This window comes from Flagellimonas pacifica, from assembly GCF_900215465.1.
Lineage (GTDB): Bacteria > Bacteroidota > Bacteroidia > Flavobacteriales > Flavobacteriaceae > Flagellimonas > Flagellimonas pacifica.
Window position 1 is genome coordinate 57672 of sequence record NZ_OBEH01000004.1, and the last position, 115343, is coordinate 173014.

Annotated in this window: 95 protein-coding genes, 1 tRNA gene and 1 riboswitch (2 of these 97 cut by a window edge); of the genes, 18 read left to right on the top strand and 78 right to left on the bottom strand. The window is 38.3% G+C overall.

The window, feature by feature from the left end; all coding sequences use genetic code 11:
- Together CRO15_RS12930 and CRO15_RS12935 are read right to left on the bottom strand one after the other, a co-directional pair.
- Nucleotides 1-381, bottom strand: the start of a protein-coding gene (locus tag CRO15_RS12930) for an aldehyde dehydrogenase (NADP(+)) (protein WP_097046272.1). The gene continues 1203 nt to the left of window position 1, outside the view; the window shows 381 of its 1584 coding nt (coding positions 1-381); it begins with the start codon at nt 379-381; the stop codon falls past the left edge of the window.
- Between the two features lie 83 nt (nt 382-464).
- On the bottom strand, nt 465-1619 hold the full coding sequence (locus tag CRO15_RS12935; protein ID WP_243396967.1) for a formylglycine-generating enzyme family protein: 1155 nt from the start codon (nt 1617-1619) through the stop codon (nt 465-467).
- 293 nt (nt 1620-1912) lie between these two features.
- On the opposite strand from CRO15_RS12935, the gene CRO15_RS12940 reads away from it, so the two are divergent.
- The 4 genes from CRO15_RS12940 (at nt 1913) to CRO15_RS12955 (ending at nt 10780) form a co-directional block, all read left to right on the top strand.
- A complete protein-coding gene (locus CRO15_RS12940) occupies nt 1913-2509 on the top strand; it encodes a Crp/Fnr family transcriptional regulator (protein ID WP_097046274.1) in 597 nt (198 codons plus the stop codon).
- Nucleotides 2510-3011: 502 nt separating this feature from the next.
- On the top strand, nt 3012-3560 hold the full coding sequence (locus CRO15_RS12945; protein WP_097046275.1) for a DUF4347 domain-containing protein: 549 nt from the start codon (nt 3012-3014) through the stop codon (nt 3558-3560).
- 92 nt (nt 3561-3652) lie between these two features.
- Complete coding sequence (locus CRO15_RS12950; protein ID WP_101749394.1) at nt 3653-9859, top strand: T9SS type B sorting domain-containing protein; 6207 nt, start codon at nt 3653-3655, stop codon at nt 9857-9859.
- Nucleotides 9860-9889: 30 nt separating this feature from the next.
- Nucleotides 9890-10780 carry a PorP/SprF family type IX secretion system membrane protein gene (locus tag CRO15_RS12955; protein ID WP_097046277.1) on the top strand — a complete coding sequence of 297 codons (891 nt, stop codon included), beginning with the start codon at nt 9890-9892 and terminating at the stop codon, nt 10778-10780.
- A gap of 167 nt (nt 10781-10947) precedes the next feature.
- On the opposite strand, the gene CRO15_RS12960 is transcribed toward CRO15_RS12955, so the two are convergent.
- The 10 genes from CRO15_RS12960 to CRO15_RS13005 form a co-directional block, all read right to left on the bottom strand.
- Complete coding sequence (locus CRO15_RS12960) at nt 10948-13389, bottom strand: hypothetical protein (protein WP_097046278.1); 2442 nt, start codon at nt 13387-13389, stop codon at nt 10948-10950.
- Between the two features lie 18 nt (nt 13390-13407).
- Nucleotides 13408-16743 (bottom strand): VCBS repeat-containing protein, encoded by a 3336-nt coding sequence (locus CRO15_RS12965; RefSeq protein WP_097046279.1) that lies wholly within the window; start codon nt 16741-16743, stop codon nt 13408-13410.
- A complete protein-coding gene (locus CRO15_RS12970; RefSeq protein WP_097046280.1) occupies nt 16743-20144 on the bottom strand; it encodes a VCBS repeat-containing protein in 3402 nt (1133 codons plus the stop codon). The genes CRO15_RS12965 and CRO15_RS12970 overlap by 1 nt, the downstream gene beginning before the upstream one ends.
- A gap of 132 nt (nt 20145-20276) precedes the next feature.
- Nucleotides 20277-22091 carry a RagB/SusD family nutrient uptake outer membrane protein gene (locus CRO15_RS12975; RefSeq protein WP_207763886.1) on the bottom strand — a complete coding sequence of 605 codons (1815 nt, stop codon included), beginning with the start codon at nt 22089-22091 and terminating at the stop codon, nt 20277-20279.
- 11 nt (nt 22092-22102) lie between these two features.
- The gene (locus tag CRO15_RS12980) at nt 22103-25303 is read right to left on the bottom strand and encodes a SusC/RagA family TonB-linked outer membrane protein (RefSeq protein WP_097046282.1); all 3201 of its coding nucleotides are present in this window, start codon (nt 25301-25303) and stop codon (nt 22103-22105) included.
- A gap of 568 nt (nt 25304-25871) precedes the next feature.
- The gene (locus tag CRO15_RS12985; RefSeq protein WP_097046283.1) at nt 25872-28748 is read right to left on the bottom strand and encodes a two-component regulator propeller domain-containing protein; all 2877 of its coding nucleotides are present in this window, start codon (nt 28746-28748) and stop codon (nt 25872-25874) included.
- A gap of 300 nt (nt 28749-29048) precedes the next feature.
- Nucleotides 29049-31244 (bottom strand): PepSY domain-containing protein, encoded by a 2196-nt coding sequence (locus tag CRO15_RS12990; RefSeq protein ID WP_097046284.1) that lies wholly within the window; start codon nt 31242-31244, stop codon nt 29049-29051.
- 30 nt (nt 31245-31274) lie between these two features.
- Nucleotides 31275-31712 carry a DUF2271 domain-containing protein gene (locus CRO15_RS12995; protein ID WP_243396984.1) on the bottom strand — a complete coding sequence of 146 codons (438 nt, stop codon included), beginning with the start codon at nt 31710-31712 and terminating at the stop codon, nt 31275-31277.
- A gap of 65 nt (nt 31713-31777) precedes the next feature.
- Nucleotides 31778-33277 carry an ankyrin repeat domain-containing protein gene (locus tag CRO15_RS13000; protein ID WP_097046285.1) on the bottom strand — a complete coding sequence of 500 codons (1500 nt, stop codon included), beginning with the start codon at nt 33275-33277 and terminating at the stop codon, nt 31778-31780.
- A gap of 11 nt (nt 33278-33288) precedes the next feature.
- The gene (locus CRO15_RS13005; RefSeq protein ID WP_097046286.1) at nt 33289-35712 is read right to left on the bottom strand and encodes a TonB-dependent receptor; all 2424 of its coding nucleotides are present in this window, start codon (nt 35710-35712) and stop codon (nt 33289-33291) included.
- A 112-nt stretch (nt 35713-35824) separates the two neighbouring features.
- Here CRO15_RS13005 and CRO15_RS13010 point away from each other — a divergent pair, with 112 nt between their 5' ends.
- Nucleotides 35825-36805 carry a helix-turn-helix domain-containing protein gene (locus CRO15_RS13010; RefSeq protein ID WP_097046287.1) on the top strand — a complete coding sequence of 327 codons (981 nt, stop codon included), beginning with the start codon at nt 35825-35827 and terminating at the stop codon, nt 36803-36805.
- Nucleotides 36806-36924: 119 nt separating this feature from the next.
- On the opposite strand, the gene CRO15_RS13015 is transcribed toward CRO15_RS13010, so the two are convergent.
- The 15 genes from CRO15_RS13015 to CRO15_RS13085 form a co-directional block, all read right to left on the bottom strand.
- Nucleotides 36925-36998: transfer RNA gene (locus CRO15_RS13015), tRNA-Arg, on the bottom strand.
- A 9-nt stretch (nt 36999-37007) separates the two neighbouring features.
- Nucleotides 37008-37460, bottom strand: a complete 453-nt coding sequence (locus CRO15_RS13020; RefSeq protein WP_097046288.1) for a GatB/YqeY domain-containing protein — start codon at nt 37458-37460, stop codon at nt 37008-37010.
- 101 nt (nt 37461-37561) lie between these two features.
- Nucleotides 37562-39511: a cell division protein FtsZ gene (gene ftsZ, locus CRO15_RS13025; RefSeq protein WP_097046289.1), complete on the bottom strand. Its 1950-nt coding sequence runs from the start codon at nt 39509-39511 to the stop codon at nt 37562-37564.
- 27 nt (nt 39512-39538) lie between these two features.
- On the bottom strand, nt 39539-40864 hold the full coding sequence (gene ftsA, locus CRO15_RS13030; RefSeq protein ID WP_097046290.1) for a cell division protein FtsA: 1326 nt from the start codon (nt 40862-40864) through the stop codon (nt 39539-39541).
- 3 nt (nt 40865-40867) lie between these two features.
- The gene (locus tag CRO15_RS13035; RefSeq protein WP_097046291.1) at nt 40868-41587 is read right to left on the bottom strand and encodes a cell division protein FtsQ/DivIB; all 720 of its coding nucleotides are present in this window, start codon (nt 41585-41587) and stop codon (nt 40868-40870) included.
- Nucleotides 41577-42929: a UDP-N-acetylmuramate--L-alanine ligase gene (gene murC / locus CRO15_RS13040; RefSeq protein WP_097046292.1), complete on the bottom strand. Its 1353-nt coding sequence runs from the start codon at nt 42927-42929 to the stop codon at nt 41577-41579. Before murC ends, CRO15_RS13035 begins: the two co-directional genes overlap by 11 nt.
- Nucleotides 42926-44014, bottom strand: a complete 1089-nt coding sequence (gene murG, locus CRO15_RS13045; RefSeq protein WP_097046293.1) for an undecaprenyldiphospho-muramoylpentapeptide beta-N-acetylglucosaminyltransferase — start codon at nt 44012-44014, stop codon at nt 42926-42928. Before murG ends, murC begins: the two co-directional genes overlap by 4 nt.
- Nucleotides 44001-45209, bottom strand: a complete 1209-nt coding sequence (locus CRO15_RS13050) for an FtsW/RodA/SpoVE family cell cycle protein (RefSeq protein WP_097046294.1) — start codon at nt 45207-45209, stop codon at nt 44001-44003. Before CRO15_RS13050 ends, murG begins: the two co-directional genes overlap by 14 nt.
- A 3-nt stretch (nt 45210-45212) precedes the next feature.
- Entirely contained in the window at nt 45213-46547 is a 1335-nt protein-coding gene (gene murD, locus CRO15_RS13055) for a UDP-N-acetylmuramoyl-L-alanine--D-glutamate ligase (protein WP_097046295.1), read from the bottom strand.
- Entirely contained in the window at nt 46548-47768 is a 1221-nt protein-coding gene (gene mraY / locus CRO15_RS13060) for a phospho-N-acetylmuramoyl-pentapeptide-transferase (RefSeq protein WP_097046296.1), read from the bottom strand.
- 8 nt (nt 47769-47776) lie between these two features.
- Nucleotides 47777-49240 carry a UDP-N-acetylmuramoyl-L-alanyl-D-glutamate--2,6-diaminopimelate ligase gene (locus tag CRO15_RS13065; RefSeq protein ID WP_097046297.1) on the bottom strand — a complete coding sequence of 488 codons (1464 nt, stop codon included), beginning with the start codon at nt 49238-49240 and terminating at the stop codon, nt 47777-47779.
- The gene (locus tag CRO15_RS13070; RefSeq protein WP_097046298.1) at nt 49237-51246 is read right to left on the bottom strand and encodes a penicillin-binding protein; all 2010 of its coding nucleotides are present in this window, start codon (nt 51244-51246) and stop codon (nt 49237-49239) included. Before CRO15_RS13070 ends, CRO15_RS13065 begins: the two co-directional genes overlap by 4 nt.
- Nucleotides 51246-51563, bottom strand: coding sequence for an FtsL-like putative cell division protein (locus CRO15_RS13075; RefSeq protein ID WP_097046625.1), 318 nt, complete (start codon nt 51561-51563; stop codon nt 51246-51248). Before CRO15_RS13075 ends, CRO15_RS13070 begins: the two co-directional genes overlap by 1 nt.
- Nucleotides 51564-51578: 15 nt before the next feature.
- Nucleotides 51579-52481, bottom strand: coding sequence for a 16S rRNA (cytosine(1402)-N(4))-methyltransferase RsmH (gene rsmH, locus CRO15_RS13080; protein WP_097046299.1), 903 nt, complete (start codon nt 52479-52481; stop codon nt 51579-51581).
- The gene (locus CRO15_RS13085) at nt 52474-52929 is read right to left on the bottom strand and encodes a division/cell wall cluster transcriptional repressor MraZ (RefSeq protein ID WP_097046300.1); all 456 of its coding nucleotides are present in this window, start codon (nt 52927-52929) and stop codon (nt 52474-52476) included. Before CRO15_RS13085 ends, rsmH begins: the two co-directional genes overlap by 8 nt.
- 263 nt (nt 52930-53192) lie before the next feature.
- On the opposite strand from CRO15_RS13085, the gene CRO15_RS13090 reads away from it, so the two are divergent.
- Together CRO15_RS13090 and yihA are read left to right on the top strand one after the other, a co-directional pair.
- Nucleotides 53193-53957: an alpha/beta fold hydrolase gene (locus tag CRO15_RS13090; RefSeq protein ID WP_097046301.1), complete on the top strand. Its 765-nt coding sequence runs from the start codon at nt 53193-53195 to the stop codon at nt 53955-53957.
- A gap of 3 nt (nt 53958-53960) precedes the next feature.
- Nucleotides 53961-54575: a ribosome biogenesis GTP-binding protein YihA/YsxC gene (gene yihA / locus CRO15_RS13095; protein ID WP_097046302.1), complete on the top strand. Its 615-nt coding sequence runs from the start codon at nt 53961-53963 to the stop codon at nt 54573-54575.
- 13 nt (nt 54576-54588) lie between these two features.
- Here the strand turns inward: yihA and CRO15_RS13100 are convergent, their stop codons facing one another.
- Nucleotides 54589-54966, bottom strand: coding sequence for a GTPase (locus CRO15_RS13100; protein ID WP_097046626.1), 378 nt, complete (start codon nt 54964-54966; stop codon nt 54589-54591).
- 177 nt (nt 54967-55143) lie between these two features.
- On the opposite strand from CRO15_RS13100, the gene CRO15_RS13105 reads away from it, so the two are divergent.
- Nucleotides 55144-55641 carry a hypothetical protein gene (locus CRO15_RS13105; protein ID WP_097046303.1) on the top strand — a complete coding sequence of 166 codons (498 nt, stop codon included), beginning with the start codon at nt 55144-55146 and terminating at the stop codon, nt 55639-55641.
- A 6-nt stretch (nt 55642-55647) separates the two neighbouring features.
- Here the strand turns inward: CRO15_RS13105 and gldC are convergent, their stop codons facing one another.
- Nucleotides 55648-55980 (bottom strand): gliding motility protein GldC, encoded by a 333-nt coding sequence (gene gldC / locus CRO15_RS13110; protein ID WP_097046304.1) that lies wholly within the window; start codon nt 55978-55980, stop codon nt 55648-55650.
- Nucleotides 55981-56970, bottom strand: coding sequence for a gliding motility lipoprotein GldB (gldB, locus tag CRO15_RS13115; RefSeq protein ID WP_165769955.1), 990 nt, complete (start codon nt 56968-56970; stop codon nt 55981-55983).
- Nucleotides 56971-57037: 67 nt separating this feature from the next.
- Between gldB and nadE the strand changes: the two genes are divergently transcribed.
- On the top strand, nt 57038-57853 hold the full coding sequence (gene nadE / locus CRO15_RS13120; RefSeq protein WP_097046627.1) for an NAD(+) synthase: 816 nt from the start codon (nt 57038-57040) through the stop codon (nt 57851-57853).
- A gap of 127 nt (nt 57854-57980) precedes the next feature.
- Nucleotides 57981-58610 (top strand): response regulator, encoded by a 630-nt coding sequence (locus CRO15_RS13125; RefSeq protein ID WP_097046306.1) that lies wholly within the window; start codon nt 57981-57983, stop codon nt 58608-58610.
- 58 nt (nt 58611-58668) lie between these two features.
- Here CRO15_RS13125 and dnaG read toward each other — a convergent pair whose 3' ends face one another.
- Nucleotides 58669-60642 carry a DNA primase gene (gene dnaG / locus CRO15_RS13130; RefSeq protein WP_097046307.1) on the bottom strand — a complete coding sequence of 658 codons (1974 nt, stop codon included), beginning with the start codon at nt 60640-60642 and terminating at the stop codon, nt 58669-58671.
- Nucleotides 60643-60811: 169 nt separating this feature from the next.
- On the opposite strand from dnaG, the gene CRO15_RS13135 reads away from it, so the two are divergent.
- Entirely contained in the window at nt 60812-61147 is a 336-nt protein-coding gene (locus CRO15_RS13135) for a 7(1) septoil knot domain-containing protein (protein ID WP_097046308.1), read from the top strand.
- Between the two features lie 59 nt (nt 61148-61206).
- Entirely contained in the window at nt 61207-61443 is a 237-nt protein-coding gene (locus CRO15_RS13140; protein WP_097046309.1) for a zinc-ribbon domain-containing protein, read from the top strand.
- Nucleotides 61444-61484: 41 nt separating this feature from the next.
- Here the strand turns inward: CRO15_RS13140 and CRO15_RS13145 are convergent, their stop codons facing one another.
- The 5 genes from CRO15_RS13145 to CRO15_RS13165 all read right to left on the bottom strand — a co-directional run bounded on the left by CRO15_RS13145 (nt 61485) and on the right by CRO15_RS13165 (nt 66796).
- Nucleotides 61485-62888: a peptidoglycan DD-metalloendopeptidase family protein gene (locus CRO15_RS13145; protein ID WP_165769956.1), complete on the bottom strand. Its 1404-nt coding sequence runs from the start codon at nt 62886-62888 to the stop codon at nt 61485-61487.
- A gap of 278 nt (nt 62889-63166) precedes the next feature.
- Nucleotides 63167-64237, bottom strand: a complete 1071-nt coding sequence (locus tag CRO15_RS13150; RefSeq protein ID WP_097046311.1) for a hypothetical protein — start codon at nt 64235-64237, stop codon at nt 63167-63169.
- 90 nt (nt 64238-64327) lie between these two features.
- Nucleotides 64328-65062, bottom strand: coding sequence for a hypothetical protein (locus tag CRO15_RS13155; RefSeq protein WP_207763888.1), 735 nt, complete (start codon nt 65060-65062; stop codon nt 64328-64330).
- Between the two features lie 8 nt (nt 65063-65070).
- Entirely contained in the window at nt 65071-65643 is a 573-nt protein-coding gene (locus tag CRO15_RS13160) for an RNA polymerase sigma factor (RefSeq protein ID WP_097046313.1), read from the bottom strand.
- A gap of 175 nt (nt 65644-65818) precedes the next feature.
- The gene (locus CRO15_RS13165) at nt 65819-66796 is read right to left on the bottom strand and encodes a polyprenyl synthetase family protein (protein WP_097046314.1); all 978 of its coding nucleotides are present in this window, start codon (nt 66794-66796) and stop codon (nt 65819-65821) included.
- A gap of 139 nt (nt 66797-66935) precedes the next feature.
- Between CRO15_RS13165 and CRO15_RS13170 the strand changes: the two genes are divergently transcribed.
- A complete protein-coding gene (locus tag CRO15_RS13170; protein ID WP_097046315.1) occupies nt 66936-67346 on the top strand; it encodes a hypothetical protein in 411 nt (136 codons plus the stop codon).
- 24 nt (nt 67347-67370) lie between these two features.
- On the opposite strand, the gene rlmN is transcribed toward CRO15_RS13170, so the two are convergent.
- The 8 genes from rlmN to rsgA form a co-directional block, all read right to left on the bottom strand.
- Complete coding sequence (rlmN, locus tag CRO15_RS13175; RefSeq protein WP_097046316.1) at nt 67371-68411, bottom strand: dual-specificity RNA methyltransferase RlmN; 1041 nt, start codon at nt 68409-68411, stop codon at nt 67371-67373.
- A gap of 91 nt (nt 68412-68502) precedes the next feature.
- Nucleotides 68503-69552, bottom strand: coding sequence for a tRNA preQ1(34) S-adenosylmethionine ribosyltransferase-isomerase QueA (gene queA, locus CRO15_RS13180; RefSeq protein ID WP_097046317.1), 1050 nt, complete (start codon nt 69550-69552; stop codon nt 68503-68505).
- An 86-nt stretch (nt 69553-69638) separates the two neighbouring features.
- Entirely contained in the window at nt 69639-70868 is a 1230-nt protein-coding gene (locus CRO15_RS13185) for a 3-phosphoshikimate 1-carboxyvinyltransferase (protein ID WP_097046318.1), read from the bottom strand.
- 69 nt (nt 70869-70937) lie between these two features.
- Entirely contained in the window at nt 70938-71264 is a 327-nt protein-coding gene (locus CRO15_RS13190; RefSeq protein ID WP_097046319.1) for a nucleotide pyrophosphohydrolase, read from the bottom strand.
- A 3-nt stretch (nt 71265-71267) separates the two neighbouring features.
- Complete coding sequence (locus tag CRO15_RS13195) at nt 71268-73298, bottom strand: DUF3857 domain-containing protein (RefSeq protein WP_097046320.1); 2031 nt, start codon at nt 73296-73298, stop codon at nt 71268-71270.
- A 3-nt stretch (nt 73299-73301) separates the two neighbouring features.
- A complete protein-coding gene (locus tag CRO15_RS13200) occupies nt 73302-75200 on the bottom strand; it encodes a DUF3857 domain-containing protein (protein WP_097046321.1) in 1899 nt (632 codons plus the stop codon).
- 78 nt (nt 75201-75278) lie between these two features.
- Nucleotides 75279-75731, bottom strand: a complete 453-nt coding sequence (gene dtd, locus CRO15_RS13205; RefSeq protein ID WP_097046322.1) for a D-aminoacyl-tRNA deacylase — start codon at nt 75729-75731, stop codon at nt 75279-75281.
- Between the two features lie 6 nt (nt 75732-75737).
- Nucleotides 75738-76682 (bottom strand): ribosome small subunit-dependent GTPase A, encoded by a 945-nt coding sequence (gene rsgA, locus CRO15_RS13210; protein WP_097046323.1) that lies wholly within the window; start codon nt 76680-76682, stop codon nt 75738-75740.
- Nucleotides 76683-76775: 93 nt separating this feature from the next.
- Here rsgA and CRO15_RS13215 point away from each other — a divergent pair, with 93 nt between their 5' ends.
- Complete coding sequence (locus CRO15_RS13215) at nt 76776-77216, top strand: hypothetical protein (protein WP_097046324.1); 441 nt, start codon at nt 76776-76778, stop codon at nt 77214-77216.
- Nucleotides 77217-77335: 119 nt separating this feature from the next.
- On the top strand, nt 77336-77776 hold the full coding sequence (locus tag CRO15_RS13220) for a hypothetical protein (RefSeq protein ID WP_097046325.1): 441 nt from the start codon (nt 77336-77338) through the stop codon (nt 77774-77776).
- Nucleotides 77777-77847: 71 nt separating this feature from the next.
- Here the strand turns inward: CRO15_RS13220 and CRO15_RS13225 are convergent, their stop codons facing one another.
- The 5 genes from CRO15_RS13225 to CRO15_RS13245 form a co-directional block, all read right to left on the bottom strand.
- Entirely contained in the window at nt 77848-78522 is a 675-nt protein-coding gene (locus tag CRO15_RS13225) for a head GIN domain-containing protein (RefSeq protein WP_097046326.1), read from the bottom strand.
- Between the two features lie 134 nt (nt 78523-78656).
- The gene (locus CRO15_RS13230; RefSeq protein WP_097046327.1) at nt 78657-79739 is read right to left on the bottom strand and encodes a bifunctional 3-deoxy-7-phosphoheptulonate synthase/chorismate mutase type II; all 1083 of its coding nucleotides are present in this window, start codon (nt 79737-79739) and stop codon (nt 78657-78659) included.
- 8 nt (nt 79740-79747) lie between these two features.
- The gene (locus CRO15_RS13235; protein WP_097046328.1) at nt 79748-80608 is read right to left on the bottom strand and encodes a prephenate dehydrogenase; all 861 of its coding nucleotides are present in this window, start codon (nt 80606-80608) and stop codon (nt 79748-79750) included.
- Nucleotides 80609-80610: 2 nt separating this feature from the next.
- Nucleotides 80611-81753 (bottom strand): pyridoxal phosphate-dependent aminotransferase, encoded by a 1143-nt coding sequence (locus tag CRO15_RS13240; RefSeq protein WP_097046329.1) that lies wholly within the window; start codon nt 81751-81753, stop codon nt 80611-80613.
- Nucleotides 81750-82580 (bottom strand): prephenate dehydratase, encoded by an 831-nt coding sequence (locus CRO15_RS13245; protein ID WP_097046330.1) that lies wholly within the window; start codon nt 82578-82580, stop codon nt 81750-81752. The genes CRO15_RS13240 and CRO15_RS13245 overlap by 4 nt, the downstream gene beginning before the upstream one ends.
- A gap of 381 nt (nt 82581-82961) precedes the next feature.
- Here CRO15_RS13245 and gldA point away from each other — a divergent pair, with 381 nt between their 5' ends.
- Nucleotides 82962-83855, top strand: coding sequence for a gliding motility-associated ABC transporter ATP-binding subunit GldA (gldA, locus tag CRO15_RS13250; RefSeq protein ID WP_097046331.1), 894 nt, complete (start codon nt 82962-82964; stop codon nt 83853-83855).
- Between the two features lie 2 nt (nt 83856-83857).
- On the opposite strand, the gene CRO15_RS13255 is transcribed toward gldA, so the two are convergent.
- Nucleotides 83858-86170 carry an outer membrane beta-barrel family protein gene (locus tag CRO15_RS13255; protein ID WP_207763890.1) on the bottom strand — a complete coding sequence of 771 codons (2313 nt, stop codon included), beginning with the start codon at nt 86168-86170 and terminating at the stop codon, nt 83858-83860.
- A gap of 86 nt (nt 86171-86256) precedes the next feature.
- Nucleotides 86257-87234 carry a response regulator transcription factor gene (locus tag CRO15_RS20020; protein WP_097046333.1) on the bottom strand — a complete coding sequence of 326 codons (978 nt, stop codon included), beginning with the start codon at nt 87232-87234 and terminating at the stop codon, nt 86257-86259.
- A 123-nt stretch (nt 87235-87357) separates the two neighbouring features.
- Here CRO15_RS20020 and CRO15_RS13265 point away from each other — a divergent pair, with 123 nt between their 5' ends.
- Entirely contained in the window at nt 87358-88788 is a 1431-nt protein-coding gene (locus CRO15_RS13265; protein WP_097046334.1) for a pyridoxal phosphate-dependent decarboxylase family protein, read from the top strand.
- A gap of 11 nt (nt 88789-88799) precedes the next feature.
- Here CRO15_RS13265 and CRO15_RS13270 read toward each other — a convergent pair whose 3' ends face one another.
- From CRO15_RS13270 to CRO15_RS13380, 23 genes are all read right to left on the bottom strand, one after another.
- Nucleotides 88800-89201 carry a group III truncated hemoglobin gene (locus tag CRO15_RS13270; RefSeq protein WP_097046335.1) on the bottom strand — a complete coding sequence of 134 codons (402 nt, stop codon included), beginning with the start codon at nt 89199-89201 and terminating at the stop codon, nt 88800-88802.
- Between the two features lies 1 nt (nt 89202).
- Nucleotides 89203-89484 (bottom strand): hypothetical protein, encoded by a 282-nt coding sequence (locus CRO15_RS13275; RefSeq protein WP_097046336.1) that lies wholly within the window; start codon nt 89482-89484, stop codon nt 89203-89205.
- Nucleotides 89485-89581: 97 nt separating this feature from the next.
- The gene (locus tag CRO15_RS13280; RefSeq protein ID WP_097046337.1) at nt 89582-90178 is read right to left on the bottom strand and encodes a Crp/Fnr family transcriptional regulator; all 597 of its coding nucleotides are present in this window, start codon (nt 90176-90178) and stop codon (nt 89582-89584) included.
- A complete protein-coding gene (locus tag CRO15_RS13285) occupies nt 90175-90783 on the bottom strand; it encodes a MarR family winged helix-turn-helix transcriptional regulator (RefSeq protein ID WP_097046338.1) in 609 nt (202 codons plus the stop codon). The genes CRO15_RS13280 and CRO15_RS13285 overlap by 4 nt, the downstream gene beginning before the upstream one ends.
- A gap of 55 nt (nt 90784-90838) precedes the next feature.
- A complete protein-coding gene (locus CRO15_RS13290; protein ID WP_097046339.1) occupies nt 90839-91102 on the bottom strand; it encodes a DUF2024 family protein in 264 nt (87 codons plus the stop codon).
- Nucleotides 91102-91824, bottom strand: a complete 723-nt coding sequence (locus tag CRO15_RS13295) for a hypothetical protein (RefSeq protein ID WP_243396968.1) — start codon at nt 91822-91824, stop codon at nt 91102-91104. Before CRO15_RS13295 ends, CRO15_RS13290 begins: the two co-directional genes overlap by 1 nt.
- Nucleotides 91825-91871: 47 nt before the next feature.
- Entirely contained in the window at nt 91872-92105 is a 234-nt protein-coding gene (locus CRO15_RS13300; protein WP_097046340.1) for a thioredoxin family protein, read from the bottom strand.
- Nucleotides 92106-92158: 53 nt separating this feature from the next.
- The gene (locus CRO15_RS13305; RefSeq protein ID WP_097046341.1) at nt 92159-93241 is read right to left on the bottom strand and encodes a serine hydrolase domain-containing protein; all 1083 of its coding nucleotides are present in this window, start codon (nt 93239-93241) and stop codon (nt 92159-92161) included.
- A 72-nt stretch (nt 93242-93313) separates the two neighbouring features.
- On the bottom strand, nt 93314-94066 hold the full coding sequence (locus CRO15_RS13310) for a head GIN domain-containing protein (protein ID WP_097046342.1): 753 nt from the start codon (nt 94064-94066) through the stop codon (nt 93314-93316).
- Complete coding sequence (locus tag CRO15_RS13315; RefSeq protein WP_097046343.1) at nt 94063-95163, bottom strand: acyloxyacyl hydrolase; 1101 nt, start codon at nt 95161-95163, stop codon at nt 94063-94065. Before CRO15_RS13315 ends, CRO15_RS13310 begins: the two co-directional genes overlap by 4 nt.
- Nucleotides 95164-95273: 110 nt before the next feature.
- Nucleotides 95274-96227, bottom strand: coding sequence for a methylenetetrahydrofolate reductase [NAD(P)H] (gene metF / locus CRO15_RS13320; protein WP_097046344.1), 954 nt, complete (start codon nt 96225-96227; stop codon nt 95274-95276).
- Nucleotide 96228: 1 nt separating this feature from the next.
- Nucleotides 96229-96471, bottom strand: coding sequence for a hypothetical protein (locus tag CRO15_RS13325; RefSeq protein ID WP_097046345.1), 243 nt, complete (start codon nt 96469-96471; stop codon nt 96229-96231).
- Nucleotides 96468-99224 (bottom strand): methionine synthase, encoded by a 2757-nt coding sequence (gene metH / locus CRO15_RS13330; protein WP_097046346.1) that lies wholly within the window; start codon nt 99222-99224, stop codon nt 96468-96470. The genes CRO15_RS13325 and metH overlap by 4 nt, the downstream gene beginning before the upstream one ends.
- An 18-nt stretch (nt 99225-99242) precedes the next feature.
- On the bottom strand, nt 99243-99701 hold the full coding sequence (locus CRO15_RS13335) for a hypothetical protein (protein ID WP_097046347.1): 459 nt from the start codon (nt 99699-99701) through the stop codon (nt 99243-99245).
- Nucleotides 99698-100702, bottom strand: coding sequence for a homocysteine S-methyltransferase family protein (locus tag CRO15_RS13340; protein WP_097046629.1), 1005 nt, complete (start codon nt 100700-100702; stop codon nt 99698-99700). Before CRO15_RS13340 ends, CRO15_RS13335 begins: the two co-directional genes overlap by 4 nt.
- A 73-nt stretch (nt 100703-100775) precedes the next feature.
- Nucleotides 100776-100890, bottom strand: a riboswitch (SAM riboswitch).
- A gap of 141 nt (nt 100891-101031) precedes the next feature.
- A complete protein-coding gene (locus CRO15_RS13345; protein WP_097046348.1) occupies nt 101032-102093 on the bottom strand; it encodes an NAD(P)/FAD-dependent oxidoreductase in 1062 nt (353 codons plus the stop codon).
- A gap of 34 nt (nt 102094-102127) precedes the next feature.
- Entirely contained in the window at nt 102128-102904 is a 777-nt protein-coding gene (gene cobA / locus CRO15_RS13350) for a uroporphyrinogen-III C-methyltransferase (RefSeq protein ID WP_097046349.1), read from the bottom strand.
- Nucleotides 102897-104987 (bottom strand): HEPN domain-containing protein, encoded by a 2091-nt coding sequence (locus tag CRO15_RS13355; protein WP_097046350.1) that lies wholly within the window; start codon nt 104985-104987, stop codon nt 102897-102899. The genes cobA and CRO15_RS13355 overlap by 8 nt, the downstream gene beginning before the upstream one ends.
- A gap of 76 nt (nt 104988-105063) precedes the next feature.
- The gene (locus tag CRO15_RS13360; protein ID WP_097046351.1) at nt 105064-106311 is read right to left on the bottom strand and encodes a sulfate adenylyltransferase subunit 1; all 1248 of its coding nucleotides are present in this window, start codon (nt 106309-106311) and stop codon (nt 105064-105066) included.
- Between the two features lie 6 nt (nt 106312-106317).
- Nucleotides 106318-107298, bottom strand: coding sequence for a sulfate adenylyltransferase subunit CysD (cysD, locus tag CRO15_RS13365; RefSeq protein WP_417935213.1), 981 nt, complete (start codon nt 107296-107298; stop codon nt 106318-106320).
- Nucleotides 107280-107903 (bottom strand): phosphoadenosine phosphosulfate reductase domain-containing protein, encoded by a 624-nt coding sequence (locus tag CRO15_RS13370; protein ID WP_097046352.1) that lies wholly within the window; start codon nt 107901-107903, stop codon nt 107280-107282. The genes cysD and CRO15_RS13370 overlap by 19 nt, the downstream gene beginning before the upstream one ends.
- An 11-nt stretch (nt 107904-107914) precedes the next feature.
- Complete coding sequence (locus CRO15_RS13375) at nt 107915-108178, bottom strand: DUF2061 domain-containing protein (protein ID WP_097046353.1); 264 nt, start codon at nt 108176-108178, stop codon at nt 107915-107917.
- Between the two features lie 183 nt (nt 108179-108361).
- Nucleotides 108362-108775, bottom strand: coding sequence for an RrF2 family transcriptional regulator (locus CRO15_RS13380; RefSeq protein WP_097046354.1), 414 nt, complete (start codon nt 108773-108775; stop codon nt 108362-108364).
- A gap of 85 nt (nt 108776-108860) precedes the next feature.
- On the opposite strand from CRO15_RS13380, the gene CRO15_RS13385 reads away from it, so the two are divergent.
- A complete protein-coding gene (locus CRO15_RS13385; RefSeq protein ID WP_097046355.1) occupies nt 108861-109439 on the top strand; it encodes a hypothetical protein in 579 nt (192 codons plus the stop codon).
- Between the two features lie 9 nt (nt 109440-109448).
- Here CRO15_RS13385 and CRO15_RS13390 read toward each other — a convergent pair whose 3' ends face one another.
- From CRO15_RS13390 to CRO15_RS13405, 4 genes are all read right to left on the bottom strand, one after another.
- The gene (locus CRO15_RS13390) at nt 109449-110618 is read right to left on the bottom strand and encodes a trans-sulfuration enzyme family protein (protein WP_097046631.1); all 1170 of its coding nucleotides are present in this window, start codon (nt 110616-110618) and stop codon (nt 109449-109451) included.
- 38 nt (nt 110619-110656) lie between these two features.
- Nucleotides 110657-110971 carry a GIY-YIG nuclease family protein gene (locus tag CRO15_RS13395; RefSeq protein WP_097046632.1) on the bottom strand — a complete coding sequence of 105 codons (315 nt, stop codon included), beginning with the start codon at nt 110969-110971 and terminating at the stop codon, nt 110657-110659.
- 78 nt (nt 110972-111049) lie between these two features.
- Nucleotides 111050-114439: a bifunctional aspartate kinase/homoserine dehydrogenase I gene (gene thrA, locus CRO15_RS13400; RefSeq protein WP_097046356.1), complete on the bottom strand. Its 3390-nt coding sequence runs from the start codon at nt 114437-114439 to the stop codon at nt 111050-111052.
- 96 nt (nt 114440-114535) lie between these two features.
- On the bottom strand, nt 114536-115343 hold the 3' portion of the coding sequence (locus tag CRO15_RS13405) for an O-acetylhomoserine aminocarboxypropyltransferase/cysteine synthase family protein (protein ID WP_097046357.1). Its footprint extends 470 nt past the window's final position; only the last 808 of its 1278 coding nucleotides appear in the window; the start codon falls outside the window, past its right edge — the gene reads right to left on this strand; its stop codon occupies nt 114536-114538.

The following is a 115343-nucleotide window of genomic DNA, read 5'->3' on the forward strand; positions in this document are numbered from 1 at the left end:
AATTCTTGCATCTACCCAAGACCCATCCCTCAACAAAGAAGCGAACAGTCGCAATTGACCTGTAGTCCGTCCCAATTCTCCCGATAGCCTTCCAGCGGGCAATCCAGTTTCTTGAGTGCCAATGGCTACAATTTCTTGCTCTATGGACGCCAATTCACCAGCAATGGTTTCCAAAAAAACTGCTTTTTCTTTTCCACTTTTATCCCTATACTCTGTAAAAGCGTTTTCGGCTAGGGTTATGGCTTCATCTATCTCTTGTTGTGTGGCTTGGTAATATGGAGTCTGCAATTGACTCCCTGTTGACGGATTGACTCCATAAAAAAGTACTTCTCCTTTAGCGGATTGAGTAAAACCCAATATATTCTTACCTGTTAATTCCATATTAATCAAATAATTTGGTTTTCAGTTGCGTAATTTTCAATATTTATTTGGCAAATGTATCTATTCAAACGATAAATCAAAGCTTATTTGGAAAGCATGTCCAAACTTAAAACTGTTCTAAAACCTAAATGCCCCATTGAAGAGTCCATGGTAGAAGCCATTCTTGCAGAAATCCTATAACTGGCACAGTAAGAGGCACTGCACAAATATGATCCACCCCGGATCACTTTTTCCTTGGCGTAAGGGTTGGTTGAATTGAAGGGTTGCTTCGCTCCCTTTGGATTTAGAACGATACCCCTTGCCAACAATTCTTTATAATAATTTGTATTGTACCAATCGTTAGTCCATTCCCATATATTCCCCGACATATCATACAGCCCAAAATCATTGGATGGAAATGTTCCTACAGGTGAACTTCCTTCAAAACCATCTACTTTGGTATTGTTCACCGGAAATTCTCCTTCCCAGGTATTGGCATATTTTGATAACTCGACCACCTCATTTCCCCAAAAATAAGTGTTATCAGATTTTCCAGCTCGAGCGGCATATTCCCATTCTGCTTCCGTGGGCAAACGTCTTCCGGCCCATTTACAGTAGGCCCATGCATCTTCAAAGGATATATGTACCACAGGGTGATCATCTTTTCCTTCTAAAGTGCTTCCTGGTCCTTCCGGATTTTTCCAGTTGGTACCAATGGACCAAGTCCACCATTGGGAAAAATCGTATAAATTGGGAACAGATGTTTTTGTTTTTTTGAAAACCAACGACCCTGGCTGTAAAATAGAATCATGGGGCTTTGGTGTTCCTTCTGGGAGTTGCTTTTTAAGCTCTTCCCAGTCTGGTTTACGTTCTGCTACAGTAAGATATCCCGTTTCATCCACAAACTTTGAGAATTTTGCATTAGTCACGTGGGTGGTATCCATGAAAAATCCATCAACCGCAACTTGGTGGGCCGGTTTTTCATGATGCATGGCTTCTTTATCCTTAGGTACGGCTCCTTGTTTAAAGGTTCCGCCAGGAATCCAAACCATACCATCAGGAACTGCTACCTCCCCTGGCTTGTCCTTAATTAGATTAAGAGTATCAACCGCAGCTACATCTTGTGCTTCTGGACTGTTTTTAACGGGCTCTCCTGTTCTTTTTTTATCCTTGCATGCCAATGAAAACAACATCAACATCACAGAAAATATGCTTAAACAGACTAGCTGAAAATTAGGTCTGGAATTTATGTTTCTCATTGGAATGTCATTCAATTTTTCGTAGAAAATCAAAAGTAATCCATATTTGTGAAAATATTCAAGACAAAAGAAATTCTTCACATTGCGAGCAACATTTGTTATCTCAATTTATACCTCTACTTTATTTTATTAATCAAATTTTCAGCGAATAACGCCAACAATTGAACCCTCTCATCACAACTTATTTCAGATAGTACAAATCATAACAACCTTCAAATTCAAAAAGTAACTAAAATCACCCCAATGTGTTATTTTTGGCAGATTGTTCAACACCTCTAAAAATCATTTTTTTAATGACACCAAGCCAGAACATAGAAAAAAACTTGTTCATAATTCTTTACCTTAACTCCATTTTCCCACTTAGTCCAAGTTTAAAATCTTTTTTAAGCAAAAATGTAAAGAGTTGTTCTTTTAGTAAAAATGAGATAATAAGTAAGGCGGGAGAGGTTTGTAATAGGCTTTATATAATTAAGAAGGGTTTGGTAAGAGGTTACTTTGTAAGTGATTCAGCAGAGATTACCACGTGGATGGATTCCGAGAATGAAGTTTTCACTTCCATAACAGGCTTTTTCAGAAATGAAAAGAGTAAGGAATATATACAAAGTCTGGAAGATACCCATTGTGATTATCTGGAATATGAAGATTACAAATATTGCCTTAACAACTTTCCTGAAATCCGTCAGATAAACAGAATACTTCTTGAAGAATATTACATTCTGGCAGAAAACAGGGTATATTTAGCTAGAATACCTAATGCCAAGAAGCGGTTGAATTATTTTATAGACAACAACAAACCACAGCTCGTGGACAGAATTCCGAGAAAACATTTGGCTTCTTTTTTAGCGATGAGGCCAGAAACCCTTTCTAGGATAATGAGGGAAAATGTATGATTTAAATCTCCCTTACTTTTATAAATAATACCAAGCATCTTTATTTTTTTACACCAATAGTTTCCCGGAATCACTTTATTGTTTAAAAGTTAAAAGGGGCCTAACTCATATCTATTGGTCAGTTTTAGCCACTTACCTGCTATTGTTTCTTAAAAAAATGACATAAAATTGATATTTGTCAATTTCCTTGACGATTTCATGAAATAACACCAAGGCTCTTCCGTTTTTCTGATAATAAGTAGGAAAAGGTTTACAATAAAAGAAATGTAAATGTAAGAAAAAATAGTTCCTATTAATCAAAAAACAAATCCAATTTTATGAAAGAATATTACTAGACCTTATCCACAAAATTTTTCATGCTCTTACTAATGTCCTATAACCTTTAAAAAGAACCTGGGACAGCACTGTGAAATGCCACACTTAGGTGGAGTGACCCTCCTATGCCTAAACTTAACATCATAAAAATCAAAATTTGAAATATAAACCTAAATCAACAAATCAAATGAAAAATCCATTTTACAGGAACACCTTGCCTGTCTTTTTTTTCCTTTTTGCTTTCTTAATTACCGGGGTTTTTGCGCAATCTAATGACATTGTAGTTATCGATTCCAAGTACTCCCAAAAGCCACAAGTTCTTAACAATTTACCTTCGGGTACTTCTGTTGTTGAGATTTACAGTACTGATAATCCTTGGAAAACGATTCGAGAAAATCTAGAACAAAACCCTTCAATAAAAGCCATTCACTTGTTCGTAAATACAAATTACAATGCATTTGAATTGGGAGGGATATTATATGACTCAACCAAAATAGACCAAGAATTTGAGTTCTCTATGATGGAAGGTCTTTACCAAGGAACCAACATTCAACTTTTAGTCTATGATTGCAATCTAGGGTCTAATCCCGAAGGATTGGAACTCATGAAGAAAGTAAGTGACCGCTCTTATTTCAATATTGGTGTTCCAACCAACTGTAGCTCCATATTTAGCATGGACTTGGAATTTGATCACACCACCATGAATCAACCTGTTAACAAACCAATACTTAAATAGAATAATCAACCATGAGACTAACCTTTACAAACGTATTTTCGTTTTTCGCATTATTGTTTCTATTTGGAACAGTACAGGCCCAAACTGTTGACATGACGGTAAAACAAGGACCCAATGTTGACGTAATGGTCACCGTTGGAACTGCCAATGTTGACTTATCCACTTTTGAAACCGATTTAGAGCAAGCCATGAACCTAAAAGGTATACCATTGGGGAAACTCAGGGTAGAAGCTTTTCAACGAAGTTCAATATCTTCAGATCAGGCGGATGCCAGTGATATTTTCAATAGTTGGAACAAGATGAATTTTGATGGCACCGAACCACCTCAACATAATAGTTATACGGGAGACTACTTCTCTTTTGATTCAAATACCAATAGGGTAATTGCAGATTTTGTGGGTAGATACACCTCAAAAGGTTGGGGTTTTGCCATGTATGACCCTACAGGAGATATTTCAGATGGATCTGTTTCTGCAACTTTTGGACTTTCGGATACTCCATATCTACATGCAGAAGTTGGTTTTATATTCCGAATGGAGGACAGCCAAAACTTCTACGCATACATTATAGATAATCACACAGGATGTGGTAATATTTCTGGTTATGCGCCAACCGATGGATATCCTGCAGAAGGAATAATAAAAGTAGAGAACGGATCAGTTTCTTTATTGGCACTGAACACAAATAGTGGAAGAACGGGTTCTGCAACTTATGGATGGGATGAAAACAGAGGCGACATGTTTGCTGCTTATTATAACGGACAGATTATCGATTTTAAAATTGAAATGAGTGGTGACAACATAAAAGTTTCCAGACGTGGTGGAGGTGGAGATGCCGGATCAAACTGGATTGAGGCCTTTAATTTTGATGATAGTAGCCACTCTCAGGGCAGTTACGGATTCTATGTCCATGAACAATCAGGAGCATACTTTGAAGACATTGCTATTGAAAAATTAGAGCTTAGAGCCTTTAAAGATGTACTTAGGGAACCCCAGTGGCGAAATAGTGCCTTGCGGTTCAATGTAAACCTTGATGATATTGAGGTTGCCGATTTTGATGTGGATACCGATCTTTCAGAAATTCTGATGAGAACCATCAATGAGGATATCCATTACATTGGATGGGGTACCAATGCCAACCAAGCCCAATTTGAGCGTTTCATCACACAAAATAATAACCAAGGAACCTTTATTAACAGGGATTCCGATAGTTGGTCAACCTGGATTGACAATATGGCCCAATACATTTACGAACAATATCAATTTGGTACGGTAACTGCGGGTGATTACTTTATTGCCGGAACATCAGTGGAGATTGATGTTGACCCTTCTCAATTAAAGACCAATACGGCTAATGCAAGTTACCCCAGTGGTAGATGGAAAATTACCCATGACCATACTCATTTTGACAATAACACGGGGCAAGTTTCCTGGAATAACTTGTTTTTGGAAGACGTACCCGAATATTATGAGAAACCTGGGGAATACACCTTCACTTTTGAAGAATTACCAACAGCTCCCACCACATTGTACTTTCATAGAAAACCAGTCGCTAGCTTCACCTATAGTTCAGATACTGGATTCATCAATAATACTTCATACGACCAAGACGGAGGAGCCAACAATGGTATCGCCCAATCAGAATGGAAATGGAAATCAGTTGATGCCGCTTCCACAAATGATTGGACTACGGGCGCATTTGACAAAAATGCTGTCGCCGATGGCCAATACCTAATTATGCTAACCGTTCAAGATCATCAGGGAACTTGGAGCACACCATCTTCCATTTATGTTGAAAAATCTTCAGGAACTGGAGGTAGTAGCGACCTTCCCATTGCCCAATTCAACATTCAACCCGATCAGTTGAATACCTATACGGGCAATATGACTATTTCCATTGAGGACAACTCTGTAGATCCTTATGGAAGAACATTAACGGTTGAAGAATGGATTGTGACACAACGAACCTATGATGTGGATGGAAACCCAACTGATACTGAGATTTATAACAGTACAACACCAATGACTGATTTTTCGGCTTATAATACGCTTTCCGCGGATTATATTATTAGTCAACGAGTACAAACAGACACAGGAGTATGGTCAGAACCATTTTATAGAACTTTGACCATAGTAGACGATGATACTTTGCCCACCATTTCCGCAACTCCTGCAAGTGGAACAATAGATACAGATACAGATATTACAATAACCTTTCAGGATGAAACTTCAGGTAGTGGGTTTGATGTGCAACGCTATGCTTTGGTTCAGAATGCAACTCCACCAGCTACAGACGATGCTAGCTGGACTTCATGGAGCAATAGTCAATCCAAAACCGTGAATTTTTCCTCAGGGGGAAATGGTTGGTACATCCATGCTGAAGCAAAAGACAATGCCGGAAATGTTGGACCTCAAACCTTTGGTCCTTATGACATCACTTTGGTAGTGAGCGCAAGCGATGATTTGGCGGTGTTGGATGAAGATACAGTATCAGACCCCATAGTGGTTCTTTTTAATGATGTGTACGACACCAACAATACACCAACAATTACAATAACAGTTCAAGGATCTAAGGGAACAGCAACCGTAAATGGGAGCAATGAGGTAATCTATACCCCTAATGCAAACGAAAATGGGAGTGATACTGTTACCTACGAGCTGGATGATGCAGGCACAAAAGTTACTGCAAACATTACCTTATCCATTATTGCTGAAGACGATTTGCCAATTTTCACAGCTCCAACAGCTGCCTATAATGTTTCTTCCGCAGTCTTTTCCGGTAATTCCACCAACGTATCCTCACAGCTCAGCTCTCCCTACGGAATTACCTTTAGTAATGATGGAACAAAGATGTTTGTGAGTGGTATTTTTTCAAGTGAAATAGCAGAATATACCTTGTCTACACCTTATGATGTTTCCACAGCAAGTTATGTGGATTCTTTGACAGGAATGTCCGGTAGAACCACTGGAATAAACTTTAACAATGATGGCACCAAAATCTATTATGCTAGTGCCAACTCGGGAAATAATATAACCGAATATGCACTTTCATCTCCATATGATATATCAACAGCAACATTTTCCCAAGCCTACAGCGCTACAGAGGGTACCTCTTATTATGATGTAACTTTTAATGATACTGGAAGTAAAATGTATCTGCTTGCCTACAACGACAAATATATATATGAATATAATTTAAGCACTCCGTTCAATCTATCAACAGCAGTCTACACCAATAATTCCTACGGGATTACGGAAGATGGCAGTCCCATGGAACTTGACTTTAATGGAGATGGTAGCAGGTTATTCGTAATTACCATTGGAGGAGAATTACTGGCCTATGATTTATCTACTCCTTATGATCTTTCAAGTATTAGTTATGCCGGCTTGGTCTTCGACACAGATGATCAAGAGGGCAATCCCTATGGTTTGGCCTTTAACTCAAACGGCTCTAAATTTTATACCGTGGGATTCACGAAAAGAGTACATGAATATCATATGTTGCCAGTAATAGAGTTCGCCGAGAATGGGACAGGCATAATTACTGATGCGGTTGCCAACGATGGAGACGGTGGTGCAGATGATGATGGAATCATATACGCTTTGGCTATTGGAGGAGATAATGACCTGTTCAGCATAGATGGTTCAACAGGTGAGCTTACTTTTCTGGCTCCACCAGACTTTGAAGATCCAGATGATGCAAATGCGGATAACGAATATGAAATTACCCTAAGGGCAACAGACAGTGGTGGAACCACAGATCAAACTATTACAGTAAAGGTAACAAATGTGGATGATACACCTCCTTCTGGATACACGGTATCCATTAATCAGAGTGATATTGATACCTCAAACGAAGGTGCTATAAGCTTCACTTTTGCAAGTGCTGAAATTGGAGCCACGTATAACTATACTTTTAGTAGTGATGGAGGTGGAACCAATGTTACAGGTACAGGTACAATTGTTTCTGCTACTGATCAAATTTCAAATATAGATTTGAGTGGTCTAGGAGATGGAACAATCACACTGTCAGTTACGCTTACAGACACCAACAACAATGAAGGAACTGCTGCAACGGATTCCGTAACAAAGGAAACTGATGTTGACGATGATGGAGTAAAAGACGACACTGACAATTGTCTCAATACAGCCAACGCAGACCAGTTAGACACCAATAATGATGGAGAAGGAAATGCATGTGACGATGATGATGATGGAGATGGAACATTGGATGTAGATGATGACTTCCCTTTGGACCCTAACGAAGATACTGACACGGATAATGACGGAACCGGTGACAATGCCGACACGGACGATGACAACGACGGTACCGATGACGGTGACGATGCCTTCCCGAAAGACCCTAACGAAGATACCGACACGGATAATGACGGAACCGGTGACAATGCCGACACGGACGATGACAACGATGGTACCGATGACGGTGACGATGCCTTCCCGAAAGACCCTAACGAAGATACCGACACGGATAATGACGGAACCGGCGACAATGCCGACACGGACGACGACAACGATGGTACCGATGACGGTGACGATGCCTTCCCGAAAGACCCTAACGAAGATACTGACACGGATAATGACGGAACCGGCGACAATGCCGACACGGACGATGACAACGATGGTACCGATGACGATGACGATGCCTTCCCGAAAGACCCTAACGAAGATACCGACACGGATAATGACGGAACCGGCGACAATGCCGACACGGACGATGACAACGATGGTACCGATGACGATGACGATGCCTTCCCGAAAGACCCTAACGAAGATACCGACACGGATAATGACGGAACCGGCGACAATGCCGACACGGACGATGACAACGATGGTACTGATGATGGTGACGATGCCTTCCCGAAAGACCCTAACGAAGATACCGACACGGATAATGACGGAACCGGCGACAATGCCGACACGGACGATGACAACGATGGTACTGATGATGGTGACGATGCCTTCCCGAAAGACCCTAACGAAGATACCGACACGGATAATGACGGAACCGGCGACAATGCCGATAACGATGATGACAACGATGGTACCGATGACGGTGACGATGCCTTCCCGAAAGACCCTAACGAAGATACCGATACCGATGGTGACGGAACCGGCGACAATGCCGATAACGATGATGACAACGATGGTACCGATGATGGCGATGATGCCTTCCCGAAAGATCCTAACGAAGATACCGACACGGATAATGACGGAACCGGCGACAATGCCGATAACGATGATGACAACGATGGTACCGATGATGGCGATGATGCCTTCCCGAAAGATCCTAACGAAGATACCGATACCGATGGTGACGGAACCGGCGACAATGCCGATAACGATGATGACAACGATGGTACCGATGATGGCGATGATGCCTTCCCGAAAGATCCTAACGAAGATACCGATACCGATGGTGACGGAACCGGCGACAATGCCGATAACGATGATGACAACGATGGTACCGATGATGGCGATGATGCCTTCCCGAAGGATGCCAATGAGGATACCGATACTGATAATGATGGTGTAGGAGATAATGCGGATGATGATGCGGACAACGATGGAACTCCTGATACTGAAGATGCATTTCCTACAGATCCCAACGAAGATTCAGATGCAGATGGTGATGGTATAGGCGATAACTCTGATAATGATGACGATAATGATGGTGTTACCGATTTAGACAATGATGGAGATGGACTAGGTGATAATGTGGATAATGATGATGATAACGATGGTATTCCAGATGATGAAGATGATTTCCCAAAAGATGCTTCTGAAACCATAGATACAGATGGAGATGGAACTGGCAACAATTCAGATACCGATGACGATGGTGATGGATATTCAGATGAAGTAGAAACATCTGAAGGAACTGACCCATTAGATGCCCAGGATACACCATTAGACACCGATGGAGATGGTCTTCCTGATAGTATGGATGATGATGATGACAACGATGGCGTTATTGATGGAGATGATGCCTTCCCTACTACTGATGAACCATTATTGATCCCAGCACAAGCGTTTACGCCAAATGGAGATGGTAACAATGAAGCATGGGTAATACCTGGCATTGATAACTATCCCAACAACAAAGTGTCCGTGTATAACAGATGGGGACATGTGGTGTTTTCCGCTAACTCCTATAGAAATAACTGGGAAGGTTTTTACAAAAGTAGAAATGAAAAGCTTCCAGCTGGTTCTTACTTGTATATCATAGACTTGGGAGACGGAAGCAAACCAATACAAGGCTGGATTTTTATCAACTATTAATCATTACAACAAAAAACACATTATAAAGACATGGATATATTCAAAAAATTAATAGTACCTGTAATGGCCCTGGTATTATCTACCACCGTGAGCGGCCAGCAGGATCCTAACTATACATTTTATCGCTATAGTATGAACATTTACAATCCTGCTTTTGCCGGAAGTTCTGAGGCAGCCGAACTAGCATTGGGCATCAGGAGTCAATGGGCAGGAATTGAAGGAGCTCCAGAAAGCCAAAGTGCCATTTTTGGTATGCCGGTGGGCAAAAATGTTGGATTGGGCGTATCTATCTTAAATGATCGTACGTTTATAGAACAACAGACCTGGCTTGCCATTGACGTTTCGTATTATATTCAGCTAGATGAGGAACATAAACTTTACTTTGGAATAAAAGGAAGTGCAAACTCTTATGATGCTAATACCGATGGACTTGTAACATATGGAGTTGGACAGGATGGTGCTCTCATGGATTATGAGAGCAGTTTTACACCTAATGTGGGCGCTGGTGCTTATCTAAAACATGACAGATATTTTGCATCGTTGTCTGTTCCTAAATTATTGACTCCTGACCGTCTGCAAGAAAAGGATGGAAATGCCTATTTGGGTGTTGACCGCATGCATGCCTATTTAAGTGGTGGTTATAGTTTTATTCTAGGTAAAACACTTGATCTAAAGACTATGGGAATGTTACGCTATGTGGATGCATCACCAATATCTTTAGAGTTGACAGGTATTTTGGATTTTGGGGAGCGTTTTGAGTTTGGGGCCTCGTATAGGTTCGATGAAAGCCTAAGCGGAATGTTCCTATTCAATATTAGTAACGGATTCAATTTAGGATATGCTTACGAAACGGCTATTCAAAACTCAATAGATGGTCTGGACAGAAATACCCATGAGCTATTCATGAGATTAAAGATGTAGTTATATTAACATTAAATAGAGTCTATAAAAAGAAAGTCTGCGAATCAATGATTCACAGACTTTCTCATATTCCAAAAGATTATACTTTATTAAATTCAAAACTTTAAGTTTGTCTACTAAAACTATAACCTCATAAATTGGTAAACACACTTAATTAAAACATGAGTTTACAGTTTTTTCACCCTCTCCGGAGTTCCAGCGGTTCTAATTTCTAATTTTAAACTTGTATCTTCCGTTGGCGAAAAATGGCAATCTACCTTGATTTTTTGTTCTCCCGTACCTATAATTAGTTTTTCCTGGTCAATTGGAATACTCTTTATTTTGTTCCAAGTCGCATTATATAGGATAGCTTCATTTCCCCCATTGTACTTTAAAAACTGATTGGGTCCAATGACTACATTTAAATGGACTTTTTTGAAGTTGTTAATTTCCATGGTAACACCAGAGGCACTTCCCCCATTCTTTGTACTGAGGATAAACTTTATAGTCTGTTCTTCATGTTCATTGTTAAAGGCAAAGTTCGTCCATACAGGTTCCCCAGGCTGGCGAGTTTTTGCCAAGTGCTCAAACCTCTCAACAGCATATGGAATTAGGTTCCATTCAGTTCCGGAGACAGTTTCCAGAGTAAACTCCTTTTCAATATTTTCCATTCGCTTTTTCTGGTCACTAGAAAAGGCCCCAGATATTCTAGCCTTCTCCCATTGTTTTATTTGCTCCAATGCTTCATCTCCAAAACCATTTGTGTCGATGATCTCAGCTGAAGTGACCAAGGCATATCCTGCATCAAAAGCGGCACTTCTTGCCAACATCCATTCAATATCCTCAATACTCGTATTTTCACGCATAGCAAACCAGCCCAACATACCTGGAATATAATTTCTGCGGAAGTAATCCTGGTTGAGTATGCGGTACAGGGTCTGACTTTCCCTAAAACCGTCGTACCATGGCTCTCCCCAATTCATGCGGGTAAACGAATGCCAAAAATAATGTCCCGATCTACTGGCATCCATAACATAATCATCTTTTATTTGAGACTCTAGATTATCATACCAAGCATGGGTAAACAACAATTGTCCGTATGTGCCCATTCCGGTAGAATGGTTCCCCTCCAAACCGTCAAACGAAATCTGTCGCAATCCTGTTTTATTGTATAGTTGAGCAAGTTTTTCTCCCATTTCAACAGAAAGCTCTGTATTGGTCAGAAACGTTCTATAAGCATGATCAGCCAATTTTGAGATACGCGCACCTTGTTCATGGGCCGCAGAGGTTGTTCCGAAAGCTCCCCTAGAGCAATTCTTTAAAATCCAAGGAGCAAATTCTGACACAGATTCGTAACGTATAATTTCTTTTCCAATAACCACTGCATGCAGATTATTGTTATTCATTTGATTAAAAAAGCTAGGGTCCTTTATTTCAATGTCCTTTTCTTTGTCATCAATAGAGTTCACCAAAAAATCGCTACCCACTTTGGCCAATCGCTCATCAGGTATTGAGGTTACATATGGATCATTTGGCGTGATAAAATTAGATAAGGTATGCACTCCAACCTGAATATCTTGAGCTGCTGCTTTTTCCACAATCGACTTCATGCTTTCCCAGTTTTCGGGAAAATCTTCTTTTTTAAGGTCAAAATGTCCCCAATTCTCAAACGGATCTGAATGATACAAATATTTCAACCCAGCTTTTTTGGTAAGGGCTATGGCTTTATCAATGTTAGAGACTGAAAAATTTTGAATCAAATAAGCCGAGGATGCCAGAGGGGATTTCTTTGCCCACACCCCATCAAGTTTTGGATGCGGTAAACCTTCCTCTATTTCAATTTTTTCCAAAGTATTCAGAACCTCTTTGGGCTGACAACCGAAAAGAGCAATCTTGGACCCCATAACTCCTTCATCTTCATAAGACGGTGCTGTATATTTATGATGATGCATGTTTTCAATAACCCTTTCTGCTTTTCTATTCCTTGTATAAGCTTGCAGATTGCTTCCATACCTTTTTGGCAAAGCAGTGTGCCCTCTGTACAAAATCTTTAAAGAATCCGAAACATCCAAAAGACTTGTAGTACTAAAAATATCAAACTCAGGGCTTATGTCATCATCTGTAGGATACCCTCCCAAGGTTCTCATATTTAAAGACTGCAAACCTATTGCGAAGGTATCATTACGAACAACTCCTACGGTTTCACCAATGGTTTTGCCTATAGTTGTCCTGTAAGGTCCCCAAGTCACCAACTCCACTTTGTCCGGATTGGAAATGGATACAAGCTCAAAAGTGATGTAATCTTCTTTATTTGCTATTTCAATCTCGGCCAAAATAGCATCTTCGGAATATTTTAGAAGAAATCTATTGGTGTTGGAATCAAATTCACAAGATGTGGGTTGCTCCAGCTTCCCATTTACTTGAATGGACATGATTGGTTGCCGCTCAACATCCACAAATGCATAATCGACATTATTCTTGCCATCGGTCAGTTTTATTAAAGCACCAGTACGATCAATTCCTATTTCAAACCCCCCGACATCCATAATGGTCTTGTCCTGTTTACCGCAACCAACAACAAGAGTCAGCAAAAAAAATAAGGCACTGGCCTTCAAAGAAAAGTATCTCATATTAGATATATAATTATGTCAATTAAAAAATGTCTTTATTCGTTCGTTGTTTGCTCCCACCAGAACAAAACTTTTTTGTTTGGATTTTTTTATTCTGATGAGGGATTTCACATTTTCAGGGGCAAAAAAACCACTGATCCTTGATGGAACCGGGACAAAATTCCTTTTTCCATTTCCTTTAAGGAGAAGACCATTACCAGCATCGGACCTACTGGTCTCCACCTCGGTTTCAAATCGGTTGCCAGCTAGCAGTATGTCCTCTTTTCCGTCTTGGTCAAAATCGCCACAAACTATTCCATTCACCACAGAATATTGTGCTTCATTGGGCAAGGGTTGTATACTGAACTTCCCCTTGCCGTTGTTCCAAATGATGATGGATTGGAACTCCTGCACTTCCAAGTGCAGTGCCTGTTGAATGGACTGGCCCAAAATATCGGTGAGATTGGCTTCTGCAAAACCTGTGAACGTGGGGAATTTCTCCTTTATGAACGGCATTTGCTCCGTGGAACACATCTTCCCCCTTACGGGAAACAGTTCGTTGTCCATATCTTTTGCCAGAACAATGTCCACCGTTCCCGTGTTGTCAAAATCATGCGCATAAATGTGGAACGGCTTCTCTTTACTGGCATGAAATTTATAGTTAAGGCCCAAATTTCCCAACACATAGTCGGTGCTACCATCATTATCCAAGTCATGTGCCTCAATCGTGTTCCACCAACCCGCAGTATGGGAAAAGCCCATGGAACCAGTCACATTTTTCAAATAGCCATTTTCATTTTTCAAAAAAGTGATGGGCATCCATTCACCAACCAAGATAAGGTCATCGTCACCATCTTGGTCAAAATCGGTAGAAATGGCGTCGGTAACCATACCTAGCTGTTGCACATCTTTGCCCCTAGTTGGTGTAACATCTTTGAAGGAACCATTTTCATTCTGCAATATGTAGCTTGGCGCAGCATACGGATACTTCCCCTTTTCCGTCCTTCCCCCAACAAAAAGATCCTGATCACCATCTTGATCAAAATCAAGTGATGCAATACAAGAACCATAGTTTTTTGATGGTGGCAAAGCATCTTCATCTTTAACAAACTGCCCAGTACCATTGTTGATATACAAACGGTCGTGCAGTACACTACTATCTGGTTCGGCCTCATAACTGCCGCTGGCTACATACAGATCAAGGTACCCGTCATTATTGGCATCGAAAAAATGTGCGGCGGTATCTTCGCTCTTCTTGTCCACTTCAAGATCTGGTTGGGCGGTTCGTTCAAATTTCCCGGACGGTTTCTGAACATAGATTGCTCCGGAAAACCATGTGGCCCCACCTACAAAAAAATCTTCCAACCCATCGTTGTTGACATCTCCCACTGCCATGCACGGGCCTGTGCTGGAGAGTTTATGCGGAAGCAATACCTGATCGTTGAAATCGTCATTGGAGATATCGGTATGTACAAAATCAGGTTCCAACAATCTAGGGACCTCTCTTAATAAGGTTGACTTTTCTACTTTTTTAGTTACGGAAGCCTTGGCATCTTTATATTCAAAAACCAGTTCTTGATCTGCCCTTACTTTTTGTAAGATTTGTTGTTTTCCATCGGGCCAAGTAATTTCAACTTTGTCGATCTTACCAACTTTTCCTAGTCCAAAATGCAATATGGGTTCAGAAGCCGAAAAGTACCCCCTTGTGGATAAGAGTTCCTTAACCTGAAGGGTGTTCCCAATGGTCAGTTTAACTTTGGAGCCATAACCAAAATGATTGTTGGGAGCTCCTTTTACAATGACCTTCAGGTAATGGTTGCCCAATTCGGAAGCTCTGTTTTCAAATAGAAAGGCCTTATCATTTACATTGTTACAGACTAGGTCCAAATCACCGTCATTGTCAAAATCGGCATAAGCCGATCCGTTGGAAAAAGAGGGTTTGCCCACGTTTTCCGATGAGCTGATATCTGTAAATGTGAGGTCCCCATTGTTCTTGAACAAATAGTTAGATAGTTTGACGGATGGGAAAAACGCCCTAGCCTTTTTAAGCTCTTCAACACCAACATTATTGGGATTTGATGCTTTTAGCTCTTGGGTATATTCCTTTTGTTTTATACGGGCATCCATGTTGGTCACATCGCGTAATATGCCATTAGTCACATGGATGTCGTTATGGCCGTCCAAATCAAAATCGGCAATAAGACAGGACCAGCTCCAATCAGTGTTTTCAATACCTGCAAAATATCCCAGTTCTTGGAATGAAGGTGCATTCTCATTGAAGACACCATTGTTCACTTGCAGCACATTGTGCATATACTGCCAGTGGTATCCAGATTGCACCATGTTGTACATCACATCCCTGGGCATCATGCTCATGGATGTTTTTGAGCGTTTATAATCCTCTGGAAGCATGTCCAGCACAAAAATATCTTGTAGCCCATCATTGTTGACATCACCAATATCGGCTCCCATGCTATAATTGGAGATGTGCGAAAACATCTGCTTCGCCCTTTCAGTGAACGTACCATTTTGGTTATTGATATACAGTAGGTCCGGACCGGAAAAATCGTTGGATACATAAATATCTTTCCAGCCATCTTCATTGAGGTCGGCTATTGAAACTGTCAATCCAAAAAAGATGTCTGGCAAAATACCTGCCTCATTGGATACATCGGTAAAGGTAAGATCACCATTATTTCGATATAGCTTGTCAGCACCTCCATACGTTTTAAAAGAGGGGTCATTGTATATCTTGTTCAAATCGAATACTTCATTGGCCATCTTAAAGTCCACCGGAGTGTTTACAATATATACATCCAGATCGCCATCATTGTCATAATCAAAGAAACTGGACTGTATGGAGTGACTCATAAACTCAGAGAGTCCATAACTTGAGGATGATTCGGTAAAAGTGAGGTCACCATTGTTGATGTATAGCAAGTTTCGTTGCAGGGCATCGGTTTCAGGACCTGAGCGACATATATAGATATCCAACCAGCCATCGTTGTTGATATCCACCGTAGTGACACCCGTATAAAACCCGCCATTGCCCTGCACTCCCGCACTTTTGGCAATGTCCAGAAACTGAAGGTTTCCTTTGTTCAAATACAACGTGTTATCCCCCTTGTTGGCTGTAAAATAGATGTCAGGAAGTTTATCCTTGTTAAAATCGCCAACGGCCACTCCTGCCCCCATATACATGTGCATAAAGGTGTAATAATTGAAGGTTGTGGTTTCTTCCACCACATTTTCAAAATGAATGTTGGAATGTTGGGCAGCTACCTGTTTGAAAACTTTGGGAATATCCTGACAGTATCCCTTGCTCAAAAAAAGGAAAAGGCCAAATACAAGTATTTTGCAAATCCCCCTGTCCATTACTTGGAATTTATTTTTATCAATCTGGCCCTGCCATTATTGATCGCTACGACCAAAGCTTTTCCCTTGCCGTAATCAATGAGCTTTATTTCCTTGACATCATCGGAAATGTTCAATCCGCTTTTGCCCATGGGCACAGGTTCAAATTCAAAATCACGTTTCCCTTTCAAAAATAGCCCAAGGCTGGCATCGTTACGAGTGGTCTCTATTTCGGAACCAAATAGGTTGCCTGCCACAATCACATCTTTGATGCCATCATTATCCACATCATGGATGACCGAACTGTTGATGCTGGATATCTGGGCGAGATCGGGTAACGGTTTTATATTGAATTTTCCGTTTCCGAGGTTTTCCATACTGATACTGGCAAAGGTCTTTGCCTCATAATGCAATGCCGTTGATAAAGATGACTGTCCATAGACATCTTGTAGGCTGGCAGATGCGAATTCGTTATAACTTTTGAACTTTTTCTTGATACTAGGAACCTGTTGCGACGAGCATGACCTGCCACGAAGTGGATATTGCTCACCGTAGTTGTAATAGCTCAGTACAATATCTTTCTTTCCATTGCCGTCAAAATCTCCCTGATGTACTGAAAAAGGTTCGTTCGGCCTGGCCTTGTATTTGTAGTTGAGGCCCAGATTGCCCAGAACATAGTCATCGTCGCCATCGTTGTCCATATCGCTACCCGTTATGCTGGACCACCATCCCGATGTTTCTTGTAAGCCGAATTTTTGGGTGCTATTGCTAAAAGTTCCACCGGTATTCTCCAGAACGGTAATGGGCATCCACATTCCGGCGACTATAAGGTCCAGATCACCATCCGTATCAAAATCGGTCCAAACGGCATCCGTGACCATTCCCAATTTTTCCATCAGCGGTTTGTTTTCTTCCAAGAAAAGCAAACGGCCTGTTTCATTGAGCAGGTTCTTTAACAGATAGCTTTTTGCCGGTTCTGGATAGGCACCGGGAACTTGCCTTCCACCAACAAAAAGATCCATATCACCATCATTGTCGTAATCGGCGACCTTTACCCGTGAACCACTGGCATTGATTGTTGGTAGCACATTATCGGCCAGTCCAAATTTTCCGTCCCCAGAGTTCAGGTAAAGCCGATCCTGATAGTTTTGGGAATCTTTTTCAAATTCGTTGCCCCCAGAAACCACATACAGATCCTGGTCACCATCGTTATCGGCATCAAAAAATACAGCTCCCATGTCTTCCCTGTTCAGATCCGGGATGAGCTTTATTGGATTTTCCACAAAACTGCCATTGGTTTGCTGGGTGAACAGCTTGCCCAAGCCTTGTTGTGGCCCTCCAATATAAAAATCCTTCAGACCATTGCCGTCCGCATCCGATACCGCCAGTCCCGGTCCCAAGGTGGACATACGGTGCGGCAACAGCACTTCACGGGCATAATCATCAAATCTGTTTTCCTTATGGATATAGTTCACCTGTGCCTCGGAAGTGATGTCCTCAAAAATATAGTTTGAAACTGCTTCGTTCGAATCGTGCATTTTCTGCTTTTGCATATCCAGAATCAAGGTCTGGTTCGGTTTTACCTTTTTCCGAACAAAAGAGGTGCGGCCATTAAACCAATCAATCTTTATGCTATCTATCCTGGTAATGCCCTTCAGACCAAAATGGATTATTTCCTCGCTGCTTGAATTGATTCCTCTTGCGTTGGTAAGTTGAGCGGTTTGGAATCCGTTTTTGTGATAAATTGTGACCTTTGTTCCAAAAAAGCTCTGGGCCTTACCTGCATTTTCAAATTTGATTCTCAAATAATTGTTCTTTTTGATGGTGTTGGCCCTATTTCGGTATACATGGGCCACCTCATCAATATTGTTCACCACCAGATCCAAATCCCCATCATTGTCCAGATCGCCATAGGCAGCCCCTGTGGAAAACGTTTCTTGGTCAAACCCCCATGCATCGGAAGTTTTTTGAAAGCGCAATCCATTGGTATTTTGGAACATATAGTTCTTTACCTTATCCGAAGGGAAAAAGGACAGTACCTCTTCCAAATTGATGTACTGCCAAATATCAATATCGGCATTGTTTTCCAGGTTATGCTTCTCCAGAATATCGGCTATGTAGCCATTTAATCTTTTTAGGGCGTCCGTATTTCCAATTTCGTGACGAACCCCATTGGTGACAAAAAGGTCCAATAGGCCATCGTTATCAAAATCGGCTAATAGAGGAGACCAGCTCCAATCGGTACTTGAAATGCCCGCCATTTGTCCGATCTCACTAAATAAAAGCCCACCATTTGCATCCACACCATTGTTCAGCTGCAACGTATTGAACATATATTGGTAATGCCCTCCCTGGCTCACATTGTCCCAGAATTCCACCGGATTCATGGAACTCATGTTGCTTTTCAGCTTGAAGTTGTCCTCGGCCACCATATCTAGCACCACAAAATCCATCCAACCGTCATTGTTGATATCACCGATATCTGCTCCCATGCTGAAATAGGAGGTGTGTTTTATGTTTTCATAAATTTTATTAGTAAAGGTACCGTCCTTATTGTTGATGTAGAAAAAGTCGGGCCCCTTGTAATCATTGGCCACGTAGATGTCCTGCCAACCATCATTGTCAAAATCGGCTATTGCGGAGCTCAATCCATAGCCATAGTTGCTTATACTACCATTAGTTGGGGTTTCCACAAATGTTCCTCCTTTATTTTCCAATAGACGATAGTTTTCATGCGGTTCTATTTTCTTTTCCGAACCTTTTGGTGCCAAAATGGAAGAATTCTTGGGTTGGTTTACTATATAGACATCAAAATCCCCGTCTCGGTCAAAGTCGAAGAAATTGGCCTCTGTAGTTCTTTTGTTGTCGTTGAGGTTGTACTGGGCTGCAGCTTCTGTGAAGGTAAGATTCCCATTGTTAATGTAAAGTTCGTTCTCCCGCAGCTTTTCTTGGTTGTCATACAAACTTTTGCAGACATAAATATCCTTGCACCCGTCATTATTGACATCAACAATACTAACATGAGTGGACCACCCTCCTCTATTGAGAATCCCAGCGGAGAAAGTGATATCCTCAAATTTGAAATTACCTTTGTTCAGATAGAGTTTATCGCCTACTTGGTTGCCTGTGAAATAAATATCCAGTAAATCATCATTATTAATGTCACCTATGGCAACTCCACCTCCTTTGTAGAATCCCTTGTAAACAAAAATATTGTCCGCTTTGGTCTGCTTCAAAATATTGTTGAAATGGACATTGGACTCTGAGGGAGGGAGTAACTCAAAGAGTTGTGCCTTAGGTGCACTGTTACGTTCTTGACCAGCCATATTGAAAATGGTGAGCACAAAAACACTTAAGGATAGCGGAAAAATGTTCTTTACCCTAATCCTGTTTATACCACGAAAAGACCTTTGATTACTCATGACAAATATTATAAACTTATAGGGTCATATTGCAATTACGGTTAAGATAAGAGTAAAAAGAGACTGCAATGAAGCAGCCTCTTTTCTTGCAAACTTTCAACTAAAAACTAACTCAAACTAACTATCTTCATTTTATTGTAAAGGATCAAAATTTCCTCCAGGCCATCCTACAGTCTGCTCAAGCGCAGGGTTTTTGCCCATATCATCTTGGGGAATTGCATAGAAATAATAGATATCCAAGAAGTTAATAGCCTTTCCATCATCCGTAACATTGCCCATTTCCTCAACACTTCTTTCCTCGGTCAAGAAATATGTATTATAAACTGTAGGGTCATCCAAATCGATACTGCCACTCAAAACACCAGCCTCCAGTGCTTTTCTGTCATCCAAAATTTCACCGCTGGGATCAAGCGCATCAAAAGCAGCTGTTCTTGTAACCCTATAACCCTTTCTGTGTGTTCCGTTCAGTAAGGCCCCATATAATCTTCGTCTTCTTAAATCACTAGACCTTTTACCTTCAAATACCAGTTCCAGTCTACGCTCCAACATTACAGCATCCCGCATTTGGTCTTTGTCCATACCTGCTGCTAGACCATATTGACCTCCTCCAACATCTATTCCAGCTCGTTGACGAATCTGGCTCAACATAGTATATGCTTCCGCAGTATTCCCAATTTCATTGGCTGCTTCGGCCAAATTCAACAACACCTCAGCGTATCGGATAGAAATCCAGTCAGTGGTGCCCGCCAAACTTGCTGCTCCACCTTCAACCGATGCATCAACAGCTTTTCTACAATAGAAACCTGTTTTTGTAACTCTATCATTGGCTTGACTCTCAATAGCATTTTCTTGAAAAGACCAATTCAAATCACTGGTGGTATTGGGTTCTGGATTGTTTAAAGGCCAGTTAACTCCATTCCATGCAATAGTAGCTGCAAAACGAGGATCTCTGTTCAACCATAAGGTAGTAGAATTATAAGTATAGGCCGAGGTAGCATCAGTAATTGCCTTACCATCTTTCATGGGGTAGGCATCTACCAAACTCTTTGTTGGCCTATCAAATGATTCTCCATTTGTTCCCACTATAAATGGACGACAGCCAGCTTCTCTTACATGGGTTTCATCTCCAGCGAACCTTTTTATCATTATAGCTTCAGGATTAGCATCGCTTTCATCAAACCAAAGTTGACTATAACTTGAATGAAGACCTTTTCCATTGGCGTCTGCCCAGTCTTTAGCTTCTTTATTTGCATCATAAGCTGCTTGCCAACGTCCTTTGTCTTGGGCTGGATCAAATTGTTCACTTGCATAATGTAACAGCACTTTACCTTTATACGCCAACGCCGCTCCTTTTGTAATTCTTCCATAATCGGACCCCGCGTTTTCATATGAATCTGGCAACAAGCTTATAGCTTCATCCAAATCCGCTATTATCTGAGTAATACACTCTGAGGTTTTATTTCTTGGAACTTGGAGAACCTCAATATCCGATTTATCTCCCACAGTTAATACCAATGGGACCCCTCCGTACAAGGAGACCAGTTCAAAATATAGACGAGCTCTAAAAAATAGTGCCTGACCTTTCATTAGGTTTTGTTCCCCAACTTCAATCTCACCGGTTCCAACGTTCTCCAGCAGAATGTTGATGTCCTTGATTATTGCATACGATGGACTGTAGTTATCTATAGATCCATCTGTTGAAACCTCCCCGTACATAACAGGATTTACCCCTTCAGCATCGTCTGATTGCTGTGATGCCACCACAGGCCACGAGGGTAGTGCTCGATCATAAATTTGGTTCAAAAATCCTTTTGCCAGATTTACATCGTTCCAAACAACTTCAGGGCTAATAGCTCCCAAAGGTCTTTTGTCCAATGGGTCATTACTGCACTGAACAAGAAATAGTGCGGTAATCATAACCAGTGTACTTATATATTTTGTCTTCATCATAACTATTTTTAAAATGTAACATTAATTCCCAGACTATAACTTCTGTTTACAGGAATACCTCTACCTGAAGTTTCTGGCTCAAAAGATTTGATATTACTGTAAATCATGAATAGGTTTGTGCCATTTGCAAAAACATTTATGCGATCGGCTCCTATTCTCTCCACAATTGAATCAGGAATGTCATATCCAAGATTCAAGTTTTTCATCCTTAAGAAATCTGCATCTGCATACCAAAAAGTGGAATTTGAATCCGCACGCGGTGACCCAAACCTTGGGAAAGAAGCATCCGTATTATCCGGTGTCCAAGAATCCAACCATTGCGTATGCGAAGAATTACCAATCCCGAACTGGAATCTATTGTTGGCAGGTTGATATTTTTGGTGGCCCGCAAAACCCTGCGCAAATGCCATTAGGTTAAATCTTTTATAGCGAAGGTTCAATCGTAGACCATAGTTAAATGGTGCATCATTCCTTCCAATAAAATCAATGTCATTTCCATCTATAACACCATCAGGCGTATTCCCTTGAGGGTCATCTGTAGGGTTTCCTCGCAGATCCCTAAAATATAACGCTCCCAATTGTGGATCTTGGCCAAAAACTTTGTACCCGTTTGCAATAAGATCATCCAACTGTCCTTGGGTTCTTATGATTCCTTCGCTAATCAGCCCTGTTCTTCTACTTACCTCACGGCCAGTGCGTATTTCATAAGGTCTTCGGGTTTCCGGCTCATCAAGTGTTACATACTTTGCCTTTGAATATCCAAAAACCAGCCCAACTTCATAGAAAAGGTCTTCTCCTATATTATCTTTATAAGTAGACAGTAATTCTACACCATTGATATCTATTGCCCCATAATTTTCTGGGCCCAAGCTCAATCCAGTTGAAGAAGGTACAAGTTCCTGCCTTGATCCATATAGGTCAGTTTTCTTATTCTTAAAGAAATCCAATGTGGTGGATAACCTATCGTCCAAAACATTAAAATCAAAACCTAGGTTATATGAAGTTTGTTTTTCCCATGTGATAAAAGGGTCAGGTTCTCCACTTATCCTAACAGCCCCTGTAACTGCATCACCAGTACCAAATACAGGACCTGTCAACCCACCCGTATATGTTTGTATGTATGGGAATACTGTTGCTCCTTGTCCGGTTACATCATCATTCCCGGTACTACCGATAGAATATCTTATTTTAAAGAAATCAAAGAATCCAAGATTATTCTTGAAAAAATCTTCTTCACTCAATACCCATGCCGCTGAAACAGATGGGAAGAAGCCCCAACGCTCATCCTTTGCAAATTGGGCAGATCCATCAAATCTATAGGTAGAGTTCAAGAAAAATTTGTCTTTGTAGTTATAACCAAGACTACCGATTACAGATTGCCTTCCTGTTTCACCAGCACTTCCACTTGCAAATTGATTCTCAACCGCCGGATCACTTGCAAACAATTGAGTGATCAATGGAGAAAGTAAGTTTCTGCGCAGACCAAAAAATGACTTGTTATCCCTTTCGTACTGTTCGTAATTCACAAATGCATTTATAGAATGGTTACCAAAAGTGTTTTCATAACCCAATCTAGCATTCAATTGATAAGACTCTATCTCTTCTGTTGATTCCAACAAACTGTTGGAATTTGCAAAATCATCACTACGTACTCGAGTTCCAATAATCTCATCCGTTAAACGAAAACGGTTGTTTGGATCAGCTGCAAACGTGAAATCTTCTACAACATTTCTTCTAAATGTCCTATCATTTCTGGTATTAAGTCTATTGTAGGTTAACCCAGCTTTCAAGCCTTTCAAAAAAGGAATCTTATAATTGATATCAATAATGGCTCCAATATTTCTGGCTTTACGGTCATTAGTTCCTGCTCCACCTTCAATCAGGTGTAGAGGGTTCCACCCATTAAAGTTTGCCACATATTGCCCATTAATTGTTGCAGGACCCCATCGTCCCGTTCTGTTGGCCGTTCTGTAGAAATCTCCAAAGTCCTCATCACTACCGTTCCATCTCCAATAGAATTCTTCCCTCAGATCATTGTTTGTATTAAGATTGAGCGAAATATTTAAATTATCGGTAACATCAACATCTACTTTGGCTCTCAAATTGGTCTTTCTATATTCCAAATTATCAAATGCTCCTGTTTCCTTCACAAAAGACCCAGACATAAAATAACGGACATTATCTGTACCACCTCCAACGGTCATGGCATGTCTAGTCAATATTGGACTTTTCTCCGCCTGATCAAGATAAGATCCAAAGTTTTGATCCCGTAAATAGTCAAGCTCAGCTTGATTAAATCTAGCCGGATCATCTGGAGCCAGATTGTTAAAATCTTGCTGTTGGCCAATTAGCAAGGCTTGTTGATAAGCCGTTGTCATTGGTGGTACTATAGTAGGCTCCGTTGTACCTATGGTAGAAGTAATATTTATAGTAGGCCTGCCGGTTTTTCCTGATTTGGTCTTCACCAAAACCACACCGTTGGCAGCTCTTGAACCATAGACCCCTGCGGAGGCGGCATCTTTTAAAATGGAAATATTCTCTACCTCACTAACATCCAAAGCATCAAACAATTCTTTTGTTGCAATGATATTATCAATAACATAAAGCGGTTGATTATTACCATTAAAACCTTCAGATGTTGCACCCCTAATTACAATATCCGAGGTTCTTCCCGGTTTTCCACCGGCCAAGCTTATATTCACACCTGCAAATCTTCCTGCCACAGCATTACTAAGTGAGGTAGCTGGTATTTCCTTTATCTCTTCTGTTGTAATGGCAGATACCGAACTTGTCAAATTTCGTTTTACCGTTGTACCGTATCCAACCACTACCACTTCGTCAAGTGTGGAAGAGCTTTCCACCATGACAACTGATAAAGTTGTTTGTCCGTTCAACGGAATTTCTTGTGTAGTGTATCCAATATAGGAAATCATCAAAACAGCATTTGAATCTGCCACAGTAATCTTAAAGTTTCCATCAAAATCTGTCTGCGTACCATTGACAGTTCCTTTTTCAACAATACTGGCACCGGGAAGCGGAGACCCATTTTCATCAGTCACTGTTCCTGAAATTTCTTGCTGAAAGTTTCTATCCCAATCATTGTTGCCGGCAAAGGCCGTTAATGGCAACAACAATACCAACAGAAGCCTCAAGGCCACAATGCGCCCCAACTTTCCTGGTTTTGTTTTTCGTAATCTTACTGGTTTCATTCTTTTAAGTTTGATTTTATGAGTAATTTAGTTTTGCTAAACATGGTTAAACTTTAGCATATGTTTTAGTGGCACTTCTCTAGTTTTATCCCTTCATATTCTTTGTTTTTTGATTATTGACCTTTGGTTATATATCTAGATGTTTACACATCTTTCCATTTCTATGCCTTGCAACTTTTCTATTGATAAAAATGAGCTACAATGGCCTATCCCGAAATGCGTATTAATTGTTATGTAATCTTTTGTGATAATAATTAATGAAGTTTCGAAATATTTGATACAAGCTTAATGATTGCATAACATGAATTCGACCTAAAGAGAAAGTTGGGACAAGATTTATATTCAAAAAAAGTCCCAATGAGCGTTGGGACTTGTTGTTTTGATTAAAAAAACACAATCAAAATATTGATTATTAGTTACTTAAAAATTTACAAAGCAATTAATGACACTTTTTTACAATTCAGGAAAGAGCCAAAATTTATAGGCAAGCAAAAACTCTCTTACATAGTAAAACTCAATAACATTAAGAAAATAGTGACAAAATAAGAGGTTGTTATAGTATGAAGAATTAGTTTCTGCTTACCTCATTTTTATATTGACTTGGGGTTTTGCCAGTAATATTTTTAAATATTCTATTAAATGCAGATTTTGAATTGAAACCACAATCCACCCCAATAGATAAAATGGTTTGGTTGTCATATGAAGAATTTGCCAGCCTTCTTTTCACTTCTTCTACCCTATAGTAATTTATGAAATCATAAAAGTTTTTCTCAACATAGTCATTCAAAAGCATTGACAAATGGTTGGCGCTTATATCTAATTTTTCTGCCAATTGACCCAAATTTAAATTTGGATCCAAGTACATATGGTTCTTTTGCATTTCTTCGTTAAGTCTTCCCACTAAATTTTTGTTCTCTTGATCCATTTCAGGGTCTACAGTTTTTACCACCTTCTTTCTTGGTTTGATACCGCTTTTAATCAATCTTTTGTTCTTCCTAGTCTTCAAGTAAACTAGAATAGCTAAAAATGCAGCAATAGCAAGAAGCACAAACACCCCTACCTTAACCAATTTGCTGTTATAAAAAGAAGCTTTAACAATAAAATCCAAATGAATTGGTTCTTTGCTCCAAACTCCATAATTGTTGGAAGTTTTTAAATAAAAACGATATGATCCCGGGGTCAACTTGGCATAGCTCACATGCGGGTTTTCACCTGTAACATATTTCCATTCTTCGTCATGACCTTCCAATTTATAAGCATACTGATTTCTTAAGGGAGAAGTATAGGATAATGCCGAAAATGCCAAATCAAATCTATTCTCATCCCCAGACAACCGGATTTCGGCTCCCTTTCTCAGTGGCTGGGATAGAACAACTGTATTATCCATTTCTTCACCAACCTCAATTTCATTACCATCAATGGAAAGTGATGTAAATACCGGGCTTGGAGCCATTAAACTATCCTCCAAATTATCAGGGTCGAAGTAATTGATTCCTGAAGTGCCTCCAAAGAAGAGCATTCCATCTTTTGTTTTCCAACATGCATTTTTCCTGAATTTTCCTTTAGATACACCATCATAAGTAACATAATTGGTGAAGGTTTCTTCTAATACGTTGAACTTGGACAATCCTTTATTAGTAGCTATCCAAAGATTTCCTGTTTTATCCTCAAGCAGCCCATTAACCTCATTATCAGAAAGTCCGTCGGCTTCAGTATATCTCTTAAAGAACAAGGGATCTTTTTCAAGTCCATTTGGCTCCATCAATAAGTTAAGGCCATTCTCCGAGGTGCCAAACCAAATCCTTTGTTTTGAATCTTCAAATATTACAAACACCGCATCATTGCTCAGTGACTTGGGATTTGACGAATCGTGCCTGAATCTTTTAAAACTATGTTCTCCATTCTTTTCTTGCAACAAGCCAACACCACCATTATTATGGCCCACCCAAATTCTTTTTTTGCTATCTTGAAAAATGGAAAAAACATCTCCTATGATTGTTGAGTCTTTTTCGGATTCTGGAAATTGGAAGTTCTCAAAGCTAACGGTGCTTTCATTCTTATGAATTAGAGATATCCCTTCTCCTGTACCCAGCCACAACCTTCCTTTAGCATCTTCCATAATTGACCGTACCGATATTGAGGGTATAGATAAACCATCATTTTCATTGGGAACAAAGCGCCTTAATAAATTTGTTTTCAAATCATATGAAAAAAGCCCTTCGTCAAGGGTGGCAAACCACATTTTTTCAGTTGTATCTTTGTGTATGTCGGTTACATATGCATTATTCAGTTCTTCAAAAATTGCACCTTCAAGTACAAAATGTTCAACTTTAGAATCTATATATCCTTTATAGAAAAGCACACGGTCAATCCCACTACGCGTACCTATCCAAAATACATTTTCCTCATCCTGATAAATGCTTTGCACAAAATTATTTCTTAGACTATTGGAATTACCCGGTAGATGTCTAAGACTCTTAAACCTATGTCTAGAAAAATCATAATAATCCAATCCCTCTTGGGTTCCGACCCATACATAATTATCATTATCTGCGAATACTTGATAAATATCATTACTACTGATAGAAAACTGGTCTGTAGGATCAGCTCTCAAAGTTGCAAACTCCCCAGTGCTTTTGTTGTATTCAACAAGACCATTACCATAACTTCCAAAAAGTATGGATTCCTTGAATTGGGATATTGTATTTAAAGAACCAGAGGTATACACGTTCAAAAATCTATCACGCTCAGGTTGATATCTAAAAATATTGTTATTCAAAGTAGCCCATGTGGCACCATCCGAATCCGAATAAATATCATCCAAAGAAAAAACACTAAATGATCCCATCTCATATTTATTAAGGACGGACCTTAGATTCAAATCATATTTCAACATTCCTTTGTCAGTTCCAATCCAGAGAATGGATTTAAGTCCCTTTCCGATGCATGCCAAATTATATTCTGGCAGAACTTCCTTTATCTCTAAACTCTCGTTGTCAATAATATAGTTTCCTTTTTCAGTGGACAACCAAGTATTATTATTGGAATCAACAAACAACATCCAAATGGCTGCCGAACCAATTTTTTGTGTAACCTTAGGTAATGGCTTTACTTTATACGTTTTGGTATCTATAGCACTGAGTCCAGATAGGGTACCGACCCACAAGTGGTTTGCAGAAGCTGCCAAAGAAATAATTTTATCTCCAGCTATGGTATTTTCATCTCCTGATGAATGCTTATAGGTTTTAAATTTATAACCATCATATCTACTCAGTCCATTTTGGGTTCCAAACCAAAAAAAACCTGTTGAATCTTTGGCAATTTTTCGTACTTCATTATGTGGAAGTCCCTCTACAGTGGTAAAGTGATGAAATTTGTAGTCCTGCCCCTGTAAAAAAAGAGGAAAGAAAGCAAATAAGAAAAAATTAAAAGCTTTTTTAATCATAGGTATTCAACTACTCCTAGGCATCTGCAACTTCTGCTAAAATAACAATTGTTGAGATTGAGCAAAGAGTTTGGAGGTATCATTATTGTCCAAAACCCTTGACTAGGTCATCATAAAGTTAAGAATTCACATCCTTAGTATAAAATGTACAGATTAAACTGAAGACGAAGGCCTGCTTAACAATTTTTCTTTAGCAAATGAATTTAGTAGCAGTATTTAAATGAAAGTTTATAAAGAAGAAATTGCCTTATCTATTGTATCCTGTCATTGATCAAATCATGACATTAAAGTCAAAAAAACTTAATAACAATCCGTTCTTATCTGCTTATTGTTTAAATAAGTTTCAATCGGTGTATTTAAAAACTTTTTGCAAATTCCCTCTAAGATATCCATAACCTCATTTTGCATGGCCAACGAACCACATATCATAATAACACCCTGCGTGTCTAAAGTTTTTGTTATCAAATCCTGATTTTTGGAAATTTTGTGTTGAACATATTCCTTGGCCCCCTCTTGGGAATAGCAGATGTTTATGTTGTTTAGTTTACCATGCTCAAGTAACTGTTCTAGATTTTCTCCATACAGTCCGTATGAATCTTTTGTCCTACCACCCCAAAACAAATGCGTTTCCAGTTTTCTTTTGTTTTCGTGCAACATACCTAAAAATGGTGCAATTCCTGTTCCGTTGGCAATCATCACAACTTTTGATGCTTTTTTAGGGAAGTGAAAGGTACTATTGGTAATAACTCTTGCCTTTATAGATTGATTCTCTTGCAGCTTGTTCAAATAACTTGAACCTAGCCCCAACTCGTGAAGCTTTACGCTCAAATGCGCTTGCCTATTCATTTTTCCTATGGAATACAATCTTTCCCGATAGTCATTCTCTGGATAGATAGCCAATAAATCACCCGAGACAAAGGATTGCTTTCCTTTAGGTTCCAATGCAATAAGAAACGTATTATCAGAATCATTGGGTTTGGTCTTTTGCTTCACCAAAAATGATTTTGCACCATTGGTGTTTGCCCACAATTTCTCTTTTGGTATATCTATAGAAACTTTGTTTCTATTGGACCACTCAAATACCCATTGGTCAAAACTTTCAACTGATCCATCATTGATGGTGGTAATGGGCAATAATTGGTTAAATCCGTCAGTATTTCCCAAGGCTTTATCTACTTCATACGCAAATTTGCAAAAGTCTGGATAGGCCAACGACCCAAAACCAACCACAGTGTATCTAAGCGTATTTAATTGTTTCTCTCCATTAAGTTTTGTCAGGAATCCTGATGCATTGCTGGGAGGATCTCCCAGACCGTAGGTAGCCGTAAACACTATTAATTGATGCGCCTTGGAGTAATTTTTATAGTTGTTTAATTGATCTATGTAGCTTTTGATGCCACTTTTTAATAGTTGCTCGTGAAAAACGGAAGCATAGCGTATGGTACTACCATTTTCAGAACCCACTAAAATGATTACCTCAGCGGTATGGGCGTTAAAGTGATTTCTAAGTTTTGACTTTCTTCTTTTGAGGGTAATCCTAAATCCTGACCAAATAAAAAACAAAATATTGAAGCAGGCAATTGCCAGTATCAATGCCCAGAAAATACTTCCTTGGCCTGTATGCCAACGTAGACTAAGATCGGCCAGAAAATCCTCAATTGGGTAATTTACTTTGCTGATTACTTTCCCTGTAAACTGGTTAATAACAAATTCATGCTTCTTTAAACGTATGGTATAAAAATCCTCAACATCGGTCGAAAAAGGAAATTCCACCGCTCGCACCTCTTTTAAGGGAATCTCCTTTAAGGATTTAAAGCTTGTAATCGCCATTTTGGGGCTTTCCTCTATACTTTCGTAATCAATGTTATGGGATGCATTGAACTGGGGCAAAAACCCAAAGGTGATCAGGGATAGATAAACCCCTGTCAGTGTTACCACAATAATGGGCAACAAAGACAATCTACCTAGCACAACATGCCAGTATTGTGCAAAATCCTCATTGATTATCTTTTTAAAAAAATGTTTGATCCCACGTTGTCGCCTAATCACCAACATCACTCCAGAAACAGCAATCAAAAAGAGTAAAAAAGAAGTGATTCCAATAAAGGCACGTCCAATTGATTTTAGAAAAAGAGAACGATGGAAATTTGTTATGAATTGAAAAAAACGGGATTTTTCTATTTTCGGCCCCAAATAATCTCCAGTATTGGGATCCACATAGCCATTTATACTTTCTCCGTCCTCAGAAATTGCATCGATAAGGACAAACTCGTTTGCATCGATTTTCAGTTCAATGATTTCATCATACCGGGCCTGTAGGTTGCCCAAAGTTTGAGCCAAGTTGAGCTGGTCAAAATCAGTTGCCCTATATGGCTTTACCTGATCAACAATGGGTTCAAAGGCCAATATAATTCCGGTGACCGATGCCAATACTACAAAAACAAAAGAAGATACAGCCAATGCTAAATGGCTGTACCTCCATATGGAAATCGTCATTGATAAACGAACTTAAACTATAAATAACTACTAATTGGGAATCATTCGCACATAACGGATAAATCCCTTTCCTTCTTGTTTGGATTTTACATTTTCAGCCGTCAACAAAAATTCAACATCATTCACATAATATTCCTGATCTTCAACCGCGGTTTCAAAACGGATACTGTACCCTGCATCAATTTTGGTGTCATCAATTTCTATAACATGTATTGCACGTTCTCCTCCGCCTACAGTAGCTCCTGTTATCGCATCAATGTTGGGGTGTTTTTTGCTAAAAAAATGCCACCATTCGGATATGTCGTGATACCATTCATCATCATCACCTTGCACATATAGGGTTTTTTCATATTCTCCCTGTGGATTGATCAGTGAAATGACCACATAAGCTCCTTCTCCCGTATAATTAATCATTTGAACCATGCATTTATACGTACTGCTTGTTGCATTACTGAAGGCCATCGCCATTAGAGCTATTAAAATAGCCGTGAATCCAAGAAAAGTCTTTTTGAAAATTTTATGTTGCATCTATATTATTTTAAAAAGTCAATATTTATATTATTGGACTTAAGCAATTCGTTTTCAGAGGCCAAATCATAGACCGTTTCTTCAAAACTAGTCTTTAGCTCTTTCTTGGCACCTTCTTGCAACAAATATTTAAGAATGGTATCATCTTTGGCCTTCATGGCCGCAACGTGGAGCACTGTTAGACCATCGTTATTGACTGCATTGACATCTATGTTATATTTTGATAAAAACCGTAGCAATTCCAAATCCTGTTTTTCTATTGCGATATGATAAAGGGTATTGTTTTTTGCCTGATTTGCAGAAAAGTTGACTGTTTTTTCATTCAAAACCTTTGCCTTGGCATAGAAGTCATTTTTTTGGTCTGCACTATAAGAATCCAACAGATAATAAGCCAAATTGTTACCTTTTTTATCCACGGTATTGGCATTAGCTCCTTTTTTCAATAAAAAGGATACTACATCCTTCTTGTTTCTGGTGATAGCCTTTGTCAAAGCCGTCTCGCCGTTGGCATTACTATGGTTGATATCCTTTATATGTGGGAAAATATATTTTATTACTTCCAAAGTATTGTATGCTGAAGCATTTAGGAATGGTGTATTCCCGTTTTCATCTGCTTGGTTTATGTCCGTTCCTTTGCTGACAAAAAAATCAAAAACTTTGGTGTCTTCGGTATCATAAGCAATATTATGCAACGGATTCACTCCATTTTTTGTGGTGATGTTGGGTTCTAGCCCCAAACTTTCCAGATAATTATAAACTTCAAGCCCATTGACAACCCCACGGGCTCCCTCGCTGGCAAAAATAAAGGCATTTCCCCCATTTTTATTAATCGTTTTATAGTCCACACCCTTTTCAGCCAGTTTTTTGAGCATGGCAATATTCCCGGTTCGGGCGGTATAATTGAATGCTCCATTTCCATAATTGTCCTTGTCGTGAATGTTCAATCCTCTGTCCACAAAATAGTCTACCATTTTAAAATCTGAAAGATGTGGAATCAACAACAATAATACATTTGCCCCATTTTTACTCTTTTCATTCTTTACATCGGCTCCATTTTTAATGATAAAATCGTAGAGTTCTGGATTCTTTTGCCCCACCACAGCAGTAAAAGTCAAAAGTGAATATCCCTTGTCGTCAATAATATCGGTACGGGAACCTTTATCGAGTAAATATCGCATGATTTCCAAATTGCCTTTGTAGGCAGCCCAGAAGATATAGTTTCTACCGTCGTGGGTAAGTTTGTTGACATCGTTACCCTTTTGGGATAACAAATATTTGACAATCTCAGTATTGGCTTCGGAAAATAAGGCACTGGTTACTGCGTCAAACCCAAAAGCAGTAAGTGCAGAGGGATCATATCCCTCTGCTACTTTTTCTTTAACGGTTTCCAAACTGGGTTTGGCCTTCCAAAACTCACGATTCCAAAAAATATTTTCTTCCTGGGCATATAATCCAGTCCCCATTAGTATGCAGAAGAAAAATATTATGCTACTTCGTATTTTCATGATTTTTCTATTTAGAATCTGTATCGTAATGTACTACCAAAACTTGCTGGTTGAATACGGTTCAAATATACTGTCCTGTAGGCGTTATATCCCAATTCATCAAAAATATTGTTGCCAAAAACATCTAGGCTCAAACTTTCATTGAACTTATACGAAACTTGAAGGTTGACAGTAGTGTAAGCTTCCAAATCAAAGGGTTTCACTCCTGGCTCAACTCCGGTATGGGTATAGTTTCTTGACCATACATTGTGAGGACGTTCACCTAGATAATATGCTCCAGCTCCAATGGAAAGACCATCCAATCCATTGGTAAAGGCATAGTTTACCCAAAGATTAGCAGTATGTTTTGGTGTGTTCAATGGACTAGAGTTAAAGTAATATGAATTATGGTCCTTATACTTGGCATCTAAATAGGAATACCCAGCAATAATTTCCAAATTGTTTAATACTCTACCAATTAATTCGACCTCGACTCCAGTTCGTGTATCTTCTCCTCCTTTTAGGTAATACCCTAAAAAGGTTCCATTTTGGTCAATAGCCTGTAAGTTCAAGTTTTTACTGAAGGTATTGAAAAAGGTAACATTGAATCGAAGTGCATCGTCCATCCAATTCGATTTTATTCCTGCTTCAATCTGATCCCAACGTTCTGTACCCAATTCGTTACCATTTATATCGGTATAGAAAGATGTCATTGGGTTTGAACTTGAGGCATAGGAGCCAAATACCACAATATTTTCTTTTGGTTTTACATTAAACCCGAACAAAGGATTAATGGCATTGTCCCTTTTGGCACCGGTAAGGCTTCTACCTATAAAATTACCCTTGGTTCTTTCTATTGAAGTATATCGAACACCTAAGAATACATCTGCCCAATGGGTCAAACTTATCTTGTCCTGAGCTGTAAACCCGTAAGATTTTGTTCTGGAACCTGAATCCCTACCCGTGTTTCTTGAAACACTTACCCCATCTGGAAGGTCATTGGGTATTGTTTCCAATACATCAATAACATCCACATAGGGATTATCAGTTGGGTACGCGGTACTGTAACCAAGGTTGTCAAATGCTGATTTACGATAATCGACTCCTAACTGAAATGTATGGCTCAGGGCACCCGTTTTAAGGTCTTTACCCACAAAATCAATTTGCAATACACTGTTTTTATCCTCTCTGGCAGAAGCGTAGTATTCTCTATATCGCTGAGATGCTTCCAACACTGGAAGTCCGTTCCTTGAACTTCCTTGAAACGCATAAGATGTTTCTGTATAGGTAGATAGGTCTGATGTGAAATAACCTGCTTTAATACTTAACTTATCCGTGATTTCCCTATCAAACCGAACGGAGTACGTACTATTTTCCGTACTGGCACGATCAGAGGAAAACCCTATAAAATTATCGTTTGGCAATTTATAAATGTTATTGGTATCATAACCTCCAAGGTTGATGGTTCCCTGATCCGGTGTCAGACTATCATCCATATAATCAAACTCTAGGTACACGGTTGTTTTTGAGTTTGGTTTCCAAGCTAAAGACGGGTTAATGTAGAATCTTTCTGAGTTCACTTTATTACGGTAGCTATCCGCTCTTTCGTAGGAACCCGCTACACGGTAAGCAATCGTATTGTTTTCATCTAAAGGACCATAAAAATCAAATGTAGGTCTAACATGGCCATAGCTTCCAGCTCTAAGGCTCACTTGACCTCCACTATAAAATTTTGGAGTTTTGGTAACAATATTGATTACACCTCCAGCGGAACCTAAATCCCCACCAAGACCTTGACTTATGGCAGAAACTCCTTTTAGTACCTGAATGTTATCCACTCCAGCCATATCTGTAACAATACCTACTCCCCTAAAATCAGAATTAATGCGAACACCATTCTTTAATAAAGGGATTCCCCTATATCCACGCAAAGACATACTTTCTCGGATATTACCGTACGTTGCAAAAGTGTACACCCCGGCAACATTTTTGGTCACATCTCTCAAGGTCAATGCATTTTGTTGATCAATCAATTTTTGAGATAGGATAGAGATACTTTGCAATTGCTCATTGGGCGCAAGGGGTAATCTTGTAAGTGTTTCAAGCTTATCGGCTCTTCGATTTCGTTCCCCAAAAAGTTCAACCTCTTCAAGTTGATTATCACTGTCTAGAGTAAAACTTAAGTTAGATACATTGGCGGAAGAGCTAAGTTCTCTTTCTGTTTTTTTATAGCCTACCGCGCTAACAACAAGAATGGTATTGTCAATGTTGACATCCATCAAAATAAAATGTCCTTTGTTATCAGCAGAAGTACCTTTCTGCCCCCCTTTTACGTAAATATTGGCATATGGGATTGGAGCACCTGTATCATCTGTGACCAATCCAGAAATTTTGGATTGGGCATATGCCGTAATAGAAATGAAACAAAGGGTTAATGCTATTAAAAGTTTTTTCATTTGGATATAATTGTTATTTAGACTTATTATAAATAATTATATTTGCAAAAGTAGATATCAACCAAAGCGGGCATTAACGCATTTGGAATTATTATCGCCGAAAAAGGAAGGAATGCAAACACGCTTGAAAAGTGCCATTTTTGGAAAGAAGACCTTGATTCGTGAATACAATGAAGATTTTCAAAATCAAGATTTGAAGGAGCGTGAAATTACCTATGACAACGAGTATATAAGAGGTAAGGTTGATGAAGTTATGTTAGATGGCGCTCATCTTTCAATGAGAGATATAGAGGTAAAGAAGCCTTATCAAGTCAATGTAACACATGATTCCCCTTTGTTTAAATTACATTTTGAGATTCAAGGAAGCAGTTTATACGTCCCAAATGACTCCGAAAACCCAAACGTTTCAATACCACATGGACATTACAACCTTCTATTTATCCCAGAGGTTGATGGTACATTATATTTTGACACTAAGCACAGAAAAACACTTGAAGTCAGATTTTCCGAATTTCTCCTTACCAAGCATATCGGATTAAAATTCAAAAACGTATTCAAGTCTTTTGGAGATGCAATTATAAAGCAGAAACCCTATCTATTATGGAAAGAGGGTAGGCCCATATCTCCCAAATTGTGTTTCCTTTTAAACGATATTATGGATTGTGGCTTTCAGAATATTTCCAAAAAAGCATATTTGGAAGCTAAAATCGTAGAACTATTAGTTACAGTTCTCAATGAGGTTTCCAGCAGTGAGTACTGCAAGGACCTTGTTCCAAAAGATGATTACTCATCAATTCTTAAGATTGATGCCTATATCAAGAATAATCTAAAAAAGACGCTTACCATAACAACGTTATCCAACATTGCAGGATTAAATACCTCTAAACTCAAAAAAGAGTTTAAATTGGTATTCGGTACTACTATCTTTAAATATATCACTGAACTTAGAATGGCAAAAGCCAAAGATTTGATTGCCAACCGAGGGTTTACAGTTTCAGAAGCATCCTATGAAGTAGGATATAAAAATCCGCAACACTTCACCGCGGCTTTCAAACGAATGTTTGGTTATTTGCCCAGAAACATAAAAAGATAATTCTCAACAACTGCAAGGTAATAGCTTCGAACTTCTGCACAGTTTTCTGCGATGACAATCATAGCCGATAAAAACAAAAAAGCAAGCTTTATGTTTTTGCTTGCTTTTTGTTTCACTTGTGACCACGGTAGGATTCAAACCTACGACCGCTGGAGCCGAAATCCAGTGCTCTATTCAGCTGAGCTACGTGGCCTTGTTTCTATTATGAACTTAGTTTTGCCTTCACTATGGAAGAAATGGTCTTTCCATCCGCTTTTCCAGCTAATTCTTTGGAGACAATTCCCATTACCTTTCCCATATCCTGCATTCCTGATGCCCCAATCGAATCTATGGTTTGAATCACCACTTTTTCTATCTCTTCCCCAGTAAGTTGCTCGGGCAAAAACTTTTCAATAATCGCTACTTGTGCCAACTCAGGAGCAGCCAGATCCTCCCTGCCTTGTTCTGTAAAGATAGCCGCGCTGTCCTTACGTTGTTTTACCAGTTTCTGAACCAACTTTACTTCATCCTCTTCCGAAAGTTCTCCACCGCCTCCTTTGTCAGTCTTGGCTAACAGAATTGCAGATTTTATGGCTCGCAAAGATTCCAATGCAACAGTGTCCTTGGCTTTCATTGCCGTTTTCATCTCTGTCATTATTTGTTCTTGCAAACTCATATTGTCTTTATTTTGGGCTGCGAAGATAAAAAATAAACCCGAAAGTCTCTTAACTTACGGGCTTAGGTTTTCCATTAAAAATGGAGTCAATTTAAACACTACTAATCAACATTATCGTGCAAGAAGGAGTTATTGGAACGTAATTGCAAATCATCATTACTGTCCTCACTCAATGTTGTTCTGGAGACCTTCTGCTCTTGTGGTGTATCATCCAAATCAACACCCTGTCTTTTATAGGCAGGTTGTTTCTCTATCTCATCAATACTATTTCTGCTGTTTTGAAATTTATAATTGAAATTTTTCAGTTTTTTTCTGCGTTCATCCGCACGGTCTTTAAGCAATTCATTGATAGAACTATTAAATGGGTCTATATTACCATCATTACCGCCCTCTGCCTTAGCTTCTACTTTGACCGTTTTCTTTTCAAAAACCAACTCGTCTTCCACTAATTTTGGTTCGTGGGTCTCGGCAACAGATTTAGCACCGGTCAATTGAGTTTCCAACTCCATGTACTCCTCTAAGTTATAACGAGTCTCGCCTTCTTTTTTATATTCCAAAACAGGCTTTACCTCCACATACTCATTTACATCAATATCCTTTACATTTTCATCTAGATCAAATGTAATGGTATGTTCTTTTTCTTCCACTTCTTGGGAATTATTCAATGGCATATCAAAAGTTAGGGCAAACTGATCTTCAGCAGCTTTTGGAGAAACCACCTCTGGGTCGACCACTTCTATATCATTTAATATACTCTTGGCTTCTATGATCACAAAGTCATCTTCAACGTTTTCCGCTACTACTTCTTCATAGAAAACATTGAAATTTCTGATATAGTTTGTGGTTGGAATAAGGTCAGACTCTTCTTGTTTTGGTTTGATTTCTTCCTCTTCTTCCATTTCCAATGTGTGCTTTACAATCACTGGCTCTGGTTCTATTTCAGCTTTTTCAACTTTTATTTCTTGAATGGATGTTGCTTCAGGGGCCAACTCTTGCTCGGCAGTTTGTTCATCTTCCAGAGTGTAAAAGACTTTTTTGCTTTCGGTATTTACAATATGGTCTTGTTGATCAATGTTGAATCCAGTTGCAATAACGGTTACAGCAATGGCATCTCCCAAATTTTCATCTTCACCCACGCCCATAATTATATTGGCTCCATGTCCAGCTTCGATTTGAATAAAATCATTAATCTCACCTATTTCATCAATAGTGATTTCTTGTGTTCCTGAAACGATAAGCAGCAACACATTTTTGGCACCGTTAATTTTGTTGTCATTCAAGAGTGGAGAATCCAATGCTTTCATAATAGCTTCACCTGCCCTTGCCGATCCCGAAGCGGTAGAAGAACCCATTATGGCAGTACCACTATTGGAAAGTACTGTTTTGGCATCTCTAAGGTCAATGTTCTGCGTGTAGTGATGTGTAATTACCTCTGCAATTCCCCTTGCTGCAGTTGCCAATACCTCATCTGCTTTTGAGAAACCTGCCTTAAATCCAAGGTTTCCATATACTTCACGTAGCTTGTTGTTGTTGATTACAATTAAAGAATCTACGTTAGAGCGTAATTTCTCAATTCCTGTTTGTGCTTGCTTATTTCGCATGGCACCTTCAAACTGAAATGGAATAGTAACGATTCCTACAGTTAGAACATCCATTTCTCGCGCTACTTTTGCTATGACAGGTGCCGCACCTGTTCCTGTTCCACCACCCATACCAGCAGTAATAAAGACCATTTTTGTGGTATGTCCCAACATATCCTTTAGGTCTTCCATGCTCTCCAATGCAGCTTGTTCTCCAACCTCTGGGTTAGCACCGGCTCCCAGTCCTTCGGTTAAAGATACCCCCAACTGAATTTTATTGGGAACAGCACTATTTTGTAAAGCTTGTGCATCTGTATTGCAGATTACAAAATCTACTCCGTTAATTCCAGCCTGGAACATGTGGTTAATGGCATTGCTACCTCCACCACCAACGCCAATTACTTTAATTACGTTACTTTGATTCTTAGGGAGATCAAAAGAAATGTTGTCAAATTCGGTGCTCTTACTCATGACTATTTTGTTACTATTATGGGATTATTATTCTGCATTGTCTAAAAAGTCTTTCAACTTCTCTGACCATTTATCAAAAATAGATTTCCTAGGTACTGTCTTTGTCCTTGCAGACTGACCTGCCACACTTTCTTGTCCTACCAAAACCTCTTCTTCTTCCTGCTCCATTTCATCCTCCAGCACATTATTGGTTCTGGTCTCCAAGGCGTTCATCAAAAGTCCAACAGCTGTGGCATACAATGGACTTGCTATTTCTTCTTCTGAATCTCCCGCCAAATGCTCGTTAGGGTAACCAATACGAGTATCCATACCAGTGATGTACTCTACCAATTGCTTTAAATGCTTCAATTGGCTACCACCTCCGGTAAGTACAATTCCGGCAATAAGTTTCTTCTTTTGGTCCTCATGTCCGTAGTTTTTAATCTCCACATATACCTGTTCCACAATCTCTACTACACGGGCGTGGATAATTTTGGATAGGTTCTTCAATGTTATTTCCTTGGGCTCACGACCTCTTAGACCGGGAATGGAAACAATCTCATTGTCCTTATTTTCCCCTGGCCAAGCGGACCCAAACTTAATTTTCAATAACTCAGCTTGCTTTTCAATAATGGAGCAGCCTTCTTTGATGTCTTCGGTAATAACATTTCCTCCAAATGGGATTACAGAAGTATGACGGATTATGCCATCTTTAAAAATGGCCAAATCAGTAGTTCCACCACCTATATCTATCAAAGCAACACCTGCTTCTTTTTCTTCCTGGCTCAATACAGCTTCAGCTGATGCCAGTGGCTCCAAGGTGATATTACCCAAGTCCAATCCGGCACTTTTAATGCATCTGCCTATATTTTTTATAGAGGATACCTGCCCAACTACCACATGGAAATTGGCTTCCAATCGCCCACCATACATTCCTTTGGGCTCTTTTATTTCACATTGACCATCAACTTTATATTCTTGAGGCAATACATGGATGATTTCTTCTCCAGGAAGCATTACCAGTTTGTAGACTTGGTTGCAAAGTTTCTCTAGATCATCATCATTTATAACTTCTTCTGAGTTAGGCCTGGTTATGTAATCACTATGTTGAAGACTCCTAATATGCTGTCCTGCAATACCTACCACTACAGAACCTATCTTGAGCCCTGAATTAACCTCGGCTTGCTCTACAGCTTGTTGAATAGATGAAATAGTTTGGGTGATATTATTGACCACGCCACGGTGAACACCTAAGCTTTTGGACTTACCTGTTCCTAAGATCTCTATTTTTCCATATTCATTTTCCTTACCAATAATCGCAACGATTTTGGTAGTTCCAATATCCAACCCAACTGAATACTTACCCTGTTCCATACTTTATATTTTGGTGCAAACCACTTGATTGTTGAACTCTAAACTCACTGTCGTATATTTTTCCAAAGACTTGTCCTTGGATGCTTTGGCATAAAATGCCATAAAATTTTTGAACTTCTCATTGAGGTTCTCCACTCCTCCCAAATTCACCACAAAGTTTTCCAACCTAAACTTGAGCTGATATTTTCCTTCTTCCTCGATATGTATGCCTATAACATTTTTCCTAAGAAAATCGTCTTCGTTAATGTAATTCAGAATGGTATAGGCATCCTCAAGGCTTTTTCCCGTGATTTTACCCGTAATTATGGGAACTCTTGCTGAATGATGCTTGGACAAAGGCATACGCCCACCCAAATCATCCAAATAAAATTTAGAGATTCCCTCTACTCTTCCAATTGGTTTACGCTGAACAATCTTAGATATAAGTTCTCCATTTATAGTAAGATAGACTTGGGCGTTTTTCACCATTTCGTTGGACAGAATTACCTCCTCTATGGTATTCAAAGCTAGTTGTTCTTTTGTCCTATTTTTTAAGGCTCCGTAATTTTGTATTAACAATTTATTAACTGAGGTTTCTGTAAGATATAAGTTGTTGTCTCCCAAAAATTTAATGGAAACATCACTTACTTTTTTGTTCTTGCTCCGATGGTCTGCAAAACCATAAAGTCCAATTACGGTTATGGACAACAACGTCAGTTTTATATAATCCCAATTAACTCGCATACGTCAATTCTTTTTTAAGTTTTGGTACTTCCAGCCCAATATCTCCTGCCCCCATTGTTACCAAAACCCCTGTTTTACAATTATTTATCTCACCTATTAAGTCTGATTTTGAAATCAATTTCTTTTTAGGACCATTAATCTTATCCAATAACCATGCTGATGTTACCCCTTCAATGGGTTCTTCCCTTGCTGGATAGATATCCAATAATAAAATGACATCGAATTTTGAAAGACTCGCCGCAAAATCATCCACAAAGTCTTTTGTTCTTGAAAACAAATGGGGTTGAAAAACAGCGGTCACCAACTCCTTGGGATGCATTTCTTTTATGGCTTGATGCACAGCGCTTATTTCTGTAGGATGATGTGCATAATCATCTATAAAAACAAAGTCTTTTTCCTTGATTTGATAGGAAAACCTGCGTTGAACGCCTTTAAATGTTCCTAAAGCTTCGGCTAGGCGGTGGGGTGGGGATCCTATTTGCACCGCCATTGCAAAAGCAGCTAATCCATTGAGCAAATTGTGCCTTCCGGGTTTGTTGAAACGAACTTGCTTCAAAACCTCTGAAGGCGTGATTAAATCAAATATGTAGGTACCATGTTCAATTGAAATGTTTTCTATGCTGTAGTCGGAGCCATCTTCTATTCCAAAAGTGATCCCGTCAAGCGGCAACCCTTTTCTAACAAAGAGAACTCCGCCTGGTTTTATCTTTTTCGTAAAATCCTTAAAGGATTGTTGCAATTCCGTATCGGTTCCATAAATATCCAAGTGATCTGCATCCATTGAAGTAATGCAGGCCACGTTGGGCGACAGCTGTAAAAAGGAACGATCAAACTCATCGGCCTCCACAACGGAGCAATCCGTTCCTTCCAAAACAAAATTGCTGTTGAAATCTTCCGAAATACCTCCTAAAAATGCCGTTAATGGTGTCCCGGTTTCCTTGAGGATATGTGCCAGAATACAAGATGTGGTAGTTTTACCATGAGTGCCGGCCACCGCAAAACAGAACGTATCTTTTGTGATAATCCCCAGTACTTCAGATCGCTTTTTTACTTCAAAACCATTGTTTTGGAAAAATTGTAGTTGGGAATGGGATGAAGGTACCGCCGGAGTATAGACTATCAGTGTGTTTTCAGAATTTTTAAATGATTCAGGAATCAAATCCAAGCTGTCTTTAAAATGGACTGCAATTCCATTTTCAACCAATTCATCTGTAATTGGGCTTTTGGTTTTGTCATAACCCATCACTTGTTTTCCAACAAAATTGAAATAGCGCGCCAGAGCAGACATACCTATCCCACCAATACCGATGAAAAAAACGTTATGTATGTCCTTTAGATTCATTTTAATAATTTTTCTATTTCGTCAACTATATGCTCTGTGGCTTTTGGCATAGCCATTTTTTTGATATTGTTTCCCAGGGATTCTTGCATTTTTTTAGAATTCATTACTTCTAAAAAAACTGCTTCAAACTTTTCGTCAAGTTCACTTTCTTTCAATAGTATAGCCGCATCTTTGGAAACCAATGCTTCGGCATTTTTGGTTTGATGGTCCTCCGCAACATTGGGTGATGGAATAAACAAAACCGATTTGCCCGCTAAACAGAGTTCAGAAACCGATCCTGCTCCCGCCCTGGATATAATAATGTCTGCTGCAACATAAGCACAATCCATTCTATTTAAGAATGCCAGTACTTTTACCGATTCTGAATCATGTTTTTTATACTCATCATAGTATAGTTTTCCACATTGCCAAATTAACTGCACTCCCTGTGCTTCAAAAAAACCAAGCTCTTTTTCAATCAGTTGATTAATCCTTCTTGCGCCCAAACTTCCGCCTATGATCAGAATGGTCTTCTTGCTTGTGTCCAAATCAAAAAACTGTACGGCTTTTTCTCTGCCCACTTTCAGATTCACTAAATCTGATCGTATTGGATTTCCCGTTTTTACAATTTTTTCTTTTGGAAAAAAACGTTCCATTCCATCATACGCCACACAAATAGCTTCCGCTTTGCCTGCAAGGAGCTTATTTGTAATGCCAGCATAGGAGTTCTGCTCTTGAAGCACACAGGGAACACCAACCTTTTCAGCCATTTTTAGTAATGGACCACTTGCAAAGCCTCCGGTACCGATGGCGACATCTGGCATAAACTGCTTTACTATTTTGCGTGCTCTTATCAAACTACTTATAACTTTAATCGGAAACATTAAATTTTTCAATGTCAGTTTCCGTTGTAATCCACTGATCCACAAGCCTTGTATTTTATATCCTGCCTGTGGCACTTTTTCCATTTCCATTTTATCCTTGGCACCCACGAACAAAAACTCCGCTTTTGGGTATCTCTGCTTTAGCTCATTGGCTATTGCTATTGCCGGATAAATATGTCCTCCCGTTCCTCCTCCAGAAAGTATAAATCTATAATTGCCCACTCAATACTTCTAAAGGATTGCTTTCATCTATATCTAGGGATTCCTCCTCTAAATTTTCTTTTTTATTGCTTGCGCTCAACACAATTCCAATAGCCATACAGGTCATCCAAATAGATGTTCCTCCCATACTGATCAATGGTAAAGGCTGTCCTGTAACTGGAAACAACTGTACCACTACCGCCATATTGATGAAAGCTTGAAAAACAATGGGCAAGCCTACACCAATTACCAATAATTTTGAAAAAACCGTCTTTGCCGAATTTGCCACAACCACTATCCGAAACAGCAATAGCAAATAGAAAAACAACAATGCCCCTCCTCCTAATAGCCCATATTCTTCAATGATGATAGCAAAAATAAAATCGGACGTACTTTGCGACAACATGTTCTTTATTACACTCTTTCCAGCTCCTTTTCCAACGACTCCGCCTTCGGCAATGGCAATCTTTGCTAAAGTCAATTGGTGTAAATCATCTTTTCCAGCTTTTTCAGGGCTCCAAAAAGTTTCAATTCTCGATTTCCACGTAGTGGCTCTTTGGCCGGGTATCACTTCTGGAGTTTTGAACAAGACAAAAAGAAACATGCCTGCAAGTACAATTCCTGTTCCCAGAATCGCGAATAAATATTTTAAGGGGTATCCACCTAAAAAACAGAGTACCAAAACCAAGAAACAGATGATTGCTGCGGTAGAAAAGTTTTCAGGTAAAATCAACAGTACCACTAATGCCGTTGGCAACCAAAGTGGCAATATGCTTTCTTTAAAGGTTATGGCTATATCCTTGATTTTTGTAAGATACCGGGCAATCCATATCATCAACACAACCGAAGCCAGGGTAGATGTTTGAAAATTCACCCCAACAAACGGAATCTTAATCCATCGGTTTGCTGTTACTCCTCCTATTTTGGTCTCTACCGTCAATGTATAAGCCAAGAGAATGAGTACAATAGGCAAGGCAATAATAGAAAGTCCTTTAAAGTAATGTGTAGGTATACGGTGAACCGCATATATGATTCCGAAGCCCAAAAACAAAAGCACAGCATGCTTAATCAAATGACCAATCGTGGTACCATCATCATTTACATAAACCAGATTGGTACTGGCACTGTACACCGGCAAAAATGAGAAAAGTGCCAAGAGAGCCACTACACCCCAGATGGCTTTATCACCTTTCAAATTTTTAAATACCGCTAACATTTTTTACAAATTTTTTATGGCTGCTTTGAATTGATTTCCCCTATCCTCATAGTTTTCAAAAAGATCGAAACTGGCACATGCGGGTGATAACAAAACTGAATCACCCCGTTCTGAAATCTTATAGGCCACTTTAACAGCTTCTTCCATAGAATAGGTTTCTACCATTGGCTCTATAACATTACCAAAGGCATCCTTTAACTTGGAATTATCCATTCCCAAACAAATAATAGCTTTGACTTTTTCTCGTACAATAGGCATCAACTCTGAATAATCGTTTCCTTTATCCACACCACCAACAATCCAAACAATGGGTTTCTTTATCCCATCCAAGGCGTAATAGGTTGCATTTACATTAGTTGCTTTGGAATCGTTGATATATTCCACATGATTAATCTTCAACACCTTTTCCAATCGGTGGGGAACTCCTTGGAAGTTTTGGATACTTTGACGAATAGTTTCTTTCCTTACATTCACCAAAAGTGCTGCAAGGCTTGCCGCCATAGTATTTTTTACGTTATGTTGCCCCTCTAGGGCCAAAATATCAGTACTCATTTCCAAGTTTTTATGTTCCATTTTTATTTTAATCGTATCGTTTTCCAGCCAAGCTCCATGCTGTTGCTTTTCCCTTAAGGAAAAAGGAACCAATTTGGATTGAACTGGGTGTTGTTGCAACCAATCTTGGATCACTTCATCATCAGCATCATAAATCAGGTAATCATTTTCATCCTGGTTCATTGCTATGCGAAACTTAGAAGTGATGTAGTTTTCAAACTTATAATCATACCGATCCAAATGATCGGGCGTAATATTCGTAAGGATTGCAACATGTGGTTTGAAATCCACGATACCATCCAATTGAAAACTGCTTATTTCCAGCACGTACTGGTCAAAATCCTGCTCAGCGACCATTTTAGCATAGCTATCACCAATGTTTCCCGCCATTCCAACGTTTAATCCACCATTTTTCAACACATGGTGTGTTAACATAGTGGTTGTGGTCTTGCCGTTACTTCCCGTAATTCCAATTAGCGTTGCATCAGTATATTTTGATGCAAACTCAATCTCTGAAATCACTGGAACTCCCTTTTCAACCAACTTTTTTACAAGTGGTACTTTATCCGGAATTCCTGGGCTTTTCATAACCACATCAGCATTTAGAATCTTAGATTCTGTATGCTTACCAGACTCCCATTCAATCTCAAAATGTTCAAGAACTTTGCTGTACTCTTTTTTTATTTCTCCTTTGTCCGAGACAAAGACTTCAAATCCTTTTTGCTGCCCTAATATGGCCGTTCCAACTCCACTTTCTCCACCGCCAAGAATCACCAAACGTGCCATCTACCTCACTTTTAGCGTCACTATACTTATAATGGCGAGCAAAATTCCAATAATCCAAAACCGGGTCACTATTTTGCTCTCGTGATATAGTTTTTTCTGATAATGATGATGCAATGGTGCCATCAAGAATATTCGTTTGCCCTCTCCATATTTCTTTTTGGTATGCTTGAAATATCCCACTTGCAGCATCACCGAAAGTGATTCGGCAAAGAAGATTCCACATAAAATGGGAATCAATAATTCTTTTCTTACGATAATGGCGATAACCGCTATTACCCCGCCAATGGTCAAGCTTCCCGTGTCTCCCATAAATACTTGTGCCGGAAAGGCATTGTACCATAAAAAACCAATCAATGCACCCACAAATGCAGCTATAAAAACCAACAATTCTCCAACTCTTGGGATATAAAAGATGTCCAGGTAATCTGAAAACTGGATATTTCCCGATACCAATGCAAAGATTCCAAGTGTCAATACAATTATTGCCGAAGAACCAGCTGCGAGACCATCAATTCCATCAGTAAGATTTGCGCCATTTGAAACAGCTGTAACAATCAATATAACCACAGGAATAAAGATCAACCATGCATATTCTTCCATTCCTTCCCCTGTCCATGAAATCCAATCAGCATAGTTCAGTTCATTACCTTTAAGAAAAGGAACATTGGTCATTACCTCTTTCATCTCTTGACCGAATACCTTTTCAACCTTAAAGTTTTCAGTGATTCGAGTGGTATCTTTTTCTTTAATGGTGACCTCAGGGTGAAAATAAAGCGTAGCTCCTACAATCAACCCCAATACCACTTGCCCCAATATTTTAAATCTTCCTTTTAAACCTTTTTTATCGTTTTTAAAGATTTTAATATAGTCATCGATAAAGCCAATAATACCCATCCAAATCGTGGTGACAATTAGAAGAATGATATAAATGTTCTTGATATCAGCAAACAGCACCACAGGCAAAAGCGTGGATATTATAATTATAAGTCCTCCCATTGTGGGCGTTCCAGCTTTTTGCTGTTGTCCTTCCAGCCCTAAATCACGAATACTTTCCCCAATCTGTTTTTTTTGCAGGAACAGAATAATCCGCTTACCGTAGACCATAGCAATCAACAAGGAAAACAAGACCGCCATTCCAGCTCTAAAAGTCTGGAACTGGAACAATGATGCTCCAGGCAATTGATATTGTTTCTCTAAAAATTCAAACAAGTAGTATAACATGGACTACATTATTTATTTAAGTTGGCCAAGGCCTCTTTTACTTCTTTAAAATCATCAAAATCCACCCTTTTCCCATTGGTTTCCTGATAGGTTTCATGCCCCTTTCCTGCCACCAGAATGATATCATTGGCCAAAGCCAATTTGCAAGCTGCTTTTATAGCCTGCTTTCTATTTTCTATGGACAACACCTTCTTCGTATTCTGGGGTTCCACCCCGGCTTCCATTTCTTCAATAATTACTGAAGGTGATTCCGTTCTTGGGTTATCTGAGGTAAATATGGCCTGATTGCTCATTTCTGAGGCGATATGACCCATAACCGGACGCTTAGACTTATCACGGTCACCACCACACCCCACTACGGTGATGACGTTTTCATTTCCAGTCCTCAATGCATTGATGGTAATCAACACATTTTTTAGCGCGTCCGGAGTATGGGCATAATCAACAATTGCCGTTATTTTTTCTTTTGATATATGATATTGAAACCTGCCATCAACATTTTCCAGTTCACTGATAAGTTTCAGGGTTTCCATTTTTTCCAGCCCCAGAATATCTGCTGTGGCGTAAATGGCTAGTAAATTATAGGCATTAAAATCTCCTATCAATTTGGACCAAATTTCGTTGTCATCAATTTTCAGCAATTGGCCATCAAACTGCCTTTCTAAGATTTGCGCCCTATAATCTGCATATGTTTTGAGCGCATAACTAACTTTTCTTGCTTTGGTATTTTGCAACATTACCAAACCATTTTTATCATCAATATTGCTTAAGGCAAATGCAGTTTTTGGAAGGTTATCAAAAAGCTTCTTTTTGGTATCCCGATACTCTGCAAAGCTTTTATGATAATCCAGATGATCATGGGATAAATTAGTAAATATGGCTCCTTCAAAATGTAATCCTTCAGATCTTTTTTGATGGATACCATGTGAACTCACTTCCATAAAACAATACTCCACCCCTTCCTCGTTCATTTCTGAAAGATGGCCGTTGATCGTCAACACGTCTGGCGTGGTATGACTGGTTTTATATTCCTTATCATCTACCAAAACCTTAATGGTAGAAATCAACCCCACCTTAAAACCAGCTTTTTTAAATAGATTATAAAGCAATGTACTTACCGTGGTCTTACCATTGGTGCCAGTGATTCCAACCAACTTTAAATTCTTGGAAGGGTTATTATAATAGTTGGCAGCAATAATCGCCAAAGCGCTATGGCTATCCACTACTTTTAAGTAGGTAACTCCATTGACCAATATTTCCGGAAATTCTTCGCAAACCACAGCTTTGGCCCCAAGTTCTATTGCCTTTTGAATATACTTATGTCCATCAGTAACCAAACCTCTTGTAGCCACAAAAACATCATCCATTTCAATTTTTCTAGAATCAAAATGAACGTGGTTTACCATTACATTGGTATCACCGTTTACCGCAGATAACCTAACCCCATACAATATGTCCTTCAACAACTTCATGAAAGCTCCAATACTATTTTTTTAACTTGATTGATTTCTGTTCCTTGAACGATGGATTGTTTTTTTACTTTTCCATTACCGTGTACCTCAACATTAAGTCCAAGATTCTCCAACAATGAAACCGCATCCATTCCGCTCATTCCCTTCACATTGGGAACTGTGGTGTATTTTTTTTGCGCTTGAGCAAAGTATTGTTCATATTTCTTTTCTAAAACCTCCCCATTCATAGCTTTTCCTTCAACCTCATCCACAGTTGGTGAAGTGGCATAAATTTTTTGCGCCATGGATTTAAAAACCGGACCAGCCACATCAGCTCCGTAGATACCCAAATCTCTATCCGGTTCATGAATAATCACAATACAGGAATATTTAGGGTTATCTGCTGGAAAATATCCTGCAAAAGATGAGATGTATTGCAACTTATCAGGGTCTTTGGCGACATAATTCTTTTGAGCCGTACCCGTTTTGCCAGCCATTGAAAAGTTTTTGGAGTAAAGTCCATGTCCTGTCCCATAGTCCTTTTCAACAACATCTTTCAAAAGTTGACGTACTTTAAGCATGGTTTCCTTAGAGCAGATGGAGGCGTTGGCAACTTCTTTATCAAACCTTTTAATGATTTTGTTTCCTTCCTTGACAGCCTTGATCAATCTTGGCTTGACAAACTCTCCATCATTGGCAATGGCATTATAAAATGCCAAAGTCTGTATTGGAGTTATTGACACCTCATATCCGTGGGACATCCAGCCTAATGAAATTCCCGACCATCCTTCATCCCCAGGGTATCTGATTACGGGACTTCCCTCTCCAATAATGGGCAATCCCAATTTTTTATGAAGCCCCATGTTCATTAAGCGATTCACAAATTTTCCCGGCTTTTCCTTATAATTTTCATGGATTATTTTGGCAAAAGCGGTATTTGAGGAAAGTGCAAAAGCTTTTGCTGCCGAAATTTTACCGTATCCACCCCATTTGGAATCCTTAACCACTCTATCATAAATGCGATATCTCCCTTTTTCCGTGTCAATGACCGTACTCGTGTCAATCACTTTATCCTCCAAAGCTGCCACCATGGACATTAATTTGAAAGTGGAACCTGGCTCATGGGATTCGCCAACAGCGTAGTTCAGCTTTTCATAATACTTTCCCTCAGAGGTTATCCCCAAATTGGAAATGGCCTTGATCTCACCTGTAGCAGTTTCCATGACCACAACACAGCCATGATCAGCTTTGTATTTCTCCAATTGCCTTAAAAGCTCATGATGGGCAATATCCTGAATACTGATATCGATAGTGGATACCACATCCAATCCGTCCTGTGGCTCCACAATATTGTCCAACCCAACTGGTTTCCACTGCCCTTTTGCAATTTTTTGCTTTAGGCGTTTTCCTTCTTTTCCACGTAGATATTGCTCTCCAAAGGCACCATCAAGTCCAACTCTGGTGTAATAGCCATTTTCATCTACTTTTTCATAACCAATGCTTCGTGCTGCCATTTTACCCAAAGGGTACTCACGAACAACCCGGTGTGTTTCTATAAAACCGCCTTTGTACGGTCCAAGCTCGAACAATGGAAACTGCTTTATGCGCACATAATCCAGGTAATCCACGTTTCTGGCCACCAATTTGTACCGGTTACCATTTGCCCGTGCTTTTCTGAAGAGTTTCCTGTAATACGAAGAGGGCCGGTCAAAAAGTCTGCCCAAAGAATCGGAAAGTGCAACTACGTTATTCTGAAAATTATCTTCAGAAACTGTTTTTGCATCAAATCTAATCTCATATTTTGGTACTGAAGCCGCCAATAAACTACCATCATCCGAATACAGATTTCCCCGATTTGGCTCTATGGTGAACATTTTTTCAGTTTTATTCAATGCCAACTCCTTGTAATCCTCACCTTTGATCATTTGAATATCCACCAACTTGACCACCACACAAATGGAAAAAACAACTAGACAACCCGCCACCAGGTACAGTCTATTCATGATATTTTTTTCCGCAATTGCCATTACTTGCTAGATTTCACTTTGATTTTATATGGTGGATTTTTTGACGGCAAAAGCCCTTCAACAGCCACTGATTCCCTTAAAGATGATTCCAATTTTAATTGTTGAACGGTTGACCTGTATTCAAAGAATTCACTTTTAAGCTTTCTTACTTCCTCACTAAGGGCAGCAATCTCATGCACTTTTTTATCCGCTCTGTGACTACTGGATATCATCATTGCCGCCAAGAAGGAGGCAAACAGCAAGAACATCCAGTTTTTGGGAGCATCACCACTCACCAAAAACTTTCCCTTTAATATGTCCAGCAATCCTTTTCTCATTTTCATCCTTATTTTCTAAATCCGTTCAGCAATACGGAGTTTTGCACTTCTTGCCCTATTGTTCCTTGCAATTTCTTCTGCTGATGGCACTATTAATCCCCCTACTTTTTTTAGTGGAACATTTATGTTCCCATAAAAGTCCTTTTCGGGCTCACCTTCAAACTTGCCGGCCCGGATAAATCGTTTTACCAATCGATCCTCCAAAGAATGATAACTAATCAGACTCAATCTCCCTTCCTTATCCAAAACCTCCGGCGTTTGCATCAAAAACTCCTTTAGAACTTCAATTTCTTGGTTGACCTCAATTCGGATAGCCTGATAAATCTGCGCCAAAATCTTGTTCTCTTTCATTTTGGGTAAAAACCGTTTTAAAATCGACTTAAGCTGATCAGTGGTTTTAATTGGAGCCTGTGACCTTACCTCAACAATAGTTTTGGCCATGGCATTTGCATTGCGCAATTCACCATATTGAAACAAAACCGATGACAAAGCTTCCTGGGAATATGAATTCACCACCTCAAAGGCCGACAACTCGCTGCTTTTATTCATCCGCATATCCAGATTCGCATTGAAACGAATAGAGAAACCACGTTCCGCCTTATCAAACTGATGGGAAGAAACTCCAAAATCTGCCAAGATTCCATCAACTTTCCGAATGCCATAGAACTTTAAAAACTGTTTGAGGAACTGAAAATTTTGATTGATCAACTGAAACCGGTCATCGTCAATGGTATTGGCCAGAGCATCCTCATCTTGATCAAATGCAAACAATTTCCCATCCTCACCCAACCTTTTCAATATCTCTTTGGAATGTCCCCCGCCACCAAAGGTGACATCTACATACACCCCATTTTTCTTTATATTCAATCCGTCCACTGATTCTTGCAGCAGCACCGGATTATGGTACTCCCTACTCATCGTCAGCAAAAATCTCTTCCGCTAGATCAGCATAATCCTTCTCCCCTTCTGCCAAGACCTTTTCGTACTTATCCTTGTTCCAAATCTCTATCTTATCAAAAACGGCGTTCAACACCACTTCTTTTCCAATTTCAGCATGTTCCACTAGATTTTTGGGTATCTGCAACCTTCCTGTATCCCCATCAATCGCAACTTCTTTCATTCCCGCAACAAAATTCCTTACAAAAGCATCATACTTTCTATTAATCTTGCTTTTCTTCATAACCTTCTGCATCAATACATCAAACTCGCTCTTGGGATAAAGCTCTAGACACTGTTGAAAAACAGAACGCTTTATCACAAAACCATCCTTTAAAACAGGCAACAGCTGATTCTTCAGGGAAATGGGTAAAATCACCCTCCCTTTTGTATCAGCTTTACAGTCATGTTGTCCTATGATATGGGTCACTAGAAATCAATTGGTTACAATTAATAACTCAAATATATAGATTTTATTTCCACATTTCTCCACTTAACATCACTTTTGTTAATAAATTCTCCACTTTTAAAAGAAAATCAAGTTTTCAATAAAAAATCAATCATATTTATATGAAAGCTTCTGAAATGATTTTGAGAAGCGTAAAAAAGACTTGGCTTCCCAATCCAAAAAACCTAAAATCCGTGTAACATGAATTGCCTATATTTGCCCTTCTTAGGACCAACTAACTTTAGATGGAAGAGCATATAATCGAGGAAGGTAAATACCGATATATTGAAATGGGAGAAGGCACTCCCATGATTATATTACACGGACTAATGGGAGGGCTTAGCAACTTTCAGGGAGTATCCGAGTATTTTCCATCCAAGGGATATCAAATTCTTATTCCAGAGCTTCCTATTTATGATATGCCCATGTTGAAAACAACGGTCAAGAATTTTGCCAAGTTTTTAGAAGGGTTTATCGAATTCAAAGGTCTTAAGGATGTCATTCTATTGGGCAACTCACTTGGCGGGCATATTGGATTGTTACATACCAAAATGTTTCCAGAAATGGTAAAAGCACTGGTTATTACAGGTAGTTCTGGGCTTTATGAAAGTGCCATGGGTGATGGCTATCCTAAACGCGGGGATTATGAGTTCATAAAGAAAAAGGCCCAAGATGTTTTCTATGACCCAGAAGTTGCAACCAAAGAAATTGTAGACGAGGTTTTTGCCACTGTAAATGATCGTATGAAATTAGTAAAGACATTGGCCATTGCAAAAAGCGCTATACGACACAATATGTCCAAGGATTTACCACATATGAATACCCCGACTTGTATTATTTGGGGTGAAAATGATACGGTGACCCCTCCAAATGTGGCTAAAGAGTTCCATGAATTGCTTCCAGATTCTGATTTGTTTTGGATAGAAAAATGCGGTCATGCGCCAATGATGGAACACCCAGAAGATTTTAACAGGGTTCTTGAAGCCTGGCTCAACAAGCGGAATTTCTAAATCATGAAAATTACTTCGGCTGAATTTATAATGAGCAATTCCAATGTTGCCAAATGTCCTAGCGAACCCTTACCTGAATACGCATTCATTGGGCGTTCAAATGTTGGAAAATCCTCATTGATCAATATGTTGATGGAGCGAAAAGGATTGGCCAAAACTTCTGGTCGACCAGGAAAAACTCAGCTTATTAATCATTTTAAGATCAACAAGAATTGGTTTTTGGTGGATTTACCAGGGTATGGTTATGCTCGGGTATCTAAAAAAGACAAAAAGGTTTTTCAAAAATATATTACTGAATATTTCCAAGAACGAAATCAATTGGTCTGCGGCTTTGTACTTGTTGATATTAGACATGATCCCCAACCGGTGGATTTGGAGTTTATGGAATGGTTGGGAACCAACCAAGTCCCATTTGCCATAATTTTTACCAAAGCGGATAAACTAAAACCTGCCGTAATTGAAAAGCAGGCCAATGCTTATTTGCGAAAATTGCTAAAAGGTGCTTGGGAAGAAACACCTCCACATTTTATCACCTCATCAACCAGTCGAATAGGAAGGGATGAATTGCTCAATTATATTCAGGACATCAATACTGAATTTTTTTCTTCTCAATCTTAATTCGATAAGGGCATTATTTAATTCTCTCTTTGACCAACCGTATCAGTTCTTGCGATGTCTTCAAATGATTCAATTCTTCGGTGGAAATAAAAACCTCCAATCCTCCAGCGCTTTCTAAAAATACAATTGGAAAGGTAGATTTGTTCATCGATTCTGACACATACTCCTTGGTAAATTCATCTTTGTGCAGAAATACCATCTCATATTGACTTTCCTTTCTGAATTTTTTCCAGGCCTTATTTTCCGAAACAACTCCAAAAGTAACATCACAAAGACTACATTCATATATAGAGGGGCTAAAGACCTTGTGCATGCTATCCAGAATAGCATTACGAATTCCAGAATTGGCGTTATAAACGAAAAGTAATTTTTGAAAATCTTTCCTAATCACAATTTTATCTTTCCCCAATATTTGTCATACAATGGGATCAAACTTTACACGTACAGGTTAAATATCAACTCAAACACCATATCTTTTATTCCATAACGTAGTTTAATCAATTGACACATTAATACTCTTTTTATTTTATATTCCTTTATATATTGAAAACCTATCAATGTAGCAACAATGGAAAACCAAACCAATCAGTTTACTCCAAATAAATTTATGAAAACCTTGTCCATTATCCATTTGGGCTTGATTTCTTGGCCAACGATTGTTGCAGTAATTGTTTACCTCAACACCCAAAGTGCAAGCTTCAATTTTGCGGATACAGATAATATGTTCTTGGTAGTGGTTCCTATTTTTGCATTGTCCAGTGTTTTCTTAGGCGATTTTATTTTCAAACAGTCCATTAAGAATATTCCCAGAACCAGCAGCTTAAAACAGAAGTTAACACGGTTTCAAACCGCATCCATTATTAAATACGGCTTAATAGAAGCAGCCGCATTTTTTGGGGTCATTGGATACTACATGACCAACAATCTTGCTTTTTTAATGATTTCGGTAATCCTGATACTTTATTTCTTTATGCTTAGGCCAACAAAAGAAAAAATAATGCGTGTATTAAACTTAAAAGGGAGTGACAGAGATCAATTTAACAGGCCCAATCAGCCTTTGGAGTAAAGGCTATTATTTAAGCTCGAGTTTTTCAGCAAAGTAATCGCAAAAATCTTTCATGGTGGCGGTCATTTTTTCATCTTGGGTCGCTTTCATAAATGTATCAGCCATGGTAACCAAAGTCTGATGAAAAAAGATTTTCATCTCATCTACGGGCATATCCTTGGTCCAAAGGTCTATTTTTAGTGATTCTCTACTTTTGCTATCCCAAACGGAAAGCATCATTGCTTTAGCCTCTTCATTTTCAATTCCGCCATCCTGGGCAGACCAATTTAGTTCTTCAGGAACCCTGTTCTCATCAAGACCCACTGTTAGTTTTATTTCAGAAGTATGTTTTACCGCCATCTATTTTTTTGGTTTGTAGTTTGATTTTTTAAAAATTTCATCCGCAGATATATTTAAAAGTTGCTCAAGGGCAATATCATTTTTCTCCATAAAGCTTCTTACAATCTGCCACCCCATGTATCTTCCTAACCGCCCTGGAGACTCACTATCCAATTCCAATTGAAATTTTGAAAAGGGAGCAGGGTCTAAAAATCTTCTGTCCAACTTTGAATCTGTACTGTATAGCAATTCACCTTCCACAAAATACCTCCATATTTGCTCTTCATTAGTCTGTGCCCACTCCATTTCTTCACTTGTATACCCTATCTTCTGGGCATCTAATGTATAAGGGAGAATTTTATCCTTTAAATAGAGTTCTTTACCATAATATATGATTCGTGACAAAAAGGAACGATTTTTTGGATATTTTATAACCTTCTTGGCGAAAGCACTGGCAACGTCTGAGGTCAAGTACTGTTTATCCAATCCCTTGGCTATATATCGCTGTATGCTACGGTAGAAGTGATGATCCTTGCCCAAATAATTGTCCAACCCTAATAACAAAAGTGAATCTGTAAGAATAACTCGATCATTATAGCGAACATCCGAAGTTATAGTTATTACCTCTGGTAATTTGAATTTTGGAAAATAATAAACAATGTGCTGGAAAAGAGATTCCAAATCTTCTGTCTCTTTTTTAAAGTCCCCGAAAGTTTTGTCCACTTCACCGGATAATTGCAATTGAATGGTATCCTCTAATTTCGCAATCCAAATACTGTCCGCAAACTGTTCTGGAAACAAAAAGGGGTACTTCTCTTTTAGGTTTGGAATATCGTTTGGTCCTGCCTGAGCAAACTCGCGATCAAAACGCAATACGGAAAAATCAACTTGAACCTTAGAAATATCCTCTACAGTCTTATCTTCTTCCTTACAGCCAAAGAACAATAACAGCACCAATAAAATAGCACTACAGAATACACATTGACCAAAGTATTTCAACAACCTTTTCATTTTTAAGGCAACAGCGTTTAAATTTACCGGGCACAAAGGTAATTTATTGAATCTAAAAATGTATGACATGCAAACCGAAAAGGTAATAGAACATATTGTAAAATGGTTAAAGGACTATGCAACCAATGCAAAATGCAAAGGATTTGTGATAGGTATTTCTGGAGGAATAGATTCCGCAGTCACCTCTACACTTTGTGCTAAAACTGGATTGGACCTTTTATGTTTGGAAATGCCCATACATCAAGGAACAAAACAAGTAACCCGGGCAGATAAACATATTGACTGGCTAACCAAGAATTTTACAAGTGTTAATAGACAGTTAGTGAATCTAACACCGGTCTTTGATAGCTTGGTAGCTGCTTTCCCAAAAGTTGAAAATGAAGAAGAACGCTTTATGTCCCTTGCCAACACAAGAGCTAGACTAAGAATGACAACCTTGTACTATTTTGCTGCATTAGAAGGATATCTGGTTGCCGGAACCGGGAACAAGGTTGAGGATTTTGGCGTGGGGTTTTACACTAAATATGGTGATGGCGGTGTGGACCTAAGTCCAATTGCTGACCTTTTAAAAACCGAAGTTTATGAAATAGGAAGAGTACTAGGAATTAATCAAGATATTATGGATGCCGCTCCCACTGATGGGCTTTGGGGCGACAGTAGAACAGACGAAGATCAAATAGGAGCCTCTTATCCAGAACTTGAATGGGCCATGGAAATGGATGCTCAAAACAAAATTATTGATGATTTTTCTTACAGAAAAAGAGAAGTATTCGGTATATACAAAAAGTTTAATACTTCTAACAGACATAAGATGATTCCTATACCCATTTGTGAAATTCCCACTCACCTAAAACGACCTTTTAACCCAAAAAACCCAGCTTAAAACGAAAAAAACCCCAGAAATTCTGTGGTTTTAAGAAAAAAATTACAGTTTTACGTCACTAAATCGTTAACTTGCTAGCCGCGCCACGTAAGTAATTAAGTACTAAACAGAATTAAACTCAAACCAAATGATAAAAGTATTAATAGCTGACAATCACCCCATCGTTAGACTGGGCATTAAGCAGGTGCTCGAGTCAAGTTCAGATATTGAAGTCATTGCCGATGTTTCAACGACATCTGAACTATTTGAAGCACTTGAAAAAGTTACCCCAGACGTAGTAATGCTTGAAATGGATATTCCTGAAATTAACGGGATAGCCACTTTAAGAAAATTGAAACAAGAGTTCCCCAACGTTAAATCTTTAATGTACAGTGGGCAATCTGAAGATGTTTATGCTTTGAGCACCATTCGTGCAGGAGCATTTGGATACCTATCCAAAACAGCAGATTTGGATTATGTAATTACCGCCGTTAGAAAAGTTAGCGAAGGTAACATGTTTATCACCAACGAATTGGCCCAGCGCCTTGCCTTTGATGAAGGAACTCAAAAGCCGAGAAGATTCTTTAGAAAATTATCCTCAAGAGAGGTAGAAGTTCTGAAGCTTTTAGCTAGTGGAAAAAGAAACAAAGAGGTTGCTGAAGGGTTAAACTTGAATGAGAAAACCGTAAGCACCTATAAGGCACGTTTAATGAAAAAATTGAATGTGGATAACTTGGTAGATTTATTGCAGCAAGCGAAAGCTTTGGAGCTCTATTAAAATAACCAGTACAAACTATTGAAAATCCCGGACATATTAATTGTTCGGGATTTTTATTTTAGGATAACACCCTATTCAATTTGGCATTCAACAATTTGTTCAACTGCAGATAATTCACAATTTCCTCCAATACTTCAGAATTATCACCATTGTTCCCCTCCGTTCCTTTCTGAAGTTTGTGAATTCGGTTTTTAATTAAATTACAACGTAGCGTTAGTATGGTCTCGCCCACCAATTGCGCTACCCCCTGTCCTTTTTCCTTAGGATAAATATCTTTTCGTTCCCAATCATGAAGTACATGGCGTTCTTCTTCCATCAAAATAGAAGACACCTCATTGACCATTTCCTGTTCCAAATTCGCTAAAAAAGTATTTACCGCAAAGTCCTCACTTTCATTCAAACCCTCAATAAGCTTATAATAAATGGTCTTAAAATGTTCATTGGTCAATTCAATCTCGTCTTCCTGAAGGTCCAGGTATACTTTTTCATACACTTTGACCTCAACAATCTCCGGTTCCAATACTAAATCTCCTTCTTCATTTTCTTTTAATACCAAATCTTCAAACTCTTGTTTTTGGTCTCCGTACAACAGCAGCATTTCAATGATTTTTCGTTCCAGTTCATACTGCACATCAACCTTTTCAACTGGCTGTTCATTTTTTACAACCTCAAAGGCTTTTTGTTCTTGCTTTTGTTTTTTGGCGGCATCGGCAAAACCTTTTTTATCAATTTGTGCCAGCGTATTATAGAGCACCTCTTCTGAAATCTGCATCATTTTGGCACATTCCTGAATGTAAATCTCTTTTTTAATACGATCTGGGATCTTGCTGATGCTATTTACAATATCTCTAACGGTATCTGCTCTCTTTATAGGATCATTGGCGGCTTCTTTGGCCAAAAGTGAAGTTTTGAACTGAATAAAATCCATGGAATTCTCTTCCAAATAGAGTACCAAGTCTTCATAGGTATTGTTTTTGGCAAAACTATCTGGATCCTCTCCCTCTGGAAAAGTGCACACCTTAACATTCATTCCCTGCTCCAGAATAAGATCTATTCCACGCAATGATGCTCGTAAACCAGCTGCATCTCCATCAAAAAGCACGGTGATGTTCTTTGTTAGTCTATTGATGAGTCTAATCTGTTCTGGAGTCAATGCTGTTCCACTGGAAGCCACTACATTTTGTACACCGCTTTGATAAAACTGGATAACATCAGTATAGCCTTCCACCAAATAACAATTATCTTCCTTGGCAATGGCTTGTTTGGCATAGTAGATTCCATAAAGCACCTTGCTCTTATGGTAAATATCACTTTCCGGTGAGTTTAAGTATTTGGCAGCTTTTTTATCATTTGTCAAGATTCTTCCACCAAAACCCAGCACTCTACCACTCATAGAATGGATTGGAAATAGTACTCGGCCCTTAAAACGATCAAATTTCCTGGACTCTCCTCCCGTTTGTTCTTTAACAATGGTCAAACCGGTTTTCTCTAAAAACTCAAGTTGGTAACCATTGTCCAATGCATTTTTGGTGAAAGCTTCCCATTCATCTAAGGCATAGCCCAAACCAAACTTTTTTATGGTTTCATCAGTAAAGCCGCGTTCTTTAAAATAAGTGAGACCTATTGCTTTGCCAGGTTCGGAATCCCAAAGTGTTTCAGTAAAGTATTTTTGAGCATGTTCAGATACCAAATACATGCTCTCCCTTTCATTTGCCTGCTCCTTTTGCTCATTGGTTTGCTCCGTCTCCTCAATCTCAATATTGTACTTCTTGGCCAAATATTTTATAGCTTCCGGGTAGGTAAAATGCTCATGTTCCATTAAAAAAGCCACCACATTACCCCCCTTTCCGCTACTAAAGTCCTTCCAAATCTGTTTTACCGGAGATACCATAAAACTGGGAGTACGCTCATCAGAAAATGGGCTCAGCCCCTTAAAATTGGAACCAGCTTTTTTTAACTGCACAAAATCACCAATCACCTCCTCCAATCGGGCAGTTTCGTATACTTGATCTATGGTTGTTTTTGAAATCAATGCAATGCTTTAAAATAGCCTTTAAAGGTAACTAAAAAACGAAATTTAAGGAAGTAACCGTTTAACACTCAAATGTAAAAAGAGAAGTTCATAATGTTAGGGCCGAACATAACTAAAATCTTTGGTACAAAGCTTGATATTAATACTACAGTCATACTTAACAAACAACATGAAAAGAGCGCTCTCATTAATAACAACATTATTTCTTGCATACACTATTAACGCACAAAAAATTTATTCTACTGATAGAGATTACAAAGCTGATATTAAAGTATATGTTGTTGATAGAGCGTACAAAGCCCATCTCTTGGTGTACAAAGTGGATGCCGAATACAAAGCCAAGGAAAATGAAGGCAAATGGTATTTTACGGATGTTGATTATAAGGCTCAAAAGAAAATTTATTTTGTTGATGCCGATTACAAAGCGGATTTAAAAATCCATTTTGTAGACTCAGATTACAAATCTGGCTGGAGAGATAAATCAAAACAATATTTGTTGTATTAGATTTAAATTGACACCATTCTACACGATATTTTCTGGAAGAACATTAATTTTGCGTTGTTATGATTCTCTTCTTCGGCACACGACCTGGTAAAAAAGAAACCAAAACATTACATAATGTTTCATGCCCACATTGTTCCCAAACAGGAACACTGACCGCTGTTTCACAGTCCAATTATGTACATCTTTTCTGGATTCCCATTTTCAAGTTGAATACAGCGCGATTTGCGGAGTGCTCCCACTGCAAAAAGGTGTATTATAGAGAAGAATTTACTGCAGAAATTGAAAAAGCTTTCTAGCACATTTCACTTTCAACAACAACATTTAGGCTATTGAAGTTTTACTTTTTCAGTATTTTATAACTTCTTATCTCCGGTGAATTTTCATCATGACTTATCAATTTTAAATAGTACACTCCAGATGAAAGATTCTCTATTGGTATGGGACCATTTAATTGTCCCTGTTTGACAAAAGCTCCCGAGCTATCAAATAATTGGAAGCTAAATACTTCGTTCTCTCCCAAAGCTGTTAAATAAATATTTTCATCTGCAGGATTGGGATACGGACGAAGAGTACTGTCATTTTGAGGTTCATTTGATAGGCTTGAAGGGTTATTCCATATGTCTTTAACCCGTATTTCATCAAAATTTGAATAGCTGTAGAGTGTGAATGTAACTTCATAGTCCTCATTCCCTTTGTCGGTATACAGGCCAGCATCAACACCAACATCCTCAAATACAGCAGCATCAATATTAGACGGGTCTATTCCTTGTCTGTCATTAAAATTGATTAATTTATTATCAGCTCCTGACACAACCTCTATCTCATTAAAATCAATTTCTAACCTATTGGACTTAACTTTAATTTTAAGTGGATTGTTTCCCACAACTTCATATTTCAACGAATTTGTATTGTATAAAAAATAGTCCAAAAACAAAAGTGGATTTACATGGGGGTCCACAACCTCTGAAAATGGATTTGAAGATGAACAACCCCCATTTTGCTGAGATTCTATTGAACATAACACTCCTACACGTATTTCAAAATGATTATGGTTAAATATTGTTTGGCCTGTTTGCCCCACCCCACCTATTAAATCACCCTTCTTTACAACTGCTCCCTGCTGAATCCCTGGAGAAATACTATTTAAATGGGAAGAAAGGGAATAATAGTTCTTTATAAATTTCCCTTTAAAGAAGAATGGCGTTTCCATTTGATGACTTATTACCACAGTCGTTGAACTAAAGGGGTTATCAGGATCATTTTCGGAATAGGCACTATGTACAACTCCATCTGCAATACTAACAATTGGATCATCCAAATTTCCCGGAATATCAATGCCTCTATGAAAATCGTAACGAGATTCTGATTTTTTCCATCTGGAACCAAAAGGTGATGATACGGTGGAAATATTACCATTTGGCCAAACGGTATCATCAAACCTCACCATAATCCCATTTTTTGTAATAAAAAAAGTATCTTCTTTACAAACTGGATCCAATCCATTGATTGATAAACATACCTTATAAACACCCTCCACCCTATATGTGTGTATTGGATCTTTCTCTTTTGATGTTTCACCATCCCCAAAATCCCATAAATATGAGTTTATCGTAAGATTATCTTCCAGAATTGACGCATCATAAAATTGAACCGTCATTCCGTTCACTCCCATAGCCGTAAAATCTATGTTATTGGCATAAGAAAACAAAAGCAATACAGGGACAAGACACATTTTATTCATAATTGATAATGATTTAAGTGCTGTAGCCATCAACACTTCCTATTTATTAAATAGTATATCTAATCAATTATAATGCTTAAAAAAGAAGTTAAAGCTGTTGAATATATGTATAGTGGTTTTAGATTTATAAAACATGGACTTGGGTTCATCCATTAAAGAAGAAAACGCTTCAAAACATACAACATATTTTTCGTTTTTTAATTCTATCATATCAAATGCGGCCCAGATATACACATAAACTTGTTCCAGACCGCACTAAATATGACTCGTAAATTGGTTTACAAATCGAACCGAAAGCCCAAGGAAATATTATTTTGTTTTATAGCTGCATCTTTAAAAATTGGGTTTAAATCGTACTTAATGTACAAGAGCACTCCATCAAAGCCCGCATATGCACTTAGCCCATATATTAAATCGCTGGTATTGTAATCTCGTTTGAATTTATCCTTTACTTGTTCTCCATCACGATTATATTTCAATTTTTGACGAGTACCAAGGTTAAATCCTCCATATCCACCAATTCCCATTCTAAATTGGTTTTGAATGGAATATCGTATGCTCTTCTCCGTCTTACGGAATCTTGAAGGGCCAAACTCAAAATGTACCGGAAATACAAGGTTATCCATCCGTAATTTGGATTTGTCCAGTTCAAATTCAAACTCCTCCAACATGGTCTGATTCCCATTTTGCACAAAAATCTGATTGTTATCCGGTTTTAATCCATTAAACTGAAAAGAAAAGCCATAGTGGAGTCGCAACCAATTAGACCTGTCAAAAACCCGGGTACGCCATTGCCAACCCATTTCAAAAAATCGACTCCCGCCAATTTTATATGGTGAATTATCCAACGACTGGCCTTCAATCAAAGCACTGTTCAATCCAATCGCAAAAACAAAATCAGAGTACGTACGCCTGTCGTATTTTATCTCCCTTTTCCATTTCCGCGATCTTGAAATGACCAAAGGTTCCCCATTAACGTCTATTGTAAAACCAATCCTATCAATATCAAGAGAATCCACCTCTATTTCAGCTAGTGTATCACCTTCATTGCGCTCCAAAAGAGAAATTTGATTATCTATTATACCAATTCTATTTTCTATGTTCAACGCTCTTTTTTTAGCAGCAGCCTCTTTTAAAATTTTGGCCTCACTTTCAGAAATATCTTTGTTTTTTAATCGTTTGTTGATTTCTTCAATTTCAAACTTTAAAGCTTCTTTTTCCTGTTCAGAAATTTTCTCTTTTTGAGCCTTCAAAACTTCTATTTTCTGCTCATAAACTTCTTGTGCAACAATAGTTTGAGAAAGAAGCAACAATAATATTGTAGCTAAATACAGTGTAATTTTACTCATGATCTTCTTTGATTTATGACCCTTCTAACCTCCCATCCTGAAATAACCAAGATGGGAAAATTAAAAAGGTGTTTTTGATTGATGAATATTCTAATTGTTCCTTTCGGCCACAGCAGTTCTAAGTTTGGAGTAACCATCTTTGAGAGCGTCAAAAATTTGATTTCTGAACGATTCATCCAACTCGTCCTCAGCTTGCGCCAACAAAGCCATGGCATCTACAGTTCCATTCGACGCAAAAAGTTGTTCTGTAAGAATCTCTTTTTGAGCTGCTCTTAAAAGGGAATCCACTTCTACATCTGTGACCTCTGTGTTAGTACTCTCTAACAATGCCACTTGTTCCGCAATTTCGTTTACTTTTTGGGTAATCAACTGGTCAGATTTTTCTAGAAAAACATCGTTTAAAGGTTGTTTCTCTGTCCGCTCTGCCAATTCAGACGATTGCAAGGTGTCTTCCAAGACTTTTACATGCCGTGCTTCCTTTTGAAAAACCTCTTCTTCTATTTGATTTTCAACAACTTCCGATTTTTCTTGTTTTATAGGTTGTACCTCTAATGTTTTTTCTTTACGTTGAATTTCGGTTTCATTTGACTTGTTTTCCTCCACCAACTGAATGGTATCTTCCTCAGGTGATTTGGAAGTAAATACCACTATTGAAATCACAAGAATCCCAATAAAGCTTGCTGCTATGGCATAGGGGAACCATCTCTTCTGTTTTGGTTTTCCTTCCACAGTTACTTGGGAAGCAATTTTATCCCAAGCTTCTGACGAAGGAGTGATTTTACGTTCCCCAAGTTTTTCTTTGATATGTTTTTCTAACTTTTCCATCATTCTTCCTATTTATCCCTTGACTTTGTCCGAGGTGACATTCCTTTCAATTTTAAGTTTTCCTGGAGCATTTTTCTTGCTTTGAACAGTTGTGATTTTGATGTTCCTTCTGATATTTTTAGCATTTCTGCTATTTCATGATGTTTATATCCCTCTATGGCATATAACAAAAAGACCATTTTGTATCCCTCAGGTAATCCATCTATCAGATGTTGCACATACTCCATATCCAATAATGAAGAACCATTATCCAACTCTTTTGATTGGGATTCAGAAATCTCATCATCATAAACCACAAACTGTTTTTTGCGTAAATAAGAAATACTCTCTCGTACCATGATTTTCCTGATCCATCCTTCAAAACTTCCCTTGTGTTGAAAAGATTTCAAATTTTGAAAGACTTTAACAAACCCATTAACCATCACATCTTCTGCAAACTGTAGATCCTTAATGTATTGCCTACAAACACCCAACATTTTAGGAGCATGCTTCTCATACAATTGTCTTTGCATTCTTTGATCTCCAGCTATCGCCTTTTTGATCAAAAGTTTTTCATTGGTATATAATGACACAATTTTCAAAAGTGGTTCTCGGTTTGTTTTCTATAAAGATAGACGCAGTGGTTTCTAAAAAGGTTGTCTAGGGTATAGATTTTTTCTGATGTTGGTAATATATGTCCTCTACCAAATTCATTTTTACAAGAAAAAATACACCTGGACAACGCTCAGTATAACTAATGAATAGGTTTGCTAAATATTACTTTTTTCGGTCAACCACATAATTGACCATTAAGGTAAGGGCATCTTTATATTTTGAATCGGGGTAATTGTCCAACAATGACAGAGCCTCATCTTTAAAAGAAAGCATTTTCGAGACTGCATATTCCAATCCTCCCATTTCTCTCACATAGGCAATAACTTCTTTCACCCTTTTCTTATCCTTATTATGGTTTTTGATCGAGTTGATCAACCATCGTTTTTTTTCTTTGTCACTTTGGTTCAGCGCATAAATAAGTGGAAGGGTCATTTTTTGCTCCTTAATGTCTATGCCAGTAGGTTTTCCAATCTTGTCGGCCCCATAATCAAAAAGGTCATCTTTTATTTGAAAGGCCATACCACAAAGCTCTCCAAACTTTCTGAATATTTCCACATGTTCAGAGTCTGGCTTCACAGAACAAGCTCCCATACTGCAACAGGCAGCAATCAAAGTTGCAGTTTTTTGACGGATAATATCATAATACACCTCTTCGGTAATATCCAGAAGTCTTGCTTTTTCAATCTGCAGTAGCTCCCCTTCGCTCATGTCCTTAACTGCATTGGAAATGATATGAAGCAAATCATAATCTTTGTTTTCCAAAGCCACCAAAACTCCTTTAGAAAAAAGGAAATCACCTACCAAAACTGCAATTTTATTTTTCCAAAGCGCATTTATAGAGAAAAAGCCCCTCCGTTTATGACTATCATCCACCACATCATCATGAACCAAACTTGCGGTATGAATCAGTTCAATAATGGATGCACCACAATACGTCCGATCATTTATACTACCTTCATTGATCAATTTAGCGGTAAGAAATACGAACATGGGACGCATTTGCTTTCCTTTTCTATTGACGATGTAGTAAGTAATTCTATTAAACAATGCCACTTTTGAAGACATGGACTTTAAGAACTTATCCTCAAAAAGTTCCATTTCTTTTTCAATGGGCTCCCTAATCTGCGAAACTACCTTCAACGCAACCGTGTTTGGTTAATTTGGTTTGAAAGCCTAAAAGTAGGGAAAATGATAGAGTTGATTGTTGCATGTCAAAAAATAAGCATGGTCAAGCGCAACTCTAACACTCTTTTTACATCCTTGGAATAAAGAAAAAGAAATGAAATCTAAAATTACAGTTATATTTTCTATCCTAGTCGTTGCATTCTTTATAAACTGCAGCAAAAGTGAAAATGATTCTCCAACAACCCTTGAAGGAGAGTATGAGGGGGTATTTACAGTGAAATATGGAAATGATGAAACTCTGTCGAACCCAGTCCAAGTCTCACTCATCAACGGGCAATTTTCAAGTTCAACAGGTGCCAATAGGCTTCCTGCGGGTGGAAATGGAAAATATAAAGTGCAAAATACTACCATTGAATTTAATGACGAAAATGTCTGGACTGCTGATTTTGATTGGAACTTAATTCTCAATGGTGAATACAACTATTCCTTGACTGAAAATAAGTTGATCATATCAGCACATAAAAATGATGTTGGATTCTACAAATACGAACTAAAAAAGAAATAGAATCCTCTTCGGAATTATCAAAAATCAACTCTTATTGGCCAACTGTCCGCAAGCTGCATCAATGTCTTTACCACGTGATCTTCTAACAGTGACAGTTATTCCATTTTTCTCCAAAGTATGTTTGTACATCTCTACAGCTTGATTGGAGGCTTGTTGAAACTCACCGTCATCAATGGGGTTATATTCTATCAAGTTAACTTTTGAAGGGGCAAATTTGCAGAATTTGACCAAAGCATCAGCAGCTTCTTTAGTATCATTGATGCCTTCCCAAATCACATATTCGTAGGTAATCCTATTTTTGGTCTTGTTGTACCAATACTGGAGCGCCTCCCTTAAATCTTTTAAAGGAAAAGTTGCATTGAACGGCATAATGGATGTCCGCACTTCGTCTATTGCTGAATGTAGCGATACGGCCAATCCAAACTTAACCTCCTCATCCGCCATTTTTTTAATCATTTTGGGAACTCCGGAGGTAGAGACTATAATTCGCTTTGGTGACATTCCCAAGCCTTCTGGTGAGGTAATCTTTTCAATGGCTTTTAGCACATTGTTATAGTTCATCAAAGGCTCTCCCATCCCCATGAACACAATATTGCTCAATGGTCTATCAAAATACAACCGACTTTCGTTATCAATAGCAACTACTTGATCATAGATTTCATCAGGATTTAAGTTACGCATTCGCTTTAACCGAGCGGTGGCACAAAATCGGCAATCCAAACTGCAACCTACCTGACTTGACACACACGCTGTTGTTCTTGTTTCTGTGGGAATTAGAACTGATTCTACTATTAAATCATCGTGAAGTCGTACTGCATTTTTGATCGTTCCATCTACACTGCGCTGCATTTGATCTACTTGAATGTGGTTGATAACAAAGTTATCTTCCAACATCTTACGTGTTTCTTTGGAAATATTGGTCATTCCCTCAAAAGAATGGGCAGATTTTTGCCACAACCATTCATATACTTGGTTGCCACGGAAAGCTTTATCGCCTTGATTGGCGAAAAAATCCCGTAGTTGATCTTTGGTAAGTGCCCTTATGTCCTTCTTTTTGGTTTCCACGAGCCAAATATAATCAAGAAAAAATCCCGATGAACTGAATATGTCTAACGGGATTTTACTTTAAGGTTTCCTCTGGAGGAAATTTTATTCTTTATATAACCAACATTGCATCTCCGTAGGAGTAAAAACGGTATCCTTCCAAAATAGCTTGCTTGTAGGCTTTTTTCATTAAATCATGGCCAACAAATGCTGAAACCATCATTAACAATGTAGATTTTGGCAAATGAAAATTGGTAATCATGCAATTAGCAATACTAAAATCATATGGAGGGAATATGAACTTGTTTGTCCATCCTTCAAAAGTATTTAAGGTATGTTCTGATGATACCGCACTTTCCAACCCACGCATTACTGTAGTTCCCACAGCACAAACACGCTTCTTATTTGTTTTTGCATTGTTCACTACTTCCGTAGCTTTTTCATCAATTACCAACTCTTCGCTATCCATTTTATGTTTTGAAAGGTCTTCCACCTCAACTGGGTTAAAAGTTCCCAAACCAACATGAAGGGTCACTTCGGCAAAATCAACTCCCTTGATCTCCAATCTTTTTAGCAAATGCTTAGAAAAATGTAACCCGGCAGTTGGTGCGGCCACAGCACCTTCATATTTGGCATAAATTGTCTGGTAACGTTCTTCATCTTCTGGCTCTACATCTCTTTTTATGTATTTAGGAAGTGGAGTTTCTCCCAATTCACGAAGTTTTCTTCTAAAATCGGTATAGGACCCATCATAAAGAAAACGAAGGGTTCTTCCTCTGGAAGTTGTGTTATCTATTACTTCTGCCACCAAACTCTCATCTTCCCCAAAATAGAGTTTGTTCCCTATTCTTATTTTTCTTGCCGGATCTACCAAAACATCCCACAGACGTTGCTCCTGATTTAGTTCACGAAGTAAAAAAACCTCGATACGAGCTCCAGTTTTTTCCTTGTTTCCGTATAATCTTGCAGGAAACACTTTTGTATTGTTCAAGACCATTACATCATCTTCATCAAAATAATCAATAAGGTCTTTGAACATTTTATGTTCAATTTTTCCTGTTTCTCTATGAATGACCATTAATTTGGATTCGTCCCTGTTTTCTGCAGGATATTCGGCCAGTAATTCCTTAGGTAATTCAAAGTTGAAGTTTGATAATTTCATGTAGAGCTATTTTGGTTTTTCTAAAAGATGGCAAATATACAATCTCGGTATAGGGGATGTCAAGTAATTTGGTGATTAAATGCAAATTACATTTCCTGTACGCTAAAACCGAGTGTTTTAAGATCGCTCCAAAAATCAGGATAAGACTTGGAAACTACCTCTGCATCATTAACAAAGAAGTCCGTTTTAAGGGCCAAAGGACCAAATGCCATGGCCATTCTATGATCATTATACGTATCTATGGATATTCCAGAAAGAATCTCTTTTGTTGGTTGCAGTGTAAGACTTTCAGAGTCAATATCCACTTTTGCGCCGAGTTTCTCCAATTCGGTCTTCATTGCTCCTAGACGATCAGTTTCTTTTATGGGAAGCGTATGTAATCCTGTTAGATAACAGCCCATTCCAAGCCCTAAACAAGTTACAGAAATTGTCTGGGCGATATCAGGAGCATTGGATAGGTCATAATTTACCGTATCCAACGAACATTCTTTAACCTTAGAAAGGGTAATCTGGTTATCTGAAAAGTTCGTTTCTACTCCAAAATCCTTATAGATTTTCACCAAAACACTATCACCTTGAAGAGAATTCTCTTTGTAAGAGGATAATTTAATCTCGGTTCCTACACTGCATAATGCAACAATACTATAAAAATAACTTGCAGAACTCCAGTCTGATTCCACAACCAAGGTTGTATCCTTGACCTGTTTTTTTGGAGTTACTTTTATGGTATTTCCCTCAAATGATGTTTCCACTCCAATTTGGCCAAGGAGTCCCAAGGTCATTTTAATGTATGGGACCGAAGTAATCTTTCCAATGAGTTCCATTTCCAAGCCATATTCAAGGCTTGGTGCTATGAGCAATAACGAAGAAATATATTGACTACTAATATTGGCTGGTAAAGAAACCTTGTTTTTAACTAGTTTTTTTCCTTTTATTTTGATGGGAGGACAACCTTCCTCTCCCATATAATCGATTTCTGCACCTAAATCACGAAGCGCATCAACCAACACTTTGATAGGGCGCTCTTTCATACGCTTGGAACCGGTCAATACCACTTCCTTTCCAGCTTGAGAGGCAAAATATCCGGTTAAAAACCGCATTGCAGTTCCAGCGTGGTGAATGTCAACTTCACCATGTGATGTGTTCAATCCTTTTTGCATTACTTGGCCATCATCTGAATTGGACAGGTTTTCAATAGTAACATTTGCAAAAAGTGCTTTGAGCAATAAAGACCTGTTAGTCTCGCTTTTGGAGCCAGTAATCTTTATCGTTTTGTTAATTTTTTTCTCGGCCGGGAATGAAAGTTGGAGTCTCAATTACTTTTGGTTTGATTGAAAGCCCAAAGCTAGAAAAAACACCTTTATTAAGTTGTGATGTAAACTGTTTTATTTGAGTTTTTCGTTATTCTGGTGACGATCATGGTCCCGTTTTGCCTTAAGGTCCAATTTTTTGTCAAAAGATTCCTGTAAATCTATCCCTGTTTGGTTGGCCAGACATAACACAACAAAAAGAACATCAGCCAATTCTTCACCTAAATCTTTGTTTTTATCTGAATCCTTTTCACTTTGTTCGCCATAACGCCTAGCAATAATCCGGGCTACTTCCCCTACCTCTTCTGTAAGTTGTGCCATATTGGTGAGTTCGTTAAAGTAACGTACTCCGTGGTTTTTAATCCACTCATCAACAGCTTTTTGGGCATTTTGGATATTCATAAACTAGATTTTAGACAAAACTACTTTTTCATTCAGCTTTTCTATCATTTTCTTGTAATAATCTTTCAATGTATCATAGTACATTGGAGTTATTATCGCTTGATTGATCTCCGACACTACCTTTAATTGAATTGAATCATCACCTTGACCTTGAATGTTATATCTTATCTGTCCAAGTCCATCTGGCATGAGAAGCACCATAGGCTCAGGTAAAGATTCTATTTGAAATCCAACAGGAATTTTAACAGTTGAAATGATATCCTTGCCACTTGGATATCCAAAATCGACCGGATATTCTCTTTTCTCTAAAGTAAAGGGATTGGTACTTGTTGTTAAAAAAAACAGAGGGGATATGTAAATCCTTTCTCCGATCTTTTCAAATGCACCATCTCGGTAAAAATCATAGGAGACCATTACTGGTTTAGATAATTCTTGTTCATTCTTAACATTGAAATTTGATATCTCAAGACCTCCATTTTTCTCTTCTAACCCTACCAAATAATCCTCCTGATCAGCTTTTAAATATTCATTCCTAAATTTTAACGCATCATGATCTTTGTATAGGATTCTTATTTTTCCATTTAAATCCCCATTTTCTTCCAAAGTATTGTGTACAAATATTTTTTGCATACTCTTAGTTTTAGGATAAAGATCCACCACTTTGGAAGTGCCTTCTTTTTTAATAATTCTACCTTCCCAGTTTAAGGTTCTAAAGGGCAATACATTGGGAGTACTAAACTGGCTTGATGCATCTAAAAGTGTAACATTGTTAGGTTCAGTAATGGCACAAATAACATAGTTATAGCCCTCCCTTGTTGGAAAAAGAGGAATCCCGTTTGTTCGTGTACTCACCAAAACTGGATTAGCATTAAAACCAGCATATCTAAGCATTGAGGTTAGCATTAGGTTAATTTCTGCTACATTTCCTGTTTGCTCCTTATAAGCTTTTCTTACTCCTCCAGAAGTTGTATACTTTCCATTGTAATCATTCCATTTGACTTTAGATTTAACAAAATCTAAAATGAGTTCTATTTTTTTGTCATTATCTGTAACATCGAGCAAAAAGGTGTTTAAATCCTCTTTATAGTAATTTGTTTTGTTTAGTTCAGAACCAAAATTAGAACTGTCATAAATGGTCTTGATCACATCTTCCCATGTGGTTGAGTAAAATTTAGGCCCAGAGTTTGGGTACTTAATATACGAAAGCTCATATTTTACCCCTGATCTGTAATTATCAATATTATTTACATATGGTTCCTCTTTTAGAGTAGGCACATTGTTAAAATCATAATGATAGGTATCAATTTTATAATCAATGTTAGATGTGGAAAATTTGGTGACGCTATTTCCTCCAGATAAACTGTATCCCTGAGAAGACTGCCTAACCCTATTTTTTATTTGGATCTTTCCATTTTTACTGCTCACCTTAGGTGTGATATTTAGAAAGCCTTTCATATTTACCCTAAAACTAAAATACTCTGGGGCTTCCATAATTGCATTAAGTTTCTTAATTGGAATATCATGTTGAAAAACAAACTCATCTACGTTAAACACAAATGGAGAAATAATTCGATATTTATATTCGATTACCGAGCCCTCCTTAGCTTTTGGCATTGTAAAGGATTTCTGGTTATAATATTTATTCAATTCTGTCTCAAACTCACCATCTTTTTTAAGTTTTTCAGCCTCAATTTTACCATCGACCAAATTATAGGTGCTTGCTTTCAGCATCCCAACTTTTTCTTTTGCGCTTGAATTTTTATAAAGGTTGATTTTCTTGGTGGCGTAATCAAGCCCTTCCTTATTGTAGATTTTAATCCGTTCATGGACTTCTGTCAAAAGCTGGAAGCCTTCATCGTTCAAATACTCAAAATGGGTTTTTCTATACTTGTACAAGTAAGTGGCCGAGGCAGAAGAATCAGCAGGGTTAAATTTCTCCTCAAGTTCTTCTTTGGAAACTTTTCCAAAGGAATGGTCTTGCGCCAAAATGCTTTGGACAATTAAAAAAGCTAAAAAAAACAATACTTTTTTCATGGTTTATGGTTTGATCAATACAATTTTGGAGTTATCATTTCGAGTCACTTCTTTTTGGAATTTTCTATAGGCATCATAATCGGTCTTGGAGTATTCCCCATGTTTAACCAGTAGCTTTCTCCTGTAGTTAATTTTTTTATCATTAATCACAATTTCCGTGGTGTAAAAGCCAAACTTATTCTCTATGCTTGTGCTTTCCGGTATCGCTTCTACTTCGTAGTCATCAGGAATTTCAATTACAGTTTCATCTTCATCCAAATAGCCTCTCTGAATTTCAAATGGAAGCTTTCTATTGCGATATCTTTGGGGAATAAAACCACTTCTATTGAGCACATTTATAGGCAACAAAACTCTTTTCCCACTTGGGGAGGCATAGTTATTGGCTTGTATCGAAACATTTTCACTGAAAACAATGCTATCCTTATCGTTCTTAAATTGATATTGCTCAACTTTCAAGTTATTGATATAACTCCAATACTCTTTATAATGTTCCAGTACTTTATCCTCAGGTTCTTGCTCCAATCTAAAATGAGAATAATACTGTGAGCCTTTGGTTATTATTTTGGCATCCGCGTGTATGCCACCATCTTTATTTAGTCTAACAATACTTGTCGTTTTTTGATGATTTTCTGCATCTAAATAAGGTGTAGTGGTTACAATCTCTCCACCCTCTGGTTTAACAATCATGACCTTTCTATCATCAGTAAATCGCCCTATATATCCAAAAGGTAGAATTTGGGATGTACAATCTATCCAATAATAAGTTCCTTTATATGGTATTGCCAATATTGCATGATTTCCCTGGGTCAAGTCCGCAAAGTCGTCTTCAAAATCTACCTTATCCCTTCCAGCTTCAACAACAGCATAATATGATTGAACTCCTACCGCTTTCAGTAGAGCTTTGGTATAGTTTGAAAGCCCTTTACAGTCGCCATATTTCACCCTATCAACTTCAATGGCACTTATAGGTTGGAAACCTCCTATACCAATTTGCACGCTCACATATCTGGTATTATCCTGTACATATTTATAGATTATTTTAGCCTTTTCTAAAGAATCTTCTTCTTCCGCCACTAACTTTTTGACAGTTTGTACAGTACTTGGCTCTAGCTGATCACGGCCATACAATAGTTTGTCATTTACCCAAGTCCCAAATTCTTTCCAATTATCTACACTGGCATCTTGCCCTTTAAAATGAAAATTCTTGATTCTTGACATTAACCTAGGTGTAATCTTACTTAGGGATGGGCTAAGGATTTCACTCTTTAGGGCCGAAATGTTATCAGCTTTATATTCGATAAAGTTGGACGATTCATTTTTTTCATAATCAAAATCTTCTAAGTTGAACTCCTTGATGATAGGCTTTAATTTTTCCGAGCTGTATGATATTCTATATCTACTTTTGGATACGCTCTCACCATAGGAACTCAAAAAATACCAAGGAGGAATTACACCGGTATCCGAAGTTTCCATCTCATAGGTAAATGAAATTGTATATGGGTATTCTACAGGAATATATCTATGGTATAAGACCCGGTCATCTAGATACAACGAAAATCCATCTACCGCACTAGCATCCATAAATTTGCGTTTGGAATACTTGTTAATTTCTCTGCCAGTTTTATCGTATACAATTACTTCTACATCCTTTATTTTCTTTTGTTTATCATAATAAAGGCTATTGAATGCTTTCCGTCCTCCTTTTTTGTTTAAAACTGTAGTTACAATTTTCCCCTTGTAGGTCATCTTATTTACAGCATGCAATGAAATATCCATTTCATCCAAACGCACTATGGCATTTGCATTCTTTAAAAGTTCTTCGGGAATCGCGCTATAACTATAATTTTGTGAAAAAGAAAAATGAACACTTGATATGAGTAGAAAAAAAGTAAGAATTCGCATTAAGAATGGTAGGTTAAATTACGCTGTGCAAAATTGTTAATTTTCTCACAAAAAACCAACTATTTCGACTAACGACCTCTATTCCTTGTTTTTTGTATCAATTATAATAGTCACAGGTCCATCGTTCAATAAGTCTACTTTCATATCTGCTCCAAAGATTCCCGTTCCTACTTTTTTTCCAAGATTTGTTTCTAGTTGCGAAATGAAAGTTTCATAAATTGGAACGGCAATATCTGGCTTGGAGGCTTTTATATAAGATGGCCGATTTCCTTTTTTTGTCTGAGCGTGCAATGTAAACTGGCTTACCACTATTACATCTCCCCCAACATCCAGTACTGAACGGTTCATGACTCCTTCGTCATCACCAAAAATGCGAAGATTTACAATTTTTTTGGACAACCAATCCATATCTTCCTTCCCATCGGCATCTTCTATACCTAAAAGAATCAGAAGCCCGTTTTCAATACTTGAAATAATCTCACCATCCACCGTTACGCTAGCTCGCGAAACTCTTTGTACAACCGCTCTCAATTTGTTCTATTTATAAATGTCCACTCTATAGTTTTCATCTTCCCCAGTTATCATTTGCACATAACTCCGGTATCTACTCCAAGAGATATTATCGTTCTCCAAAGCATTTTTTATTGCGCATTTAGGTTCATCCAAATGCAGGCAATTGTTGAACTTACACTCTGATTTGAGTTTAAAGAACTCTGGAAAATAATCTCCAACCTCATCTTTCTCCATATCTACAATACCAAATCCCTTAATTCCAGGTGTATCAATTATTCTTGCCTCAAAAGAAAGGTCATACATTTCGGCAAAAGTCGTTGTATGCTGCCCTTGTAGATGTTGTTCTGAAATCTCGGCAGTTTTAAGTTTCAACCCTGGTTCCAATGCATTTACCAGAGTAGATTTCCCTACGCCGGAATGACCGGCAAACATACTGGTTTTGTCCACCATCAATTCCTTTACCATTTCCACATTTACTCCTTCTTTAGCTGCAATATCTATGCAATGATATCCAATATCCTTATACAACTGCACCAAGTAATCTATCTCTGCCATTTCTTGGTCGTTGTAAACATCCATTTTATTAAAAAGCAGTACCACCGGAATATCGTAGGCTTCAGCCGTAACCAAAAATCTATCTATAAAACTGGTAAAGGTTGGCGGATTGTTTAAAGTGACCAATAAAAAAACTTGATCCAAATTAGCTGCTATGATATGGGTCTGCTTGGATAGATTTACAGATTTTCGAATGATGTAATTCTTTCGTTCTGTTATATCTGTTATAACCGCTACTTTTTCATCTCCAATCTCTTTTAAATCAAAAGTTACAATATCTCCCACTGCAACCGGGTTAGTGCTTTTAATTCCCTTAATGCGGAACTTACCTTTGATACGGCATTCATAAAAGCTACCTTCTTCTGTTTTAACAGTATACCAGCTTCCAGTAGATTTATACACAGTTCCTTGCACTATTTCTTAATATTTTAATTGCAAAGAAACAATAATCCTCTAATTGGTACGATATATGTATTCAACAGTTTGTTAAACCAAAATAATTTAATCATGAAAAAAATCTTTTTTATCGCAGTGATAGCCCTAACTGCAACAATTGAAATGAATGCACAACAATTTAAGGTTATTACCAGCGTAGAATCCATTGTACCAAACGGTCTGGGACGTTCCAGAATCGTAAATGCTTTGGAGGATAAAGATTACAGAGAATACACAAGTGTACAGACCGATGAGGACAACACCAGAAACAAATCAAAACGTAGTGACATCCGTGTAAAGAATTTTGAGGAAACCAAATTGTTGAACTTCTACAATATTGGCGGTATCCGTTTCCAAAACATTGCTGCCAATGATGCATTGCTAACTTCTATGATCAATGACATGGTGGCCAATGGCTGGGAACTGGCCTTTGTAACAAGTGCTGTTGAAAGTGAAGGTGGAAAAGGTGATGGAAAAGGTATTTTTATCACCAGATATATTTTTAAGAAGTAAAATCTTTAGATTTTATACATATACAGAGCCCTTTGCAATAGCAAAGGGCTTTTTTATTGACCTGTATGCAACCCTTAGCTTAATGGTGTTGTCTTTGTGTTATAGAAAAAACAATAATCATGAAGAAAATTTTATTAGTTACAGGTTTAATATTAACCATGGCTTTTGGAGCAAATGCCCAAGAGTATAAAGTAATCACCAGTGTTGAATCCATTGTACCAAACGGATTGGGCAGGTCACGGATCATAAATACTCTAGAAGAGAAAGATTACAGGGAGTACACCAGTGTTCAGACTGAGGATGACAACACCCGAAACAAATCGAAAAGAGGCAAAATCAGAGTGAAAAACTTTGAGGAAACCAAATTGTTGAATTTTTTCAATATTGGTGGAATCCGATTTCAAAATATTGCGGCCAATGACGCCTTACTGACCTCTATGATCAATGATATGGTAGCAAATGGTTGGCAATTGGCCTTTGTTAGCAGCGCTGTTGAAAGTGACGGAGGGGATGATGATGGACAGGGAATTTTTATTACCAGATACATTTTTAAGAAATAAACGTATCAAAACCAAAAAAGGCCCCTTATAATTATTAGGGGCCTTTTTTATTAGGTATTAATCATTATGTATCAGTCTACCATATAGACCCTGCCACCAATAAAGGTGTTCTTATATACTTTTTTTGGCTTTCCATAAACATGTACATCCCCACCTGCCTTTACACTGATGTCTACTTGTTGGGATGCAAAGACGTCTGCTTCGCCTCCAGCAGAAATTCTAACATCCGTTGTGGCCGTTCTTAAATCCTTGCCATCAAAAATACCACCAGTATTGATTACTATGCTTTGGTTTTGAGCCAAACCAGAAGCTTGAACTATTCCTCCTGTTACCGCCCTTATATCCGCATATTCCACGTCCATTCCAATTCGAATCATAGCCCCTTCTTGTGCCTTTAGTTCAATTCGATTTTTCTTTACCATTTCATTGCATGTAATTTGGGCTCCTTCATTACCATCAATGACATCCAAATCTGTATAATAGACTTCAATCAAGGTATGCTCCCCTAAAAACTTTCTATCCAACTTCATTCTTAATTTGAGCACCCCTCCTTTATTCATCCAAATAATATCATCCACATTCCTTCCCTTTATCACAATCCTATCTTCTTCAGATTGAATAAGATTTACTTCGATTAGGTCAAAAACCTTGATTTTGTTAAACTCCCCTACCTCAGTATCAATCATTCTTTGTGAAAAAATAGTAGTGGAAAGGAGTATTAGACTGAGTGTAAACAGTTTTTTCATAATTGTAGTGTTAACTTATTAAAAGATGAATCATTTAAAGAACTGTTACAGTTTACGACAAAAAAAATGCCATTAAAGGTTTTGGAAGCTTGCTTCCAATCTTTAATGGCACTCATTATGAAATTAGGTGAAGTTTATTTATTGATAATCTTCTCCTGGTGGTTAATAGATTCCTGGTGAATTGCCTTGAACATTCTCAACACAAACTCTTCACTAAGACCTTGGGTTTCTCCTTCCAAAATCATTTTACCTAAAATTGCATTCCATCGGTTTGATTGCAACACGGCAACATTCTTTTGTTTCTTCAATTGTCCAATTCCATCAGAAACTTTCATACGTTTTCCAAGAGTATCGATCAATTGGTTGTCAATTACATCTATTTGAGCTCTTAGATTGCTCAATTTGCTATTGTATTCTGCTTCCTCATCAGTCTCTTTTCTAATGCGAAGATCTTTCATGATCTGCACCAAAGTATCTGGAGTCACTTGCTGAGCGGCATCACTCCAAGCATTATCAGGATCATGATGTGTCTCTATCATCAAACCATCAAAGTTCAAATCTAAAGCAGTTTGGGATACATCAAAAATCATATCGCGTTTACCCGTAATATGACTTGGGTCATTTATAATTGGTAAATCTGGAAACTTGGATTGCAGTTCAATCGCCATTTGCCATTCCGGAATGTTTCTGTATTTAGTTTTTTCATAGGTTGAAAAACCTCTATGAATCACTCCTAGTTTTTCAATATTGGCAGAATATAGTCTTTCCACAGCTCCCAACCACAATGATAAATCCGGATTTACAGGGTTCTTGATCAATACAATTTTGTCTGTGCCTTCCAAGGCATCTGCAATCTCTTGAACAATGAATGGGCTCACCGTAGAACGGGCACCTATCCACAACAAATCCACATCATGTTCCAAGGCAAGGTCCACGTGTGCCCTGTTAGCTACTTCCGTAGCTGTTTTTAGGCCAGTTTCTTCTTTCACCTTTTGCAACCACTTCAATCCAATGGCTCCTACGCCTTCAAAATTACCTGGTCGTGTTCTTGGTTTCCAGATACCGGCTCTATAGTAGTTTACATCTGTATCTTTAAGGTCATGGGCAATTTTTAAAACCTGGTCTTCTGTTTCTGCGCTACATGGCCCGGCTATTACCAATGGGTGTGGTAGGCTCATATCGTCCAACCATTTTCTCATTTGCTTGTTGTTTTCCATAATCTGTGCTAACTTTTTGTAAGTGGTATTCCTTTTAATATTTGTTTTATTCTATTGGTATTGTTCATTTCTTCGTACACATTTTCAAAATCGTTGTTCAACAGCAGTTGTTTAAACTCTTCCAGATTTTGAATGTATTCTTCTAATGTTTCTATAACATTTTCCTTGTTCTGTTCAAAAATTGGTGTCCACATCTCTGGGGAGCTTTTTGCCAAACGCACCGTGCTTTCAAAACCACTGCCCGCCATGTCAAAAATATCACGCTCATTTTTTTCTTTTTCAATAACCGTTTTTCCCAACATAAATGAGCTGATATGTGATAAATGGGATACATAAGCTATATGTTTATCATGCGCTTCAGGGTTCATATATCGAATTCGCATTTTTAACTTTTGAAAAAGCTCCAATGCCCTTTCCTGAAGTTTAAATGCCGTCTTTTCCACTTCACAGATAATATTTGTCTTCCCATCGTACAATCCATTTATTGCCGCTGATGGTCCAGAAAATTCAGTTCCCGCAATGGGATGACTTGCCAAAAAGTTTCTTCGCTTTGGGTGATTTCCAATTACTTTGCATATCAAACTCTTAGTGGAACCTGCATCAATTACAACCGTTTCGTCTCCAACGGCATCCAAAATTTTTGGTAATTCCAACACCAAAGCATTTACAGGGATACTGATAAACACCACATCAGCAGAAGCCAAAACATTGTAATCTCCCTTTTCATCAATAATACCAAGCTCCAATGCTTCTGTAGTATGGGATTCATTCTTATCGATTCCTATAATATTGGCATTAGGGTATGCAAGTTTCATATCCTTAGCAAAAGACCCCCCAATTAAACCGATACCTATTACAACAATATTCATGCTTAAAATCTTTCTATTGCTTCCATTATTTTTTCCTCTTTAACACAAAGTGAAAATCGAATGTATCCTTCACCCATGCTTCCAAAAATAGTTCCAGGGGCAATGAAAATATCTTTATCGTACAATACTTGATCAATAAATTCTTCAGACGAAACCGATCCTTTTGGAAGTTTACACCAAACAAACATGCCCACTGCGTTTTTATCATAGTCACAACCCAATTTTTCAACCAATTGAAAAATGAGTTCTCTTCTTTTGGTATAAATCTTATCGAGTTCTTCAAACCATTCAGGGCCACTTTGCAAGGCAGCTATCGCTCCTTTTTGGATTCCGTAGAACATACCAGAATCCATATTGCTCTTTACTTTGAGTACTGCATTGATATGCTCTGAGCTTCCTAATATCATCCCCACTCTCCAACCTGCCATATTGAAGGTTTTGCTCAAGCTATTCAGTTCCAGTGCGCATTTTTTGGCTCCTTCAATAGATAAAATACTTATAGGATTATTAGAGAGAACAAAGCTGTACGGATTGTCGTTCACCAGTAAAATTTCATTTTCATAGGCAAAGTCCACCAAAGACTTTAATTGTTCTTTACTCGCCGTTGCTCCTGTGGGCATGTGGGGATAACTTACCCACATTAATTTTGTTTTGGACAAATCTTGTTTGGCAAGTGCCTCCAAATCTGGAAACCATCCATTATCAGCCTTTAAATCATAGGTTTTAGGTGCAGCTCCCACCAATTTGGTCACCGATGCATAGGTTGGGTAACCCGGATTTGGCAATAGTACTTCATCACCTTCATTTAAAAAGGCCATACTAATGTGCATAATACCTTCTTTGGATCCCATTAAAGGCAAGATTTCATTAGATGCATCCATAGCTACGGCAAACTTTTTCTTGTAAAAGCTTGCAATGGCATCCCTAAGCTCCGGAAGACCTTGGTAACTTTGATATTGATGTGCACCCATATCGGTTATGGAATCCTTTAATGTCTCCAATACTTTTGGTGATGGTGCCAAATCTGGGCTGCCTATTCCCATATTAATAATAGGTTTTCCATCATTCATCAAACCTCTAACTTCTCGTAATTTTCTAGAGAAATAGTACTCCTGAACCGTATTTAATCGCTCAGCTGTAATCATGGCAATAACGCGTTTTTATATTCGCCCAAGACCCTAAAATCTTCAGACATAATTTCCAATAGTGATTTTGCTTTGGCAAATTGATTGTATGTATCAAAAGTGACGTCCACAAAAAATGCATATTTCCATGGGGTCTCTATTACAGGTAAAGACTGGATTTTAGTCAAGTTCATATTACAATCGCTCATTACATTCAATACAGTTGCCAAACTTCCACGCTTATGATCAGTTATAAATCGTAACGACGCTTTATTAATTTCCTCCTCCGGTAAAACCTTGTTCTGCCTCTTAAGGATGATAAAACGCGTAGCGTTGTTCTTAATTGTCTGTATTTCAGGAGCAATAATATCCAAATCATACAAATTTGCAGCAACTTTTGGAGCAATTGCAGCAATATTGGTCAATTGACCTTCTTTGATACGTTTAGCGGTCTCTGCGGTATCCACACTTTCCACTAATTTGATATCTGGATATTGTCTAAAAAACTCCTTGCACTGCAACAAGGCCATTGGGTGCGAATGCACCTCTTTAATATCTTTAATGGTTGTTCCCTTGAGCACCATCAAATTGTGATGGATGCTCAAATAATGCTCTCCAATAATATGAATATTATTATGGTAGACCAGATTATAGTTTGGAATTATAGATCCTGCAATTGAATTCTCAATGGCCATCACTCCTTTATCTGCCGAACCAGCAGATATATGGTCTATCATGGCATCAAACGACAGGCATTCTACCAAATTTATATCATCCCCAAAAAAGTCTTTTGCAACTTGGTGGTGGTTAGATCCTTTTATTCCCTGTATGGCTATTTTTAAACTCATGGCAAAAAAAAATCCCGATTTACATCGGGACTTTATATCTTTTTTATACTTAATGTATATCTAGAACAGTCCCGTACTTCCTTTAAAAAAGAAGTAGAAATAAAAGCTGTTCCAGAAATACGTCTTTGTCATTTCACTAAAATATGGAGCTAAGATAGATATTCAATTGAGAAACAAAAGCCAAACCTCTTTTTTTTATGAATTTTCTCAAAAACCCCATATTTATTGAATATTACTTTAAATAATCCTTCATTTTTTAAGGATATATAATATTTTAAGATTCCTGATTTCTCTAAACAAGACAAGCATTGTATTAAATATGAAGCAGCCCATATTTATCTAGAAATCTAAAACCGTATTTTTGAATTCAAATACACTTGAATGTCCATTACAGTTCAGAACATTACCAAGACTTTTGGAAAACAAAAAGCGTTGAACAAGGTTTCATTTTCCGTTCAAAGGGGGGAGATTGTTGGTTTTTTAGGACCCAACGGTGCTGGAAAATCAACCATGATGAGAGTTTTGACCACTTACTATAAGGCGGACTCCGGCGAAGCAAAAGTCAATGGGTTTGATGTTCTAACCTCTGAAAGAGAGGTTCAGAAGAGCATTGGGTATTTACCTGAACATAATCCGCTGTATTTGGAAATGTATGTAAGAGAGTATTTAACCCTTAATGCCAACGTGTATAAAGTTCCAAAGACTAAAATAGCAGAGGTTATTGAAGAAACAGGGCTGACAGCTGAGGCCCACAAGAAAATTGGGCAGTTATCCAAAGGATACCGTCAACGTGTTGGATTGGCGGCGGCTTTATTGCACGACCCACAGGTATTGATTTTGGATGAACCCACAACGGGCCTTGACCCCAACCAACTTGTGGAAATCAGAAAACTGATTCGAAAGATCGGGAAAGAAAAGACCATTTTACTTTCTACCCATATTATGAAAGAAGTAGAAGCTGTTTGCGATCGTGTCATTATAATTAATAAAGGAGAATTGGTGGCGGATAAAAAATTGGAAGAGCTCCGCGAGGTAAACGAACAGATAATTGAGGTAGAATTTGATTATCGTGTTGAAGAAGTTCTGCTAAAGAATCTTCCCCATGTCTCGCGAGTAAACAACCTTGGCGGTTTTGTTTACGAGCTTACTTTTTCCACAGTTGAGGACATGCGCCCTGCTGTTTTTGATTTTGCCCATGACAACAAGCTAAAAACGCTTCAGCTAAGTAGAAAGAATAAAAACTTAGAAAGTTTGTTCACGGAGTTGACAAGCTGATCTTATCTGATTCTCTTTAAATTTTCATCTACATCCTTGTTTTTGAACCGAACTCCTTTGACATTTCCCAAAACGTACTTAATTGAAAATGCAATCTCTTTGGCATCTGCAAAATAGACCCCTTCAGCTTCTACTCCATTTATGGCATAGCTTTCCTCAAAATTCATTCCTCTGGTTATATCGTTCAACCGTAATGCGCAATTGAATCTCTTGAAGAATGTTTTTGTAATTGAAGTGTCAAGAACCACCATACTGTTTCGCTTAAAAATACCTTCTTGCCTTTTACTAAGTAACCATCCACCAAAAGAAATCATCATATCCTTGCCAATTCTGAACTGTTGATTTGAATATGCATAGATATATGGATTGGTTTCGCCTAGGGTCGCCATTTTATCCTCTATCTTATTATAATTAAGGGTAATAGTATTTGTGGAAGTCCATTTTTTATATGAAAAAGGAAGGGTAATTCCAACGTTGAATCCAGATTCGTTGTTCAGGTTGACCGGGGATAAGATTGCTTTATCCATAATTTCATCATACCGAATGGTAAAATACATTGGGTTAGCATTTCTAAAATAAGAGGCATTGATGGATTTGCCTTTCCATTGAAAATTTGCGGTAAGCTCATTTGTCAAAGTAGGTAAAAGATTCACATTACTACTTCCTTCTAAATACGGGTTTATATAAGCACTAATGGAACTTGTTCTGCTAAAATTTGGACGGGAAATACTTCTAGCATAATTCACGGATAGTGTTTTTGTACTATCCAACTTAAAATTTAGGTTCAACCTTGGAAAAGCATAAGTATTTTTTCTATTCACCAAATGATAGTCTCCGTTTTCAATATCGCTCTTCACTTGGTTATACTCAATTCTTACCCCCCCATTATAGTTCAACCATTTTTTTAAAGTTCCGGATAAACTTGTGTATCCGGAATACAACCGCTCTTTATAATCAAAATCTATGACATTTTCTTCTGACCTGGATATCTCTTGTATTTTGGTAAAAGCATCTGCCCATGCCTCGTTCCAGTTTGTTCCAAATTCCCATTTTAGTTTATCCGAAACATTGTATTCCAAATCTAATCTTAAAGCCAATGAGCCTATTTGATAAGTTTGATTCCTTTCCTGATCCAAATTAAATCCAATCCCGTTAAAATTATTAGAAATATCAGTATCCAACGTTTGTTTAAAGGAAGAGTATTGAAAGCCAGTAAAAAGATTCAGCTTGGTCGCTATTTGTTTGCTATAATTAAAATTACCGCTGAAATAGTCTTTTGTCTGATTATTGGCTGTTTCTGTTAAAATAGTGTCTTCTCTTTCTCTGTTTTTAAAAAAAGTTTCCGTTTCTATAGGTGATGCATCCGTTTGTAACCTAAAGGTTGTATTAATTGACAAATAACCATCCTTTTTCAAGGGGTGGAAAAAACCCAATCCCCAATTTATTTGTTTACGATTGTTCAGCGGTATCAACACCAAATAGTCTAAAAAAACATCTTCCTTCGGAATACTAAATGCAAAAGTGTTGCTTTCCCAATGCCCCAAATCATTGTAGGCAAGATTACTTTGAAGACTCCATTTCCCATTTGAGTAATTGCCATTTGCGTTGAGATAATTATTGAAATTTCGTCGAAAAGATGCAGTTTCATTAATATTCACTTTCGCGTTTTCAACCAAGTTTCTTTTTCTTGTAACCAAGATAACCGCCCTGCCATCAGCCTCGTATTTAGAGGAAGGGTTATTAATCAATTCAATAGTATCTATGTTATCCACTGATAATGAAGCAAATTCCTCCAGATTTATTCGTTGTCCCCCTAAATAAATCAAAGGATTGCCTTTGCCAATAATGGTAATAGATTCCCTGTTAGCTGCTATTTGCACATTGGGAAGTTTTGACAACACATTCAAAGGGTCTGGTATTGAAGAAAAAATTGGGTTTTGAACATCGACCTTCAGATTTCCATTTTTGAACGTAATTGGGTTTTTGGATACGGTAATTTCGACCTCTTCAAGCGCTGTGACATCTTCTTTTAAAATAATCTGTAGCGCAACACCACTTTTGGCAAGCAACAGTTCTTTTCCATAATCCCCATAACCAAGAGCGGAAATCTTTATATAATAATTCCCTTCTTCAACATAATCAAATGCAAAACTACCATTGATCAATTGGGTATATTTCATCAAATTCTTCTGTTTAGCATCATAGACCAATACATCTCCAATGGCAATGTTATTGCCATTTTCATCTACCACTTTACCAGATACTACATTTGGGGTTTGAGCGAATGAAAAAGAGATTATCAAACAATGACTCATCAAAAAACATAAATAATTCAAAACCATTAAATTTTGAAACAAAGTAATTGTTGAATTATGTCTTGATAAAAAATAAAGGGTCTGAATTAGGTACTAGTACCCGTACCCTTCTTCAGTAATTCCTTTCTACTAGCAATATTTAGTTTGCTATAAATGTTGGTGATATGGGTTTTCACCGTACTAAGGCTAATAAAAAGTTCATTGGCGATCTCTTTGTTACTTTTTCCTTGTAATATAAGAACCTTAACATTTTGTTCTTGCTTACTTAGTTTAGGGTCAGGTACATGCCCCTTTTTAAATTTAATAACAAAAACACCGGAAAGTATAACAACTAAAATGAGGAATGCATTAAGCCATTTACTTTTCTGTAGCTCTTTTTCTAATGTAACTTGTGTTAAATAAGCCGTTCTTTTCTCCAAAAACCAATATTCAGATGCATCAATGCCACTTTCTTTTAGTGCTTCCAATAAATCAAGATAATAGGATGGGTTCTCCGAAATATCCTTATCCAACAATTGTTTGCTTTCCAGTTGTTTTATTCCAATAAGCTTTACCATCAAAATCTGGAGCGAGTCTTTCACAAAACCTTTTCTAGGGTTTATCCTTTCATCCTGTACTAAATATTGACTTACCAAACTTGACTCAAATGCTTTCAATTTTTGCCATTCTATATCTCCTTTGTTGGTCGTGGAATAATTTCCAAATATTGATTTACCCTTCTTGAATTGAATCTTATCCTTCCCGGATAGCATGAATGTTACATTTTTGGTCACAGTATCGTTCACAATTTTTCTTATCCGCTCAACATGCAACCGGTAAATCTTGTTGCTATCAGAAAGATGCTTTTTATCAAACTTAAAGAAACCGTTCTTTTGAATATCTGTTATGGCAATAGGTATTGCACTTTTGTTATTGTCCAAACCAGATAATGGAACCTGACTTAAATATATTTTAGTTTTCCATGTCTTCGAATCATCAAAATTCACAAAGCCCGAAACCGCATCCTGTGCCGAGAGCTGAAGACCTAAAAAGATAACAACGAAAAATAAAAATAGTTTGTGCATCACTAAAACTTGCTGAATAAATTTAAGGCATTTGTTTTTAGAAACAATTTGATTTTACGCCAAATATCATGTTATCAAAATTACCAAATAGGTATTTTTGCAGCTTAGGTCTAAACCAAGTCCATGAAAAAGAACAATTCCAAGCTAGAATTGAACAAGGAAGAGATGAAAAACTATGGTTATCAGGTTATTGATGCCATTGTTGATCATTTTCACAGTCAAAACAGAAAACTGCCCGTGGCCATGGGATCTCGAGAAGAAATGGATTCCCTCTTTTTGGAAGAAGCCCCGGAAGAAGGGATGAATTCAAAAAAAGTATTGGATTTTGTGCTTGAAAAGGTGATGACCAATAGCACCAATATGTCTCATCCCAAATCTTATTCCTTTGTGCCAGGTCCTAGCAACTATGTAAGTGTAATGGCCGATACACTAGCCACAGGATACAACATTTTCTCTGGCGGATGGGCAGCTTCACCCGCAGCGGCAGAACTGGAAATTATTACCATTCAATGGTTGCTCAAAATTTTCGGGTTTCCACAGAAAAAAGGTGGAGGAATTTTTACCAGTGGAGGTTCAATGGCCAATTTAACAGCTATTACAACTGCCCGAAAGGTTAAATGTGGTGAAGATTTTTCTAAAGCGGTAATCTATCTTTCAGACCAGGCACATTCTTCCAATATAAAAGCAATTCAGGTTTTAGGATTCAAAAAAGAACAGATTCGAATCATTCCCACGGATATTGAATTCAAATTTGCCATCAATAAACTTAAAAACTGTATTGCCAAAGACCGCTTGGAAGGACTTCTTCCATTTTGTTTGATCGCCACCTCAGGGACAACAAATACGGGGACGGTAGATCAGTTACCAGAATTGGCCAAAATTTGCAAAAAGGAAGATATCTGGTTCCATATTGACGGAGCTTACGGAGCAGCAGCCATTCTATCCCGCAAAGGAAAACAATTGATGAAGGGCATTGAAAAAGCTGATTCCCTTACCGTAGATCCACATAAATGGTTTTTTCAACCTTATGAAATGGGGTGTCTTTTGGTGAGAAACCACAAACATTTAAGTCACACTTTCACCGAAAAACCTGAATATTTACGTGACATTGAAGGAAACACCTCTGAAATCAATTTTTATGACCATGGTATTCAATTAACCAGAAGGTTTAGGGCACTTAAGTTTTATATGTCGATTAAAACATTCGGTCTTCAGGAGTTCAGAAATGCAATTACCTATAATATTGATTTAGCGGAAGAAGTGGAAACCCTCTTAAGAGCAAGTAAAAATTGGGAAGTGGTTTTTCCTGCCACGCTGGCTGTCATTAATTTTAGATACAATCCCATTGGGAAAAAGTATTCCCAGAAGAAACTGGATGAAATCAATCAACATATTTCAGAAAAGGTGGTTTCCTCCAGAAAAGCGCTTTTGGTCACAACATTGTTGCACAAGCAGGTAGTCTTACGAATGTGCCTCATCAATCCAAGGACCACTTTTGATGATGTTAAAGAAACCTTGACACTTTGCGAGGACTTTGCCAAGGGTTTTAACTAGTAGACCCTCGTTTATTTCGCTGATAGACGTTTACGGTTTTCAAAAATGGTCATGAACATTCGTACGCTAATGTTTCGTGCCCGTTGTTTGGCTTTTTCAGCATTCTCTCCAATAAAGTTGGTGTCAATAGTATCAATCCAATGACGCAGCCAAATTCCAAAGTGATAATTGGTTATGGTCTGATCCATTTTTTCATCCACTTCAGCGTGCACCATTAGTGGATTACCTTTATATTTTTGAACAAAGAACAGATTGGTTTCCCAGAAATTGGTCAATTTTTCAATGTGCTCAGGCCAATCCTCAATAGTTTCATTAAAAAAATGACCTATTTCAACATCTCTCCTGACTTTTTCATAAAATTTGGTCACCAAAAAATTTACATCTTCCCTAGTTTCTATATTTTTTCTCTGCATACTATAGCAAATTTAGGACTAATACTATAGTACTGAGCAAAATACTACCAATAAACAAGTTAAAAACCACTTTTGGCTTTTGCTGTGATAAAACAGCTGCATTGAATCCCATACAAGCTATAGTGACCAAAAACAATTGAAACATTTGAAGTGGAGAGACGCCGCCTATAAGAATATACAAAGCTGCAACTGACCCTAAACAGCTTTGGGCAATAATAAAAATTGCTGCATAACCGCTCATATTCTTTTCAAATTCGGATAATCCTTTGTGATAGAGTTCCATAATACCTGATATTTGTCATATTATGGGTCAAAGCTACTTGTGATAAGGTGTTATTGTTTATGACCTAAATCATAAGAACAAGTTTTCGTTTTACTTGCTATCTCAGAATTTTATGGGATTTAAGTTGAACTACCCCCTTCTTTTCCAAAGATTTGATGGTCCTAATTACGGTTTCAACGCGCAAACCTGTAAGGTCTGCCATTTGTTGTCTAGATAGCTCCACCAAATACTCTTCTTCTTCTGGAATTTTATGGATGTGGGTTTTGAAGTAATCTATCAACTTTAGTAATCTATGTTCTGGACTCTCTGTTGAAATCTCGGCAACCATTGTGGCCTTATAGTGCAACCGTCCGGCCAAGACTTTGGTCAATTTCAAATGTGTTTCTGGATTTTCCCTGAGCAGTTTGAAAAAGCTTTCTTTTTCCAATCTCCAAACCGAGCTTTCTTCAACGGCCTCAGCTTGGGCAGGGTATTTTAATTCAGCAAATAAAGGAGGTTCTCCAAAACTTGAGCCAGGTGGAAATATCCCTTGGATAAACTCCTTACCATCTTCATTGAAATTGTTCATTTTGATTTTTCCTGTGCTTACCTGAAAAAAATATCTGGCATTGACACCAACATTAAAAAGAACTTCCTTTTTTTTGAGGTGAACTTCTACGGCCCTATATTTTTTTAGTAATTCCTCAGAAATCATATCCGCTCTTCAAATTCCACACAATCCAATCGAATATCTGAATGCTTTAGCTGCTTTTCCAATAAATGACAATAATGATTATTGACTGTTCCTTGATAGAATTTGCAACCAAAACAGGTGCGTTGAACTGTCAACACACCAATTTGGTTCAACTGATAAATCAACTTGCTCAAGGTTTTGAACAGATTTTCTTTTTCCGCGTTATCTACCAACTCCAATTGTTCTGTAAGCGGATTTGTAAAATGTTCTGTTTCACTAACAACATTTTTACCAGCTCCGGAAAGTAGAATGGTATAACTTCTATTATCAGCAGAAGAATGGTCTTTTATGACAAGATCTTTTTTGATCAAAACACGTATGGCATCGCTGATTGTGGGTTTGGTGACATTGAATTCTTGGGCCAAAAAACTTACATTGTTGAACTCACTTTTGTGATATGCAACAAAAATCAAAATTTGAATCTGGATAGGACTCAACCCCAATTGCTTTGCCTTTTCCCATAGAAGTACCTTAAAAGCCTGCGAAATACGTTCCAATCCAGTAACTATTTTGCTGGAAAGGTCAATTTGCTGTCGCCCTGGATCAAATACACTTTTTCTTTTCATAATAAACCATGCCTGCCGAGGCTCTCGGCAGGCAAAGTTAGTTATCCTAATTAAATTAGGAACAATTTTCCATTTCAATGATGTGGTATCCTTCCGTTTCAATATTGTTCACAATATCCGGTGGAGCAGATTCCATATGACAAAATCTACATTCATTACTGGACAGTTTTCCTGATTGAAAAGGTTTGGATTCCAAATATTCCCTCCCATATCCAAAAATAACATCGGTATCCGTTAAGGATGATGGAACTAAAATATCAAAATGCATCACTTTACCATCTTTCCTAGGTACATGGGTATCCCAAACTGAAACTTTCATTATTTTACAGTATAGGGTAAGGATAAGTTACCGCTGGCAACGCTAAAAACTTCATAAACTCCCAACATTGGCAAATCGTCCATACTAGTATTCACCTTCATAAAAGCAGCAACACCATCATAGTTAAAATCGGTTTTGTTGTTGATTCGATAGTTGGCCACCACAACTTTAATGATATTGTTTTTGGCCATTACCGGATATCCTGGCGAATCCATATACATGGGCATACCAGGATTAGTTGGTGGTAAAACAACTGTTTCATCTGCTTTTTTAAACTGTTTTACCGAAAGTCCTCCGGCTACTCGCTCGTCTTGTGTCAACACTACCCAATGAGGATGCCATATAATTCCGTCATTATCAAAAACAGAATCATTGTTCTCGTCCCAAAGTGGGGTATCGTCAAAATCGGGATGGGAAGTTAACGCCAATGCCACAATACCTTCAGTAGCACTAAAGCCAACATCAGTCGGTTTCAGATTAGTTGGAAAAACATAGCCCAAAACGGGAGCTCCATCCAATTGTCCAACAGCCGTTGGAACCGTAGCCCCGGCCTTGCCGTTTACCGCAATTTCCCACACGGTAACTCCCAAATCTGCCTCATGGGTAACTTGCACAGCTTTTATTTGGAAGTCAGCATTATTGTACTGACTTTTTTGGGCACAAGAAATTAGCAACCCACTGGCATACAACACACCCAACATAAAAAGGTTTCTTTTTTGCATTTTTGATTTTTTTTAATTAGGATTCCTAACTTTTAAGTGTAAAAAAATTAATTCTTCAAGTCCTCAATGGATGCGCCATAGTTAATATGCAGTACATTTCCATTAGGAGTAACCAAGGCAGGAACCGACTTAATTCCCAAACTTTCTGCCTCTTGTACCTTCTCTTTGTTGATACCCACATGAACAACATTTACATTTTCTGCCCCTACTAAACTCAAAAGGTCTTGTTCTGCACTAACACATACCGGGCATCCGGCATGATAAAAAACTGATTTACTCATTTGTCTATTTTTTTTGTTTTTGCATTATTGCCCTGCAAATATAGTAAGGATTCCTAATTAAATAAAATATTTATTAAATCAAGTTCTGTTTGAATTTTGGGATCGGTACAATTCATCAAAATAGAAACCACTACTTTTTGTTCAGGATACACAAAAAAATTGGAGTACGCGCCCACGCTATTGCCCACATGACCTACAAACTTCCTTCCATATGCGTCTTGGCTTATCTGAAAGCCCAAACCATAATAAGTAGGTTCTCCATTCACCTTTTGAGAGGTAAAAACTTCCTGAAGAATTTCAGCTTTAACCAACTCTTGGTTCAGTAATGCCCTTCCCAATTTAGCAATATCATTACTAGTAGATAAGTAGCCCCCCCCAGCCATTTTATACTGATTGTTTACAGCTACAGCTCTTTTGAAGCCAGTGATAGTTTTGGTGTAGAATTCTGCTTTTTCTCCCTTGTTGCTTTCCTTGTGGTCTCCATTTTGCCCAACTACATAAGGTGGAAAAGTACTCTCCATACCCAAAGGGTCCAAGATTTTTTCTTTTACATATTGGTCAAACGGAATCCCACTAGCCTCTTGCATAGCCAACGAAAGCAGCACAAAATCAAAACTATTGTACAGATATCCTTTTCCAGGCTCAAAAACAAGTGGGTCTTCTTTAAATATTTCAATGCTTTCCTTGATTGACATTGAACGGTTCAACGCAAATTCCTTACCCCTATATCCGCGAATTCCTGCTATATGCCCAGCCAATTGTCGTATGGTGAAGTCGTGTTCCTTTTTAGGGTAGTAGGGCACATATGTATAAAAAGAAGTATCCAATTCCAATATCCCTTCTTCCACCATTTTCCCCAGTGCAATCCCGGTTATGCATTTTGAAATACTTGCAATTCTAAATTTAGTGTTTTGAGGGTCCACCAAAATCTTCTCTTCAAGATTGGAATAGCCATACCCCTTTTCAAGTACAACTTCACCATCTTTCAAAATGGTTACGGCAATCCCGGGAACTTTTGCCTCAACAACCAAGCTATGCAACATGGCATTAGCCTTTTGTATTTCCTGCAAACCTTCTAACGATTTTATCTGATTGGAAGTAAAAAAGCTCTTTAAAAGTGTAATGAGTGATTTCAAACGTTTGGATGATTTCCTTTATCGAATGTAATGAGAAATCTAAACTTAATTTAAGGGCGATTGTTTAAAAAATCAATCTTTGAAAATAAGTCGCCCGTTAAAAAGCTCCTCAACCTCAACCTCAGATGGCCGGTTGATACTGATAACATCTCCTGTACCTCTTATCACCCCAGAAATTCTTACTTGAGGATTTACAAATATATCATTGGATCCACGATGGTTAAGGCTCACATTTTGAGAGGTCAAGCCTTCCGCTTCTATTCTAGAGTCACCAGCAGCTATCCCAATATTGAAATTCGTTGTGGCACCTGATAGTTTAAAATAAGCAATCCCATTTACAGTTATTCCAATATTTTCAGAATTCACCATCAAATCAAAAGAGCCATCCGTAGTTTCAGTTTCTGGATTGTTGAAGCTTTCAGAAATCAATCGAAGGTTAGGGTAATTTAAAATCCCATCACTTGAAATCAACAATCCAGTACTGCTTCTGATTTCTGTAATATTGGGCGAAGTAACATAAATTGTGGTCAGGCCATAATTTCGAATAAAATTACATCCATTTTCATTTTTCAATATGAGTCGATTATCTTTTACAGAAGCTGTCACCTCATTTTGTAGAAATTCTCCTGTTTCAATTTCCACTTGCTGCTCAACTCCTTCTTTAATGACCAAATTAATATTCTCAAAAACCGTAATAGTGTCAAAATCTGGAACTTCGACCACTTTCCTGACCAAATCGCCCGCGTTTTGAAAACAATCTGGAGTGTTCTCGCCATTACATGCAATTAAAAGCAAAGCTAAATATGTGGTTACAGTTTTCTTCATAAACGAACACCTATTCCAAATTCAACAGCCTCAGCTTTTGCTGCATGGGACTTTAAGGTTATGGCTCCAAAAATTTTATCTCCAAAGTAGCGTTTTAATCCAATTCGATTATACATCTTACCTTCAAAATCAAATGGATAATATACGTAATAGCCTAATTGGGCCACCACGCTCATCTTGTTCATAAACAACTCATGTCCAACAAACAATCCAACACGCTTAAAATCTGTATCAGGAGCTACATTAAGTTCTGGAAACGAAATTGATTGATATCGTATCAATTCCTTTAAAAAATTGGAAAAGAATACATCTGTCCCAAATTGAATTGCACTTGTTCTCCCCAATCGCTTATCGGCATAAGCAGAAAACATCCAAAAACCGTATTGTCCAGAATTGATGATATCACTCTCATTTACTCCCATTCTAAAGGCCAAATTATAACGAATGGGTTCTGTGATTTTTTCTTTGGTCTCGGGAACCATGAATTCATACGTTTTCTCTCTATCCAAATCATAAGTCAATCCGAAGTTAAAAGCCATAGTATTTGTAGAGGTATTAGGAGCCTTAAAATTAGCATTGGAATAATGCATCAGCGAAAGCCCAGCTTTTAGTCCCAATCCAGCAAAAATATTTTCTTTGTGATAGTTGATCATTACCAAAGTAGACGCCAACAAATGTGACCCAAAGGCATTGTTTCTAAAATTGTTATTCTTGTCATATGGATTGGTATTATAGGCAAGACCTTGAGCTACACGGAATTGTAGATTTCTCTTCAGGAAATAAAAATTGTAATGGGCATACAATCCATAATTTTCTCCTAAGGTAGCGTTGTTCATGTTTTGATAGACAAACGAGAATCCCGTATCTGGATAACCATAAATGGATTCCCATTCTTCATTTCCATATCTTTTTCGATTAAATCCCAAAATTACACCTCCAGGGTGGCCGGTTATCAAATGGGAAATATCTGTGTTATGTAGCAATACGGAGCCATAAAACTGGCTAGCATCCAGTACATACTTCTTTGGAGTTTCCTGCTTTTGGGAAAAGGCATAGAAACAGTACAAAAAAACACATAAATAAAGTAGGCGATTCATGAGGAGCTAAAATAGACATATTTGACAGAAGGGTAAAAGCTGCCAGGAAGTTCAGTGTTTTTATAAAAAATTTAATCTAAGCCGTCTGTCACTCTATGTCAAAAATTCTACTAAAAAACTTTCTTGGCAATTGCCTTAATATTGTCTGATTTTCCCATTGAATAATAATGCAATACTGGTACACCCGCCTCTTTAAGTTCTTTGGATTGTTCAATGCACCACTCTACCCCTACTTGCCTTACTTCTTTATTGTTTTTACAAGACTCAACTGCATCAATCAAATCTTCCGGGATATCTACCCTGAACACTTGAGGCAATAATTGCAAGTGCCTTTTTACCGCAATAGGTTTGATTCCCGGGATTATGGGAACATTAATTCCCATTTTACGAGCTTCATCAACAAACTTGAAGAATTTTTTGTTGTCGAAGAACATCTGGGTCACCACGTAATCTGCTCCCAAGTCCACTTTTTGTTTCAATCTTTTTAAATCAGATTTTAAAGAAGGAGCCTCCATATGTTTCTCTGGATAGCCGGCCACACCCACACAAAAATTGGCGCAATTGTCTGTTTCAATTACTTCATGAAGGTAGTTTCCTTTATTTAAATCATTTATTTGCTCTACCAAATCGGATGCAAATCGATGGCCTCCATTGGTAGGTGCAAAGTATTTTTCTTCTTTCATGGCGTCGCCCCGTAAAGCCATCACATTGTCAATTCCCAAATAATGGCAATCTACAAGCAAGTATTCTGTTTCTTCTTTTGTAAACCCTCCGCACAATACATGGGGAACCGTATCTACATTGTACTTATGTGTAATGGAGGCACATATTCCAAGCGTTCCTGGACGCATTCGAGTGAGCTTTTTGTCAAAAAGTCCATCACGATCTATATATACATATTCTTCTCTGGATGTAGTAACATCAATAAACGGGGGTTTAAACTCCATCAACGGGTCAATGTTGTCATAGAGTTCCTGTATACTTTTTCCTTTTACTGGAGGTATAATCTCAAAACTGAAGAGTGTCTCTCCTTTTGCTTTTTCTATATGGTCGGTTACTTTCATCTTACTTTGCGGTCAAAAGATTTTTAACATACTGATAGCTCTCCTCATATTCCCAATACACCCATCGTCCATCCAGATAGTCTATCAAAATGTATTTTTCACTTAACGATTTAATCCTATCAATGGCCACCAGCTTTTTAGAAGGCTCATTACTTTTAAAATCTTCAAGTATTTCCTTATTGTTTTCATATCCATGGGAAACCGTGTAATTCCCCAGGGTCAACTCAATAAATCTCAAATTCATTCGTCTACTATGTTTGGAGCTAGCCATTTTTGTGCTTTCTCCAGTTCAATCTCTTTTCTTTTTGCAAAATCTTCAACTTGATCTTGCTTAATTTTTCCCAATCCAAAATATTTTGCACGTGGATGTCCAAAATAATACCCGCTAACGCTGGCCGCTGGCCACATGGCCAAACCTTCAGTTAGCTCCACTCCTATTTTCTCCTTTACACCCAACAATTCCCAAATGGTGAGTTTTTCTAAATGGTCAGGGCATGCAGGGTATCCGGGGGCAGGTCGGATTCCTTGATACTTTTCATCAATCAAATCATTATTGGACAAATTTTCACTGTTACCATAACCCCAATACTTCGTTCGGATTTGTTTATGAAGGTATTCGGCAAAGGCCTCTGCCAAACGATCTGCCAATGCTTTTACCATAATGGAAGAATAATCATCCAACTTTTTCTCATATTCCCGAGCCAATTCTTGAGTGCCGAATCCTGTGGTTACACAAAAACAACCCATATAATCCTGAATCCCTGAAGTTTTTGGAGCTATAAAGTCAGCCAGCGCAATATTTGGGACTCCAGCTCTTTTTTTCAATTGTTGACGAAGCGTTCTGAAAATAAAAACCTCATCTTCATCGTTCTTGACTGCACTCGAACTGACTTCATCTGTCGTTTCGGCTCCGCTCAACGACCCTTTATTATCATCTTTGGACCCTGAGCGAAATCGAAGCGCAATATCATCATCATTTTCTGAATTGGCAGGAAATAATCCAAAAATCGCTTTCGCTTTTAGCAGTTTTTTATCTAGGATTTCTTCCAACATTTTTTGGGCATCCTCAAAAAGTTCGGTTGCCTGTTTTCCCACAACTTCATCCTTAAGGATATTTGGATATTTTCCGTGTAGGTCCCAACTTCTAAAAAAAGGCGTCCAATCAATAAACTCTGTCAATTCATTCAAATCAAAATCTTCCCAAACCTGAATTCCAAGTTCGTTGGGTTTTTTGATATCATCAGAATCCCAATCTATTTGAAATTTATTATTTCGGGCCTCCGCCAGTGTCAAATACTCCTTTGCCTTGGTTCTATTCAGAAATTTATCCCTAAAACTTTCATAATCTAGCTTGATGGACTTTTTATAATTATCCGAAGTTTCTCTTTGCAATAAATCGCCAACAACGGTCACCGCGCGTGAAGCATCATTTACGTGTACCACAGCCTGACTGTATTGCGGGTCGATTTTCACTGCGGTATGCGCTTTGCTGGTAGTGGCACCGCCAATCAACAATGGTACTGTGAACTGTTGCCGTTCCATTTCTTTGGCCAAAAAGACCATTTCATCCAATGAAGGGGTGATCAAACCACTCAAACCGATAATATCAACCTGCTCTTCTTTGGCTTTGTTGATGATTTTTTCCGGAGGCACCATTACGCCCATATCCACAATCTCATAATTGTTACAAGCGAGCACTACACTAACAATATTTTTTCCAATATCATGGACATCTCCTTTAACCGTGGCCATCAATATTTTACCTGCTGCTGATGTACTCGCATCTTTAGATTCTTCAATATAAGGGGTAAGGTGGGCAACCGCTTTCTTCATCACTCGAGCAGATTTCACCACCTGGGGCAAAAACATTTTTCCACTCCCAAACAGGTCGCCTACCACATTCATCCCGGTCATCAGATTGCCTTCTATCACCTCCAACGGTCTGGATGCAGCCAATCTTGCCTCTTCTACATCTTCAACTATATACTGATCAATTCCCTTGACCAGGGCTCGTGTTATTCGGTTTTGTAGTGGTTCTTCTCGCCATGATAAATCAACCTTACTTTCCTTTGCCTTACCTACAACAGTTTCCGCAAATTCCAGTAATCTTTCTGTGGCATCATCTCTTCGGTTAAGAATGACATCTTCTACATGCTCCAAAAGATCCTTTGGAATATCATCATAAACTTCCAGCAAAGCTGGGTTCACAATACCCATGTTCATTCCCGCCTTAATTGCATGGAAAAGAAACACGGAATGCATGGCCTCTCTTACCGGATTGTTGCCCCTAAAAGAAAATGACACATTACTGACTCCACCACTAACACTACAATGAGGAAGGTTTTGCCTTACCCAACGAGTACCTTCAATAAAATCCAGTGCGTTAAGCTTGTGTTCATCCATTCCTGTGGCAACAGGAAAGATATTTAAGTCAAAAATGATATCTTCCGGTGCAAAATTCACCTCATCCACTAAAGTTCGGTACGATCTTTCGGCGATTTCAATACGTCTTTCATAAGTATCTGCCTGGCCAACCTCATCAAATGCCATCACAATGACTGCAGCACCATAACGTTTGATCAATTTGGCTTGATGGACGAACTGCTCTTTTCCTTCTTTTAGACTAATGGAGTTGACAACACACTTGCCTTGAACTACCTGTAGCCCAGCTTCAATGATTTCCCATTTGGAACTATCGATCATTATGGGAACTCTGGCAATATCAGGTTCAGCGACAATGAGATTTAAAAACCTTACCATGGCTTCCTTACCATCGATAAGCCCATCGTCCATATTAATATCTATGATCTGCGCTCCTCCTTCTACCTGATGTCTTGCAACATCCAAAGCTTCATCAAACTTTTCTTCCTTAATCAGGCGAAGAAACTTTTTAGATCCAGCCACATTGGTCCGCTCCCCTACATTGACAAAATTACTGTCTGGAGTAATTACCAAAGGCTCTAGGCCCGATAGCTTCAAATGTTTTGGTTTGGTCATTTTTGCCAATATCCTTACTTAATCGATTTTTATATACTTTTCTACAATATGCCTTTTGATACCTGCATCGGGCACATCTTCAATACCCGATTGTATCAAAGTATCTCCTTTGATTTCTATATGGAAGGGAAACTCATGCCCCCTTACCTCATCAACCGCTACATAATCCAATACCTCCGTATAGTTATTCTCTTCCAAGGTGTAGGTGCCTCCACCACCATAAAATCCTTCGCCGCCATTTTTGGGTTGGTTAAAAAAGGCAAAATGGTCTTCATTGATTATTTTAATGAAGTCCACTTCTGATAAATCTTTGATTTGCACAGAATCTTTTTCCCGTATTTCGCCATAGACCAACTTCCATGTACCTACAATCTTCTGGGTAGGTTTTTCCGTTTTTATATTTTGAGAACGAGCTCCTGTCTTATCCTTACAGGATAATCCAATTACTACCAATAAAATCAATATCCTATTTTTCATATAATGGGATGTGATAATTTTCTAGGTTGATATTTGGCCACCAAATCCGTTATGGCCTTAATATGTTCTGGAGTAGTTCCGCAGCATCCGCCCACGATATTGACCAATCCTTTTTCTACATATTCTTGTATTTGAGAAGCCATTTCTTCCGGAGTTTCATCGTATTCTCCAAAGGCATTGGGCAAGCCTGCATTTGGGTGGGCGGAAACGCCATAATCTGTTTTGGCCGATACCACTTCTAAATGAGGAACCAGTTGTTTTGCTCCCAAAGCACAATTAAATCCCACGGAAAGAATAGGTATATGGGAGATGGAAATTAAAAATGCTTCCGCAGTTTGCCCAGAAAGTGTTCTACCTGATGCATCTGTAATAGTACCGCTTACCATTATTGGCACCTCTATATTGCGCTCATCTTTTACCTCTTCAATGGCAAACAATGCAGCTTTCGCATTTAACGTATCAAAAATGGTTTCCACTAAAAGAATGTCGGAACCTCCATCCAAAAGTGCCTCTATCTGTAATTTATAAGCAATCCTCAATTCATCAAAGGAAACTCCTCTATAGCCCGGGTCGTTAACATCCGGGGACATACTGGCCGTTTTATTGGTAGGGCCTATACTTCCTGCTACAAATCGAGGTTTGTGAGGCTCTTTTTTGGTAAACTCATTTGCTACTTCTTTGGCTATTCTAGCAGATTCATAGTTGAGTTCATATACCAAATCTTCCATATAGTAATCTGCCATGGCGATGGTAGTCCCGGAAAAGGTATTGGTCTCCACAATATCTGCCCCTGCTTCAAAGTATTTTCTGTGTACTTCGGCAATAGCCTCAGGTTGAGTCAATGAAAGTAAATCATTGTTTCCCTTTAATGGGTGTTCCCAATCCTTAAAACGTTCTCCCCTAAAATCTTCCTCTTCAAACTTGTAGCGCTGTAACATGGTACCCATGGCTCCGTCCAACACCAAAATTCGTTCTTGCAATATTTCTTCAATTCCCTTCATAACGTAACTACCCTTAATTAGGGTTATAAATGGTATCAAGAAAAATGTAGGAAATACGTTGGAAATGTATCCTATGTTATCCTTCCCAAACCGAATCTCCGATTAAGGTAGAATTTAGCACCTTCTTTATAAGTAAAGGGTTGCTAAGGCTTCACAGGGTCCAATCCCTCCACCTTTCTTGATAACAACTTCAATTTTTAAATGAACTGGGGACAAAATAACCACACTTTATACTTAAAAGCAACTTATTGTCCCTTTTTTCTACGTTAAAACCTTCCAAAGTGAAAACCATGGAAGGTTTGACTAACTCAAAATAACCTAAACAAAACTTAGATTATACTTTGTACCACTTCTTTTTTGGCCTCTTTCTTGGAGCCGTCAAATCCTTCAACTCCTCCAACTGTGGTGTATTTCATTACAAATCGCTTATCTGGGTTTATAATTTGGTAGGCATATTGGCACATTACCGCCGCTTCATGAAACCCGGATAGGATTAGTTTTAATTTCCCTTCATAGGTATTTACATCGCCAATAGCAAAAACACCCGGTATATTGGTCTGATAATCCTTTGCGTTATTCACTTTAATGGCATTTTTTTGAATTTCCAAGCCCCAATTTCCAATTGGGCCTAGTTTTGGTGAAAGTCCAAAAAGAGGAATAAAGTGATCAGTTTCCACATAGGTTTGTCCCTTTGCCTCGTCATTGTGTTTAATTACCACAGCCTTCAACTCACTTTCGCCATGTACTTCTTTTACTTCTGCTTCCGTATATAATTGGATTTTCCCAAGTTTAGCCAATTCAGAAGCTTTTTCAACAGAATCCAGAGCGCCCCTAAATTCATTTCTTCTATGCACAAGGGCCACTTCTGAGGCAACATCAGCCAAAAATATGGCCCAATCTAGAGCTGAATCACCACCTCCAGCGATAACCACTTTTTTGTTTCGGTATACTTCAGGGTCCTTGATGATATAGGAAACTCCTTTATCTTCATAATCAGCAATATTGGGAATAATTGGTTTTCTGGGTTCAAATGAGCCCAATCCACCAGCTATTACCACCACAGGAGCATGATGTTTAGTTCCTTTGTTTGTAGTAACAATGAAAGAACCATCTTCTTGCTTGTCCAAAGTTTCGGCACGTTCACCTAAGGTGAACCCAGGCTCGAAAGGTTTAATCTGTTCCATTAACTTATCGACCAAATCCCCAGCCAAAATCTCTGGATAGGCTGGAATATCGTAAATCGGCTTCTTTGGATAAATCTCCGAACATTGACCTCCTGGTTGCGCAAGTGCATCAATCAAATGGGTTTTAAGTTTTAACAACCCCGCTTCAAAAACCGTAAATAAACCTGTTGGTCCCGCTCCAATTATTAATATATCTGTCTTGATCATAATCTTAATTTATAGTCTCAGCCTGTGCTGAGATTTATACTTTTTCAAACAATTTTATTCCCTCTTTTGTACGATTCTTTTGAATCTCCACTATTTTTTGTCGATGGTTAACAACTTCGCCAATCACAATAATGGCCGGATTTGACAATTGCTGCTCTTTAGCTTGATTTACAATTGTAGAAACAGTGCCAATCCCTATTTTTTCATCTTGCGTAGTACCATTTTGAATGATAGCCACGGGAAGATTAGATTTTCCTTCCTTTTTAAATAGTTCGGTAATCTCCGCCAACTTTGACATTCCCATTAAAATCACAACAGTGGCATTTGATTTAGCAGCCAAAGCAACATCCGTAGATAGTTTATGCTCCTTGGTAGTGCCAGTAATAACCCAAAAACTTTCTGTTGCGCCTCTTTTGGTTACCGGAATGTTTTGGGATGCAGGTACAGCAACCGATGAAGAAATTCCAGGAACAACCTCAACTTCCAAACCATTTTCAGCAGCAAATTCCATTTCTTCGGCTCCTCTTCCAAATACAAATGGATCTCCCCCTTTTAATCGAACCACATGTTTGTTCAAACTTGAGCGTTGCACAATTAAATCATTGATTTGATTTTGCTGATAAGCGTAGCATCCTTTGCGCTTGCCCACAAAAATATGCTCGGCATTTGGTGCATATTCCAATAGCTCAGTGTCGACAAGGGCATCATACAACACAACATCTGCACGTTGCAAAGCTTTGATTCCTTTCAAGGTAATCAAATCCACATCTCCGGGGCCTGCCCCTACCACTGTCAGTTTTCCGTTATGCATGCGCCAATTCCAATTTTCTATAAGCTTCCAATGTTTCCAAAACTTGTTTTGCATCTTCTACATAAGACTGTGCAAACTCTTGGGTAGGCTTATTTTTATTTAATTGAAGTGTTATATCCTCAAAACTTATTGCTAAATCTATTTTTCCAGTTTCAACATATAATTTGTCAAAATCTTTGATGATTGCTGAATGCGTATTTACCTTAACTTTTTCAGATGTTAAAAGTGCCTTGGCTGAGTTTACAATAGACTGATACGAATAGTAAATACTCGCCGCCCATTTTTCTTCTGCCAATGCTTCTTCTGCTTTTTCAATCTTTTCTTGACTTTCGAAAAACAAGGTCGCCACCAAATCCACGATCACACCGGCACATTCACCAATTCCAATCTCCTTCTTGTATTTCTCCTCAGTGCCCCAATCAATAAAGTCTTCTTGGGTAAGATTTTCAATATTGGAAAGTGGTTTTAGGAACTCATAGAAATATTGCTCACCTTTTTCCCAGTAGTAATCAGCAAAGGAAGCCCTATTCCCATTTGCATTAAAATCATCCAGAATCAATCTGAGGGCTTGGGGGCCTCTCTTACTTGGAATTTTAACTACTTTATCTGCGAATCTGGCTTTACCATTTCCAAAGTTTCCACCTCCCAATAACACCTGAAGTGCTGGAGCCACTAATTTATCTTTGGTGCGCACGGACATTCCCTGGAATCCGATATTTGCCATATTATGTTGTCCACAAGCATTCATACAGCCACTTATTTTGATGACCACATCGGGATTGCTGATGTACTGTGGATATTCAGCCTTGATCACCCGCTCCAATTCCTCAGCGATTCCTGTACTACTGGCAATACCCAAATTACAAGTATCAGTTCCAGGGCAAGCGGTAATATCCAAAGCTTTGTTATATCCAGCTTCTACAAATCCTAACTTTTTAAGTTCGGAATAGAAAAATGGAACTAATTCCTCTTTTACATAAGGAATCAGAATATTTTGGCGAAGCGATAAACGAATCTCGCCTGCAGCATATTCTTGAACCAATTTTGCCAATTCCCTAGCTTTATCCGTATAAAAATCGCCTAACAAGACCTTGATTCCGATAGCCACATAGCCTTTTTGCTTTTGCAGCACCAAATTGGTCGATTTCCATTGTTGGAACTCCTCATTTTCTTCAAGTTGAACAGAAGGAACTTCAACATTTGCAACTACAGGCTTTGGATAGCTTTCAAAATCTATGGGATAGGTTTGAATTGGAATGGCCAATTGTTCTTCTTCCAGTAATACTTTGAATCCTTCCAGGCCAATATCCTTCAACAAGAATTTCATACGAGCTTTTGCGCGACTCTTACGTTCTCCATATCTGTCAAATACACGGATAACACCTTCCATCAATGGAACAATTTTATCTGTTGGCAAGAAACTGTAGAGTTCATCGGCATGACGGGGTTGAGACCCCAATCCACCGGCTAACATTACTTTAAATCCTCTTTCGCCATTTTTGATTTTAGCGATAAAACCTAAATCGTGCATGTAGGAAAGACCGGTATCAGCATCACTTGAAGAAAATGAAACTTTGAACTTTCTTCCCATTTCCTGTCCAATCGGATTCCGAAGGAAATACTGAAAAACAGCGTGGGCGTATGGTGAAACGTCAAAAGGTTCATCAACATCAATTCCAGCAGTTTCACTTGCCGTTACATTACGAACTGTGTTTCCGCAGGCTTCACGAAGCGTTACATCGTCACGTTCCAGTTGAGCCCAAAGTTCTGGGGTACGATCAAGGTCCACATAGTGAATCTGGATATCTTGACGCGTGGTTATATGTAACCTTCCTCGAGAATATTCATCAGAAACATCACAAATGCGAAGTAATTGATTGGAAGTTACCTTACCATAGGGTAATTTGATACGCACCATCTGAACTCCTTGTTGACGTTGACCATAGACTCCACGGGCCAAACGTAGGCTCCTGAATTTTTCTTCGTCCAATTCGCCTCCATTAAATTGGCGGATCTTTCTTTCCAATTCAATGATGTCCTTTTCAACAATTGGGCTTTCTATTTCTGTTCTAAAGCTTCTCATTATTCTATTTTTCCTATCTGGTTAATAGATTTTATTTACAACTAATTATCACCTCTTTTATTGGTGTTGTTTCCTTTTAGTTTATGAAACCAACACCTGCGGTGGTATGTGTTCTACTATCAATAATTATAAAGGAACCGTTTGTACGATGGTCTTTGAACTGATCGTAAAAAATAGGTTTGTTCAGTTTCAATCTCACTTTGGCAATATCATTCATTTGTAAGGTTGAAACGTTTTCTTCAATCCCTGAATAATCTGGGTTTACTTTGTGCTCAATGGCATCAACTTTTGCCAATACTTTATTCACCCCATGTTGTACCACATATTTGCCTCCAGTGATTAAACTATCGGAATCCATCCAAGAAACTGTTGCCGTAAGTTGCTTATCAATTATGGGTAAATCTTCAGCTTTTACCAACATATCTCCTCGACTTACATTGACTTCATCTTCCAAAGTAATAGTCACGGAGGACCTTCTTGGCGCTGTTTGGTATTCTTTATCGTAAAAATAAATATTCTTAATCTTACTTCTGGTCATTGATGGTAGCACTACAACTTCGTCTCCAACACTAAGTTCACCACCATATACTTTTCCAGCAAATCCACGAAAATCATGGAATTCTTCAGTTTTTGGTCGAACCACATATTGCACAGGGAACCTTGGAGTTCCTACATTGGACACTGCGGCCAAATCTAAACTTTCCAAGTGTTCCAGTATGGTCTCGCCATTGTACCACGGTGTATTTTTGGATTTCTCTACGACGTTGTCTCCCTTCAATGCACTAATGGGGATAAAAGTGATTTTTTGATCCGCGTAATCCCGCTTGCTCATCAATTCCTCAAAGTCAGCTTTTATAGCATTGTATTTTTCCTCCGAAAAATCTACCAAATCCATTTTATTCACAGCAACAATCACCTCTTTAACGCGAAGTAGATTGTTGATAAAAAAGTGACGATTTGTTTGCTCAATCACGCCCTTTCTAGCGTCAATCAATATAATTGCGGCTTGAGAAGTAGACGCTCCCGTAACCATATTTCTGGTATATTCCACATGACCAGGGGTGTCTGCTATAATGTAGCTTTTCTTTGCTGTTGAAAAGTAGATATGGGCAACGTCAATCGTAATTCCTTGTTCTCTTTCAGCTACCAAACCGTCAGTCGCTAAGGAAAAATCTAGGTAATCGTATCCTTTTTGCTTGCTGGTCCTTTCAATAGCCTCCAATTTATCATCGGTCAACGATTTTGTATCATATAACAATCGTCCAATCAAGGTACTTTTACCATCATCCACGCTACCTGCTGTAGCAATTTTCAATACTTCCATAATCTTTTAAAAATATCCTTGTTGTTTACGTTTTTCCATTGCTGCTTCAGAACGTTTGTCATCTATCCTTGCTCCACGTTCCGAAATTTTTGATTCCCTGATTTCGGCCACCACTTTTTCGATAGTATCGGCATATGATGCTACTGCAGCGGTACATGACATATCACCTACGGTACGAAAACGAACCATCCGTTCTTCAACAACCTCGTCATCTGCCCTAAACACAACACCATCTTCCGCGGACCAAATCAACCCATCTCTTAAAAAGATGTTTCTCTTATGTGCAAAGTAAATGGAGGGGATCTCAATATTTTCTTTTTCAATGTAACTCCAAACATCCAACTCTGTCCAGTTGCTGATTGGGAAAACTCGGACATTTTGGCCCATCTCAATTTCACCGTTCAACATATCGAACAACTCTGGGCGTTGGTTTTTCTCATCCCATTGACCGAAATCGTCACGAACTGAAAAAATACGTTCCTTGGCTCTTGCCTTTTCTTCATCTCTACGTGCTCCACCAATACAGGCATCAAACTTGAATTCTTCAATAGCATCCAACAAAGTAGTGGTCTGCAACATATTTCTACTAGCATATTTTCCAGTTTCCTCAACCACTTTCCCTTGATCTATAGAATCCTGAACGTTTCTCACAATAAGTTCAACTCCAAGTTCTTCTACCAGTTTATCTCTAAATTCAATGGTTTCGGGAAAATTATGACCGGTATCGATATGCATCAACGGAAAAGGAATTTTTGCTGGCCAAAAGGCTTTTTGTGCCAATCTTACCAATGTTATGGAATCCTTTCCGCCTGAAAACAATAAAACAGGTTTTTCAAACTGGGCCGCAACCTCGCGCATGATATAAATGGCCTCATGCTCCAATGCATTAGCCTTTGGTCTTTTTTCCAAGTCCAATAGTTCTGGTTTTAGTATTTCTTCTATAAGTGTGCTCACTGTCTTATTCTCTTTTATGTATGCAATCCACATTCTCGGTTTTCCAAAACCTTGGTGGGGTCAAAATATTTATGTTCGTTGGGTAAATCTCGTTCGTTTAGATAGGCATCCAATTGTGTATCGCTCCAATAGTAAAATGGGCTCACTTTAAGAACACCTTTCTTACCCAAACTCAACACATCCAATGAATCTCTATGTGCGGTTTGTCCCTTACGCAGATTAGTGAACCAAACATCCGGTTTGTGTTCTTCCATAGCCCTTCTAAAAGGCTCCAACTTCACTTGCTCTGTAAAAGTGGCGTGTAACGGGTCATCAATATGAGGAATTCCCATAACAGCATCTCGATGTGATGAAGTCTGCTTGGGCACATATAGTTTGATGTTCAATCCCAAGCGAGAAATCAATTCTTCAGCATGCTTGTACGTATTAGGTGTATTGTATCCTGTATCACACCAAACAACTGGAATATCCCTATCAACATCCGTTACAGCATGAAGAATGGCCACTTCATAAGGACGGAAATTTGTGGTAACCACAGGGGTATTTCCATTTGCAATGGCCCAAGAAATTATCTCTTGGGGATCAATACCCTTGAATTGTTTATTTAAGTTTTCAATATTTTCTTGTGAGAATGCCATAATTGATTAATTTATTTGCCCCAACCTATCTTGTTCCAGATTCTTTCATGAAAAAAATAAAGAATCATTTTGGTTACAAAATCTATGGAAGCTATGGATGCTGCCAAGACAACTTCTTCAACAAAAAAATAGGAGATAATCAGTGTATCTACGGTTCCAATTACTCTCCAGCTAACAGCTTTTGCTATACTACGAAGGGGTTTTTCCGAGTTTTTATCCTTCTCAAAGGATGTCTTGGTATTTTTTGAATTCAGTACTAATTGGTCTGCAATCATTTCGTTTAATTATTTCCCTATCGATTTACTAGGAAATACAAACATACGTGTTTTATTTAATTGGAATCGTTAAAAACCATATAAAATTACCAATACCCTATCGTTTTTATAGATTTTAATAAGTGGAACGAAAAAATTTACAGATTTACTGATCTTAAACCTCAAATAATAAAGAATCTAAACTTATGAGGCTATCAAATCAGCCAATGTATTGTTTCGGTAGACTTCTAGGGCACTATCACGCACTTGAAGCATCAATTTGTTCACCGAGCATTTGTTTTCATCAGGGCAATCTGCGCATTTTTCGTAGAAATTGAGACTTACACAGGGAACCATAGCTATTGGACCTTCCAATACCCGCATAACAGCCGTCATTAAAATATCTTCTGGCTCCTTAATTAAATAATACCCGCCGCCTTTTCCTTTTTTAGATCCCAAAAATCCGTTTCGTCTCAAGGTAAGCAAAATACTTTCCAAAAACTTTTGTGAAATATTCTCGTGTTTGGCTATTTCAGCAATTTGAACAGGCTCCCTACTCTCTAGTGAAGCTAGGTAGGTAAGTGCTTTTAGTCCATATTTGGTCTTCTTGGAGAGCATGCAACGAATATAGAAAATAAAAAACCAACATATATACTATGGAAAATGTTTAATCGTTTTTACACTTAACCCCTTACCTCTTAAAATGAAAAAGAACATTCTATTGTCTATCCTAACCATATTGTTCTTAGCTTGTGATAAAAACGGAGATGGTGACACAGACTCAAAGGAAACATCTTCACTTTTAACAGGAAAATGGGAACTTGTAGAAATCACTTCCGAAGATGGAAGAATTGGGTCAGCTACGTCCACAAGTTCCAGTTATTTTGAAATGTTATTTCACGGGGAGGGGAGTAATTTAGATGTTGTGCTATCTTTTTCTGAAAACCCAAATGCATTTGAAATAATAGGGGAAGGATTCCTTTATGAAAGAATAATTACAGATACCACAGGTGATATTGAGATAAGCGGTGGCAAATTTCTTGAACAGTGGCCATTTGCCTATGATTTTCTGAATCCAGGTAATGGATGGAAGGTTGAAGAAAAAAAATACCTATATCACGATGAAAGAGGAAGTTTGTGGGTTGATCATGGAGCTGAAATTCTGGAATTGAATGAAACCACCTTAAAGCTTAAAATGGACTATAACGAAGATTGGCCCAAAACCGGAGGCTACATTGGTAAGGAAACCAGTACTTTTTATGCCACCTTCAACAAGATTTAAAACACTCCACTAATCTAATGCCTGGTCAATATCAGCAATAATATCATCAATATGTTCCAAGCCAACTGAAATCCGAACAGTTCCATCTGAAATTCCAACAGATTGCCTTTCTTCCATCGTTAATTTACTATGCGTTGTTGATGCCGGATGGGTAACTATACTTCGTGAATCTCCCAAATTGGCTGAAAGTGACAGCATTTTTACCGTATCAAAGAATTTCCTTCCTGCTTCCAGTCCTCCCTTTACTTCAAAAGCGACCACGCAACCGCCAGCTTTCATTTGTTTTTTAGCAATCTCGTATTTGGGATGCGATTTCAAAAATGGATATTTAACCCACGCTATTTTAGGATGACCCTCCAAATAGGTTGCCAATTGCAATGCATTTGCGCAATGCCTATCTACTCTTAATGCCAAAGTCTCCAAGCTTTTGGACAATACCCAAGCATTGAACGGGGAAAGTGCAGGACCGGTAATTCTCGAAAAACGGTAAATCTTATCAATAAGGTCATTATTACCAACGGTGATTCCTGCCAATACACGTCCCTGTCCATCCATTAATTTTGTTCCGGAATGAATGACCAAATGGGCCCCAAACTTAATAGGTTGCTGCAAATAAGGAGAAGCAAAACAGTTATCGATAATAAAGATGAGATTGTGTTTTTTTGCCAGATTTCCCAATATCTCTAAATCCAAAACGTCTACCCCTGGATTGGTCGGGGATTCGGCATAAATAATCTTGGTCTTATTCGTAATCAACTCTTCAACAGTATCCAAATCATTAATATTGAAATAGCTTGTTGTAATGTTCCATTTGGGAAAAAATTGAGTGAACAACGTATGGGTAGAGCCAAAAATGCTTTTACATGAAACGATATGGTCCCCGCTTTCCAATAGGGCGGCAAAAGTGCCATACACTGCTGCCATCCCAGATGCAAATGCAAAACCATTTTCTGCCCCTTCCATTTTGCAGACCTTATCTATAAATTCAGAAGAGTTTGGATTAGAATATCTGGAATAGATATTTCTATCCTTTTCTTCAGCAAAAGAAGCCCGCATGTCCTCTGCATCCTCAAAAACAAAACTTGAGGTCAAATACAGTGGGCTTGAATGCTCCAAGAATTGCGTTCGTTCTATTTGCGTGCGAATCGCTTCTGTTTCAAATTGCTTTTTATTGCTCATTTTTTTCTGTTCGGTGGCTGAGCGTAGTCGAAGCCACATTATTCTTTCTCTTTAAAATATCTAAAGTGTGTTTCGTTCTTACATTCGGCTAAATCCTGAAGAATTTCAAACGCCCCATGAATAAGTGCTTCCTTTTTAACTCGAGTCCAACCTTGAATCTGTTTCTCTCTATAAAATGCAGTATCTATCCTCAAGTATTCTTCTACATAAACCAATTTAACAGGCAATCTTTTCTTGGTATGATTTGCTCCTCTTCCATCTTGATGCTCCTGTAATCGTTTGTCCAAATCAATTGTACTACCCGCGTAATAGCTTCCATCTGAACATTCCAATATATAAACATATCCTTTCATGCATACTTCATTGTGGCTTCGACTCCGCTCAGCCACCAAAAACCAATTACAGAAAAAAGTAGCTGAGCGCAGCCAAAGCTATATCTTTTCTGCTATTCTTAAAATATCACCAAAAACTCCTCTGGCGGTAACTGCTGCACCAGCACCAGCACCTTGAATCACCAAAGGGTTTTCCCCATATGATTCCGTATAAATCTCAATAATGGAATCTGAACCACTCACCTGCCCCAACGCACTTTCTTTGGGAACCGAAACCAATTTCACATCCAAAACTCCTTTGTCTTGTTGCAAATCGCCATGCAAATCACCAATATATCGGAGCACATGACCTTCTTCTTGGGATTTCTTGATTTCACCATAAACTCCATCCATGACCTCAACTTGTCCCATGAATTCATCAAAATTCAAAGGCTGCAATTCCTTCGGAATTAGGTTTTCAACTTGGATATCTGAAAACTCGTTCTGCAAATCAAGCTCACGAGCCAAAATCAACAATTTTCTACCCACATCATTTCCCGAAAGGTCCTCACGGGGATCAGGCTCGGTAAATCCTTTTTCCATGGCTTCTTTTACAATAGTGGAAAATGGAATTTCATTTTCTGAAAATGTATTGAAGATATAGCTCAACGAACCAGAGAACACTCCTTTTATTCTGGTAATATTCTCTCCAGAAAGATGCAATAATTTAATGGTATCGATAAGCGGAAGTCCTGCCCCTACATTAGTTTCATAGAGGTATTGTTTTTGGTTCCTCTCAAGCTGCTCCCTGATAGAATTATAATAATCAAACCCTAAAGTGTTTGCAATTTTGTTTGAGGAAACCAAATCAAATCCGTTATCAATAAAATGTTCATAGTTGGACACAAACGTTTCACTGGCCGTATTGTCCACTGCAATCAAATTTTCCAAATGATTTGCCTTGGCATACTCGATTACGTCTTCAATTTGATAAGGAACTCCATTTTGATTCAGGTTCTTTTTCCAATTTTCCGAGATACCTCCAGCGTTCAACAACACTTTTCTGGAGTTGGATACCGCAAAAACTCGAAGGTCAATATCTTTTCTTTTTTCAATACTGACTTTAGAGTCCAGTATTTGGTCGATTAAAGTACCCCCTACATTACCGTGACCGAAAATGGCAAGGTTTACTTTTTTGGCAATTCCAAAAATCTGCCCATGCACCACATTGATCGCTTTATGCAAATCAGATTTTTTCAATACCAAGCTCACATTTTTTCCTGAAACGGTATTGTTAAAGAGCAATGGTACGACTTGGTTTTTGACCAACGCATTAAAGGGTTTGTGAAAAGTGCTCAAATCCATACCAACTATGGAAATAACCGAAACATCATTTGCCACCGTAATTTGGTTAACATCATGGGAGGAATAGTCGGTTTCAAACTCCAAATCGAGTACCTTTTTAGCTTTTTGAGCTTCTTTGGCATCTACCACCAAACCTATTCCCCTTTCAGAAGAACCTTGGGAAATGATTCCGACATTAATATTGTTTTGCCCGAGAGATTTGAAAATCCGAGCATCGATACCTACTTTTCCCAAAAGCCCCCTTCCTTCAAGGTTTATTAGGGCGACATTCTCTAGAACCGACAAGGATTTAATTCCTCCATTGTCTGTTTTCGGGCCAATCAGCGTCCCTTCATTATCATCATTAAAGGTATTGAGAATCCGAAGGGGAATATTTTTCTCAATCAATGGGATAATGGTCTTTGCGTGCAAAATGTTAGCACCAAAATTGGCCAATTCGTTCGCCTCGGCATACGATATAACATCAATGAGCTTCGCATCAGCAACCAAATCAGGATTGGCTGTATAAATACCATTTACATGGGTATAGTTGAGTAATTCGCCCGCATCTAAAAAATTGGCAAGCAATGCTGCAGAATAATTGGTTCCATTTCTTCCAAGGGTAGTGGTCTCCCCCTCACTATTGGATGCAATGAAACCTGTTACAATAGGAACCACATCTGAATCTAGGCCTTTAAAACACCGAATCACATTTTCTTTGGAAACCCCTTCATCTACCTCAGCATTGGTAAAAGCATCATCTGTTTTGATTAACTCTCTTGAATCCAATAATTGAGCCTTGACTCCTAATCCTTTTAGCATTGCGGTCACTGCTTTGCCAGAAATCAACTCCCCATTGGACATAAGTTCATCCTTGGTCTTAGCACTAAAATCCTCTGTCAATGAAACTCCTTTTAGGATTTTTTCTATCGCTTTAAGCTCATTCGCAATAATTGCCGTATCAGACAATCCTTCTTTTTGATAGTCCGAAAAATGTTTTAGCTCTTCATCAAAACCGTCACCTTTAGCTGCTTTTTTAAGCATGGATTCCAACTGATCCGTAGCTTTTCCCCTTGCGGAAAGCACTACAGCAAAATGTTCTTTTTCTTTTGCTTTTTTTGATATGATCTTAAGCACACGGTCAATACCTTCTCCGTTGGCCAGAGATTTACCACCAAACTTTAGGATTTTAATACGCTCCAACTTTCCATTTTTCTGGAATACGGGTTCTAAGAGCTTTTCCAACTGCTCAAACTCCATTAGAAAAGCATCATGACCATGAAGGGATTGTACTTCACCATAGGTAACATTGGTATTGACCAATGCCAATCGCCTGAAAGTTTCCTTGTTTTCCTCGGCGGTAAAGAACAAATCAGAATTAACACCAATAATATGGATTTTAGTATCGCTCTCCTGCAATGCCTTGAATGCTTCATCTCCATTTCTTGTAATGTCGATGGTCCTCAATAGCTGATTCATCAGTTTATAGGCCGATAGCTGGAAACGCTCTTGCAGTTTTTTGCCATGGTGCATTAACCAGCTTTCTACATTGAAAACCTGGAGTTCTTCGTTGGTACTTCTTTTGAATCGCTCTTTGAAAGATTCCGGTGTACGGTAACAAAGCATAGCATGCATGCGGGCATCGTGCACAGGTTGTTTTGAATTCACCAAAAACTGCTCCTGAATCTGGCAATTGGCAATCAACCAATCGGTAGATTTCCAATCTGATGCAACTGGAATCAAATGCTCAGTAATCTTAGGATTCAAAGCAGCCATTTCCCAAGCAATTCCTCCTCCCAAAGATCCTCCAATAATAGCGTGCAAACGGTCAATTTTTAACTGCTGTAATCCTCTAAGAAAGATTTGGGCAATATCTCCGGCGACAAAATCCTTGTAATTATCAATTACAAGACCATCATATCCATTTCCAGGGATGTTAAATGCCAAAATGGTGTATTTATCAGTATCAATACTTTTACTTTTACCAATGATATCTGACCACCAACCTCCATCCCCAGTAACATTGGAGTTACCTGTTAAGGCGTGGTTTACCAAAATTATGGGTGCAGTGTGCAACTCTTTCCCAAAGAGTTGGTAGGACAATTGCAAATCTTGGGCAACACCATTTATAGTAGTAAAATCCTTTATTTCTGTTTTATGGAGCATTCTTTATAATATTGATATCGATTAGAGAAATTCTCTTCATAATATTCCTTCAACAAGCTCAGGATAACATTGCTCGAACTGATAGGTAAAATCAGGTTAATCTATTGCCGCAAATGCTTGTTCCAAATCGGCTTTCAAATCGGATATGTCTTCCAGGCCAACTGACAAACGAATCAAATCCTTAGTAACACCAGCTGACTCCTGCTGGGCATCGTCCAACTGTTGGTGCGTAGTACTTGATGGGTGAATAATCAAAGATTTGGTGTCTCCGATATTTGCCAACAATGAAAATATTTTTGTTGCATCAGTCAATTTTTTAGCAGCTTCAAATCCTCCCTTTACCCCAAAAGTCACTATACCACTTTGTCCTTTAGGAAGGTATTCCTGAGCCAACTCATAATATTTATTGCCCTTTAGGCCCGGATAATTTACCCATGCCACTTCTTCCCGGTTTTGCAACCATTCTGCCAAGGCCAATGCATTTTCACTATGTTGTTTAATTCGTACTGGCAAAGTCTCTAAACCTTGAATAATTTGAAATGCATTAAACGGACTCAACGCTCCACCAAAATCACGAAGTCCTTCCAAAATCAATTTGAATGTAAAAGCAGCTGCTCCCAACGCTTCGCTGTATACCAAGCCATGATATCCTGCCGATGGTTCTGTAAATTCAGGGAAGTTGCCATTGGCCCAATCAAATGTTCCTGCGTCGATGATGGCACCACCAAGTGAATTTCCTTGACCGCCAATATATTTGGTCAATGAATGAATCACCAAGTTTGCACCATGTTCAATAGGGTTTAATAACCCCGGAGTAGCAACAGTGTTATCGACAATAAATGGAACTTTGGCAGCTTTAGCTTCTTTGGAAATTCCTTTAAGGTCCAATACATCCAATTTAGGG

Bases quoted from the DNA above. Each gene is read 5' to 3' on its own strand.
- CRO15_RS13285 (WP_097046338.1), bottom strand. From the start codon at position 90,783: ATGAAAAGAAAAAGTGTATTTGATCCAGGGCGACAGCAAATTGACCTT.
- ftsA (WP_097046290.1), bottom strand. From the start codon at position 40,864: ATGGAACAGGGTAAGTATTCAGTTGGGTTGGATATTGGAACTACCAAA.
- gldB (WP_165769955.1), bottom strand. From the start codon at position 56,970: ATGAAAAGGTTGTTGAAATACTTTGGTCAATGTGTATTCTGTAGTGCT.
- queA (WP_097046317.1), bottom strand. From the start codon at position 69,552: ATGAAATTATCAAACTTCAACTTTGAATTACCTAAGGAATTACTGGCC.
- thrA (WP_097046356.1), bottom strand. From the start codon at position 114,439: ATGCTCCATAAAACAGAAATAAAGGATTTTACTACTATAAATGGTGTT.
- CRO15_RS12995 (WP_243396984.1), bottom strand. From the start codon at position 31,712: ATGGCGATGGCCTTCAGTAATGCAACAAGCAGTACGTATAAATGCATG.
- CRO15_RS13010 (WP_097046287.1), top strand. From the start codon at position 35,825: ATGCAAACACGCTTGAAAAGTGCCATTTTTGGAAAGAAGACCTTGATT.
- murC (WP_097046292.1), bottom strand. From the start codon at position 42,929: ATGAATCTAAAGGACATACATAACGTTTTTTTCATCGGTATTGGTGGG.
- CRO15_RS13105 (WP_097046303.1), top strand. From the start codon at position 55,144: ATGGAAAACCAAACCAATCAGTTTACTCCAAATAAATTTATGAAAACC.
- CRO15_RS12950 (WP_101749394.1), top strand. From the start codon at position 3,653: ATGACGGTAAAACAAGGACCCAATGTTGACGTAATGGTCACCGTTGGA.
- murD (WP_097046295.1), bottom strand. From the start codon at position 46,547: ATGGCACGTTTGGTGATTCTTGGCGGTGGAGAAAGTGGAGTTGGAACG.
- CRO15_RS13200 (WP_097046321.1), bottom strand. From the start codon at position 75,200: ATGCGAATTCTTACTTTTTTTCTACTCATATCAAGTGTTCATTTTTCT.
- CRO15_RS13360 (WP_097046351.1), bottom strand. From the start codon at position 106,311: ATGGAAGTATTGAAAATTGCTACAGCAGGTAGCGTGGATGATGGTAAA.
- CRO15_RS13290 (WP_097046339.1), bottom strand. From the start codon at position 91,102: ATGAAAGTTTCAGTTTGGGATACCCATGTACCTAGGAAAGATGGTAAA.
- CRO15_RS12945 (WP_097046275.1), top strand. From the start codon at position 3,012: ATGAAAAATCCATTTTACAGGAACACCTTGCCTGTCTTTTTTTTCCTT.
- mraY (WP_097046296.1), bottom strand. From the start codon at position 47,768: ATGTTATACTACTTGTTTGAATTTTTAGAGAAACAATATCAATTGCCT.
- CRO15_RS13275 (WP_097046336.1), bottom strand. From the start codon at position 89,484: ATGGAACTCTATCACAAAGGATTATCCGAATTTGAAAAGAATATGAGC.
- CRO15_RS13375 (WP_097046353.1), bottom strand. From the start codon at position 108,178: ATGATTGCAGACCAATTAGTACTGAATTCAAAAAATACCAAGACATCC.
- CRO15_RS13075 (WP_097046625.1), bottom strand. From the start codon at position 51,563: ATGAGAAAAGGATTGCTGGACATATTAAAGGGAAAGTTTTTGGTGAGT.
- CRO15_RS13295 (WP_243396968.1), bottom strand. From the start codon at position 91,824: ATGCAAAAAAGAAACCTTTTTATGTTGGGTGTGTTGTATGCCAGTGGG.
- CRO15_RS13310 (WP_097046342.1), bottom strand. From the start codon at position 94,066: ATGAAGAAAACTGTAACCACATATTTAGCTTTGCTTTTAATTGCATGT.
- CRO15_RS13355 (WP_097046350.1), bottom strand. From the start codon at position 104,987: ATGAGAAGCTTTAGAACAGAAATAGAAAGCCCAATTGTTGAAAAGGAC.
- CRO15_RS13325 (WP_097046345.1), bottom strand. From the start codon at position 96,471: ATGAATTTGAGATTTATTGAGTTGACCCTGGGGAATTACACGGTTTCC.
- CRO15_RS13390 (WP_097046631.1), bottom strand. From the start codon at position 110,618: ATGAGCAATAAAAAGCAATTTGAAACAGAAGCGATTCGCACGCAAATA.
- CRO15_RS13235 (WP_097046328.1), bottom strand. From the start codon at position 80,608: ATGAATATTGTTGTAATAGGTATCGGTTTAATTGGGGGGTCTTTTGCT.
- CRO15_RS12975 (WP_207763886.1), bottom strand. From the start codon at position 22,091: ATGAAGACAAAATATATAAGTACACTGGTTATGATTACCGCACTATTT.
- CRO15_RS12955 (WP_097046277.1), top strand. From the start codon at position 9,890: ATGGATATATTCAAAAAATTAATAGTACCTGTAATGGCCCTGGTATTA.
- CRO15_RS13020 (WP_097046288.1), bottom strand. From the start codon at position 37,460: ATGAGTTTGCAAGAACAAATAATGACAGAGATGAAAACGGCAATGAAA.
- CRO15_RS13065 (WP_097046297.1), bottom strand. From the start codon at position 49,240: ATGAAGTTGTTGAAGGACATATTGTATGGGGTTAGGTTATCTGCGGTA.
- CRO15_RS13090 (WP_097046301.1), top strand. From the start codon at position 53,193: ATGGAAGAGCATATAATCGAGGAAGGTAAATACCGATATATTGAAATG.
- ftsZ (WP_097046289.1), bottom strand. From the start codon at position 39,511: ATGAGTAAGAGCACCGAATTTGACAACATTTCTTTTGATCTCCCTAAG.
- CRO15_RS13335 (WP_097046347.1), bottom strand. From the start codon at position 99,701: ATGAAAAATAGGATATTGATTTTATTGGTAGTAATTGGATTATCCTGT.
- CRO15_RS13315 (WP_097046343.1), bottom strand. From the start codon at position 95,163: ATGAATCGCCTACTTTATTTATGTGTTTTTTTGTACTGTTTCTATGCC.
- CRO15_RS13265 (WP_097046334.1), top strand. From the start codon at position 87,358: ATGAAAAAGAACAATTCCAAGCTAGAATTGAACAAGGAAGAGATGAAA.
- CRO15_RS13245 (WP_097046330.1), bottom strand. From the start codon at position 82,580: ATGAGTTTAAAAATAGCCATACAGGGAATAAAAGGATCTAACCACCAC.
- CRO15_RS12965 (WP_097046279.1), bottom strand. From the start codon at position 16,743: ATGGACAGGGGGATTTGCAAAATACTTGTATTTGGCCTTTTCCTTTTT.
- CRO15_RS13140 (WP_097046309.1), top strand. From the start codon at position 61,207: ATGATTCTCTTCTTCGGCACACGACCTGGTAAAAAAGAAACCAAAACA.
- yihA (WP_097046302.1), top strand. From the start codon at position 53,961: ATGAAAATTACTTCGGCTGAATTTATAATGAGCAATTCCAATGTTGCC.
- CRO15_RS13070 (WP_097046298.1), bottom strand. From the start codon at position 51,246: ATGGCAATTGCGGAAAAAAATATCATGAATAGACTGTACCTGGTGGCG.
- CRO15_RS13220 (WP_097046325.1), top strand. From the start codon at position 77,336: ATGAAGAAAATTTTATTAGTTACAGGTTTAATATTAACCATGGCTTTT.
- CRO15_RS13225 (WP_097046326.1), bottom strand. From the start codon at position 78,522: ATGAAAAAACTGTTTACACTCAGTCTAATACTCCTTTCCACTACTATT.
- rsmH (WP_097046299.1), bottom strand. From the start codon at position 52,481: ATGAGTAGGGAGTACCATAATCCGGTGCTGCTGCAAGAATCAGTGGAC.
- CRO15_RS13035 (WP_097046291.1), bottom strand. From the start codon at position 41,587: ATGCGAGTTAATTGGGATTATATAAAACTGACGTTGTTGTCCATAACC.
- nadE (WP_097046627.1), top strand. From the start codon at position 57,038: ATGCAAACCGAAAAGGTAATAGAACATATTGTAAAATGGTTAAAGGAC.
- CRO15_RS13135 (WP_097046308.1), top strand. From the start codon at position 60,812: ATGAAAAGAGCGCTCTCATTAATAACAACATTATTTCTTGCATACACT.
- CRO15_RS13195 (WP_097046320.1), bottom strand. From the start codon at position 73,298: ATGAAAAAAGTATTGTTTTTTTTAGCTTTTTTAATTGTCCAAAGCATT.
- CRO15_RS12990 (WP_097046284.1), bottom strand. From the start codon at position 31,244: ATGACGATTTCCATATGGAGGTACAGCCATTTAGCATTGGCTGTATCT.
- CRO15_RS12935 (WP_243396967.1), bottom strand. From the start codon at position 1,619: ATGAGAAACATAAATTCCAGACCTAATTTTCAGCTAGTCTGTTTAAGC.
- cobA (WP_097046349.1), bottom strand. From the start codon at position 102,904: ATGCATAACGGAAAACTGACAGTGGTAGGGGCAGGCCCCGGAGATGTG.
- CRO15_RS12980 (WP_097046282.1), bottom strand. From the start codon at position 25,303: ATGAAACCAGTAAGATTACGAAAAACAAAACCAGGAAAGTTGGGGCGC.
- CRO15_RS13300 (WP_097046340.1), bottom strand. From the start codon at position 92,105: ATGAGTAAATCAGTTTTTTATCATGCCGGATGCCCGGTATGTGTTAGT.
- CRO15_RS13125 (WP_097046306.1), top strand. From the start codon at position 57,981: ATGATAAAAGTATTAATAGCTGACAATCACCCCATCGTTAGACTGGGC.
- CRO15_RS13230 (WP_097046327.1), bottom strand. From the start codon at position 79,739: ATGGAAAACAACAAGCAAATGAGAAAATGGTTGGACGATATGAGCCTA.
- CRO15_RS12940 (WP_097046274.1), top strand. From the start codon at position 1,913: ATGACACCAAGCCAGAACATAGAAAAAAACTTGTTCATAATTCTTTAC.
- CRO15_RS13395 (WP_097046632.1), bottom strand. From the start codon at position 110,971: ATGAAAGGATATGTTTATATATTGGAATGTTCAGATGGAAGCTATTAC.
- CRO15_RS13385 (WP_097046355.1), top strand. From the start codon at position 108,861: ATGAAAAAGAACATTCTATTGTCTATCCTAACCATATTGTTCTTAGCT.
- CRO15_RS12970 (WP_097046280.1), bottom strand. From the start codon at position 20,144: ATGAGTAATCAAAGGTCTTTTCGTGGTATAAACAGGATTAGGGTAAAG.
- CRO15_RS12985 (WP_097046283.1), bottom strand. From the start codon at position 28,748: ATGATTAAAAAAGCTTTTAATTTTTTCTTATTTGCTTTCTTTCCTCTT.
- CRO15_RS13150 (WP_097046311.1), bottom strand. From the start codon at position 64,237: ATGAGTAAAATTACACTGTATTTAGCTACAATATTATTGTTGCTTCTT.
- CRO15_RS13370 (WP_097046352.1), bottom strand. From the start codon at position 107,903: ATGGCATTCTCACAAGAAAATATTGAAAACTTAAATAAACAATTCAAG.
- CRO15_RS13215 (WP_097046324.1), top strand. From the start codon at position 76,776: ATGAAAAAAATCTTTTTTATCGCAGTGATAGCCCTAACTGCAACAATT.
- metF (WP_097046344.1), bottom strand. From the start codon at position 96,227: ATGAAAGTAACCGACCATATAGAAAAAGCAAAAGGAGAGACACTCTTC.
- CRO15_RS13145 (WP_165769956.1), bottom strand. From the start codon at position 62,888: ATGAATAAAATGTGTCTTGTCCCTGTATTGCTTTTGTTTTCTTATGCC.
- CRO15_RS13000 (WP_097046285.1), bottom strand. From the start codon at position 33,277: ATGAAAATACGAAGTAGCATAATATTTTTCTTCTGCATACTAATGGGG.
- CRO15_RS13170 (WP_097046315.1), top strand. From the start codon at position 66,936: ATGAAATCTAAAATTACAGTTATATTTTCTATCCTAGTCGTTGCATTC.
- CRO15_RS13190 (WP_097046319.1), bottom strand. From the start codon at position 71,264: ATGAATATCCAAAATGCCCAAAAAGCTGTTGATGAGTGGATTAAAAAC.
- CRO15_RS13155 (WP_207763888.1), bottom strand. From the start codon at position 65,062: ATGGAAAAGTTAGAAAAACATATCAAAGAAAAACTTGGGGAACGTAAA.
- CRO15_RS13345 (WP_097046348.1), bottom strand. From the start codon at position 102,093: ATGATCAAGACAGATATATTAATAATTGGAGCGGGACCAACAGGTTTA.
- CRO15_RS13255 (WP_207763890.1), bottom strand. From the start codon at position 86,170: ATGAGTCATTGTTTGATAATCTCTTTTTCATTCGCTCAAACCCCAAAT.
- CRO15_RS13005 (WP_097046286.1), bottom strand. From the start codon at position 35,712: ATGAAAAAACTTTTAATAGCATTAACCCTTTGTTTCATTTCTATTACG.
- gldA (WP_097046331.1), top strand. From the start codon at position 82,962: ATGTCCATTACAGTTCAGAACATTACCAAGACTTTTGGAAAACAAAAA.
- cysD (WP_417935213.1), bottom strand. From the start codon at position 107,298: ATGTGGATTGCATACATAAAAGAGAATAAGACAGTGAGCACACTTATA.
- CRO15_RS13050 (WP_097046294.1), bottom strand. From the start codon at position 45,209: ATGTTAGCGGTATTTAAAAATTTGAAAGGTGATAAAGCCATCTGGGGT.
- CRO15_RS13340 (WP_097046629.1), bottom strand. From the start codon at position 100,702: ATGAAGGGAATTGAAGAAATATTGCAAGAACGAATTTTGGTGTTGGAC.
- CRO15_RS13380 (WP_097046354.1), bottom strand. From the start codon at position 108,775: ATGCTCTCCAAGAAGACCAAATATGGACTAAAAGCACTTACCTACCTA.
- CRO15_RS13280 (WP_097046337.1), bottom strand. From the start codon at position 90,178: ATGATTTCTGAGGAATTACTAAAAAAATATAGGGCCGTAGAAGTTCAC.
- gldC (WP_097046304.1), bottom strand. From the start codon at position 55,980: ATGGCGGTAAAACATACTTCTGAAATAAAACTAACAGTGGGTCTTGAT.
- CRO15_RS12960 (WP_097046278.1), bottom strand. From the start codon at position 13,389: ATGAGATACTTTTCTTTGAAGGCCAGTGCCTTATTTTTTTTGCTGACT.
- CRO15_RS13270 (WP_097046335.1), bottom strand. From the start codon at position 89,201: ATGCAGAGAAAAAATATAGAAACTAGGGAAGATGTAAATTTTTTGGTG.
- CRO15_RS13240 (WP_097046329.1), bottom strand. From the start codon at position 81,753: ATGATTACAGCTGAGCGATTAAATACGGTTCAGGAGTACTATTTCTCT.
- CRO15_RS20020 (WP_097046333.1), bottom strand. From the start codon at position 87,234: ATGCACAAACTATTTTTATTTTTCGTTGTTATCTTTTTAGGTCTTCAG.
- metH (WP_097046346.1), bottom strand. From the start codon at position 99,224: ATGACCAAACCAAAACATTTGAAGCTATCGGGCCTAGAGCCTTTGGTA.